The organism is Mycolicibacterium sarraceniae (genome assembly GCF_010731875.1).
GTDB classification, from domain to species: domain Bacteria; phylum Actinomycetota; class Actinomycetes; order Mycobacteriales; family Mycobacteriaceae; genus Mycobacterium; species Mycobacterium sarraceniae.
This window is the reverse complement of sequence record NZ_AP022595.1, coordinates 677833-788906: the sequence shown is the minus strand read 5'-3', so window position 1 is coordinate 788906 and position 111074 is coordinate 677833. Positions and strand designations below refer to the sequence as shown.

The following is a 111074-nucleotide window of genomic DNA, read 5'->3' as shown; positions in this document are numbered from 1 at the left end:
GGACCATTCGGCCGCCCCGATCGGCTCCGAACCGCTCGCGGTCAGCTGGCTGGGCCACTCGACGGCACTGATCGAGATCGACGGGTACCGGGTGCTCACCGACCCGGTGTGGAGTGAGCGCTGCTCGCCATCGCGCGCGGTGGGGCCGCAGCGCCTGCATCCGGCGCCCGCGCCGCTGGAGGCGCTGCCCGCGCTCGACGCCGTGCTGATCAGCCACGACCATTACGACCATCTGGACAGGGACACCGTGCTCGCGTTGGCCCGCACCCAGCGAGCCCCGTTCGTCGTCCCGCTCGGCGTCGGCGCGCATCTGCGGCAGTGGCGCATCCCGGCCGAGCGCATCATCGAGTTGGACTGGAACGAGCAGACCCGGATCGGCGACCTGAGCCTGGTGTGCACCCCCGCGCGGCACTTCTCCGGGCGGTTCCTGTCCCGTAACACCACGCTGTGGTCGTCCTGGGCGATCATCGGTCCGCAGCACCGCGCCTACTTCGGCGGCGACACCGGCTACACCGGCAGCTTCGAGCAGATCGGCGCTGATTACGGCCCCTTCGACCTGACGCTGATGCCGATCGGAGCGTACAACACCGCCTGGCCCGATATCCACATGAATCCCGAGGAGGCGGTGCGCGCCCATCGCGATGTCAGCGATGCCGGGCTGCTGGTGCCGATCCATTGGTGCACCTTCCGGCTGGCCCCTCATCCGTGGGCCGAACCGGTCGAACGGCTACTGCTGTCCGCCGACGAGGCAGGTGTGCGGACCGCGGTGCCACGCCCCGGTGGCCGAGTTGTGACCGCCACGGCGGGGGCAATAGACCGGTGGTGGGCGCTCTGAGCAACTACGGTGCAACCCATGACCGCTCTGGCAGCGCGTGCCGCGATCGTTGCTCTCGTCGCTGCGCTCACCACATGCAGCAGCAGGGCCGCCGTCCCCGAAACCCCCAAGCCGCTGTCCGATCAGCCGCCCCCGCTGGTGCCGGCGCTGGCACTGCCGGACAACGCCGTCGCCAACGCCGTCGCCAAGCTGGACGGTATCGCCGCGGACCTGATGAAGGCCTCCGGCATCCCTGGTATGGCGGTGGCGGTGGTCCACGCGGGAAAGACGTTTTACGCCAAGGGGTTCGGCGTCAAGGATGCCAACCGTCCGGCCGATGACCCCGGTAATCGCGTCGATCCGGATACGGTGTTTCAGCTGGCGTCGCTGTCCAAGCCGATCGGCGCCACCGTGGTGGCCCACCAGGTCGGCGAGAATGTGATCACTTGGAACACCCCGGTGGCCGACAAGCTGCCATGGTTTGCGCTTTCGGATCCGATGGCCACCAAGATGGTTACCGTCGGTGACCTGTACTCACACCGCTCCGGATTGCCCGACCATGCCGGCGACCAGCTCGAGGATCTCGGCTACGACAGGCGCTATGTTCTGGAGCGGCTCCGTCAGCTCCCGCTGGCTCCGTTCCGAATTTCATACGCCTACACCAACTTCGGGCTGACCGCCGCCGCCGAAGCGGTAGCCGTCGCGGCCGGCAAATCCTGGGAGGACCTCAGCGACGAGGTGTTATACCGGCCGCTGGGGATGGCGTCGAGCAGCTCCCGGTTCGCCGATTTCGAAGCCAGGGGAGACAAGGCGCTCGGGCATATCCGCGTCGACGGCATCTACAAACCGCTCTACAAGCGCGACGCAGATCCCGAAGCGCCTGCGGGCGGGGTCAGTTCGTCGGTCAACGATCTCACCCACTGGCTGACGATGATGTTGGCAGCAGGAAAGTACAACGGGCGCCAGATCGTCGACCCGGCCGCACTGCTGCCGGCAGTGTCACCGCAGATCGTGTCGAGCCCGCCGAGCGAGCCGGCGATGCGCTCGGCCTTCTACGGGTTCGGGTTCAACGTCGGCACCACCTCGGCGGCCCGGGTGCAGCTGAGCCACTCGGGGGCCTTCGATCTCGGTGCGGCAACCAATTTCGTGATCATCCCGTCGGCCGATGTCGCGATCGTCGCGCTGACCAACGCCACCCCGGCGGGTATTCCGGAAACGCTGACCGCGGAGTTCGCCGACCTGGTCCAGTTCGGTGAGGTCCGCGAGGACTGGCGCAAGCTCTACGCGCAGGCCTTCGCCGATATGGACAAACCGTTCGGCACGCTGGCGGGTAAGACGCCACCGGCCACCCCGGCCCCGGCCAAACCGGCGACCAGCTACGTCGGCAGCTATCGCAACGATTATTGGGGCGCGGCCGTGGTGGCCGAGAAGGATGGCAAGCTCACGTTGTCGATGGGTCCGCGCCCGGACACCGTCGAGCTCACTCACTGGGACGGCGATGTGTTCACCTTCAAGTTCCCGAGCGAAAACTTCCCGCCTGGAAGCATTTCCATGGCCACGTTCACCGGCGACAAGTTGACCCTCGAGTACTACGACACCGAGAAGATGGGGGTGTTCACTAGATGACAGCCGACGTTGCAGCAGGTCTTTCCGCCGACGAAGTCGCCGCCCGGATCGCGCAGGGCAAGACCAACGACGTCCCCACCCGCGCCTCGCGCAGCGTCGCCGAAGTCTTGCGGGCCAACGTATTCACCCGCATCAACGCGATTCTCGGCGTCCTGCTGCTGATCGTGCTGTCCACCGGATCGTTGATCAACGGCATGTTCGGGCTGCTGATCATCGCCAACAGCGGGATTGGCATCATCCAGGAACTGCGGGCCAAGAAAACCCTCGACAACCTGGCCATCGTCGGGCAGGCCAAGCCGACCGTGCGCCGCCAATCGGGGACAAACCCGTTGCCGCCTGACGAGGTCGTGCTCGACGATGTCATCGAGCTCGGCCCGGGCGACCAGATCGTCGTCGACGGGGAACTACTGGAAGCCGCCAACCTGGAGGTCGACGAATCCCTGTTGACCGGTGAGGCCGATGCGATCGCCAAACATGCCGGCGACACGGTGATGTCGGGCAGCTTCGTTGTCGCCGGCACCGGTGCCTACCGCGCCACGAAAGTGGGCCGGGATGCCTACGCGGCCAAGCTCGCCGAGGAGGCCAGCAAGTTCACCCTGGTGAAATCCGAACTGCGCAGCGGCATCAACAGGATCCTGCAGTTCATCACCTACCTGCTGTGGCCGACCGGCCTGCTGGTGATCTACACCCAGCTGTTCACTACCGATGCCGGCTGGCGCGAGTCGGTGCTGCGGATGGTCGGAGCGCTGGTTCCGATGGTGCCTGAAGGTCTGGTCCTGATGACGTCGATCGCCTTCGCGGCCGGCGTGATTCGGTTGGGGCGCAAGCAATGTCTGGTCCAGGAGCTGCCCGCGATCGAAGGGCTGGCCCGCGTCGACGTGGTCTGTGCGGACAAGACCGGCACCCTCACTGAGAACGGGATGCGGGTGGCCGACGTCGCGCCGCTGGACCAAGACGCACACCGGGTGGCCGAGGTGCTGGCCGCGCTGGCGGCCGACGACCCCAAGCCGAACGCCAGTATGCAGGCCATCGTCGAGGCCTACCCGGATGCGCCCGGCTGGACCGCGACGGGCAGCGCGCCGTTCAAGTCGGCCACCAAGTGGAGCGGCGTCTCCTATGGTGCGCAAGGCAATTGGCTGATCGGTGCTCCCGACGTGCTGCTCGACCCGGGATCGGCCACCGCCGCCGAAGCCGAGGAGATCGGTGCCCGCGGGATGCGGGTGCTGCTGCTCTGCGCCAGCGACGTACCGGTCGACAGTCCTGAGGCGCCCGGTCACCTCACCCCGGTCGCGCTGGTGGTCCTTGAGCAGCGCGTCCGCCCGGATGCGCGAGACACCTTGGAATACTTCGCGTCCCAGAACGTGACGGTCAAGGTTATCTCCGGTGACAATGCGGTGTCCGTCGCTGCCGTGGCTGGCACACTGGGCCTGCACGGTGAGACCCTGGATGCCCGGCAGCTGCCGTCGGAGCCCGATGCGCTGGCCGACACCATGGCCACCTACACCACCTTTGGCCGGGTGCGTCCCGACCAGAAGCGCGCCATGGTGCATGCGCTGCAGTCGCGCGATCACACCGTCGCGATGACCGGTGACGGCGTCAACGATGTGCTGGCCCTCAAGGACGCCGATATCGGCGTGGCGATGGGCTCGGGCAGCCCGGCCTCGCGAGCGGTGGCCCAGATCGTGTTGCTGGACAACAAGTTCGCCACCCTTCCCTATGTGGTAGGTGAGGGCAGGCGGGTTATCGGCAATATCGAGCGGGTCTCGAATCTGTTCCTCACCAAGACGGTCTATTCGGTGCTGCTGGCCCTACTGGTCGGCTTTGCGGGCCTGGCCCACGAGCTGTTCGGTACCGCGCCGTTGCTGTTCCCGTTCCAGCCGATCCACGTGACGATCGCCGCGTGGTTCACCATCGGGATCCCGGCGTTCATCCTGTCGCTGGCACCCAACAACGAGCGTGCCCATACCGGCTTCGTGCGGCGGGTGATGACCTCCGCATTGCCATCAGGGGTGGTGGTCGGGGTGACGACCTACACGTCGTATCTGATCGCCTATCACGGCAACAGTTCGACCTCGGCCGAGCGGACCCAAGCCTCGACCGCGGCACTGATCACCCTGCTGATGGGGGCGGTCTGGGTGCTGGCGGTGGTCGCCCGGCCCTACCAGTGGTGGAGAGTGGCTCTGGTGGCCGGCTCGGGCCTGGCCTATGTAGTGATCTTCGCCATACCCTTGGCCCGCAAGGCATTCATGCTGGACCCGTCCAATCTGGAGGTCACGTCGACGGGGCTGGCGCTGGGGTTGCTCGCGGCCGTGCTGATCGAGGCGGCGTGGTGGATACAAGGCCGGCTACTGGGCGTACGACGGGCATTGTGGCGAACCGAGCCCACGGTGCAAGATTGACCGATGGGATTCCTCGAAAAAGCTCTCGACAAGACCAAAGAAGTCTTGAGCGAGAATGCCGACAAAGTGGGGCAGGCCATCGACAAGGCCGGCGACATCATCGACGAGAAGACGCAGGGCAAATACTCCAGCACAGTCGACAAGGTGCAGGATGCGGCCAAGAACATCGTCGAGAAGAACCGCACCGATAAGGGTGACCCACAAACCTAGCTATGGCGAAACTCTCAGTATCGGTAGACGTTCCACTCTCGCCCGAATATGCCTGGCAGTACGCCTCGGACCTGTCGCGCTACCAGGATTGGCTGACCATCCACCGGGTTTGGCGCTCCACACTGCCCGAGACCCTCGAGAAGGGCACCGTCGTGGAGTCCATCGTCGAAGTCAAGGGCATGCCCAACCGGGTGAAGTGGACAATCGTGCACTTCAACGCGCCGGAGACGATGACGCTCAACGGCGTCGGCGTCGGCGGGGTCAAGGTCAAGCTCATTGGCAAGGTCCGGGCGAGCGCCGTGGACCCGGACACCTCGGTGGTGACCATGGATGTCCATCTGGGTGGTGCGCCGCTGTTCGGACCGATCGGCGTGGTCGTGGCCGCTGCGCTGCGGGGCGACATCAAGGAGTCGCTGAACCGGTTTGTGACCGTCTTCGCGCCGGGCTAGGTCCGGATGACCCGATGCGGTGTCGGGTACGGGTGCACCCGGGGGGTGGCATGCCGGTTGGCACCGCGTCCGGGCAGCGGGTGACGAGCCTGCTCGGCACGGGCGTATTCGGCCGCCAGGAACCGTCGCTCCAGACCGACGATCAGATCCTGCACCGAACAGCGCTCACGCTCGGCGGCGCGGATCATTCCGCGAATCCGCCGGGCCTGGGTTTGCTCACCGCGCTGTTGATATCGCTCGAGGGCCGAGCCATAGGTGGCCAAGTCAGCGTCGAGTTGCTCACACTGCGCCTGCAGCATTTCCCGGAGATGCTGAGCTTGAAGGCGATTGGCGGACTCCGGGATTTGGTTTCCCAGATCCGCGTTGCTCGGTGAGGTCACGGGGCGAACTGTAGCCGACCCAATTCATCGCCGCGCACTGGGCGGAACAGCGTTGGGCGCACAGATTTTTGTTCATGTTTCCGACGCCGGACCGACACCCGCAGTCGTGCCAGTGGTTGCGCAAACCGCGTAGTTCGTCCGATGATGTCCGGCGTGGAACGTGCTGAGGAGCAGCGCCAGATCGATCAGGTGGTCGATCGCTTGACCGAGTCGTTTCCCTATGTTCCGGATCACATCATCCGCGAGAACGTGGACAGCGCACACCACCGGTTCGACGGTGCCCGCATCCGCGAGTTCGTCCCGCTGTTCGTCGAGCGGCACTGCCGCGCGCTGTTCATCCTGCAGCCCGCCGTCGAGATCTCGGTCTGAGTCCCGCCCGCGTACCGATTCAACCCAGCGGCAGCGGCGCCGACCAGACCAGCCTGGTGCCGCCGCCGCTGCGCGGCGTGACGCTGAACCGGCCTCCGCACTCACGAGCGCGGGCCGCCAGATTGGCCAGGCCACTGCGCGTGCCGTCGGTGGGGTCCGGGCCGAGTCCCACCCCGTCATCGCTGACGCCGATGGTCAGGTCGTTCTCGACGGTCACCGAGACGGTCACCGAACGGGCCGCAGCGTGGCGCACCACATTGCTGACCGCCTCCCGTACCACCGCCTCCGCATGATCGGCGAGGGTGGCGTCGACCACCGACAGTGGTCCGCTGATATGCAGCGCCGGGCGCACCGCCGAGTCGACGGTCATCTGGGTGACCGCCTGTTCGATGCGCTGACGCAGCCGGGTGACCGATCCGCCGTGCAGATCGAAGATCGTGGTGCGGATCTCCTCGACGACGTCCTGTAGATCATCCAGCGCGACGGTGACCCGGCGGTTGCCCTCGGCCTGGTCGGCCTTCAGCGCGCCCTGCAGGGACAAGCCCACTGCGAACAGCCGCTGGATCACATGGTCGTGCAGATCCCTGGCGATCCGGTCGCGGTCGGTCAGCACGTCGAGTTCGCGCATCCGCCGCTGCGCGGTCGCCAGATGCAGTGCCAGGCCCGCCTGGGCGGTGAAAGCCGCGGCCATGTCCAGATCGGCCTCGGTGAACTGCTTGCCCGGCGTCGCCACGCACACCAATACGGCGGTCGCGGTGTCGGGCTCGCAGACCGGCAGCACCAGGGCGGCGGCGCGCTCATCCAAATCACCGAAATCACTGACCCGCAACGGAAGGCAATCCATGAATGCCGTTGCGGCCGAACCGGATACCGGCAACGTGCGGCCCAACAGCTCGGCGCGGGTCGACGCCGTGACCACCAGCTGGCCGGAATCGTCCGGGGTGGCATAGACGGTGACTGCACTTGCGGTCAAAGCTAATGCCTTGGTGGCGATTTCGCGGTGCACCGCGGCCGGGTCGTCGCCGGCCAGCAGATCGGTGCTGATATCGCGAGTGGCCTCGATCCATAGCTGGCGGCTGTGCGCCGCCTGGTAGAGCCGGGCGTTGTCGATCGCGATACCCGCCGCCCCGGCCAGCGCTTGCACCAGTACCTCGTCGGCTTCGGTGAACGCCGCTCCGTCGGCCTTCTCGGTCAGATAGAGATTGCCGTAGACCTGACCGCGGATCCGGATGGGCACCCCGAGGAAGCTCCGCATCGGCGGGTGATGCGCGGGGAACCCGATCGACGCGGGATGTTGCGAAAGATCTTCGACACGAATCACTTCGGGTGATTGCATCAGCAGGCCCAGCATTCCGTGACCGGCGGGCAACGGGCCGATCAGTTCGGCAGTCTCGGGATCGATACCCTCGAACACGAACCGCTCCAGTACCGGCTGGGGCTCGGAGGCGATCACTCCAACGGCGCCGTAGCGGGCGTCCACCAAACCCATCGCGGTGTGCACGATGGTGTGCAGCTTCTTCTCCAGTTCCAATCCGGAGGAGACGGCCAGCACCGCGTCGATGAGGCCGTCGCGGACCTCGACATCAAACATCGCTGCGGCGCATTGTATCCGCGGCGAACAGAGCGGCCTGGGTGCGGCCGGACAGGCCCAGCTTCGTCAGCAACCGGGACACGTAGTTCTTGATCGTCTTCTCCGCGAGGAACATCCGCTGGCCGATCTCGCGGTTGGTCAGGCCTTCACCCAGCAGTTGCAGCAGCGTGCGCTCGGTGGAGGACAGATCACGCAGCCGCTCGTCGACTTCAGTGTCCTGACGCAACCGCGACATCAGCGCGGCGGCGGCGCGGTTGTCCAGCAACGACTTTCCGGCACCGACGGCCGTGATGGCCTCAGCCAGCTCCATACCGCGAATATCTTTGACCACGTACCCGCTGGCACCGGCCAGGATCGCGTCGAGCATGGATGGCTCGTCGGTGAAGGAGGTCAAGATCAGACAACGCAATTCGGGCTGCGAGGCGAGTAGATCCCGGCACAGGTCGATACCGCTGCCGTCGGGCAGGCGGATGTCGAGCACCGCAACGTCGGGCTGTGCGGCCGGAATGCGGGCCAGCGCTTCGGCGACGGTGGCCGCCTCACCCACCACGGCCAGTTCGGGGTCGCTGCTGAGCAGCTCAGCCAGACCACGCCGCACGACCTCATGGTCGTCGACCAGAAACACCTTGATCACACCGTAGTACAGCCTAGAAGGCTGCCAGGCCGGTAGGGACTTTGGTCCCGACATCGGCAGACCAACGCCGGGTGACCGGGGCCCGCAACCGCCTGGCGCAGGGACCCGCGTGGGTGGATCGTTGGTGCTGCGCAACGGTAAATGCACCCTCCGGAGCGCGACCTGGGCCGGCGGGCACGAATCCTTCTTCGTCCCGCCGGCCCAAACTCCTTTTCTAGACCGCGCCGATGGCCAGATATGCGCCCGCCATCGACGTCGTCGCCGCCGACTTTCCCGACCTGACTGTCGTGATGGCGCATCCCGCGGTGGCACGGAAGATCCGCACCGAGAATGCGCTGCGAGTGCTCGGGCTGGCCTAAGCGGTCTGGGATTCGACGACCATCTCCGACGGTGCGTTGTGTTCCCACAACACCGCGCCCACGCAGGCGGTCAGCACCCATCCGGCTCCGACCGCGCCGCACCAGATCAGCAGCGCCATCGCCACACCGATCGGGCCGAAGCCATCCCAGTCGTGCAGCAGCGAGGGCATGAGCACGCGCGCGCCGAGTGGAATGACGACACCGTCGATCACCACACCGGCCAGCCCGGCCAGCGCGAGTGGGCTCAGGCCTCGGCCTCCGTCGCGGACCAGCAGTGCCGGGGTCACCGACCAGAACAGCCACACCGGCAGCAGCCCGATCACGAACAGCAGTCCCCGGCTGACGCCGTGGTGATGGTGGCCGAACATGATTCGCTCTCGCACCGCCATGGTGAACAGGTACAACGCGAACCAGAGTGCGCCGCGCGCCAGCCGGGTCAGCACACCGTACTGCTCGCGACGCCAGGCCTTCGCGAAGATCGATGCGACGGAGGCCGCCATCGGGATGCCCCAGACGAGAAAACTCGCCACCCCGATCAGCGTCCAGTCCGCCCGCAGCCCGGCGGAATTGCCGAAGGCCTCTCGCAACCGGTCGGACAGCGGATGTTCCAGCGCGAACTGGCGGGTGAAGATCGTGCCGGGGCTGGCATTGTCGGCGAAGCCCTGCATGTAGCTGAACCCGATGATCATCAGCGGTATGACCGTGGTGAACAGCTGGGTGGAGACCACCGCGCTCTGGGTGCTGCCATCGATCTCGTTGTAGCGGGCGAGCAGTGCCGTCAGTGGTTTGAGCCGACGCGACTCCTGCAGGCGCCGTGCGCGCTCCTCGAGGCGCCGACGGATGTCGTCGCGCCCGGTGCCGACCGGTTCACCCGACTCTGTCATGACCAGCGAGAGTAGGCGATCAACGCGTCGTCGTCGGGAAGGTCGCCGCGTCCGTGTGAGGGCCCGGCCGCTGCCCTTTGCGCAGGGTCGCGATCAACTCGCGGTAGGGGCCGACGAGATAGGCGGTGTCCCCGGCAATCAGCCGGGTGTCGCGGCGCGGATGCAGCCGCAGCGCGGCGTCGTCCCGGGCGATCGCGATGACCCGGGCCTGTGTGGACAGCTCGAACATCCTGATCCCGTCAAGCTCAGTGTTTGGCTGCACCTGCACCGCGCCGACCATGAACGAGCGGTGACCCACCGAAAATGTGCCCTGGACGTCGAGGCCCATCGCCGCGCCGATGAACCAGGGGGTCGCAAGATCGACGGTGGAGCGGACGTACTCGAACTTGAACCGCTTGCCCACTGCGGAGCCCAGAGCCCGGTCGTAGATCCGCAAGACGATCGGGACGTCGGGGCGCTGTATCTCGGGAAGTGTTCGCGGGCCGAATATCTCACGCACTACGATCCCTGTTTCGATGTTGACCATATCGTCTGCTGTCAGCACGGCGACGGCGCGCGCATCGCCGATTCGGGCTGCCTGCAGCGTCTGGCGGAGCGTGGCATCGCCGAAGATGACCGGCACGCCCAGTTCGGCGGCCGCGGACAGGTAGCGGTTGTCCTCGTTGCGCTCGATCACGGCGACGTCGTGGCCGGCCGCCTTGAGCACGGTGGCCACGCCGATCCCGAAGGACCCGAGGCCGACCACTACGACGTGGTGCTGGAGGTGGCGCACCTTCTGGCGGCTGGCGCTCTGCGAGATGCGCTGCGACAGCAGCACATCGGCGACGAACGCCACTACGATGGCGGTCGTGGCGACGCCGGCGAACATCATCACCACGCCCCACAGCCGCAGCCAAGTGGGCTGTTGGAGGAAGTTGAAGTCGCCGTAGCCCACCGTGGCGATGGTCTCGGCGGAGAAATACAGCGCATCCACCCAGCTCATCCCGGGCTGGTTGTAGGCGAACCGAAGCATGACCGTCGACCCGGCCAGCAGCGTGGCCGCCACCGCCAGCGCGCGGTAGAACATCGGGTTCAGGTCGGCCGCGAACGCGCGCGCGGCGTCGGAGACGCGGACGAACAGCGGCCGCGGCCGGGGCGAGACGCGCATCGGCTTGGCCACTTTGATGCCCTGTTCGGCGAGTTCGTCGGCGGTGCCGATCATCGCCGTCCAATCGCCGGTGTGCACTCGCGTGTCGCGGCCGGGGCAGGGGATCACCTCGCCGGGGGTGTCGGAGTTGTCGCCGCGGATGACGGCGACGGGGGCGAGATCGCCGTAGATCTCCCGCAGGGTGCCGTCGCGGGTCGCGGTGGTGCCGGTGACGACGAAGTTCATCCCGGCCGCCGAAATCGTGTGGGTGGTGCGGTTAAGCAAGGCCTCGACCACCGAGGGGGCGGCGATGTCGGCGACGTCGAGGATGGCGCCGGGCCCGTTGTTATCCGCCATGGCCTCACGCAACACCGGGTTCGACAGCCGGGCCACCACCCGGGCGTGCGGGTTGGCCTGCCGGGCCAGCAGGGCGATCTGCAGGTTCAGATCGTCGTCATCGTCGGCGCAGATCACGGCATCGGCGGTGGCGATCCCCGCTCCTTCGAGATCCTCGGGCGCCTGCGAGAGCGCGACGATGACCCCGGCGTTCTTCAGCTCGTCGATGATCCGCAGACCCAGCGCGTCATCACCGCAGACGATGGTGTGACCGTGCATGGGGAGACGCTACTTCGGAAACCTCGGCCGTGACGGGTGAGAATGGCCTGTGCCGTCTGCGCCCGCCGCTCCGTATGTCAAAGCCTGCATCAACGGCGCCCGCGGCCCGGCGTCGCATCCGGGGTTGCCGGTGACACCGCAGGAGCGGTTGCGCACCGTACAGGCGTGGACTCCTGGGCGCGCTCCGAGCTGGCAGCGCACTGTCTGCGAGTGATGATCGAGCTAGGGCCAGACGGGAGCACCGAGACGGCCGACGATCTGCTGGCGCGGATCCGCAGTGCGCAGTCGCCGGTGCCGATCCTGTTGCACGGCCTCGACGACAGCTGCTGGCCGCTGCTGGAGTACGCGGGGCTGCGCGGGTTGCAAACCCGGATCGGCGTGGAGGACACCGTGCTGCTGCCGGACGGATCGACCGCGTCGGGTAACGCTGAGCTCGTCGCCGCCGCGTACGAGGTGCTGCGCGCGGCTGGCTAGTCGTCGGCGGCCAGCGCGAAGTCGGCGAAATCGAAGCCCGGCACCACCACACAGCTGACCAGGGTCGGCTCCTGGTCGCGGGGCCGGGCTCGCTGCCAATAGCCCGGTGGCACCAGCACTTGCGGCTGCTCGCCGGCGGCGATGTCGGGGCCGAGCAGAACTGTTGTGGCGCTGCCACTTTCGGGGCCGATCTCGAGCAGGAGCGGGCTTCCCCGGTGATACAGCCACAATTCCGCGCTGCGCACGGTGTGCCAGGCCGACTGCTGCCCGGGCAGCAGCACGAAGTAGACGGCGGTTCCGGCGTTGCGAGGTCCGTTGTAGTCCGGCGGTAACGCCGACTCGCCGACGACGAGCTCACTGCGCCAGGTCTCGCGGAAGTACCCGCCTTCAGGGTGCGGGCCCAGCTCGAGTTTCCGTACCCAGTCGGGGAGATCCGTCATGGGCATCAGCGTAGAGATAAATCGGTTGCCGGCGTTCGCGTTTCCGCATTAGCGTGGCGGTCGTTCAGCTCAACCGCATCGGAAAGGACGGTCCCTGTCGTGGATCACAGCGTCGCTCACCTGATCGCTGCCGACCGGACGCACCGGACTGGTGGGTGCCAACGGCAGCGGCAAATCGACGCTGTTACGCCTGATCGCCGGTGAGCTCACCCCGACGGGCGGGCGGATCGTGGCAGGCGGTGACATCGCCTATCTGCCGCAGACCCTGACTCTCGATGTCGCGCTGTCGATCGCGCACGTACTCGGTGTGGGCGCGAAGCTCGCCGCGCTGGCCGCGATCGAGTCCGGTGTGGCGACCGAGCACGACTTCGAGGTCATCGGCGAGGACTGGGATATCGCCGATCGCCCGGCCGAGGTGCTGCGTGTCATCGGGCTGGGCGCGGTTGACCTGGATCGCACGGTCGGCCAGGTGTCCGGCGGGGAAGCGATGCTGCTCGCTATCACCGCACTTCGGCTCGATCCAGCCGATATCACCCTGCTCGACGAACCGACCAACAACCTCGACCGGGACGCCCGCGGCCGGTTGTTCGATCTGATCGCCGACTGGCCGGGACTCTCGTGGTGGTCAGCCATGACGTCGCCCTGCTGAACCGGATGGACAACACCGCCGAGTTGTACAACCACCGGCTCACCTCGTTCGGCGGGCCCTATGGCGAGTGGTGTGCCCACCTGGACAACGAACTGGCCGCCGCGGCGCAGGCGGTGTCGGCGGCCGAGCAGACGGTGCGGGTGGCCAAACGCCAGCGCGCGGCGGCCGAAACTAAGCTGGCACGGCGAAACCGCAAGGCGCAGAGAGATTATGACAACAAGCGGGCACCGAAGATCGTGATGAACAACTGGGCGGCGTCTGCCGAGGTCTCGGCGGGCAAGCTGCGTACCGAGCTCGACGATAAGGCCGTGGCGGCCGAAGGCGCGTTACAGGTCGCCGAGGCCAGGCTCCGCAACGATGAGCACATCCGCGTCGACCTCCCCGATCCCACCGTGCCGGCCACCCGCAGGCTGGCCGAATTGCCGCGCAGCCGTGGGCCATTGGTGGTGATGGGGCCCGAGCGGATCGCTATCGTCGGCGCCAACGGGATCGGGAAGACCAGGCTGCTGGACGCTCTGCTGGCCGGTGAGGCAGGCCGGCTATTGACCGACCGGGTCGGCTACCTGCCCCAGCGCATTGACAGCCTCGACGAGCAGGCCAGCGTGCTGGACAACGTGGCGACGCCCGGCGGTGATGCGGCCCTGGTGCGCACTCGCCTGGCGAGGTTTCTGCTCCGCGGCGACTCGGTGTACCGGCCGGTGGCCACGCTATCCGGCGGCGAACGGTTCCGCGTCGCGCTGGCTCGCCTGCTGTTGGCCGAACCGCCGCCGCAGCTGATCGTGCTCGATGAACCGACTAACAATCTCGACCTGGCCAGTGTTGACCAGCTGGTCGACGCCCTGGCTGCCTACCGTGGCGCGGTGATCGTGGTCAGTCACGACGACGACTTCCTGGCCCGGCTGGATCTGGACCGGACCTTGTCGATGCGGCGCCCCGGCGTGCTGGACGAGGCGGGTTAGGGTCTGACCATGGCACACCTACGCGCGGGTTGGCTCGTCGTGCTGTGCGCTGTGGTGCTGGCGGTCAGTGCCTGGTTGCCGTGGTTGACCACCCCGGTCCTGGGTGGCGGACGCGCCAGTGCGATCGGTGGCACGGTCGGCAGCATCGTGCTGCCGCCCCGCTTCGGGGCAGGCCAGTTGATCGTGCTGCTGGCCTCGGTGCTGATCGTCACCGGCGCGATGGTGGCGCGCAATCTGTCTCCGCGACTGGCCGCTGCCGCGGCGCTGGCGATCTCGGCGATGCTCGCCGTCCTGACCTACTGGTATTACCACCTCAACGTCAGCGGCCCGGTGTCGGCGGGGTACGGCTTCTACGTCGGGGCCGGCGCCGCGGCCGCCGCACTGCTGGCGTCGGTGTGGGCGTTGTGCTCCGCGCTGGGGCGCAGGCGATGAGCAGATTCGTCGAACCGGTCACTTTGACCGGCGCGCAATGGGTTTCACTTGAGCCGTTAAGTGACGCCCACATTCCGGAGATCACCGCGGCGGCAGCCGATGTCGGCGAGTTGTGGTTCACCAGCGCACCGTCGCCGGACAACGCGGTGGTGGGCTCTTCGGGCCCGCTCCATACTCGCGCACGCGTTCGACCAACTCGGTTGCGTCGCTGTGGAGTTCCGCACGCACTTCTTCAATCAGGTCAGCAGGGCGGCTATTGAAAGGCTCGGCGCCAAGCAGGACGGCATACTGCTCAGCCACCAGGTCCTGGCCGACGGATCCCGCCGCGACACCGTGGTCTACTCCATCCTCGACATCGAATGGCCCGCGGTTCGCAACAACCTGACGTTCAGGCTCAGCCGCCACGGCTGATAGCGGCTGAGCCTGAACGTTCGGAATCGGTTGAGCCTCAGCTCGCGTCGACGGTCGTCGCCTCGATCTGGGTGCCCCCGCCGGACCGGACGACTTCGATGCGGCGCGGCTTGGCCCTCTCAGCCAACGGGATCGTCACCGTCAGCACGCCGTTCTCGTAGGTGGCTGAGATCCTCGTGGTGTCGATGCCCTCGCCGAGCGCCAGCTGGCGACGGTAGGTGCCGAAGAATCTCTCGCTGGTCAACCACTGCACTGAATCTTCAGAGCGCGCTGAGCGGTGCGCGGTCAGTGTCAGCGTCCCGCTGTCGACATTCACATCGACCGAACCGGGATCCACGCCGGGCAGGTCGGCGGTCAGCACGTAGTGATCGTCGACCTTGTAGAGGTCCATCGGCATGAATCTGGGGCTACGGTCGGTTCCGGCTTGGCTGGTCAACAGCCCCCGGGTCATTGCGTCAAGGTCATTGAACGGATCGAAACGCAGCACAGTACTCACCTCCTGCGGATCTATGAACGTAAGCCCACCACCCTGGCGGGCAGCTTTACTGTGCAACGCCAGATTAGCACTCGAAGATCGAGAGTGCTAACACATTTTTGCGGTTCTCGCGGCTGCCAACGGTAGGCTTGGGCGGGTTTTCCGGGTGGGTTCGAAGGGATCAGATTGCGCAGGGTGACCGGACAGGTGTCGGCGGTGCTGGCGGCCGCGCTGGTGGTGGTGGCGATCGCAGGCTGTTCGGACGACGCGAAGCCGGTCGCCGTTAAATGCGATGAGGTGTCGGTGCCGATGATCGATATCCCCACCCGAACCGATCAGGAACCGCGGCTTCGGCTACCCCAACCGCAGGGTTGGGAGCGCACCACCAAGCTCGACTCCGAGACCATCCGATTCGCGCTGCGCGACGAAGGGCTCACCGAAGAGGGGTTCACCCCCAATGTCGTCGTCACGCTGCAGAAGGCGAATTCCAGCATCGGCAAGCCGCAGCGGATACTCGACGCTCAGAACCAACAGCTGGTCGCGAAGCTGAAAGTCAAGGACCTGAAATCCACCCCGGCCCAGGTATGCGGGTCCACGGCGCAATCGACCACCTATACGGCTCCCGCAATGGGAAAGATCCCTGCTCGCAATGCCACGTCCCTGGCCGCGGTGTACCAAGACGGTGATGTCAACTACGTCACCACCGTGACGGTGCAGACGATCAAACCTGAAAACCCCACCTACGTCACGGATTCCGCGACGATTATCAAGGGCTTCCAGATACTTCCCGCTAAATAGCGACAGTGTGCACCTGTTCGCCGCTCAACCGCTCGGCGCACCGGTCGCAGGAAAGCTCCCCGGTGAAACCGGAACCGCAGTCGGCATGCGTCATCACCACCGCCGGACCTTCGGGAGCCTGATACCACCACTGCGCCCACTGCAGCGCCGCAGTCAGCACCGGGAAGAACGCCCGGCCCTTATCGGTCAACAGGTATGCGGCCCGCTCCGGACCCGAGCGCTCCGTGGGTGAGGTGGTGAACACACCGATATGGCAGAACGTCTGTAACCGTTCGGCCAGCAGACTGGGTGGGGCGCCGAGCTGGGTTTGGAAATCTGTGAAACGGGTGGTGCCCAGGAATGCGGCCACCAGCAGTGCTGCGGCCCAACGATTTCCGAGAATGCTCATAGTCTCCGGGAACAACCCGGCGTGGCGGGTGGCGGTATCGGGTTCCGAACGGCGCCGCGTCGATGCGGCCGGCGCCGAGCGGGTCCACGTTCCGCTGGGGCCGAGGCTCAATGCCACCTCCGGGCCGGTGACCACGACACAGCAAGTGTTGCAACGCAATTGGGGCGTGAAGTGAGATCCGCACGCCACGTGGCGCATGGCGGGCAGTGCTTCGTGGTGCCCGGTCACCCAATTGCGTTCCCACTCCCAGATGGACAGCAATGCCGGCCACAGCGATCGGCCGCGGCCGGTGATCAGATACTCGGTGCGCGCCCGGGTGGAGGCATGCACCGTGCGGCTCAACAGGCCATTGTCGACCAGGGTCCGCAGCCGACTGGTCAGCACCGAATTTGAGATCGGCAACCGTGACATGAATTGGCTGTAGCGGCTGGCACCCAGCAATGCCTGCTGCACGATCAGCAGATTCCACTCGTCGCCGAGTAGACCCAGCATCCTGCCGATGGCATTGGGACTGTCGGGTGCCAGGACGGTGGGCGTCTCGGCGGCCGTGGTATCGGTCACTACAGTCCGATCGCCTCGGCGGCCGAATCGCTGGTATGCCAGCGGCGCAGTGCGTCACCGGCCACCCACGTGGAATGCGTTCCGCTGGAGATCCGTTCGGGCAGTTGAAGTTTGCACAACGGTCCGTCCGCCAGCCGGGCCGCATCGAACACCAGGCAGTAGGAGGCGTCGGCAGCCATATCGGTGGTCAGGGTGACCAGGTAGCCGTCGTCTTCGGCTTGGCTGCCGAGCCGGGGCGCCATGGCCGTCTCACTGCCGTAGACACCGTCGCCGAACCCGAAGCGCTCTTCGGTGCCGGTCTGCAGGTCGTGTCGGACCAGGCCGTCGAACAGGAACCAGCCCGGCTTGCCGCTGGCCGCATAGGTATAGCGGTAGGGCTCACCGGCATGACCGGAGTTGATCATGCCGAACTCGGTGATGCTGTCGGACAACGATTCTTCGGTTAGGCCGCCGGTACGCAGATTGAGCCGCCAGCGGTGCAGCCGGGCCTGCATCCGGTCCAGCGCAAGGAACCGGAACGCCCGCTGCCACTTGGTGCCGGTGCCGTCATCGCTGGGCTCGGGGTCGCCCTGGAAGAAGCCGTCCAGCACGATCTCGTCACCGTCTTCGTAGGCGTTGGTGAAGTGCAGCACGTAGGTGGGGTCGGCCTCGAACCACTGGATCTTGCCCTCGCCCCGGCGGGGGAGCACCGCGAATCGCGACGGGATATCTCGGTGGAAACGAGCGACGTGCATGTCGCGCTCCAGCAGCTCCGGATCCCAGAACAACGGAAAATCGTTGAGAATCACATAGTTTCGGGTGAACGCCATATCGTGGGGCAGCCGCGGGCCGGGCAGCGGCACATCGGTGTAGTGCACCAGGTCATTGTTGGCATCGACCACCCCGTAGTGCATATAGGGCGCGGCCTTGGCGTAGTTGAAGAACAGCATCTCGCCGGTGCGGTCGTCCACCTTCGGATGCGCAGATACACCCCAGCTGCTGGGGAAGCCGCCGTTGAAGGTCTCCTTGCCCAGGGTCTGCGCCGAGTACGGGTCGACGCGGTAGAGATCGCCGCATTGGTAGAAACTCGTCAGCGCGGTGCCGCGGTGCACCACGACATCGGTGCTGGAGGCGTCCTTCATCAGCGTGCGCGCACCCCAGCCGTAGTCCACCTTGGCCAGCGGCAGCGGCTCTGCCAGCCCGGGCCAGAGCGGGCCGCCGGCGGCGTTCTCCGCCTCGAATCCGTCGGTCCGGACAAAACGGTTGCGATAGAAGGCCGTTCCGTCACGGAAGCCGACGATATGCAGCATGCCGTCACCGTCGAAGGGGTGATACGCCTTCAGCGCCGGATGTAGCGGGTTCTCGGTATTGCGCAGATAGACGCCGTCGAGATCAGTGGGGATTTCACCGTCCACGACGCTGAGATCGTCGGCGTGCCATTCGGTGCTCTGCGGTCGCCACGGTCCGGTGCGGTACGGGTGGTCGTCATCCTCGGGGAGGGTGGACAGGAATTTCCCGACAATCTCAGTGTGCATCCTCTGCCGATCTGATCACGAAACTGACTGTGGTGGCGGTACTACCGCCGAAATTCAAGGTGCCGAAGCGGCGCGCGCCGTCGACCTGGTAGTCGCCGGCGAGATCGCTGACCTGTTTGGCGGCGTCGAGCATCATCCGGACACCCGATGCGCCGACTGGGTGCCCGCCGCCGATCAGGCCGCCGCTCGGATTGATCGGGAGTCGGCCGCCGATTGCGATCTCACCGTTCTCGATCGCCTTCCATGATTCGCCGGGCCCGGTGAGACCGATGTGGTCGATCGCGAGGTACTCACTAGGGGTGAAGCAGTCGTGCACCTCGATACCGTCGAGATCGTCGAGCCCGATGCCGGCGCGCCCGAACGCGTCGTACACGGCGGCGCGGACGTGCGGCAGCACATAGGGATTCGCGGCGTCACGATCGAGCTTCTGCCGTAGTCCCAGTCCGACAGTGCGATGGCCCCAGCCTTCGATCAGCCCGATCGGGCGCACGCCCGGATGGTCGCGCAGGAAATCGTCGTTCACCAGCACCACGCCTGCGCCGCCGTCGGTCATCTGGCTGCAGTCGTAGCGGCGGATGCGCCCCTCGGTCGGCGGGTTGACGGCGTCATCACTGCCGTGCGACACCAGATCGGGGACCTCCCACTCCCGGGTCTGGGCGTTGGGGTTGTGCCGGGCGTTGCTGAAATTCAGTGCCGCGATCGCATGCAGGTGCGCGTCGTCGATACCGAACCGACGGTCATACTCGTCGGCGACTTCGGCGAACATCGACGGCCAGATGTACGTGGCGTCCTGGCCCTCATGGCCGGTCCAGGCGGCGGCGCCGAGGTGAGCGGCCGCGGTGTCGCCGGGCACTGTCTTCTCCAGTTCGACACCGACGACCAGGGCGGTGCGGTAGTTGCCGGCCCGCAGATCAGCCATCGCCGCCAGTGCCGCGACGCTGCCGGAGGCGCACGCCGCCTCATGGCGGGTGGCCGGGGTATCCCACAAGCCGTCGTGCACCGTGGCGGGCATCGCGCCGAGGTGGCCCTGTCGGGCGAACATCTCGCCGAAGGCGTTGGCAACGTGCACGACGTCGATATCGGTGGCGTCGATCATCGATTCGGCGAGGGTAAGATTGACAACCTCGCTGGTCAGCGCCGCAAAGTCGCAGCCCTCCCGGGCCAGGTTGCGAGCGAAGTCGCTCTGGTAGCCACCGAGAATCCAGACGTTGCCTGCCACAGCGGCGAAGTTACTACAGCTAAGAGAGTGGCGGGCCGGATTGCGGTGAGTGATCCCAAATGAGGTCGGTCCCGCCGGCTCTTGGTCTGAACCGACAGGACCTCAGCGGGCGTGGAAGTCGACCACCGCGCCCGCCTGCTGCGCAGCATTACCGAACCTGCTCGTCCACAAACGTCGGCATCCTCAAGGTGGTGCGTAACTCTGCGGAGGAGGGGAGCAATGGGTGAATGACTTCGCCCAACCACGATCTTGCGCAGCGGATGGCCGAGCTGGCCCGCGCCGCCGCGCCACCCCGCGACGTCAATCTGGTCCTCGCCAGTGTGACCGTCGCGGCAAGGGAAATGCTGCCTGGCACCGTACTCGGCATAGCCGAGCGTCCGCCCGTCGTGCAGGCGGATCGTCCTATCGTGAACAGCGTGTGTGCACGACTCCTTTAGCGCATACAAGCACACCGCGCTCCTTGGCGAAGCGCATTCGGCCGCTACGACAACCGGCAGCCGGTATAGCCGGACACGACCGTATTGCCCTTGTAGAAGAACGTGAGGAATGCGCCGCCCGACCCGCTGGACCACACTCGCGCTTCCCGGGTTCGTCCTGCATGACCTGGATGTCCGTGGCGCCGACCGCACCAGCCGCGTCCTCCGCGACGCCGAGCAGGGCAGCCCAGTCCTGCTCGGACACCGTCACGTTCTCGGCGATCCGGTTCGGCAGATAGGCCGACTTCCCGCCGGACTGCTCATACGGTGCAGGACAATTGCCGGAGTCAGCGTTGTCTGCGGTCTTCCAGACGATGCTCGGCACGTGTTGCGTTGCCGCCGTGGTGATGGTGGCAATCGCGTCTTCCAGTTGCGCTTTGGTCTCCGCGAAGGGCGGCAGCGATTTCAATTCATCGAGTGCCCGGGTAGCCCCGCTGGACGGTGTAGGGGCGCACGGCTGTTCCGCGTGGCATCCTGTCGTCGAAAAGATGAGGGCCAGAACAACAGTGAGCAGAACTACGTCTTCCCCGTGGTGGTGCCGAGCCTCATGCGTCTGCCTCCCACTTCCGCCGGACCGTCGTCGCCAAACCAGCGGTAGTCGCTATGTCTCTGCGCAGCAACGCTATTCAGCAGGACACCGCCGCCGTCGGGCACGCCGGCAGTGCCGGTTTCCACATGCGCGAAGTTCGGGTTGGTCGCCGGGTTTGGTCCGAACTGCCCGGCCCGGAGGCATCCAGCGTGCGCATGAGAGTCTCGCCGACTCCTCTCAGCGGGGGCGGTAGCGTCTCGACGGCCACCTGCGCCCCGAGGCGGCGCGTCATAGACATTTTGGATCGGATCGTCGGGTGATCCGCCCCGGCGTGTCGGGAGAGTTCTTCCGTTGGGAAGGATGGGACGCGTGGGAGCGAAGTCGTCGAGGCGGTATCCCGAAGAGTTGAAGGCGCGCGGTGCAGATGGTGGCGGATCTGGGCAGCGAGACGGTCTCGGAGTGGGAGGCGATGGGCCGTGTCGCTGACCTGCTGGGCGTCGGTACTGCGGAGACGGTGCGCAAGTGGGTCCGGCGGTTCCGGTGCTCCAACACTCCACCGACGCCACGGAACCCCGCAGCGCGTCACTTACCGATGTTCCGCGGCGAGAAAACAACAAACCTGCGGATGATGTCTGCGGTTCCGTGTGGTCATGCCCGCGTTGCTCCGCGGTAATCGCTCGTACGCGCGCAGGAGAGATCGGCGCAGCAGTTCGTGAGTGCTACCGCCAAGGCGGCAAGGTGTACATGTTGACATTGACTATGCGGCACAAGGCTTCTGATCGTCTCTCAGAACTGTGGGACGCATTGAGCTCCGGTTGGAGGTCGGCGTTCGGCACGCGCACTTGGACGGGTCAGAATGCCCGTACGGCGGAACGTAACGGGAGGTTAGTCCGTGTAATGTCGAGCTATTCGAGATCGCTGGCCTTACCCGTGTTGTCGAGGCGACTTACGGCACGCCTGCTCAAGGCGGACACGGTTGGCATCTGCATATCCATGCTCTGGTGTTCTGCGCGTCGACGCTCCGATCGGGGCTGAGGTTCAAGTTGCCGGATTGGAACAGCCCGCTTGAGGACCGAGAGTGGTTGGCAAGAAACGCTTTTGCATCTCGCGTGTATGACCGGTGGTCAGCCGGATTGAAGAAGGCGGGCTACGCACTGCCGGGCTCGGTAGCTGTCGACATGCGAGAGGTGGGTGATGGGGGCGCGGAATATCTCGGCAGGTATCTCACGAAGGCGACGTACGATGCAGCCACGAAGACCGGAATTGAGGTGGCTGCGGGACAAGTTTCGAAAGTTGGTCGCGTAGACCGGAACCGCACGCCGTTCGAGTTGCTGGCAGACCTCGCAACATCGGTAGACGCTCGCGGTTTTGGTGTTCGGACGCCGCGCCACTGGGCAGTGAAGGAAGCAGGCGACGGCGATTGGGCAGTGATCGATCACGATACCGGGGAGGTGTTGGCTGTTACCCCACCTGGCGAATGGGCGATTTGGCACGAATGGGAACAAGGATCCAAAGGGCGTCGGCAGATCATGTGGTCGCGTCGTCGACGTGTTCCGGTCTCCGTTCGTGAGCAGCTGTGGAACTGCCTTCTCGATGTCCGCGGCGAAACAGCTGACGCCACAGACGAAGAAGTGGCGGCTGCCGATATCGACGGTGAAGTCGTCGGTGAAGTGTCACGTGCTGATTGGTATCGCGTAGTTGTGTGGCGTCCCGAGCTGATGACGCGGTTGCTCGAAACTGCAGAAGCCCAAGGTAGACAGGGTGTTGCGATGCTTCTGAGCGAGATTGGTGTCCCGGTTGCGCTGGGGCATCCACCGCCCGTTTGCATCGTGGATATGAGACATATGGTGTGAGACAAGAAATGAGACACCGCGACCTGGCGTTATGCGCATGCATCGTGCTGGATACGGCGCCGAACATCAGTCGCCTCAGGGCTCCTGTAGCTCGATCTGCTCAATCCCGACGAACGCAGCGAGCTCAGTCACATCCCGGTGCACGTCGAAGGCACGCAGCAGCCCGATATAGCGCTGCTTGTCCAGATCCCAGTCGTACTGCTGCACGGTGGGGTCTTGGGCCGCGGCGAACGCGAGGTCAGCGAGAAGCCTTGTTGTGCGGCCATTTCCGTCAACGAAGGGGTGTATACGAACCGTCTCGGCATGGACCACGATCCCCAACTGGCGGGGGGTCCAGTCGTCGGTGTGCTCCCACCGCCAGGCGATCGAGCCGAGGGTGCTGCGCAGCTCGACGGCGATGAGTTCGGGAGCGACACCGATGTTGAGTTCGAGCTGACGCTGCCGCCCGCCCCACTGCCAGATCGGACCGAACAACTGCGTATGGAGATCACGGATGAAGTAGTCGCTGAGAAGCTCGTCTAGCGGCAACGAACCGTCCAGCGCCGCTGGCATCAACGCCTCAACTACCTGATCCTGCAAACTCTGTTCGAGGGCATAGACGTCCGCTCGGGTGATCGGCTTGTCGAGGATCTCGACAACCTCAGCCAGCAGAGCATCAAGTTCGTCGTGAGGCAGCGGCGTTTCGCCGTAACCGGGCGTCAGCGGCATCAGCGCTTGGGCGGCTGCTGCTTTGCAAGATAGGCCTTCACCGCTGCTGAATGGCGGTGACTGGTTGGCACGACCCGGCCCTCCAACTTGGCCGACGCCTTGGTCGCCCGCATCCCGGCCTTCTTGACGGCAGCCTTCGACACCACCACCGTCTTGGCTGTCTTTCGCTCCATCGCTGCACCTCCATGCACTACCGGCCGTGTACCGATCCTACCGGCCCGACCCCAGCGGCAACCACGACGTTTTAACGCAACCAGAAGTCGTCCGCGGTAAACGAGCGTGGTATCCGAGTGCCAGCTCGTTCCTGTCGAGCCGGTTCACCAAGCGGCGAACTGATCCCATCGGTGCTCTAGGTGAACCTCGTCAGGCCTGCCCGCGATACCCCGCGATGTCGGCCCCCGGGGAGACAGCACCGCGACAGCCAAAAGTGGAGACACCACCATCACGCAGACACGACGTGCTCGGCGAGGTGGCAACGGGCGACAACAAGCCCCCCGGCTGACAATGTTGCTTCGGGCCGCGACCGGAATGCATCAGCTGTTCGTGGTGTGCTTGCCGTGGCGGGCCTGCGCAGTCAGGTCCGGCCAGGTCCAGACTGCTGTATCACAGGCCATGGCCCGCCACCATGTCGCCGCGCCAAGGCTAGCAAACTGGAGGCGCTGCGCGGAGAGGAGCTATCCCGGCGCTCCTGACTGCGTTCCCAACGACCCCCGCGGACGAAGGTGGCCGAGTTGTAAGGCCCCACATACCTTTACCAATCACCCTCCCGGGAAAGCGCCACTTGGTTACCGCAACGTTCGCGTCGTTACCGACGATGGACGTGAGCTGCGCACGGTCGACGTCGACCCCCAACGAGCACCTCTGATCACGTGGGCGTTCCTTGCATACGCGTCGGGAGAATGGACGCTCAGTCGTCTGGCGGCAGAGCTGGAGCATCGCGGTCTCACAACACGACCGACACCGAAGTCGCCTGGCCGAGCGATCAAGCAGAACTCGCTGCACAAGATCCTCACGACGCCGTACTACAAGGGCGAGGTCGTCTACCGAGGGGTGCGGTACCCGGGGCGGCATACGCCGCTCGTTGACGAAGCGACGTGGACCCGGGTTCAAGACGTACTCAGCTCCCACGCGATGGGGGAGAAGCAGCGAGATCACCCGCACTATCTCAAGTCAAGCGTGTTCTGCGGGAAGTGTGGCAGTCGACTGATTGTGACCATGTCGAAGAATCGATACGGCGCGGTGTACCCGTACTTCATTTGCCTTGGCCGACACCAGAAAACGGCCGAGTGCACGCAGCGGGCCGTCCTCATCCCGATCGTTGAGCAGCGAGTCGAAGAGCATTACCAAACCATCCAACTCGATCAAGCGTCGAGAGACAGGATCGAGGAGGTCCTCAGGGGTGAGCTACGGCAATTCCGTAAGAGTGCCGAGACCTCCACGCGACAACTGAGCACCCAGAAGGAGCAGTTAACCAGCGAAAGGATGCGGCTACTGCAGGCCCACTACGCCGGAGCAATACCTATCGATCTGTTGAAGACGGAGCAAGACCGAATTGCTCGACAGTTGGCGTCTATCGAGGAGCGGCTCTCCGCGGCGGCCATGGAGTTCGACAGCATCGAGCGAGCATTTCGCGTGGCCCTTGATTTTGCGGTCCACTGCCATAAGGGCTACTTGAACGCTCGCGAGCCAGAACGGCGCCTGTTTAATCAGGCCCTATTCACCAAAATTCTGGTCGATGAGGATCGCGTGACGGTGGAGCTGGCCGAGCCATTCAGGACGCTATTTGGCGCTGCTGGCAGAGCCGAATCGCAGGACGCGGCGGTTCCAGCGCTCCAACACTCCACCGACGCCACGGAACACCGCAGCGCGTCACTTACTGATGTCCCGCGGCGAGAAATCAACAAACCTGCGGATGATGTCGCAGGTTTGAATATGAATACTTTGGTGCCCCCGGCATGATTCGAACATGCGACACCGGCTTTAGGAGAGCCGTGCTCTATCCCCTGAGCTACGGGGGCGTACCGGCTGGGAGCTTACCGCCTGTCGCCTGCAACTCCGCCCACGCAGGGGTCAGCGCAGTTCGGCGATGACCTTGGCGAAGTACTCCGCGTGGTAGTCCTGCACGGTGAAGTAGGTGATCCCGTAATCGTCTCGGCGCGCCCGCAGGGTGTCGGCGATATCGCGCGGGGTACCGGTGAGGACGGTGGGGAGCGCCAGCAGCTGTTCCTCGGTGGCGTCGGGAGCGTAGCCGCGGGTCAGTGCCAGGTCCGGGATTCCCGAGGAATCGGTGGGCACCCCGGTGATCGCGATGTTGAGTTCCAGGTCGGCGAACCGGTCACCGGCTTCTGCCTTGACGAACTCGATGCGCTCGGCGAGCGGATCGTGGCCGGGATACTCGGGCACCCCACCGCCGGTGAGCCCGATGATGTCGGCGTGCTGTGCCGCGATCCGCAGCACCCGATCACCGTTGCCCGCGATCAGGATTGGGATCGACGGTGCGGTGTCCTTGAGATATGTGGTGGTGTGCCGCAAGTGGTCTACCCGCTCGCCGGCACTCGGATACGGCATCTCGGCGGCTTCGAATTCCTCGCGGACATATCCGGTGCCCAGCCCGAGATCCAGCCGGCCCTCACTGAGAACGTCGACGGCGATGGCGTCGCGGGCCAGGATCGCGGGCTTGTAGAACGCCGCGTTGATCACGAACGTGCCCACCCGCATGGTCTTGGAATACTCCGCGGCGGCCACCATGGTGGGGAACGGCGCCGGGATCCCGAACCGGCCGAGATGGTCTGGGACGTGTAGGACGTCGAAGCCGAAATCCTCGAACCGTCGGACGGTGTCGCGCAGCTTCTGTGCTGACTTGACCGATCGCACACCGATGCCGAAGCGAAAGTCTCTGCCCATCCCGGCATGTTAGGACCGGGTCTGCTCTGATCGACAGCGCCTGTCTCGGTACGCGGCACGTTTTGCCGTGCCCCCGAGCCGGGCATTCTGGTGAATTGTGAATACCCCCAGCGTCGGCGTGGAGGAGGAATTCCTTCTCGTCGCCCCCAGCACTGGTGAGCCAATTGCCCGCAACGCTGACGTCGCCAGATACGCGGCCGCCGCCGGTGTCGACCTACAGCTCGAACTGACCACGTGTCAGGTCGAGACTGTCACCGAGGTAGCGCAAACGAGTTCTGAACTGCGCCAACAGATCACCCAGCTACGCCTGGTTGCAGCCGAGTCGGCCGAGAAGGCCGGCGCATAACTGCTCGCAGTCGCTCTGTCGCCGACGGTGCCGCACACCTTTGCTATCACCGACAATGAGCGTCATCTGCGGCTGCCACGATTACGTCGAGGTGTCGAACCGCGTGGCACCGACAGCGGTCACGCCAGTTGGCGCAGCGTGCTGTGGAATCGCTGGCCCAGCGCGGGGACCGCCGCCGCACGTGGATTTGGCCGAGCACTACGACGCGATGGTGAAAATGCTGCTCGGTGCCGGCGCTCCTGCTGGCGACACTGGACCCGTGCCGCGGTGATGACAGCGCTGGCTGCCGAGAGTTCGCCGCTGAACCGTCGCCCAGGTCGGCCGCGGCGATGATCTCGTCTGCCCCGGCATGGTCGGTGGGTAGGTAGGTCACATCGTCCTCGCGAAAACCGGCCTCACACAACGCCGCCACCAGCTGGTGCGCGGTGAACGGTTCGCGCCGCGACGGCCGCACCGCCACGCGGTACCCCATCGCCAACGCCTGCGGCCACAGACCGTGCACGCCCGGCGCATTGCCGGAGGCGTGCACACCGAACAGCTCGCCGCGCCGGGCCCAGATAGCCGCTGCGTGCCCAGGCGGCGCAGTCTGCCAATCTGGCACCGCGCCGGCCTTGTGCAGGGCGGCACGGCGCTGATCGGCGGGAAGCGGCGTGGTTTTGCGCTGCGTGGCCATCGCTCGGGCGATGTAGAGGGGCGGGGCGATACTCAGCTCGGCGACCGGGGCGACCGGGGCGACCTCGGCGACCGAGTCGCCGATCTGGCCGTCTGGGCCTGCGACAGGATCGTCGTGCTGCCGAACACCATCGCGATGGCCGCGGCCGGAAAGACGTCGCGCGGCACGTCGAGGGTGTCGAGGTCCACATGCGCACCGCTGAGCAGAATGAAGCGGACCTTGTCGCCCACCCCGTGCGGGTCGCTGGGCATCATGCAGAGAAAGCCGCGGCCGCCGAGCAATCCGGGGCGACGGAAGTCGTCGGTCTGCCAGTCGGCGACCTGGGCCACCCAGTCCGGCAGCTGAGCCGTTCGCTTGGGTGCGTCCGTGGTGCCCCCGGATTCGAAGATCAGCCGGATCGGCGGTGGTGAGCCGTAACCGCGTGGAATCGGGTCCTCGACCGGGCGTCGCGCAATTGGTTCAATCCTGGAGCAGCTTGACCGAAAGTGACACCGGACGGGGCGGTCGTTAACCAATTCGTATGCAGGAGTTCGCCTGCGGTATCCATGCTGATGTGATGACGCGACCTCGTCGGATGCAACCACGTCACCGGTGTGGCGGTCACGGCGAGCCCGCTGGACGTCGGGCCCTACTCAACGACCGCCGTCGCGGTGACGGTGCGGCCGGGGATCGGGACCGTCCTGGAAGGTCAGCGCAACCACGTCGGTGCTGAACGTGGTGATGCGCTTCTCCGATACCGGTGCTGCCACCGATGCGGCCGTAGCCATGCACCGACACCGCCACGTCGACGTGGTCGAGAAACGCGGCGAGGCGGTCAGATTCGGCGGTACGTTCGGCGATGGCGTCGGTCATCTGCTCCAGCCCGCCACCGTGAATGGCGAGAAACCCGAACCGCGATCTGAGCTGGCTCTCCTCGACGATCGACGGGTCGGCCAAGAGTTCGGAAAGTGATTGCGGCCCAGAGGAGTTCGATGCCAGCGGCCGCGGGTCCGCGGCCTCGGGGCAACGCCGGGCCAGCTGTTGCACGTCAAGGTTGGACCCGTAGGCAAAGTGCGGGCGGAGCATCAGCGCGCAAGCGTCAGGCAGATCAACACCGCGTTCAGCACTGTAATGATCGCGGCGACCGTCCAGCCAAGAGCGGTGGTCAGGCGGCTGTTGGTATCGGCACCCATCAGCGTGCGATTGCTGGTCAGCCGTACCAACGGGATCAGCGCGAACGGGATACCGAACGACAACACCACCTGGGAGATAACCAGTGCGCGGCTGGGATCGATACCGATGGCCAGCACCACGAGCGCGGGGATCAGCGTGATCAGCCGGCGCACCAGCAGCGGAACGGTCTTGTGCAGCAACCCCTGCATGATCATCGCCCCGGCGTACGCCCCGACCGATGTCGAGGCCAGCCCGGAAGCCAGCAGGCCGATCGCGAACAGCAGCGCCACCGTCGGCCCGAGTGTGTCGCGGACGGCGGCGTGCGCGCCCTCGATCGAGTCGGTGCCGTCGCGGCCCTGCAGGTTGGTCGCCGCGATCAGCAGCATCGATAGGTTGACCGCCCCGGCCACCAGCATCGCGATGCCGACATCCCATCGGGTGATGCGCAGCAGCCGGGCCCGCGGCGCACCGGCGTCGGGGTGCCCGTGCCGGTCGCGGGCGAGCCCGGAATGCAGGTAGACAGCGTGCGGCATCACGGTAGCGCCGAGCATAGCGGCGGCCAGCAACACGCTTTCCGGGCCGCCGAATCGGGGAACCAAACCCGCCAGCACATCAGCGGCCGGCGGTGTCTTGACGAACAGGCTGGACAGGAACCCGATGGCGATGACCAGTAACAGCCCGGTGATCACCCGCTCGAACACCCGCTGACCGCGCCGGTCCTGCACGACGAGCAGCAGCAGCGACACCACACCGGTGATCACGCCGCCGAGCAGCAGCGGCAGCCCGAACAGCAGCCGCAGCGCGATCGCGCCACCCACCACCTCGGCAAGGTCGGTGGCGATCGCGATTACTTCAGCCTGAAGCCAGTACCCGATACGGCTCGGGGTGCGGGTGTGGTCACGGACGGTTTCGGGCAGCGTGCGGCCGGTGACCAGCCCCAGCTTGGCCGACAGGTACTGCACCAACCCGGCCATCACGTTGGCGACCACGATCACCCACACCAGCAGGAACCCGAACTGTGCACCGGCGCTGATATTGGCCGCGACGTTCCCCGGGTCGACGTAGGCGATGGCCGCCACGAACGCCGGGCCAAGGAGATACCAGCCCCGCTTGGGGGCGCGGGTCACCTGTGCCAATCGATGAGCCTTCTCTCCGGACACTCAAACAAGAAAGTAAGGGTACCCGAAACTAGCTGGCTCGCGTCAGAGGCCGATGAAGACTCCGCCGAGGCCGATCCCGATTCCGCCGAAGCCCCAGCCGGCCAGCGGATTCTGCAGGGCCGGGTTGGGCGACGTGGTGATCTGGGCGTGGCCCGGGGTTTGGCAGACCGTCGTGCTGGGTCCGGTGTCGGTGCACTGTGCCGGCCGTGCTGCCGCCGGGGCGGCCAGTACGACGGCCGTAGCCACGATCAGCAGTGGAGCCCCAAGAACAATCCTGGTAACCATATGGGCCTCCTTGGTGGCCGCGATCTGGAACTCAGCGGCCCCCGCCGCCGTGGCCCCCGACCCCGCCGCCCCAGGGGTAGGCGAGGTCCTCCGGGACTTCCGGGGTTGCGTTGGCTTGCACGTAGCCGGGCGTGGCGCAGTGAGTGGTCTGCCCACCAATGACCGAGCTGCCCCCGGTATCGACGCAGCTGGGAACTGACGGCGAGATCAACGTCGTATCGGCACCTGCTGCAGGGGCAAACGCAGCCGCGGCGGCGGCGAGAAAAGGAAACACGTAGCGGAGCCTGTGCCGCATCGGCATTCCCTTCCGCCAGTTCCTCTTAGCCAGAAGCGTACAGCCCGTTGCCAGTCGCCAGTGGTAGGTCGATTGTCGTGCGGATCCCGGCCGGTGCGGCCACGACGGACGGGATGGCGTTCACGAGGCGCATCGCGGTGGCCACCAACCCGGCGTGGTTGTGGTCGCCGTTGGGCGAGCTCAGGCACAGATCCATGGCATAGGACGGCTCGCCGGTGATCTCGATGCGGTAGTTGCCGCCGTCCTGAACGGGCTGCGGCCATTCCGGAAAAAGATCCTCGCGCAGCCGGGTGACGTGTTCGACGACGATGACCGGTGCCCCGCCGACCAGTCCGATCACCTCGAACCGCAGTCCCGCCGCGGTGCCCTTTTTGATGGTGCCTGCGGCGATCTCGATGTCTTCGGGGGCCGGCTCGCGCACATACATGTCTTCGATGCCATCGAGCTCGAGATCGAGGCCGGCCGCGATCTGGCGGATCACCGAGCCCCAGGCCAGGCTCAGCACACCGGGCTGCAACAGCATCGGGATGTCGTCCATCGCTTTGCCAAAGCCCATCACGTCGAACATCACCGTGGCGCTGTCGTAGGTGGCGTAGTCGAGGATCTCCATGCACCGAATCTGCTGGATGCTCTGACAGGTGCTCGCCAGTGCCAGGGGCAGCAGGTCGTTGGCGAAGCCTGGATCGATACCGTTGACGAACAGGCTCGAATTGCCCTGCCGGGCGGCATCTTCCAGCGGCTGGATCATCTCATCGGGAATCACCTGCCATGGCCACTGCAGGAAAACCGGGCCGCTGCCGACGACGTTCACCCCGGCGGCCAGGATGCGACGATAGTCTTCCAGCGCCTCGGGTAACCGGTTATCAGCCAGTGCGTTGTAGACAACGCAGTCCGGTTTGGCCCCCAGCACCTCGTCGAGGTCGGTGGTGGCCGTGACGCCGGTCGTACCGGAGAGGCCGGCCAGTTCGGCAGCGTCCTTGCCGGCCTTGGCATCCGAAGACACCCAGACACCGGTGAGCTCGAACGCGGGGTTGGTGATCAAACCCTTCAACGCGTGGACACCGACGTTGCCGGTGCCGACTTGTGCGACGCGGATTGCCATGGTGTTCCTTACAGATCGGGGATCATAGGTCGGGGATGGGAAGGTCGAGGTTCGGCACGATGAGGCCGCCGTCGACCTCGATCATCTTGCCGGTCAGATAGCTCGCGGCGGGTGACGCGAGATAGACGGCGGCCGCTGCGATGTCGAGCGGATCGCCGAGTCGTTTCATCGGAGTCGCCTTCTCCATCGGATCGCGCAGGGCCTCGTTGGAGGCCACGACCTCTAGCGCCGAGGTGAGGATCGAACCCGGCGCGATGGCGTTCACCCGGATCTTCGGGGACAGGTCCAGCGCGGTGAGCCGGGTGTAGTGGGCCAGCGCTGCCTTGGCGGTGCTGTAGGCGGCGAAGCCACGGCCGGCCAGCTTGCCCATCGTCGAAGTGATGTTGATGATATTGCCGCCGCCGGAGTGCTCGAGCATTAGAGGCACGGCCGCCAGCGTCAGTGCGTGTGCGGTGAGCACGTTGAAGGTGAATGCGTCCTTCATGTTCTTGACGCTGGTGTTCAGCAAGGCGTTGGGCATGGTGCCCCCGACGTTGTTGACGACGATGTCCAGCTTGCCGAACACCTCGACCGCAGTGCCGGCCAGCTGTGCGGTGGTGTCGGGATGGGCGAGATCGCCGACGACGATATGGGCCCGTCGCCCGACCGCTTCGATCTGCTTGGCGACCGACTCCAACTCGGACTGCGTGCGTGAGCCGATGACAACGTCGGCGCCGACTTCGGCGAATGCGACGGCGATGGCGGCACCCAGGCCCCGACCGCCGCCGGTGACTACTGCAACTTGACCATCAAGTCTGAACTTGTCGAGTATCACGTGTCCCTCTTCCCTTGTCCGCGAAAACCGTAACAAGTTCTCTGAGGTTCTTGACACGAAATTCGGAACGAGATTGAAACACGTTCTATTTTGTTCACGCCTTCTTGGCGGGAGCCTTTTTCGCTGCCTTTTTCGCCGGTGCCGCGTCGTCGTCGCCGGCCTCACCACGGCGTCGTCTGACGCTGGCTTCGAGCTTGGCCAGCAGATCGGAGACGTCCTCGGTCTCGTCCAGCTCGGCGGGCTGCTCCTCGGTGGTGAACGCCTCGCCGCCTTCCAGCTTCGCCTGGACGAGTTCAAGGAGCTGTTCCTGATAGGTGTCGCGGAACTGCTCAGGGTGGAAGTCGTCCGACATCGAATCGACGACCTGTCCGGCCATCTTCAGTTCAGCGGGCTTGATCTCCGCCTCTTTATCGAGGACCGGGAAGTCGGGATCGCGGATCTCGTCGGGCCACAGCAGGGTGTGCACGATCATCACCTCGCGCTTGGAAAAATCCTTAACCCGCAGTGCGGCCAGCCGGGTCTTGCTGCGCAAGGCGAAATGCACGATCGCCACCCGATCGGTGTCGGCGAGTGTCTTGGCCAGCAGCACATAGGACTTCGACGATGTGCCGTCCGGCTCGAGGAAGTAGCTGCGGTCGTACATCAGCGGGTCGATCTCGCTGGCGGGAACGAACTGAACCACCTCGATCTCGTGGCTGCGTTCCTCGGGCAGGGTGGCGATATCGTCATCGGTGATGATCACGGTCTGGCCGTCGTCGGACTCGTAAGCCTTGGCGATATCGCGGTATTCGACCACCTCACCGCACACTTCGCAGACGCGCTTGTAGCGGATGCGGCCGCTGTCGGTGGCGTGCACCTGGTGGAACTTGAGATCGTGGTCCTCGGTGGCGCTGTACACCTTGACGGGGACGTTCACCAGACCGAATGCGATCGAGCCTTTCCAGATGGAACGCATATCTGCAGTATGCAGGGCCGATCGGTGTTGCTGGGTCAGATAGCGGGCTGGCCGCCCGGATTAAGCCCGACAGGCAGATCGGGATTCGCGCCGGGAGCCATGCCGTCATTGGTTTCCTGATACGGCGCGGGCCGGCAGTTGCTGTCCACCGGGTTTTGGCCGGCCGTGCAGTAGGGAATGTGTTCTTCCGGCTCGGCGCCGGCCTGCGGAACCCCGAACAACGCGGGCAGTGCCAGTAAGGCGGCTACCAGCATTTTGGTCATAGTTCACGTGAGCAGCGGGTAATACCGTTGGGTGGTGAATGACGTGTGGCCGCCGGGCGCGACGAAGGGACCGCGCGTCGCGCTGACCAATGCCGACAAAGTGCTCTACCCGGCCACCGGCACCACCAAGGGCGATGTCTTCTCCTACTACACCGCGATCGCCGAGGTGATGCTGCCGCATATCGCGGGGCGACCGGTCACGCGGAAACGCTGGCCGAACGGTGTCGACGAGTCGTCGTTTTTCGAAAAACAGCTCGCCAGTTCGGCGCCGGACTGGCTTGCTCGCGCGACCGTCACGCACCGTTCGGGCAGCACCGCGTACCCGATCATCGACAGCTCAACGGGCCTGGCGTGGATCGCGCAGCAGGCCGCGCTGGAAGTCCATGTGCCGCAATGGCGTTTCACCTCGGCCGGAAAGCCCGGACCGGTAACGCGATTGGTCTTCGACCTCGACCCCGGCGAGGGGGTGACCATGCCCCAGCTGGGCGAGGTCGCCGACGCCGTCCGGGAGCTGATGAACGATATCGGGCTGACGCTGTATCCACTCACCAGTGGCAGCAAGGGGCTGCATCTGTACGCCCCGTTGGCCGATCCAGTCAGCAGTAACGGGGCGGTGACACTGGCCCGCCGGGTGGCTCAGCAGTTGGAGCAGAGCATGCCCACGCTGGTTACCGCCACGATGACCAAGAGTGTCCGGGCCGGCAAGGTCTTTCTGGACTGGAGCCAGAACAACGGGTCGAAGACCACGATCGCGCCGTACTCGCTGCGCGGGCGGGACCATCCGACGGTCGCCGCACCGCGGACGTGGGAGGAGATCGGCGATCCGAAGCTGAGACATCTGGACCACCGCGAGGTGCTGGCCCGGGTTGCCGAGCACGGCGATCTGCTGACCGGTATGGACGCCGACGCGCCTGCCGAAGACCGTCTGACCACCTACCGGAGCATGCGGGACTCAGCCAAGACGCCGGAGCCGGTGCCTCATGCCACGCCTGCGATCGGTGGCAACAACACGTTCGTCATCCAGGAACACCACGCCCGACGGTTGCACTACGACTTCCGGCTGGAACGCGACGGTGTGCTGGTGTCGTGGGCGGTGCCCAAGAACCTGCCGGACACCCCGGCGGTCAATCACCTCGCCGTGCGCACCGAGGATCACCCGCTGGAGTACGCGACGTTCGCCGGCGACATCCCGAAGGGCGAATACGGCGGCGGCAAAGTGGTCATCTGGGATTCCGGGACGTATGAGGCGGAGAAGTTCCGGGACTCCGGCGCGGACAAGGGCGGCGAGGTGATCGTCGACCTGCGCGGCCAGCGAATCTCGGGGCTTTATGCGCTGATTCAGACCAATGGCAATCAATGGCTGGCGCACCGGATGAAGGAGCAGTCCTCGCCACGGTTGTCGGATTACTCGCCGATGCTGGCGACCTTGGGTTCGGTCGAGAAGCTGACCGCGGCGCAATACGGGTTCGAGGGCAAGTTCGACGGGTACCGGCTCCTGGTGGAGATCGTGCGCGGTGAGTTGCGACTGCAGTCGCGTAGCGGGCGTGATCTCACCGCCGACTATCCGCAATTGCATTCGCTGGCAGCCGATCTCGCCGAGCATGATGTCATTCTCGACGGCGAGGTGGTGGCGTTGGATGCCGACGGTGTGCCGAACTTCGGTGAGATGCAGAATCGGGCGCGCGCCACCAAGATCGAGTTCTGGGCGTTCGACATCTTGCGGCTCGACGGGCGGTCGCTGTTGAAGGCGAAGTACCGCGACCGGCGAAAGATATTGGAAACCTTCGCCGAAGGAACGGATTTGATCGTGCCACCACTGATCGATGGTGACGGTACGGACGCTCTCAGGTTCTCCCAGAAGCAGAAGTGGGAAGGCGTGGTCGCCAAGAAGTGGGACTCGACCTATCAGCCGGGCCGGCGCTCGTCGTCGTGGATCAAGGACAAGAACTGGAAGACGCAGGAGGCCGTGATCGGCGGCTGGCGTGAGGGTAACGGTGGACGCTCCGGTGGGATCGGCGCGCTGTTGCTCGGCATCCCCGGCGAGGGTGGCCTGCGGTTCATCGGCCGGGTGGGCACCGGATTCTCCGAGAAGGAGCTGGCCCGGCTCAAGCAAATCCTCGAACCGCTGCACACCGACGAATCTCCCTTTGCTGCACCGCTTCCCCGACTCGACGCCAAGGGTGTCAGCTACGTGCGCCCAGAATTGGTGGGCGAGGTGCGCTACGGCGAATGGACGTCCGACGGCCGGCTGCGCCACCCGAGCTGGCGCGGCCTGCGGGCCGACAAGGAGCCCTCCGAGGTGGAGGTCGAGCTGCCGGGTTAGGCCGCGCCTGAATCCTCCGACGGCGGGTCGCTATCGTTCTCCAACAACCGTTCGGGGTGGTGGTAGTTGTTGACGCCGCCGCGCAGCATGGGCAGCCCGGGTGGTGGGATCCATTCGGTTTGTCCGTTGGGGAGTATTCGGGTGTCCCAGCCGCCGGTTTCGACGAGCTCGTTGTCGGGGGGACAGGCCAGGGTGAGGTCGTTGATGTCGGTGTTGCCGCCGTTCTTCCAGTCTTGGGCGGCGTGATGGACCACGCTGTGATAGCCGGGTGCGTCGCAGCCGGGCCTGGTGCAGCCACGGTCTTTGGCGTGCAGGATGATTCGCTGATCGGCTGAGGCGACGCGTTTGGTGCGTCCCAGCCACAACGCCCGCCCGTTTACTCCGTCGAAGAGGGCCAGGTAGTGGTAGGCGTGGGTGGCCATCCGGATGAGATCGGGGATGGGGAGCAGGGTGCCGCCGGCGGTGACCGCGTGGCCGGTCTGCTTCTGCAGGTCTTGTACGGTGGCGGTCGCGATCACGGTGACTGGTAATCCGTTGTGCTGACCGAGTTTCGGATCACCCAGCCGTCCTCGGACCAGGGCTTTGAGCGCGTCGTGCTTGCGCTGGGCGTGACTACGTGAGTCGCGTGCGGCGGCCCGGTCGGTGGGTTCGCCGAGCACGGCGGGGTTCTCGTCGTCGGGGTTGCACATCCCGGGGGCGGCGAATTTCGCGAACCAGGGTTCGAACTCGGCCTGCAACTCCGGGTCGGCGACCAGCTTGCCCTCGCGCATGCCGTCGGCGCGACGCCGACCCCAGGTGAAGCCGCGTTGGTGGGCGCGGTCCTTATCGGAGAACACCCCGTCGGGGTTGAGCACCAGGCTCAACTGGGTGGCCACCTTCGCCAACTGGTCCGGGCGTAGGTTCACCGCATGCTCGGCCAAGGACTTCTCGGCCCACTCCACCTCAACCGGGGGGACATGGCCGGGCAGGTGGCCGAAGAACTTCTGAATCACTTCCAGGTGCTCGCCATCGAGTTGTCCGGCCTGCCAGGCTTTCGCCGTCTCCGGTAGCAGCGGCGGCAGGAGTTCACCGGTTAACGCGGTGCGCAGCGCCAGCTGTTCGGCGTCCTTGATTCGGCGGCGCGCTTCGGTAGGACTGATTCGCAACACATCAGCCAACGCCATCGGCAGCTTCGGGCAGCCCTCGAACCGCTCCAACCGGGCCACCCCGGCGTGTGACACCGCCGTCAGGCGCCGCTGCTGGGTTTCCATCCATTCCAGGACCGCGAACCGTTCGGGCGGATCGAGCGCGTCGAAGTCGAGAGCGACAAGAGTGTCGACCGCAGCGGTCAGACCCTCGCGCATGGCTTCGATCGAACACATGTTCGAATACTATGTCCGCCCACCGACAAGTTTGGCGCTCATGCGACAGTGAGCACCGATGGACCTGACAACCCTGGCCAGCCAAGAGCGCGACGAGTTCGCCGACCTACTTGCCGGCCTGACTGACCAGCAATGGAATGCTCCAACCCTGTGCGGAAGCTGGCGCGTCCGTGACGTCGCCGCTCATGCGATCGCCTACCTCGACCGCACACGATCAGGGTTCACCGCAGCCCTGGCCAAAAACCGATTCAACCTCGACCGGCTCAACGCCGCCGACGTGCACAGCCTCTTGCCCTGCCCGCCGGCACGCATCGTCGGCATCATGCGAGCTCACGCCAAGCCACAAGGCGTCGGCTCAGGATTCGGCAGTCGAGTTGCACTGGTGGAATGCATGATCCATCAACAGGACATCCGCCGGCCGCTCAACCTGCCGCGTGCAATACCCGCCGAACGCCTCCGTGCAGCGCTTGAATTCGCCAAGGTGGCTCCGCTGATCCGCGGCGGTTGGTACACCCGTGGAGCCAGACTGGTCGCGACTGATTTCGACTGGTCAACCGGAAGCGGTCCCGAAGTACGGGGACCCGGTGAAGCCATCCTCATGGCCATGGCACGACGCCGCAGCACATATGCCGACCTGACTGGACCCGGCGTCCTGATCCTCAGCCAACGCGGCCGCTCAGATCGCAATCGCTGACGCCGCGACCGCCTCTTCCAGACCTCGCGTCGCCAACTGATCGGCCAACTCGTTGTCGGCTACACCGGAATGGCCCTTCACCCAGAACCATTCGACCTGGTGTTGCGCGCAGGCGGCCTGGAGTCGCTGCCACAGGTCGACGTTCTTCACCGGCTGCTTGGCCGACGTCAGCCAGCCGTTGCGCTGCCAGCCGACCACCCACTTGGTGATGCCGTTGCGGACGTAGGTGCTGTCGGTATAGAGGTGCACCGTCACCGATCGGGTGAGGGCTTCCAGCGCCATGATCGGCGCGGTCAACTCCATCCGGTTGTTGCTCGTCTCGGTGGGCTCGCCGCCGCACATCTCCCGGACGTGATGGCGCATGCGCAGCACCGCTCCCCAGCCGCCGGGCCCGGGGTTGGGTCGGCAGCCGCCGTCGGTGTGGATCACGACGATGTCGCCGGCGGGCTCGGTCATCCGCCGAGAATAGGCGGCGAGATCATCGCCGTCCGGACCGACATGCCCAGATCGCGATGCCGCAGCGTGGTGATCCGGCGTCCCGGCTGCACGGCGTCCTTGACAGGCAACGCGCGATCACCGAAGAACGCCGCGGTCGCATCGATATCGGCGACGACGAACGTGATGCCCCACAACGACGACGGACCGTCGGCCGCCGCGTCGGGTGAACCGACGACCTCGAGGATCACCGATCCCAGCCGGAAAAAGATCTGCCGCATCGCGTGGCCGCCGAGTTCGGCATCGCGTTCCCGGCGCGGCTGCAGCCCGACGGCCGCCAGTGACTCGACGGTCCGCGCCAGGTTGGGCGACAGCAGCACGACGTGGTCGATCGACGTCACACCGTTGGCGTGCGTGGCCGGCTCGGCGGGGACGCTGTCGGACCGGACGGTCGGGATGCCGTCGACCGCACCGTCCGCAGGCAATCCCCGCAACGCCCAGCCCAGAATGCCGCCGTCAGAACCAACGAGCCGAATCCGAACGTCGCCGATGCGGCAGACTCCGTCGGCGTCCACACTGAAACCCGCTGTCTCCCAAGCGTCAACCGGGTCAGCGATCTGGAATTCGTCGACGGTGATGGTCATTGCTGCAGAATCGGCCGCAACGTGTCCAGCACCGCCGGATCCTCGATGGTCGAGGGAATCGGCTCATCCTTGCCGTGCGCGATACCGCGCATCGTCTTGCGCAGGATCTTGCCCGAGCGGGTCTTCGGCAGGGCGGGCACCACGTCGGCAAGTCGGAAGCAGGCCACCGCACCGATCTCGTTGCGCACCGCGGCCACCAACTCTTCGGCGAGGCCGTCGGCCGACGCTCCGGCCTTGAGCACCACGAAGCCGCGCGGCACCTGACCCTTGATCTCGTCGGCCACCCCGATCACCGCACACTCGGCCACCGCGGGATGCGCCGCCAGCACCGCCTCGATCGATCCCGTCGACAACCGGTGTCCCGCAACGTTGATCACGTCGTCGATCCGGCCCATCACGAACAGGTAGCCGTCCTCGTCGATGTAACCGCCGTCGCCGGTCAGATAGAAACCGGGATGCTCGCGCAGATACGACTTCTCGTACCGGGCGTCGTCACCCCACAGGGTCGGCAGGGTTCCCGGCGGCAGCGGCAGGCTGATGCAGATGTCGCCCTCCTCGCCCGGCGCGCAGGGCGAGCCGTCGACCTGGAGGATCTGTACGTCGTAGCCCGGCATCGGCATGGTGGGGGAGCCGGCCTTGAGCGGAAGGTGTTGGACCCCCATCGGATTGGCCGCAATCGCCCAGCCGGTCTCGGTCTGCCACCAGTGATCGACGACCGGGATGCCGAGCTTGGCTGTTGCCCAGGCGTAGGTGTCGGGGTCCAGCCGTTCGCCCGCCTGGAACAGATATTTCAGCGAAGACAGGTCGTAGTGCTCGACATGCGCGGCGTGCGGATCCTCCTTGCGGATCGCCCGGATCGCGGTCGGCGCGGTGAACAACGCCTTCACCCCGTGCTCGGCGACCACCCGCCAGAACGCGCCGGGATCCGGTGTGCCGATGGGCTTTCCCTCGTAGAGCACCGTCGTCGCTCCGGCCAGCAACGGACCGTAGACGATATAGGAGTGGCCCACCACCCACCCGACATCGGAGGCCGCCCAGAACACGTCACCGGGGTCGATGTCGTAGATGTGACGCATGGTCCACAAAAGCGCGACGGCATGGCCGCCGTTATCTCGCACAATTCCCTTGGGCTTGCCTGTCGTGCCGGAGGTGTAGAGCACGTACAGCGGATCGGTGGCGGCCACCGGGACCGGGTCAACAGGCTCGGCGTCGGCCATGGCAGAAGCCCATGTCACGTCACGGCCGTCGACCAGATCGCAGGGATGCCGGTCGCGCTGGACGATCACGCATGCCGCCGGCTCGTGGGCGGCCAACGACAGCGCATGGTCGAGCATCGGCTTGTACTCGATGACTCGCGTCGGTTCGATACCGCAGGACGCCGAGACGATCACCACCGGCTGCGCATCGTCGATGCGGGTCGCCAGCTCGTGGGCGGCGAACCCGCCAAACACCACCGAATGCACCGCGCCCAGGCGTGCGCAGGCCAGCATGGCGATCACTGCCTCGGGGATCATCGGCATGTAGAGCACCACCCGGTCGCCCTTGCCGACCCCCAATTCGCGCAGAACACCAGCGAAACATGCTGTCTCGTAAAGCAATTCGCGATACGTGAAAGTCCGTTTGGTTCCGGTGACGGGGGAGTCGTAGATCAGCGCGAGCTGGTTGCCGCGTACATCGATATGCCGGTCGAGTGCATTGGCACAGGTGTTCAACTCGGCGTCGGGGAACCAGCGGTAGAAGGGCGGGTTGGTGTCGTCGAGGATGCGCTGCGGTGCCCGCGTCCACGACACCGCGCGGGCGGCCTGCGCCCAGAACCCGGCAGGGTCAGCGACGCTGGCGTCGAACAACTCACGGTATGCAGCCATCCAAGCACCGTACTGTGGCCGGGCCTCGATCAGGTCAGCGCGGCTGGGGCGGGACAGGGGAGGGGACAGCCACGTCGACGGTTGCCATGGCGGCTGGGGTACCCGAGGAGGCCGCGAGTTAATCTCCCGCCATGGCTGCTGTGGAATTCTCTGAACTCGAGGACGGAATCGCCGGCATCACCCTCAACCGGCCCGAGCTGCTCAACGCGATCGACGGAAACCTGCTCGACGGACTGGACGCCGTTCTCGACGAGCTCAGCTCGTGGAAGTACCGGGTCGCCGTCCTCACCGGAGCAGGCCGGGGCTTCTCCGCGGGTGCCGATCTCACCGGCACCGGAAAGCCATGGGTCGAACCCGCGAGTGCCCAGTTCAAGACCATGTACGACGGCCAGATCCGCCTCGCCGACCAGCTGACCAGGCTCTACGAGTTGCCGATCCCGGTGGTCGCGGCGGTCAACGGGGTAGCCGTCGGCGGCGGCCTGGCCTACGCGCTGCACTGCGATATCCGGATCGCGTCGGAGACCGCGCGCTTCGGTTCGGTGTTCATCAAGGCGGGCTTCTCGTCGATGGACATGGGGACGAGCTACCTGCTGCCCAAGATCGTCGGCGCGGGCGCCGCACGGGAAATGATGCTCACCGGGCGGATCATCGACGCGGCGGAGGCCTACCGGATCGGGCTGGTGCACGAGGTGGTGCCCGCCGACACGCTGGCCGATTCCGCATTGGAGATGGCGCGCACCATCGCCGCCAACAACGCCTTCGGGGTCTGGCAGACCAAAACCGGGCTCAACGCCGCCCTCGACGCGCCGAGCCTTCGGCACGCCAAAGAGATCGAGAACCGCACGCAGGTGCTGACCGGCTTCACCAACAACCCGCACGAGGCGGCGATGGCGCACCGCGAGAAGCGGGCTGCGAAGTGGGATCCGCTGTAGCAGTTAAATTTTCGCGATCACGTTCTCGGCGAACCATTCGAGGCTGCGGATCTTGGCGTCCAGCGGCTCGGTGTCGGGTCCCTTGATGTAGGGGACCCGGAAGCCGACGATCACGTCGGTGACGCCCTTGTCCTCCAGGCGCTTCACACCGTCGACGGTGAAGGCATCGAGTGAGATGACGTGGATTTGGAAGGGCTGATCAGTCGTCCCTTCCTCCTCGCGGTAGCGGTTCAGCTTGACCAGCAGCTCGTCGAGGTCCTCGGTGCCACCGCCGTGCATCCAGCCGTCGTTGCGCGCGGCCCGGCGCAGCGCGGCATCGGCGTGCCCGCCGATCAGGATCGGGATTGGCGCCGACGGCGCCGGCGTCATCTTCGTCTTGGGAAAGTCGTAGAACTCGCCGTGGAACTCGAAGTACTCACCGCTGGTAAGTCCCTTGATGATCGCGATGCACTCGTCCATCCGCTTGCCGCGCCTGGCGAACGGGACGCCCATCACCTCGTAGTCCTCCGGCCACGGGCTGGTGCCGACGCCGAGGCCGAGGCGGTTGCCGATCAGTGCCGCCAGAGAGCCGGCCTGCTTGGCCACCAGGGCGGGCGGCCGGATCGGCAGCTTGAGGACGAAGAGGTTGAAGTGCAAGGTCGTCGTGACCGCACCCAGCGCGCCCATCAACACGAATGATTCGATAAATGCCTTGCCGTCCAAGAACTCCCGGTTGCCGTCCGGAGTGTAGGGGTAGGTGGAGTCCGATTCGAACGGGTAGGCGACGCTGTCCGGAATCGTCATCGCGTGATACCCGGCGGCCTCGACGGACTTGGCGAGCGGGATGTAGTACGTCGGATCGGTCATGGCCTCGGCATACGTGAATCGCATACCGCGATGCTAGGTAGCGTTCCCCTGTGCCAGCTGCCGCTGTCGCATCAGGTGGGACTCGCCCATCGGGAGGGTTGGCTCATCGGGTGGGATTGGCGGCCACCTGTCCCCAGGTGGCCTTGGCGCCGGAGTCGCCGACGCGATAGACCTGCACGATCATTGCGACTCCTGCCACCACGACAAAGGCCGCCACGGCGACCGACAGCAGGGTGGGTAGCGGCTGCCCGCGGCCGGCCCGAAGGTGCACCACGGCCAGCAGTACCCCCGCGACGAGCAACGCCAGCGAGAAGTAGAGCATGGTGTCGCCGAGCTCAGTGTGGGCCTCCAGCAGCGGCGAGTGCCCCACGCGGTCCTCGAGCCACTCGCCGGCCTCGGTGGTCAACGGGGTCAGCCCCGCGACGATCAGCGACAGCGCTAGTACCAGCCATACCAGGCGCTGCCGAGCAGCCGGCCACAGCGCGCACAGGATCGCCAATGCGGCCGTCAGGGGGCCCAAGACCACGATGAAGTGAACCAACAGAACGTGGGCGGGAAGTCCGTTGAATCTCGACATGCTTTCGATTCTCGGCGCACGAGCCGCTCGATAGGCTCACCGACATGCGCACCATCCACGTCATCGGCATCGGCGCCGGCGACCCCCATTACGTGACATCGCAGGCGATCCGTGCGCTGGGCGACACCGATGTGTTCTTCGCGATGAACAAGGGCGAGGCCAAGAGCGATCTCGTCGCATTACGCCGAGAGATCTGCCAGCGGTTCATCGTCGATCAGCGTTATCGCTTTGTCGAGCTGCCCGATCCGCAACGAGCGGCCGACGGCGAGTACACCCAGGCCGTCGCCGACTGGCACCATGCCCGCGCTCGGTTGTGGGCTCAGGCTATCGAGACCGAGCTTGGGCCCGACGGCGTCGGTTCCTTTCTCGCGTGGGGCGATCCGTCGCTGTACGACAGCACCTTGCGGATCCTCAACGAGGTCGCCGACCATGTCGAGTTCGAATTCGACGTGATCCCCGGGATCACCGCGGTGCAGGCACTCACCGCGCGGCACCGGATCCCACTCAACGACGTCGGCGAACCCGTGCTGATCACCACCGGGCGGCAGCTGCGCAGCACCGGCCTGGCGGGCTCGGCGGTGGTGATGCTCGACGGCGAGTGTTCGTTCCTCAGGTGCCCACCGCAGACCCGGATTTGGTGGGGGGCCTACCTCGGCACGCCCGACGAATTGCTGATGTCGGGCACCGTCGGTGAGATCGGCGAAACCCTCGCGGCGCTGCGGGCCGACGCGCGTGCCCGACACGGCTGGATCATGGACATCTATCTCTTGCGGGCTTAGCTCTGCGAAGATCGCCGCATGGGACAGTTTATCCTCCGCGCAGCAGTCACCGGACTGGCGCTATGGGTCGTCACACTGGTCGTGCCCGGCATCAGTTTCGTCGGCGGGGATTCCACGCTGCAGCGGGCCGGCATCATTCTCGTGGTCGCGGTCATCTTCGGCTTGGTGAACGCGATTCTCAAACCGCTCGTGCAGTTCTTGTCGATACCGCTCTACATCCTCACCCTTGGGCTGATCCACGTCGTCATCAATGCGTTGATGCTGTGGATCACCGCCGGGATCACCGAGCACACCACCCACTGGGGACTGCAGATCAACCAGTTCTGGTGGACCGCCATCTGGGCCGCGATCGTGCTCTCAATCGTCAGCTGGCTGTTCTCATTGCCCTTCAAAGACGCCGACCGCCACTAGGACCCGCTGCCAGCGTCACGTCCTGAGGTCGGCAGCGGACAGAATGCCACGTCCCGGGCGCACGTCTCTCGGCGCTGCAGCAGGTGTCGGCGCATCGGGTGGCCACTGCGGCGACCGTGGCCCTGATGTCGACCGCCTTACTGGGCCTGCGGCGCGAACACCTGAGTCTGACCGGCGCCAAGAAAGGTGACGCATTCCAATACTCCATAGCCGAACCGATCGGCGGCAAGGGGCTCGGGGAGACCGTGATCGTCGGGGTAGCGGCCGCGATCGCGAACGCGGTCTTCAACGCGACCGGTAGACGAATCACCGGGCTACCCATCACGTGCGAGACGCTTCTCTAGTCTGGAAGCATGCCTGAACTGCCCGAAGTCGAGGCCCTGGCTGACCATCTGCGCCGACATGCCGTCGGCACATCGGTCGGGCGCATCGACGTCGCGGCGCTGTCGGTGCTGAAGACCTTCGATCCGCCGCCGACGGCGCTGCACGGGCAACCCGTGACGGGTGCGGCGCGGTGGGGTAAGTACCTCGGTATGCAGGTCGGCGGGGTGTGGTTGATCACCCACCTATCGCGCGCCGGGTGGCTGAAATGGAGTGACAAGCTCGCGGCGGTGCCGCTCAAACCGGGCAAGGGACCGATCGGCCTACGGGTGCACCTCGGAACACCCGGCGAGGCGGCCGGTTTCGACCTGACCGAGGCCGGCACCCAGAAACGGCTGGCGGTGTGGATCGTCGACGCTCCCGCCACGGTGCCGGGCATCGCGACACTGGGCCCCGACGCGCTGGAGATCGGGCCCGAACAGCTGGCCGAGATCCTCAAACCCCACAGTGGCCGGATCAAGACGGTGATCACCGATCAGAAGGTGATCGCCGGGATCGGAAACGCCTACAGCGACGAGATCCTCCACGTCGCGAAGCTGTCCCCGTTCGCGACCGCGAATAAACTCACCGCCGCACAACTGGGTGCGCTGCACGACGCGATGATCTCGGTGCTGACCGATGCCGTGCAGCGTTCGGTGGGGCAGCAGGCGGCAACGCTGAAGGGGGAGAAGCGATCCGGGCTGCGGGTGCACGCCCGCACCGGCTTGCCATGCCCGGTGTGCGGGGACACCGTGCGTGAGGTGTCGTTCGTCGACAAGTCGTTTCAGTACTGCCCGACCTGTCAGACCGGGGGCAAGGTGTTAGCCGATAGACGGATGTCGAAGCTGCTCAAGTAGCGTCTCCTCGGTGATCCGCCAGAAGATACTCATCACCACCGGATCATCGCCAACGCCGGTATCTGCACGGGTGCGGTGCTCGGCTCGGGCAAGCTGTGGGCGAACAAGGCCGCCTACGCCGCGAGCAAAGCCGGGGTGACCTCGCTGGGTGAATCCCTGCGCGCCGAATATGCCTCCGGCCCAATCAAAGTCACGGTCGTCGAGCCCGGCCACATCGAGTCGGAGATGACCGGCAAGTCCGACAGCACCATGCTGATGGTGGACAACGACACCGGTGCGCGCCACATGGTCAACGCTATCGAATGCGAAAGCGGGCGTACCGGGCTGGCCGTGGATTCCGTTGGTGGCCTTGCTGAAGGTGCTGCCGCCGCGGTTCACCACGCCGTTCGCCTAGCGAGTCCGGCTGTGCCGTTGGCCGGACCTCTGCTTCGCCTGGCGGCTCAGCGAGTCCGGCTGTGCCGTTGGCCGGACCTCTGCTTCGCCTGGCGGCTCAGCGAGTCCGGCCGCGCTGCACCCGGTAGTGGCGCACCAGTTCGTCGGTCGAGCTGTCGGTCTGCTCGGCCGGTGAGCCGTCGCTGGTGATCACCGGCAGCAGCGCTTTGGCCTGCGTCTTGCCCAGCTCGACACCCCACTGGTCGAACGAGTCGATGCCCCAGATCACGCCCTCGGTGAACACCTGGTGCTCGTAGAGCGCGATCAACTGCCCGACCGCCGACGGCGTCAGCTTGGTCGCGAGAATCGACGTGGTGGGCCGGTTTCCGGGCATCACCTTGTGCGGCACCACGTTCGCCGGAGTTCCCTCTGCGGCGATCTCGGCCGCGGTCTTGCCGAACGCCAGCACCTGCGTCTGCGCGAAGAAGTTGCTCATCAGCAGGTCGTGCATACTGCCGGTGCCGTCGGCGGTGGGCAGGTCGTCGGTGGGCCGGGAGAATCCGATGAAATCGGCCGGCACCAGGCGGGTGCCCTGGTGCAGCAGTTGGTAGAAGGCGTGCTGGCCGTTGGTGCCGGCCTCGCCCCAGAAGATCTCGCCGGTCCGGGTGGTGACAGGCGATCCATCGGCACGCACCGACTTGCCGTTGGACTCCATCGTCAACTGTTGCAGGTACGCCGCGAAGCGCGTCAGGTCGTTGGAGTACGGCAGCACAGCCCTGGCCTGCGCATCGAAGAACTCGTTGTACCAGAGCCCGATGAGGCCCAGCAGCACAGGCGCATTCGCTTCCAGGGGCGCGGTGCGGAAGTGCTCGTCGATGACGTGGAAGCCGGCGAGGAATTCAGCGAAGCGCTCCTTGCCGACGACCGCCATCACCGAAAGGCCGATCGCCGAGTCCACCGAATAGCGGCCGCCCACCCAGTCCCAGAACCCGAACATGTTGGCGGTGTCGATACCGAAGTTGTCGACGAGCTTGGAGTTGGTCGAGACGGCCACGAAGTGTTTCGACACCGCGGCATCACCCAACACGTCGGTGAGCCAGCGCCGCGCCGCAGTCGCGTTTGTCAGCGTCTCCAGCGTCGAGAACGTCTTGGAAGCGATGATGAAAAGTGTTGTGGCAGGGTCGAGTCCGTCCAATTTGGCCACCAAATCGGCTGGGTCGACGTTGGAGACGAACCGTGCCGAAATGCCGGCGTCGGCGTAATGCCGCAGCGCCTGACACACCATCACGGGGCCCAGATCCGAGCCGCCGATGCCGATGTTGACGACGGTCCTGATGCGTTCGCCGGTGGCGCCCAGCCAGTCGCCGCTGCGCAGCCGGTCGGTGAAGTCGCCCATCGCGTCAAGCACCTCGTGCACGTCGGCCACCACATTCTGGCCGTCCACCACCAGCTCGGCGCCCCGCGGCAGTCGCAGCGCGGTGTGGAGCACCGCACGGTCTTCGGAGGTGTTGATGTGCTCGCCGGCGAACATCGCGTCGCGGCGGCCTTCGAGGTCAGCGGCCCTGGCCAGATCGACTAGCAGCGCCAGCGTCTCCCGGGTGACGCGGTGCTTGCTGTAGTCGATGTAGAGGTCACCGACGGTGAGCGTGAGCTCGCTGCCGCGATCGGGGTCTTCGGCGAAAAGCTCTCGGAGGTGTTTCCCGGCGATCTGGTCGTGGTTCCGACGCAGCGCGTTCCATTCGGGGGTAGCGGAAATGTCTCCTGTCATTCGTTCGACCCTAGTGTGACGTGGTGTCCAAAGGTGTACATGATGGAGGTATGAGCAACCCAGACATTGAACGGCTGCTGTCGTCGGTCCCCACCGGACTCTGGATCGGTGGCGAAGAGCGGCCCGGCTCATCGACGTTCGAGGTTTATGACCCCGCCAATGACACCCTTCTGACCACCGTGGCCGACGCGACCGCCGCCGACGCCGTGGCCGCCCTTGATGCGGCGTGCGCTGTGCAAGCCCAGTGGGCGGCCACACCGGCTCGCGACCGCGGCGAGATCCTGCGGTCGGTCTTCGAGACGATCACCGCTCGCGCTGACGATCTCGCGACGTTGATGACACTGGAGATGGGCAAGGTCGTCGCCGAAAGCCTGGGCGAGGTCAAGTACGGCGCCGAGTTCTTCCGGTGGTTCGCCGAGGAAGCGGTGCGCATCGGCGGGCGGTACACGCCGTCGCCGGCCGGCACCGGGCGCATCATCGTCACCAAGCAGCCCGTCGGCCCCTGCTATGCGATCACACCGTGGAACTTCCCGCTGGCCATGGGGACTCGCAAGATCGGGCCCGCCTTCGCGGCCGGCTGCACCATGATCGTCAAGCCGGCGCAGGAGACCCCGCTGACGATGCTGCTGCTGGCCAAGTTGATGGCTGAGGCCGGCCTGCCCAAGGGTGTGCTGTCGGTGCTGCCCACCAGCAAGCCCGGCGAGGTCACCAAGGCCCTGATCGACGACGGCCGGCTGCGCAAGCTGACCTTCACCGGCTCCACCGGGGTCGGCAAGGCGCTGGTCGCCCAGTCGGCGGACAAGCTGCTGCGCACCTCGATGGAACTCGGCGGCAATGCGCCGTTCGTGGTCTTCGACGACGCCGACGTTGATGCCGCGGTCGACGGCGCGATGCTGGCCAAGATGCGCAACGGTGGTGAGGCCTGCACGGCCGCCAACCGCATCCACGTCGCCAACGCCGTCATCGAGGAATTCACCGACAAGTTCGTCAAGCGGATGGGTGAGGTCAATCTGGGCAATGGGCTCGACCCGTCGGCCAAGCTCGGCCCGCTGGTCAGCACCAAGCAGCTGACCAAGGTTCAGGAGCTGGTCGACGATGCGGTCGAGAAGGGCGCGACCGTCGCCCTCGGCGGTCAGGCCCCCGGCGGCCCCGGCAACTTCTACCCTGCCACCGTGCTGACCGACGTCCCGCCGAACGCCCGCATCCTCACCGAGGAGGTCTTCGGTCCCGTCGCGCCGATCATCGGCTTCGACACCGAGGAGGATGGCGTCGCCGCAGCCAACAACACCGAATACGGTCTGGCGTCCTATATCTACACCGAGTCCCTCGACCGGGCCCTGCGGGTGGCCGAGGCGATCGAGTCCGGCATGGTCGGGGTCAACCGGGGCGTCATCTCGGATCCGGCCGCGCCGTTCGGCGGGGTCAAAGAATCCGGCTTCGGTCGTGAGGGTGGCTCCGAAGGTATCGAGGAATACCTCGACACCAAGTACATCGCGCTGACGAAGTAGCTCAACCGACCGAGCGGGCCAGCGCGTTCTCCACCTCGACCGAACACACGTTCTCGCCGACCTCGCCCCGGCCAGCCGCGCCACTCGACCGGTGCAGCCCCTGCGTTAGGCACATGCCGGCGGTCATACGTTGGTGCTCAACAACTTCGGTCCATCCGTCGGTAATCGCCTGGCCGAAGTGTGTGCCCCGCCGACCACCGCCGGAATCTCTCCAAGAGGGTCTGTCTACCTCCCGATCGGATATTTGACCGCGCTGACCGCGCGCCTGCACCGATCAGCCCTCGCGGGGATCTAGATTTCTGAAGTAGTTCCGAACGAGGAGGGCATGGGTTGACGGCGCGCTTATTCGCGCAGAGTCCATGGGTTGATCCCGCCTCGCAGCCAAGCCCGCGGCGCGGGCCAAAACCCCGTGGCGAGGGCGTTCCCGCACTGAACGGGATCCGCGGTGTCGCCGTCGCTCTCGTCCTGCTCGGACACAGCGGAATCCCCGGCGTCGCAGGCGGGTTCATCGGCGTCGACGTGTTCTTCGTTCTCAGCGGATTCCTGATCACGTCATTGCTGCTCGACGAGCTCGGCCGAACCGGCCGGCTCGACCTCGGCGCGTTCTGGGGCCGCCGGGTCCGTCGGCTGCTGCCCGCGCTGCTGCTGATGGTGCTCGCGGTGATCGCCGGCCGCATCCTGTTCGAACCGGACGCGGTCAGCGGCCTGCGCAATGACTCGATCGCGGCATTCCTGTGGGTCGCGAACTGGGCCTTTGTGTCGCATCAGACCGATTACTTCAGCCAGGGCGCGCCGCCGTCGCCGCTGCAGCACACCTGGTCACTGGGTGTTGAGGAGCAGTACTACCTGATCTGGCCGGTGCTGATCGCCGCGGCCGCGGTGCTCCTGGCTCTCGTCGCGCGCCGCCGCAAGAAGACACCGACGATCGTCGCGGTCCGGCGTGCGGTGCTGGTCCTCGCCGTCGTCGGCACGGCCGCGTCGGCGACCGAGGCGATTCTGATGGCTTCCGGTGACACGCTGAACCGGGTGTACTTCGGCACCGATACTCGCGCCCAGGCACTGCTGATTGGCGCCGCGGCAGCCGCGCTGCTGGTCCGCGACTGGTCGGCGATCATGGCGGGCGTACCCCTGATCCATTCGCGGTGGGTCCGCTGGCTGGCCTGGGGTGTGCCGGTGGGCGGGGTCGCGGTGCTGGCAGCGATCACCCACGTGGCAACCGGGAGCGCCACCGAGTTCCGCAACGGCCTGTTAATCGTGATTGCCGTCGCCGCGGTTGCGGTGATCGTGCCGGTGGCAATCGAGCAGAACGGCCCGGTGGCGTGGGTGCTGTCCAGCCCGCCACTGGTGGCGCTCGGCGTGATCTCCTACAGCGTCTACCTCTGGCACTGGCCGGTGTTCCTGGTGCTCAACGGCGAGCGTACCGACTGGTCGGGCCTTCCGCTGTTCGCCGCGCGCTGCGTGGTGACGCTGGTCTTGGCGGTGGGCTCGTGGTGGCTCATCGAGCGGCCGGTGCGACGCTGGCGCCCGGTGCACGTCCCGCAACTTCGGCTGGCCGCCGCCACGATGGCCACGGCTGTCGCGGTCGCTATGGCCGTCGTACCGATCGGCGCCCGCATCGACCCGTCGAGTCCCGACATCACCCAGGCCGCGCTGGTCGCACCGGTCGAAACGGTGCGACTGGCCGCGCCATCGCATGTGGGTCCGCGCGAGCACACCGTCTCGGTATTCGGCGACTCGATCGGCTGGACGATGATGCGGTATCTGCCGCCCACCCCGGGGATCAGCTTCCTGGACCGCACCACGATCGGGTGCGGGCTGGTGCGCGGCGGGCCCTACAAATACTCCGGGCAGAGCCTCGAGCAGAAACCCGAGTGCGACGCCTGGCCGGAACGCTGGGCGCAACGCATCGCCTACGACAAGCCCGATGTGGTGCTGATGGTCGTCGGGCGCTGGGAGACCGTCGACCGCAAGTGGAACGGCAATTGGGCGCATATCGGCCAACCCGATTTCGACAAATACCTCGAGAGCGAGCTGCACCACGCGCTGGACATCCTGACTTCCACCGGGGCGCTGGTGGTGGTGACCACCGAGCCGTACAACCGGCACGGTGAGCAGCCCAACGGCAACCTCTATCCCGAGGACTTGCCCAGCCGGGTCGATCAGTGGAACACCTTGTTGCGCAAGGTCGTCAGTGACCGCAAGAACGTCACCGTGCTCGACCTGAACAAGAAGCTCGCGCCGAATGGCGGCTACACCAACAAGATCAACGGTGTGCAGGTCCGCATCGACGGGGTGCACCCCACGCCGAATGCGGTCAAGTGGCTGACGCCCTGGTTATTGGACGCCGTCCGCTAGGAGTGCCCGAGTCGGCCGCGGCCCATGCGCAGGAGCAACATCGCCAGGTCCTTGCCGTCCTGGCCGAGCTCGCTGTAGCGCTCGATGACCTTCATCTCGCGGCTGTGCACCAGTCGGGTGCCGCCGGAGGCCATCCGGGCCTTGCCGATCGCCTGGGATACCTCGGTGCGGCGTTTGACCGCAGCCAGGATCGCAGCATCGAGCTGGTCGATCTCGCCGCGCAGGCTGTCGATGTCGTGTTCGGCTTCAGGAACCATTTTCAGAGTCATCGCTTCGTTCTCCTCATGTGTGGGTCTGGTCTCATTCGTGCCCGGGCCTCACACAAGAGACGAGCCCCGGGTCCGGATGCGGACCGCGGGGCTCTCGGGTTGAGCAGCTAGATTCCCACGGGCACCGCGAACCGGTACCCGTAAAAAAATCGCTGCGAAGAAAGCACGGTCCGAGTGTGCCACTCCGATGGCGGGCTTCGCAAAAATCTGTCGCCCTACAGCGCTAAGTTGGGTCAGACATGAGTGTGCACGTGACTGATTACAAGCCCCCGGCCGACGCGGCCGAACTCCTCGAGGGTCTCAACCCCCAGCAGCGCCAGGCGGTGCTGCACTCGGGCCCGCCGCTGTTGATCGTGGCCGGCGCCGGGTCGGGCAAGACTGCGGTGCTGACCCGGCGGATCGCCTACCTGCTGGCAGCGTGCGATGTCGGGCCAGGCCAGGTGCTGGCCATCACGTTCACCAACAAAGCGGCTGCCGAGATGCGCGAGCGAGTGGTCACCCTGGTCGGCCCCCGGGCGCGCAATATGTGGGTGTCGACGTTCCACTCGACCTGCGTGCGGATCCTGCGCAACCAGGCGTCGTTGCTGCCCGGGATGAACTCGAACTTCTCGATCTACGACGCCGACGATTCCCGTCGTCTCTTGCTGATGATCGGCAAGGACATGGGGCTGGACACCAAGCGATACTCGCCGCGGCTGCTGGCCAACGCGATCTCCAACCTCAAGAACGAGCTCATCGTGCCCGAGGATGCGGTGGCCGCACTGGAGCCGGGGTCCGATGACCTGGCCCGCACCGTTGCCAGCGTCTACGGCGAATACCAGCGGCGGCTGCGTGCGGCCAACGCACTGGACTTCGACGACCTCATCGGCGAGACCGTGGCGGTCCTGCAGAACTTCCCGCAGATCGCCCAGTACTACCGCAGGCGGTTCCGGCACATCCTGGTCGACGAGTACCAGGACACCAACCACGCCCAGTACGTGCTGGTGCGCGAACTCGTGGGGGTGACTGCCCCGGACACTGACACGGTGCCGCCCAGCGAGCTGTGCGTCGTCGGTGACGCCGACCAGTCGATCTACGCGTTCCGCGGCGCGACGATCCGCAATATCGAGGATTTCGAACGCGACTTCCCCAACGCCGCCACGATCCTGCTCGAGCAGAACTACCGGTCGACCCAGAACATCCTGAACGCGGCCAACGCCGTCATCTCCCGTAACGCCAACCGGCGCGAGAAGCGGCTGTGGACCGACGAGGGCGACGGTGAGCTGATCGTCGGCTACGTCGCCGACAACGAGCACGACGAGGCCAGATTTGTTGCGACGGAGATCGATTCGCTTGTCGAAGGTGGCAGCGGAATCCCCTCGACATACAGTTTCGGGGACGTCGCGGTGTTCTACCGCACCAACAACTCGTCACGTGCGGTGGAAGAGGTGTTCATCCGCGCCGGCATCCCGTACAAGGTGGTCGGCGGCGTTCGGTTCTACGAGCGCAAGGAGATTCGCGATATGGTCGCGTACCTGCGGGTGCTAGACAACCCTGGCGACACCGTCAGCCTGCGCCGCATTCTCAACACTCCACGCCGGGGTATCGGCGACCGTGCCGAAGCGTGTGTGGCGGTGCACGCCGAAAACACCGGTGGCTCCTTCGCTGACGCGCTGGTCGCGGCCGCTGAAGGCCGGGTGGCGATGCTGAACACTCGCTCGGAGAAGGCGATCGCGAGTTTCGTCAAGCTGCTCGACGATTTACGCGGCAACCTCGACGACGAGCTCGGCGACCTGGTCGAGGCGGTTCTGGACCGCACCGGCTATCGCAAGGAGCTGGAGTCCTCCAGCGATCCGCAGGATCTGGCCCGCCTGGACAACCTGAACGAATTAGTCAGCGTCGCACACGAATTCAGTATCGACCGGGCCAATGCGGCCGCGCTCGACGATAACGCGACCGATGACGCCGCGCCCGACGATGAGGACGTCCCGCAGACCGGCATCCTCGCCGAGTTCCTGGAGCGGGTGTCGCTGGTGGCCGACTCCGATGAGCTGCCCGAGCACGGTGCCGGTGTGGTCACGCTGATGACGCTGCACACCGCCAAGGGGCTCGAATTCCCGGTGGTCTTCGTCACCGGGTGCGAGGACGGCATGTTCCCGCACATGCGAGCCCTGGGTGACCCGGGCGAGCTGTCTGAGGAACGCCGGCTGGCTTATGTCGGCATAACCCGTGCCCGCCAACGGCTTTACCTCACCCGGGCGAAGGTCCGCTCGTCGTGGGGGCAGCCGATGCTGAATCCGGAGTCGCGCTTCCTGCGCGAGATCCCCGAGCATCTTCTCGACTGGCGCCGTACCGATACCGCACCGTCGTTGAGTGCACCGGTCAGTGGGGCGGGCCGGTTCGGCACCCCGCGTCCATCGCCGATGCGGCCGGCCGGCGGCAGCAAGCGTCCGCTGATGGTGCTGGAACCCGGCGACCGGGTCAACCACGACAAGTACGGTCTCGGCCGCGTCGAGGAAGTGTCCGGGATGGGGGAGTCGGCGATGTCGCTGATCGACTTCGGCAGTGCTGGCCGGGTCAAATTGATGCACAACCACGCGCCGCTGCAGAAGCTGTAGACCGCGGCCATGGGCAGCCAGATGGACCGGGCTCGCCCGGGTTCGGGATCCTCAGCGCGATCGTGCTTGTGGCCCTGCTGTTCTGGTGCGGCCTCGCGATCTGGGTGGCGCGTCATCGGGGCCGGCACCACCGCCGGGTCGAGGGGTGCATGGCCAGGATCAGGCTGGCCACCGGTAGTGCCGGAATCAGATAGATCACCAATGGGATTCGCGCACCGGCCACGAACACACTGCCGAACGTCAGTAGCGCGATGACGGAGCCGAAAGCGATCAGGTGACGGCCGGCCGAGCGACGCAGCAGCAGCGCGATGACCCCCGCGATGGTGCTGACCGCGAACAGCAGAGTCAGGAATCCGACCGCGACGCAGAACAGCCGATCGGTATCCCACCATCCGGTGATCAGATCGGTGGCCACCACCGCAGTTGCCCAGCCGCCGACGATGCTGACGGCGCTGGCCGCGATCGCGGTTCGTCCGGTCGAGACACCCACCGGACCCGGCCGGGCCGGCACCGCGACCGGGGTGGCACGGCGGATGAGCCCGGTGGGTGCCTCCTCGACCGGTGGCCGCGGAATGTTCGTAGTGCGCGAATCAGGTTCGGGCGCCTGCGAAATGGGTCCGGTCGGTGCACGGCGGATGATGCTGGTGCGTGGTTCATCGGGCTGGAGGATTGGTCCCGACGGCTGGCGTCGGATGATGCGGGTGTGCGGTTCGTCCGGCTCACACACCGGGTCAGCCGACGTAGGGGCCGACGGACAGCCCCCGCTGCGCCAGCCACGGCACCGGATCGACCCGGTTTGTGCCGCACAGCAGAACTTCGAAATGCAGATGCGGTCCGGTCGAGTTGCCCCGGTTGCCGACGGTGGCGATCTGGTCGCCGGCGAACACCCGTTGACCGATCTGGACTGTCCAGGTGTTGACGTGGCCGTAGAGGGTCACAGTGCCGTCGGAATGACGGAGCTTGACCCATGCGCCGTAGCCCGCGGTCGGCCCGGCATCGATGACGACACCATCGGATGCGGCGACGATGGGGGTCCCGATCGGAGCGGCCAGGTCGACACCGGCGTGCAGCGCGCCCCAGCGATAGCCGAAGCCCGAGGTGTAGACGCCCTTGGTGGGCATGACGAACAACGGCCGCTGCAGACGTGCCTCACGCTCGGCTCGCTCCTGGGCGAACGCCTGGCCGTTGGCCAGTTCCTCGCCGTGCACGGCGGCGTCGGCAATCGGCGTCACGACGATCAGCTGCACGCCGCGTGGCGCGCCGGCGCTGCCGCCCATCGGCGCCTTGGCGGCGGCGAGGACGGTCTGTGTGGTGGTCTCAGTGGCCGGCTTGACGGCAGTGTAGGCGGCGGCCGCCGCGGCACCGGCGGCCATCGCCGCGATCATCACGCGGCCCTTGGCGGCACTGGTCGGCTGCCTGCGGTGCTGCGGCGTGCGCGGCAGGATGTCGGTGTTCTCGCTGTTGCCGTAGCGCGGGACTTCGCTGTGCCGATCGGCATGGGCGGCGAACTCGGCAGGCACGACCAGCCGGCGTGGCTGCAGGTCATCCGCGTCGTGCAGATCGTCGAGTTCGGGGCAGCGCGCGACCTGGAGAGAGTCGAACGCGGTGCTCTCGCGGAAGTCGATATCGCAGAGATCGCCGAACTCGTTGAACGGGATGATGTCGGTGACGTCCAGCCGCTCGGGATCCAGAGCCCGGGTTGACGGTGCCGGCCAATGCGGTGCCGACCCACCAAAAGGCCTGGTCTTTGCGTGCGAGGCCGAAGAATCACCCACGGGAGTCGGGGCCGGCCGATGCTGCGTCAAAACTCACAGTCCCTTTAGTCGTGACCAAAGCGTTATCTGGATCCCGAAGACGTTAACGAAGATGGAACGAGGGTGGCAACCCATGACGATATTCCACCGGTGATTGTGAGTTGAATCACTTCGGTGCCGCGGTGAGATGGGCCACATGAGTGGTGGGCGAGGACGGCGACCCCAAACCGTCTAGATACAGTTCCCCACGGAGCGACTTCCCTCATACAACGTCATCAAAACAGTCAGCGCCGACCAGACAGTGAGCCAATGGATCTTTTCGAATACCAGGCGAAGGAACTGTTCGCCAAGCACAACGTTCCCACCACCCCGGGCCGGGTCACCGACTCCCCGGAGGATGCCAAAGCCATCGCCGAGGAAATCGGTAAGCCCGTGATGGTCAAGGCTCAGGTCAAGGTGGGTGGCCGCGGTAAGGCCGGTGGCGTCAAGTACGCCGCCACCCCCGAGGACGCCTACACCCACGCCACGAACATCCTCGGCCTGGACATCAAGGGCCACATCGTGAAGAAGTTGCTGGTCGCCGAGGCCAGTGACATCGCCGAGGAGTACTACATCTCTTTCCTGCTCGACCGCTCCAACCGGACCTACCTGGCGATGTGCTCGGTCGAGGGCGGCATGGAGATCGAAGAGGTTGCCGCCACCAAGCCCGAGCGGCTGGCCAAGGTGCCCGTCGACGCCGTCACCGGTGTGGACCTGGCCTTTGCCCGGTCGATCGCCGAGCAGGGCCATCTGCCCGCCGAGGTGCTTGACGCCGCCGCCGTGACCATCCAGAAGCTGTGGGAGGTCTTCGTCGGTGAGGATGCCACCCTGGTCGAGGTCAACCCGTTGGTGCGCACCCCGGACGACCAGATTCTGGCGCTGGACGGCAAGGTCACCCTGGACGCGAACGCCGATTTCCGGCAGCCCGGCCACGCCGAGTTCGAGGACAAGGACGCCACCGATCCGCTCGAGCTCAAGGCCAAGGAGAACGACCTCAACTACGTCAAGCTCGACGGTGAGGTCGGCATCATCGGTAACGGCGCGGGCCTGGTCATGTCGACCCTGGACGTCGTCGCCTACGCCGGCGAGAAGCACGGCGGCGTGAAGCCCGCCAACTTCCTCGACATCGGCGGCGGTGCGTCGGCTGAGGTGATGGCCAACGGTCTCGACGTCATCCTGGGCGACAGCCAGGTCAAGAGCGTGTTCGTCAACGTGTTCGGCGGCATCACCGCGTGCGACGCGGTCGCCAACGGCATCGTCGGCGCGCTGAAGAAGCTGGGTGACAGCGCGAACAAGCCGCTCGTCGTGCGCCTCGACGGCAACAACGTCGAAGAGGGTCGCCGCATCCTCAACGAAGCCAACCACCCCCTGGTGATCCAGGCCGACACTATGGACTCCGGGGCCGATAAGGCCGCCGAGCTGGCCAACAAGTAAGGGAGCCAACAAATGTCTATCTTCCTGAACAAGGACAGCAAGGTCATCGTCCAGGGCATCACCGGCGGCGAGGGCACCAAGCACACCGCACTGATGCTGAAGGCCGGCACCCAGGTGGTCGGCGGCGTCAACGCACGTAAGGCCGGAACCACGGTCGCCCATAAGGACAAGGACGGCAACGACGTCGAGCTCCCGGTGTTCGGCTCGGTGGCCGAGGCCATCAAGGCCACCGGCGCCGACGTCTCGATCGCCTTTGTGCCGCCGGCGTTCTCCAAGGACGCCATCATCGAGGCGATCGACGCCGAGATCCCGCTGCTGGTTGTCATCACCGAGGGAATCCCGGTGCAGGACAGCGCCTATGCGTGGGCCTACAACGTCGAGAAGGGGCAGAAGACCCGCATCATCGGGCCGAACTGTCCCGGCATCATCACCCCCGGTGAGTCGCTGGTCGGCATCACGCCGAACAACATCACCGGCAAGGGCCCGATCGGCCTGGTGTCCAAGTCCGGCACGCTGACCTACCAGATGATGTACGAGCTTCGCGATCTCGGCTTCTCGACCGCCATCGGTATCGGCGGCGACCCGGTCATCGGCACCACCCACATCGACGCCATCGAGGCGTTCGAGTCCGATCCCGAGACCAAGATCATCGTGATGATCGGCGAGATCGGCGGCGACGCCGAGGAGAAGGCCGGCGCTTACATCCAGGCTAATGTCTCCAAGCCGGTCGTCGGGTATGTCGCCGGCTTCACCGCGCCGGAGGGCAAGACCATGGGCCACGCGGGTGCCATCGTCTCCGACGGTGCCGGCACCGCGCAGGGCAAGAAGGAGGCCCTTGAGGCCGCCGGAGTCAAGGTCGGCAAGACGCCGTCGGAGACCGCCGCCCTGGCCAGGGAGATCCTCGCCGGGCTGTAGTTCTTTCGCGAGTTCGACATCAGGGCTGTGATCCGCACCGGATCGCAGCCCTGATGTCGTTTTCGAGGGTGATGGCCCCGGTTGGCAAAACAGTAACGTGTTCTATTAGCCTGTCGAACTATGGTCGATCCGCGCACTCCTGTCCTCGTCGGCGTCGGGCAGTTCACCGAGCGCATCGATGATCCGGATTACCGCGGCATGTCAGCCGTCGAGCTGGCCACCGAGGCGGTCCGGGCCGCACTGGCTGACACCGGGGCCGACGTCGCGGCCGTCGCCAAGGCCATCCAGGTGTTCGCCGGCCTGCGGCAGTTCGAGATCTGCACGCCATATGCCAGCGCGCCGCTGGGTGCCTCCGACAATTACATCCGCTCGGTCGCCCGGCGGGTGGGCGCCGACCCCGCCCGCGCGGTGCTCGAATCGATCGGTGGCAACGGCTCCCAGAAGCTGGTGACGGAGTTCGCGGGCGAGATCGCGGCGGGCGATATTGAGGTGGCGCTGATCCTCGGCTCGGAGAACGGCTCGACGCTGAAGACGTTCGCGGGTCAAGACAATAAGCCCGACCACAGCGAGACCGTCGGCGGACAGCTCGATGATCGGGGCTACGGCTTCGAGCAGTACATGAGTGAGTACACCGCCAAGCACGGCCTGACCGGCGCCCCCGTGCAGTACGGGCTGCTGGACAATGCCCGCCGCGCGCGGCTGGGTCTCAGCGTCGAGGAATACCGGATCCAGATGGCGGAACTATTCGCGCCGTTATCGAAAGTGGCTGCCAAGAACCCATTTTCGTCGTCGCCGGTGGAGCGTTCGGTCAAGGAATTGGCGACGGTCACCGCTGAGAACCGGATGATCTGTGACCCGTACCCGCGTTATCTGGTCGCCCGTGACACCGTCAACCAAGGGGCGGCCGCTCTGCTCATGTCAGTCGACGCGGCCCGCAAGCTCGGTGTTGCCGAAGAGAAGTGGGTTTACCTGCACGGGCATGCCGATCAGCGTGAACAGGATCTGCTGGACCGCGAAGATGTCAGCATCAGCTACTCGTCGAAACAGGCTGTGGCAGAGGCTCTTCGGGGCGCCGGGATCACCATCGACGATGTGGCCACCTTCGATCTGTACAGCTGCTTCCCGTTCCCGGTCTTTGTGGTGTGTGACGACTTCGGGCTGGCTGCCGACGATCCGCGCGGACTCACCCTCACCGGTGGGCTGCCGTACTTCGGCGGACCGGGCAACAGCTATTCGCTGCACGGTATCGCCGAGACCGTCGCCGCGATGCGGGACAAACCCGGCGCGTTCGGGCTGGTGGGCGCCAACGGCGGTGTGATGAGCAAGTATTCGGTGGGCGTGTACTCGACAACCCCGGTCGGCTGGACGGCTGACCGCAGCAAGGAACTGCAGGCCGATATCGCCGCGCTGCCGAAGGTGGCGGTCACCCGCAACGCCAACGGTGCCGGCGTGATCGAGACCTACTCGGTGCGCTATGACTGGCCGGAGCGCACCGGTGTCATCATCGGCCGTCTCGACGCCGATGACAGCCGCTTCATGGCGCTGACGACCGATCCGGCCCTGCTGGCGTTGATGACCGACGGTGACCCGCTGGGCGCGGCGATCGCGGTCAAATCGACAGACAGCGGAAACCGCGCGACGCTGCGCTGACTCCCCCCGGCGCTCGGCACCGAACTGTCACCGATGTTGCCTCCGTTGCCCTGCGGGTCGCCGCTGCCATGGGCGATACTGGTGGGACCGTTCCGAAGGAGACCCGCAGAAAACCTATGGCCTCGTCAGCAGGGAACGCGCCGAGCGTCGGTCTCCCGGCCGAGTCCAGTCGTTTCGTCGGCCGCTCTCGTGAACTAAAGCAGCTGTCGAATCTGCTCACTCGAGCGCGGTTGGTCACCGTCACCGGTGTGGGTGGCGCCGGCAAGACCCGGCTGGCATTGCAGGCAGCCCGCCGGGGTCGGCAGGCTTTTCCCGACGGCACTGCTTACGTTTCGGTGGCCGATTTGCAAGATGGCGAACTGATCGGCCAACTGGTTGCCGGGGCAATGGGTTTGACCGGCGCGATGCACCGATGGACGGCGGAGTTGCTGGCTGTTCAGATCGGCGACCGCCGCATGCTGTTGGTGTTGGACAACTGCGAGCAGCTGGTCGGTCCATGTGCCGATCTCGTGGACACCCTCCTGCGGGTCAACCCGCGGCTCACAATCCTGACCACCAGCCGGGAGTTGCTCGCAGTGCCCGGAGAGCACACCTTTCCGATTCTGCCGTTGACGGTTCCGGCGCCAGACTGTCCGTTGGAGGCGTTCGGCCAGTACGACGCCGTCGAATTATTCGTTGAGCGCGCCAGATCGGTGCTGCCGACGTTCGAGCTGTCGTCATCCAACCATCGGCAGGTGGCCGAGCTGTGTCGAACCCTCGACGGCCTGCCGCTCGCTCTTGAGCTGGCTGCGGTGCGGCTGCGTGCGCTGTCCCTGGAACAGATCGTCGAGCTGCTGATCGCTCGGCCTGATCTGCTCGACGGCGCACGCCGGGGTGGCCCGCTGCGGCACCGCACCCTGACCGCGTCCAGGGGATGGAGCTACGACCTGTGTGAGCCGAAAGAACAGCTGCTGTGGTCCCGGCTGTCGGTGTTCTCCGGTGCCGTGGAACTCGATGCCGCCGAGGCGATTTGCGCTGACGATGACCTGCCCGCCTTCGAAATAATGCTGCTGTTGACTTCGTTGGTGGACAAATCGATCCTGATCCGTGACGAAGCTGAGGGTCGGGTGCGCTACCGGCTGTTACAGACCATCAGGCAGTTCGGACAGTCGATCCTGGAGACGAGTCCCGCCGCGGTGTTGACCTGGCGGCGTCGTCACCGTGACTGGTATCTCGAAGTTGTGCGTCAGACTTTCCTGGACTGGCGCACGGTTAGTCGCAACGAACGGTTGCGGATTCTGTGCGACGATATCGCGAATCGGCTTGCGGCACTGGAGTTCTGCGTAGAGCAGCCGGGCGAGTCCGTGGCCGGGTTGACGCTGGCAAGTTCGCTCTACCACTACTCCTGAGTTAGGACACCCCTCTGGGGTTTTGGGGATGGGATCGCTCTGACCTGCTGTTTTGGTTTCTGCGGGTCGGGTTTTGGCTTACTAAGCGGGTAGGGTCCGGTGGGTGTTCGTGCGCAAAGTGCGCACCGCCTCGGGCGCGGTAGCCGTGCAGGTGATGCGCAAGGACGGCCGCCGTGACGTGCTCGTTGAGCACGTCGGTTCGGCGCATACCGATGCCGAGTTGGGGGTGCTGCTGCAACGGGCCCGCCAGATCGCGACCGGCGACCAAGATGTTCTCGATTTCGAGGTCCCCGCGCGCACTGCACGATGTGCAACCACTCACCGCTGCACGGCGCTGCACCCGCGGCCCACGCCGCTGCCCTGGCTACACCACGGGCGGTGCGGATCCCGGGCAGGTGCGCGGCATCAATGCGCTCGTCGACCAGCCGCCACATCGTGGTCGTCGACGCCTTCGCGCCGAACACGTGCTCACCGTCGCCGCACAGCTGTCCCACACCGTCGATGCAGTCCGCACCGTCGGCGACCGCAGCCGCCAGATCGGCGAACACCTCACCAGGGGCGTACACCCACCGGCCGCGGTAGGTATCGGCGGTCACCGCGGTGACCTGCAAGGACAGGCCCGTGAGATCGGCGAGCTCACGCAGCAAGCCCATCCCAGCATGCGACACGACACCCTGGCCGTCAGCCGACACTTCCACCCGTGATGCCACCGCGACACTCTTCACCTGCGAAGTGCCTTCCCAATGATTGATCGAACCGTAGAGAAGTCCGATTATCCCCTGCAGGACAGGCGCTTTCGCGTATCTACACCCCAAAACTCACAACATTCCACGAAAAATCCGACTTAGCGGTCATGCGTGAAGACGGCTATTGCGACATCGTCGGGCGCATCAAGGACATGGTGATCCGAGGTGGTGAGAACATCTATCCGCGCGAGGTCGAAGAGTTTCTCTACACCCATCCCGATATCGAAGACGCACAGGTCATCGGGGTTCCTGACGTGCGTTACGGCGAAGAGGTCTGCGCCTGGATCCGGATGAAACCGGGACGGCCCGCTCTCGATGCCGCCGCCGTGCAGTCCTTTGCCGCGGGTCGGCTGGCGCACTACAAAATTCCGCGCTACGTCCACGTCGTCGACGAATTTCCGATGACGGTCACCGGCAAGATCCGCAAGGTCGAGATGCGCGAGCACACCGCCAGGATGTTCGATGGCGCCGGTGAATAGCCGTCGGGAAAGTTCGGCGGCTCAGGCCATGGCAGCGAGCTTGCCCGCCAGTCGCTCCACGTAGGCGGCAACCTCGTCGGCCGGCTTGTCGGGCAAGCCGAAAAGGGCCTCGGTAACGCCAATCTCCTTCCAGTGCGCCAGCTTCTCGGGCACCGGCTTGAAGTCGAGCGCCACGATCTGCGGAGCGCCATCGCGACCGGCGGCCGCCCAGGTGTCGTGCAGAAGCTTCACCGGCGCGTCGATGTCGAAGTCGCGTGGGGTGGTGATCCAGCCGTCGGCGCTGCGGGCGATCCACTTGAAATTCTTCTCGGTGCCGGCCGCGCCGACGAGCACCGGGATGTGCGACTGCACCGGCTTGGGCCAGGCCCAGCTCGGCCCGAACTTGACGAATTCACCGTCGTATTCGGCTTCTTCCTGGGTCCACAGCGCCCGCATCGCTTCGAGATATTCCCGCAGACAGGTGCGGCGACGCCCGGCCGGAACCCCGTGGTCGGCCAGCTCGTCGGTGTTCCAGCCGAAGCCGACCCCGAGACTGACTCGCCCACCGGACAGATGATCAAGGGTCGCAATGGATTTCGCGAGCGTGATGGGGTCGTGCTCGACGGGCAGCGCGACCGCCGTGGACAGCCGTACCTTCGAGGTCACTGCGGCCGCGGTGCCCAGGCTGACCCACGGGTCCAGGGTGCGCATATAGCGGTCGTCGGGCAGTGACTTGTCGCCGGTGCTCGGATGCGCGGCTTCGCGTTTGACCGGGATATGCGTGTGCTCGGGCACGTAGAAGGTCGTGAAGTTGTGGTCGTCGGCGAGTTTGGCCGCCGCCGCCGGGGCGATACCGCGGTCACTGGTGAACAGAACGAGCCCATAATCCATGCGCTGAATTAGAACGGGTTGCCTACCTCCGGGCAAGGCGCGGTCCTGGTGGTCGACATCTGCACTCTTGGCGAACTCAAGGGGTGACCCCGGCCAACGGCGCAGCGACCATTCCGGTGACCAGCGCCATCGAGCAGCGCACCGACTGGGGTTGCGACGACAACGTCAAACTCGCGCAAACGGCCGAGAACAACGGTCAGGTGGATCTGGACCGAGGACGACGTGGACTTCCGCGGCGATTTCTACGGGCGACAAGCGCGGTATGTGGGCCGGCGGCTTCCTGCGCTTCCAGGAGGAAATCGAGTACTTCGGTTCCCGCATGCTGCCGCTCGTGCGCGACATCGAAGCCGCCGAAAGCGATTCGATCGGGGCGCCGCTGCAGGCATCCGCCTGACCCGTGACGGCCGTTTGCCAACTGCCTGTGTGACACGCCGATGGTCACGGTTGCGACGGCGGTGTGCGCTAGCGTGGTGTTCGAACCGGGCCTGCGGGTCCGTTCGCGAGCCACAACCGATGCAGCCCCGCGGGGGACGCGCCGGCGTGACGAGGCTGAAGGAGAGGCCATGACGTACCCGCCCACCAACCCGGGCTACCCACCGACGCAACCACCCGGTCCTTACGGGGCACCCGCGCCGTCGTTCGCACCTGCGGACCCCGGACCCAGCAAGTTACCGCTGTATCTGAACGTTGCCGTCGTCGTATTGGGCTTGGTTGCCTACCTGGCCAGCTTCGGACCGATCATGACGATCAAAGCCGAACTCGGTCCCTTCGGAGGTGCGGAGCTCTCCGGAGGTGGCGGTGGCTACCCGGTGCTTGCGACGCTCGTCGCCGCACTCTTGGCGGCAGCCAGCCTGCTGCCCAAAGCCAGGGATTACGGCGGTGTCATCGCTACGGCGTCGGCCCTCGCGCTGTTGACGGCGATCGCCCAGGTGATCGGCCGGCCGAACGGATTCACCGTCGGCTGGGGCCTGTGGGTGATGATCGCCTTCACCCTGTCGCAGACCGTCGTCGCGGTGGCAGCGCTGCTGCTCGAGGCGGGAATCATCACCGCACCCGCCCCCCGGCCCCGCTACGACCAGTTCGGTCAGTACGGCCCGCCGCCGGGTGGCTACTACGGCCAGCCCGCGCCTGCGGCCCCGCCGCAGCAGGGATTTTCGCCCCGCCCGGGTTACCCCTCGCAGTACGCCGGTGGTCACCCGTCAGGTCCGTCGAGTAGCGGATTCGGTGCGCAGAATGGTCCGCCGACCCCGCCGACCGGCTTCCCGAGCTTCAGCCCCCCGCCGAGTGGCCAGCAGCCCGCCGCTCATCCGGACCAGCCGCAGGCGCCGTCATCGTCGCCGTCATCGGGTCCCAACCCGTCGTAATCGGGCGCTCATCGCGCAGTTCTGACTGGCGCGTCGAGTGATACGGATGGAGGACAGGCGACCAGTCGGGGCGCGCCAGGCTCGTGACCTGGTGCGGGTCGCGTTCGGCCCGTCGGTGGTGGCGTTGGGCGTGATTGCCGCGGTGACGCTGCTGCAGCTGGTCATCGCCAACAGCGATATGACCGGCACCCTGGGTGCCATCGCCAGCATGTGGCTGGCCGTGCACCAGGTGCCGATTTCGATTGCCGGCCACCAGCTGGCGGTGCTGCCGCTTCTGCCGGTGCTGCTGATGGTGTGGGGCACCGCGCGGACGACGGCGCGCGCAACCTCCCCGCAGGCCTCGTGGTTCGTGGCCCGGTGGATTGTGGCCTCGGCTCTGGGCGGCCCGATGTTGTTCGCCGCGATCGCACTGGCCGTCATCCACGATGCGTCATCGGTGATCACCGAGTTGCAGACACCCAGCGCGTTGCGCGCGTTCTCCGGCGTGTTGGCCGTGCACGGGATCGGTGCGCTGATCGGGGTGGGGTCACAGCTCGGGTGGCGTGCGCTGACCGCCCTGCGCCTGCCACTCTGGCTGGGCGATACCGTGCGGGCCGCGAGGGCCGGCGTGCTGGCACTGCTGGGGCTGTCCGGTGCGGCCACCGCGGTGTCGCTGGTTGTGCACTGGGGCACCATGCACGAGCTGTACACGGTGACCGACTCGCTGTTCGGTCAGCTGAGCCTCACGCTGTTATCCGCGCTGTACGTGCCCAATGTGATCGTCGGCGCATCGGCGATCGCGGTCGGCTCCAGCGCCCATATCGGCTTTGCGACCTTCAGTTCGTTCACGGTGTTCGGCGGGGACATCCCTGCGGTGCCGATCCTGGCCGCGGTGCCGACGCCACCGCTGGGTCCGGTCTGGGTGGCGCTGTTGATCGTGGGCGCCGCGGCCGGGGTCGCCGTCGGCCAGCAGTGCGCCCGCCGGCCGCTGCCCTGGCCAGAGGCGCTCGGCAAGCTGGCGGTCGCGTCGCTGCTGGCGGCGGTGGCGATGGTGGTGCTGGGGTATGCCGGCGGCGGCCAGCTGGGCAACTTCGGCGACGTCGGGGTGGACCAGAGCACGTTCGGTCCGGCGGTGTTCTTCTGGTTCTTCGTGATCGGGGCGGTCACGGTGGTGATGACCGGGGGAGTCCGACGCCGTCCGAGACGGGTGAGGCCACCCGAGTCGGTGACGCCAGTCGCGAGCGACGAGGATGTCGAGGAGCTTGACGACGACCCGCCCACCACGCCGATCACGGACGTCGCCGACGAGCCCGAACCCGAGTCCGTGCCCGACCCGGTGGAACCGCCGACACCGGTTGCGCCCGCGCCGGATCTGGAAGATGTCGAGGACTTGATGGTCGTCGATGACGACATAGAGACGATGCCGCCCGGACGCTGACCCCAGACATCGGGTCAGCGAGCGTCACGGGGCCGCGCGGCTACGACTTGAGCTCGAGGCTGTAGCTGACCCGCCCGTCGTTCACCTCGGACACAGTCACGGTGTAGGCGTGCTTCTCATGGTCCGCTAGGACGGTGCAGTCGATGCTACTGCCGATCGTGCCGACCAAACCATCGGAGCATTGCGCCCACGCCGGCCCGGGCTGCGTCGCCAGCTGACTCACCAGCGCGGCCTCGATATCGGCCTTGGACACCTTTGTCACCTGCGCTGCGGCTGCCGCTCGGCCGGCGGGGCTGGCCGCGGAGTTCCCCGGCACCCCAGCCGCCGCGAGTGGCGCGTCGCAGTCCAGAGCGAGCAATGTCTGACGCCCGTTCGATGTCTGCCGGTCCTGCTGACGGGTCACGACGCAGTCGCCCCGTTTGGTTCTCTCGCCCAAGGTGCTGACGACGACCGCGGTGTATCCCGACGAGCTCAACGTCGAGTTCGCCTCATCGAATGTCTTGCCGACGACGTTGGGGGATGACGCGTGGGCGACGGCGGCGCTGGCGAGCGCCGCCGCAATGGCCACCGGAGTCACTGCGAATACGGTTCGGATGCGGACCATGTCATAAACCTTCCGGGCGGCGCATTGAGTTCCGAAACGGACGTTGCGGCGGCATACCCGTTGCCGGCCCACAAACCACTCGGGTGGTCTCAGACCGCGGCGATCGCCGACACAACAATCTGTCTATGCACAGCAAACTAGCAGCTTCTCGGCATCTGTGCCACAAGGTTGTCGAATCGGCACCGGTTACAATCCCGCCTCGGATAGTTCCGCTCTCCGGCCCGCGGGCCTGACGGCAACACTTCCGCTGCGCGGCGAATGAGGCGCCGATAGGTACCGATAGGCTCATCGCCGTGCCGCAGCCCATCCACGTCCCCCCGAGCGCGCCCGCACGGCTCGTCGTCCTGGCGTCGGGGACCGGGTCGCTGCTGCAGTCCCTGCTGGCGGCTGCCGTCGGCGACTATCCCGCGCGGGTGGTCGCGGTCGGGGTGGACCGGGACTGCCCGGCCGTGGACATCGCCAACGCTGCGTCGATCCCCACGTTCTGCGTGCGCCTGCGGGATTATCCCGACCGCGCCGACTGGGACGCCGCGATCACCGCTGCCACCGAAGCGCACAACCCGGACCTCATCGTGTCCGCTGGTTTCATGAAAATACTTGGGCACGAATTCCTTTCGCGCTTCTTGGGCCGTGTCGTCAACACCCATCCGGCGCTGCTGCCAGCCTTCCCGGGCGCGCACGCCGTACCCGATGCGCTGGCTTACGGGGTCAGGGTTACCGGCTGCACCGTGCACCTGGTGGATGCCGGCGTGGACACCGGCCCCATCGTGGCCCAGGAGGCGGTCGAGATTCTCGACGGCGACGACGAAGCCACTGTCCACGAACGGATCAAGGTCGTGGAACGACGACTGTTGGTGGACGTGTTGGCCGCGCTGGCGACGCGCGGCGTGACCTGGAATGGCAGAAAGGCGACCATAGGATGACCGCGGGGACAGTGGGGAAGAGGCCGATCCGGCGCGCGCTGATCAGCGTGTACGACAAGAGCGGACTGATTCCGCTCGCGCAGGGTCTGCACGAGGCGGGCGTGGAGCTCGTCTCCACCGGGTCCACCGCCAAAACCATTGCCGACAAGGGCATTGCAGTCACGCCGGTGGAGTCCGTCACCGGCTTTCCCGAGGTGCTCGACGGCCGGGTGAAGACCCTGCACCCGCACATCCACGCCGGCCTGCTGGCAGACACCCGCAATCCCGCGCATGTCCAGGCTCTCGAAGAGCTCAAGATCGCGGCGTTCGACCTCGTTGTGGTCAACCTCTACCCGTTCACCGAGACCGTCGACTCGGGTGCCGAAGTCGGCGAGTGCATCGAGCAGATCGACATCGGCGGTCCCTCGATGGTGCGCGCGTCTGCCAAGAACCACGCCAGTGTGGCGGTGGTCGTCGAACCGCTCGGCTATGACGGCGTGCTGGCCGCGGTTCGCGCCGGTGGTTTCACCCTGGCCGAGCGACAGAAGTTGGCGTCGCTGGCCTTTCGGCACACCGCGGAGTACGACGTCGCAGTCGCCAGCTGGATGGGATCGGTGCTGGCACCCCAAGACGAAGATGCGCCGGTATTCCTGCCGCCATGGTTCGGCCGGACGTGGCGGCGCTCGTCGCAGCTGCGCTACGGCGAGAACCCCCACCAGCAGGCCGCGCTCTACCGCGACGACGCCGGCTGGCCGGGGCTGGCGCAAGCCGAGCAGCTGCACGGAAAAGAGATGTCCTACAACAACTTCACCGATGCCGATGCGGCCTGGCGGGCGGCTTTCGACCACGAGCAGACCTGCGTGGCGATCATCAAACACGCCAACCCCTGTGGCATCGCGATCTCGTCGGTCTCGGTGGCCGACGCGCACCGGAAGGCCCACGAATGCGATCCGCTGAGCGCGTTCGGTGGAGTGATCGCCGCCAACGCGGAGGTCACCGTGGAGATGGCCGAGTTCGTGTCGGAGATCTTCACCGAGGTAATCATCGCGCCGGCGTACGAGCCCGGTGCGGTGGAAATCTTGTCCCGCAAGAAGAACATTCGCGTGCTGGTCGCCGCCGAACCGCCGGTGGGCGGAACCGAGCTGCGCCAGATCAGCGGTGGTCTGCTCATCCAAGAGCGCGACGCCCTCGACGCACCCGGTGATGATCCGGCCAACTGGACGCTGGCTACCGGGACGCCGGCGGATGACGCCACCCTGTCCGATCTGGCGTTCGCCTGGCGCACCTGCCGCGCGGTCAAGTCGAACGCGATCGTGGTGGCCGCTGACGGGGCGACCGTCGGTGTGGGCATGGGTCAGGTCAACCGGGTCGACGCGGCCCGGCTTGCGGTGGAGCGCGGTGGTGAGCGGGTGCGTGGTGCGGTCGCGGCCAGCGACGCGTTCTTCCCGTTCCCCGACGGGCTGGAGACGCTGACGTCGGCCGGGGTCAAGGCCGTCGTACATCCTGGCGGTTCGGTGCGCGACGACCTTGTCACCGAGGCTGCCACCAAGGCCGGCGTCACGCTATACCTCACCGGAGCGAGACACTTCGCGCACTGAGCTCGCAGCAGTCGTAGCGTGGGGAGGTGACTTCACCTGACAACCTCCCCCGCACACGTGGCGAACTGCGCGCTTCCGGCCATCGGGCGCGCACCGTCAAGCAGGAGATCCGGGAGAACCTGCTGACCGCGCTGGCCGAAGGGGATGACGTCTGGCCAGGTATTTTCGGGTTCGAGGACACCGTCTTGCCGCAGCTGGAGCGGGCCCTGATCGCCGGGCACGATTTCGTCCTTCTCGGCGAGCGTGGGCAGGGCAAGACCAGGCTGCTCCGTTCGTTGCAGAACCTGCTCGATGAGTGGACGCCGGTGATTGCCGGCTCCGAACTCGGTGAGCATCCGTACACCCCGATCACGCCGCAATCGATCCGCCGGGCCGCCGACTCCGGTGATGCCCTGCCGGTCGAATGGCGGCACCGCACCCAGCGCTATACCGAGAAGCTGGCCACCCCGGACACCAGCGTCGCGGACCTGGTCGGTGATATCGACCCGATCAAGGTGGCCGAAGGGCGGTCTCTTGGTGATCCCGAAACCATCGCCTATGGCCTGATCCCGCGGGCGCACCGCGGCATCGTCGCCGTCAACGAGCTGCCCGACCTGGCCGAGCGCATTCAAGTCTCGATGCTCAACGTGATGGAGGAGCGCGATATCCAGGTACGCGGGTACACGCTGCGGCTGCCGCTGGACGTGCTCGTGGTTGCCAGCGCCAACCCGGAGGACTACACGAACCGCGGACGCATCATCACCCCGCTGAAGGACCGGTTCGGTGCCGAAATCCGCACGCACTACCCGCGCGAACTCGACGCCGAGGTCGGCGTCATCACCCAGGAAGCGCACCTGTCAGCGCAGGTTCCGACCTACCTGGTGCACATCGTTGCCCGCTTCGCGCGCTACCTGCGGGAGTCGACCTCCATCGACCAGCGCTCCGGGGTGTCGGCGCGGTTTGCGATCGCGGCCGCCGAGACCGTCGCGGCCTCGGCCCGGCACCGCGGCGCGGTGCTGGGTGAGGAGGAACCGGTCGCCCGGGTGGTCGATCTGGGCACCGTGATCGACGTGCTGCGCGGCAAGCTGGAGTTCGAATCCGGCGAGGAGGGCCGCGAGCAGGCGGTGCTTGAGCACCTGCTGCGCCGGGCCACCGCGGACACCGCGCAGCGGGTGCTGGGTGGCATCGATGTCGGCCCGCTGGTGGCCGCCGTCGAGGGTGGGTCGGCCGTGACGACCGGTGAACAGGTGTCGGCCAAGGACGTGCTGGCAGCCCTGCCCGACCTGCCGGTAATCGAGGCGATCGCCGACCGGCTGGAGGCAGAGACCGAGGGCGAACGCGCCGCCGCGCTCGAATTGGCGCTGGAGGCACTGTATTTGGCCAAGCGTATCGATAAGGTGACGGGAGAAGGCGAAACCGTCTATGGCTAAACGACCGCACGGTCACGACTTACGATATTCGGCCTATACCGGGGGCCCGGATCCACTGGCGCCGCCGGTGGATCTGCGTGACGCGCTCGAGCAGATCGGGCAGGACGTCATGGAGGGCACCTCGCCGCGCAGGGCGCTGTCCGAGCTGTTGCGCCGCGGAACTAAGGACACCAAGGGCGCTGACCGACTCGCCGCGGAGGTCAACCGCCGTCGGCGAGAGCTGCTGAACCGCAACAACCTTGACGGCACCCTGCAAGAGATCAAACAGCTGCTCGATGAAGCGGTGCTCTCCGAGCGCAAGGAACTGGCGCGGGCGCTCGATGACGACGCCCGGTTCGCCGAACTGCAGATCGAAGCGTTGTCGCCAGCACCGGCTAAAGCCGTCCAGGAATTGTCCGATTACAACTGGCGCAGCCCCGAGGCCCGCCAGAAGTACGAGCAGATCAAGGATTTGCTCGGCCGCGAGATGCTCGATCAGCGGTTCTCGGGGATGAAGCAGGCGCTGGAGAACGCCACTGACGAGGATCGCCAAGCCGTCAATGAGATGCTCGACGATCTCAACGACCTGCTGGACAAGCATTCTCGCGGTGAGGACAGCGCGCAAGACTTCCAGGATTTCATGCACAAGCATGGCCAGTATTTCCCGGAGAACCCGAAGAATGTCGATGAGTTGCTGGACTCGTTGGCCAAACGAGCCGCAGCGGCTCAGCGGTTCCGCAACAGCCTCAGCCCTGACCAGCGTGCCGAGCTGGATGCGTTGGCGCAGCAGGCATTCGGTTCACCAGAGCTGATGAACGCGCTCAACCGGCTCGATGGCCACCTGCAGGCGGCCCGGCCCGGAGAGGACTGGAACGGTGCGTCGGAATTCTCCGGCGACAACCCGCTGGGCATGGGGGAGGGGGCGCAGGCCCTGTCCGATATCGCCGAACTCGAGCAACTGGCCGACCAGCTGTCGCAGAGCTACGCCGGGGCGACCATGGAAGACGTCGATCTGGAGGCCCTGGCCCGCCAACTCGGCGATCAGGCGGCCATCGATGCGCGCACCCTGGCGGAGCTGGAGAAAGCCCTGATGGATCAGGGCTTCTTGGATCGCAGCTCCGATGGGCAGTGGCGGTTGTCGCCCAAGGCGATGCGGCAGCTCGGTCAAGCCGCTCTCCGCGATGTCGCCCAACAACTTTCGGGGCGCCACGGCGAGCGGGACACCCGTCGCGCCGGTGCGGCCGGCGAGTTGACCGGCGGGACCCGGCCGTGGGCGTTCGGCGACACCGAGCCGTGGAATGTCACCCGGACATTGACCAATGCGGTGTTGCGGCAAGCCGGCACGCACACTTTGGACGCTCCGCTGCGGATCACTGTCGACGATGTCGAGGTGTCGGAGACCGAGACGCGTACCCAAGCGGCAGTGGCACTGCTGGTCGACACCTCCTTCTCGATGGTTATGGAGAACCGCTGGCTGCCGATGAAGCAGACCGCGCTGGCGCTCAATCACCTGGTGAGCACGCGGTTCCGCTCCGATGCCCTGCAGATCGTCGCCTTCGGCCGCTACGCCAGGACGGTGAGCGCGGCCGAGTTGACCGGACTCGAGGGCGTCTACGAGCAGGGCACCAATCTGCACCATGCGCTGGCCCTGGCGGTACAGCATCTGCGCCGTCATCCCAACGCCCAGCCGGTGGTGCTGGTGGTCACCGACGGCGAGCCGACCGCGCACCTGGAGGATTTCGACGGCCAGGGTTCGTCGGTGTTTTTCGACTATCCGCCCCATCCACGGACGATCGCGCACACCGTGCGTGGATTCGACGAGGTCGCCCGGCTCGGAGCGCAGGTCACGATCTTCCGGCTCGGGAACGATCCGGGGCTCGCCAAATTCATCGATCAGGTTGCTCGACGGGTGGAAGGAAGGGTAGTCGTTCCCGACCTGGACGGCCTGGGCGCCGCGGTCGTCGGCGACTACCTGGGGTCCCGCCGGCGCCGTCGTTGAGCCGACGACAGCGCTCGTTCAGCAAAGCTCTACCGCCCGCGAGGTTTTGCGCGTCCGTCAATCGAGTGCAGCAAGAGCCCGGCAAACTGATTTCCATTAACGACCGTGTCATTCCTGAGGTGTGCGGACAGCGAACGCAGGCAACACAGCAGCAACCCCAATGTCTCGCAGCCGTCAATTAGCTACTCGATGCGCGCCTACGCGGCGTGATTGGTGTGAAAAAAGCACAGTGCTAAAGCCATCAAGTTCGCCCGTACCGCTTGCTGAAGGGCAAACAGCCCCTTAGTATCTATCAGGATCTTCTAAGACTCGCATCAGCAAAGCATCGAGTTCGTCACGACTTGGACGGACCTGCACTAGCAAGGGGAACTAGCAATGGCGAAACGGACTCAGTCCTTCGTGATGACAGGTGCGGCGCTGGCCAGTGCGGCCGCGATCGTCGCGGCGACACCGTCTCTCATGTCGGCTCACGACTACACGGTGGCGGGAACCCCCACTCCGCTGCCGCTGTCGCAAGCTCAGTACGAGCTGACGGCGCTGACGGATATCACGATCAACGGCATCATCGACGCCTACACAAACGGCTACGGCGGTTACGTCGGCGCGGCTAAACCCGACGGCAATGGCAGCCCCGATCCGTACTTCCCGAGCGTCAGCGACGTTAAGTTGAGCGGTGTCGGCGGTGCCCTGTACTACATCACCGACAAGATCCTCGACCAGACCAACCTCGACAACTACTACTTCGAGATCTCCAAGTCCTACCGCAACGGCAATACCAACGCCTACGGCGGGCTCGGCTCGCTGTACAGCGGAATCGGCGCAGTCGCGCTGGTCGCCGCGAACGAGTACCTGGGATCCGGAGCTAGCAGCCTCCTCTACATCGCCCAGGAGTTCCCGGCTTGGGTCAACACCCAGATCCTCGGCGTCACCTCCCTGCTGCCGACGGCCAATATCGGACCCGTCGTCGTGGGCGGCAGCATCCTGACGAACCTCTACTTGACCGGCGCCACGCCGGACTGGAACTACAAAACCAACACCGGCCGGTACAACTACGGCTCTAGTGGTCTCGCGGCGGTCTGGGGCTACATCACGTCGTCGCTGACCGGTGCCGTGCCCCAGGCCGCTGCTAGTTCAGGGGCTGCCAAGTTGGCAGTCACGGGAGCGGCTTCGGCACAGGCGACCGCCGGTTCGCTGGTCGGCTTCCTGGTTGGCAACGGCGCGAACGCCGCGGCCAACTGCACCGGTGCGGCCTGCAACGGCGGTAACGGCGGCCTGCTCTGGGGCAATGGCGGTTATGGCCTCAAGGGTGGCAACGGCGGCAACGCGGGCTTCTTCGGCGGCAATGGCGGCGACGGCGGTAATGGCGTCGACGCCAGCGGAACCACCTCGGCCAACTACGTGGCAGCCACCGCTGGCGGTAACGGTGGCAAGGGCGGGCTGCTGGTGGGTAACGGCGGTAACGGCGGCGACGGCGGCTCTGACAACACCAACATCAAAGCCACTTCGAGCGGCGGTGATGGCGGCCGTGGCGGCAACGGCGGAGCGTTGTCCGGCAGTGGCGGTGCCGGCGGTGACGGCGGCAACGCATCGGCACCCACCGCGGGCAGTGCCGAGGCCGGTTACGGCGGTAACGGTGGCTATGGCGGCCTGATCGGCGCCGGCGGCAACGGCGGCAACGGCGGCAATGCCACGGCGACCAGCGTCAGCGGCGCTGATTACGCAGCAGGCGGTTACGGCGGCACCGGTGGTGGCTCCACCTCCGGCAAGGGCGGCGACGGCGGCACCGGCGGCAACGGCACCGGCAGCGGCAAGGCTGCCGGCTACGCCGGACCGGGCGGTAACGGCGGCAACTCGACCACCGGGACCGGCGGCAACGGCGGTGCCGGCGGCAACGGGGCTGCCGGCGCCGGCGACTCCGGCGGCGCCTACGGCGGTGACGGCGGCAGCGTGATCACCGGGACCGGCGGCAACGGCGGTAAGGGAGGCACCAGCACCAAGCCCGGTAACAGCACGACCGGCGACAACGTCGGCGGCGACGGCGGTTACGGCGGCAGCGGTTCCTTCGGCTCGCACGGCGGCAAGGGCGGCAGCGGTGGCAATGCCATCGGTGGCGGCGCTGCACCGAAGACCGGTCATGTCAACCCGGCGGGCGGTTACGGCGGCTCGGGCGGCTCCGGCGGCTTCGGTGGCACCAACGGCACCAGCGGGACGAACGGCACGCCCAGCCCGGTCAGCTCGAGTGCCGCTGCCAACAAGAGTGCCGCAGGCGCCAAGACGGGGGCCGCCGAGAAGCCGGCCAAGAGCGCCAGCCAGAGCTGATCTCCCCTACCCATCGAAAATAGCTGCGGCCCCTTCCGAATTGGAAGGGGCCGCAGCTATTTGTCCCTGGGGTGCTCTGCCCGGTTGCGGATCTTGCGACCAAAGACCGGGGGCTTTAATGTCGTTTGCTGTGCGTATACCTGCCAAGCTGGCTGCAGCATTGCTGACCGCCGGCGCGGTGGCCACGGCGCCGACCATGGTCGGACCGGAGCATGGGGTGATTCCCGGCGTGAGTCATGTTGCGGTACAGCCGGCGTCCGTCGTCACCGACCTGCTCTATAACGCCGGCGACGCGATCAACTCGGTGGCCAATGCCGTCGTGATCGCGACGGACGCCGCTCTCGGACTGAACTTCTACCTTGACGACTCCGACTTCGGGTGGGGCGTACCGTTCAACTCGGTGTTCGCCGGGCTGGCGGCTCTGCAGTCCCCGGGCGACGTCGGCAGCATCCTGAGCTACGTCGCGCAGCTCTACCTGAACCCCTCGTACAACAGCACGAACTACTACTACCCGTGGTACCTGAATGACTTGGTCCTCCAGCCGCTGGCCGGGATCCTGCCGGCACCGTTGAATTCCGTTGTCGCCAAAGGCATCAACGGCGTGGCCGACGCAATCAACGACGCTTTCGCCAACTTGCCGGACCCGGCCGCGGGCGTCGAGGCCATGTGGAACCTCTACAACACGGTTCCGGGCCGGGCGCTGTACGCCGCGCAGTTCACCCTCTCGATCCCAGTCCAGCTCATCGATGCAGTGGTCCACTGGGCCGCCTACCTGCCGGCCAATGTGGCGGCGACAGTCGAGTCAGCCATCCAGGTGCCGGCCAACATCCCTGGGCTGCTCAGCAATCTCGTCTACGACGCCTTGGACCCGCGCCTCGGGTACGGGATGCTGGGATCGATCGCGATCACCCTCGCCAAACCGTTCTTCTACCTGCCGTCGCCGATCGGTGAGACCGGCTTCGGTGCCCAGGACGGGTTGGCGTATGAGCTCCACACAAACTTCGTCAACGCTGTTTCCGGCCTGCTGAGTTTGCTTCCCACGCCGATTGCGCCGACACCGTTCGCCGCGGCCGCCGCGCGCAAGGCTTCTGTGCAGGCCGCCGACGACGATACAGCGCCGGCCGCGAGCAACGAGCGTGCCGCGGTGACGAAGGCGTCACCGGCGCGGTCCAATGCGGAGTCACCGCGACGGGCGGCCGGAACCGATTCGGTTGATGGCACCGCGGCGGAGAAGTCCGCGCGCAAGGCGGATGCGGCTAATGCGTCGCAGGGGCAACGGCAATCCAAGAAGGATTCCAGCCCCTCGGGCAGCCGGGCGGTTAAGCGGCACAGCGCCGCCTGATCCGCAGCTGCGCGGCTAGGGCACCGAGGGTTCGGGACCGCCGGGCTTCCGGTTCTTTCGTTTGACCCCAACGCCGCCCCACAACGAGAAGCCTCGGATGGTGACCTTCGGCGCTCCGGGCGTACCCGTGCCGTCGACGTTGTGCTCAAAGCCGCCCATCACGCCGATCCCGCGGACTTCCAGGTTGATCTCCGGTGGCAGCAGAATGGTCTGCCCTCCCATGATCGAATACGCGTGGATATCTACGTTCGCCGAGGTGAAGTCGGCATAGCGCAGGTCGACGACGCCGCCGCCGAACAAGGTGAAGGTGGTGATCTGGCCCGGCACGTTCCACCGGCCGCGGCGCTCAAACCCGCTCAGGATGGCCAGCAGGAGCGTTTTCGGCGCCGGTTTGGAGGCACCGCGCCGGTGCGATGCTTCCGCGGCTTCCGGCAGGTCCTCCGTGAGCCGATCGAGTTGTTCATACGTCTGTGCGGCGTAGGCCTTGACCAGTCGCTGCTCGTATTCGCCGAGCTCCAGACGTCCCTTGGCGGTGGCTTCGGTGAGCAGCTGAGCAACCTGGATGCGGTCGGTGTCAGCGGCCCGCGTCGTCGCGTCCCGTGGTGTCAAATTGCTCATCGACTACGAGGGTACGACTCTGGAAGGCAACCGCAAGAGTGTTCGCTGATCTCTCACAGTGGTGTTATCGCAGCCAGTGGGGTGGGCGTTTCTCCAGAAACGCCAGCATCCCCTCTCGCGCTTCCTCGGAGACGAACAGCCGCGCCGACTCTTGTGTCAACCGCTCGGTGTCTCGGTCGAATCCGGCCAGCACGTCGGCGGTGGTCAAGGCCTTTGACGCGGCCAGCCCCTGGGGTGAGCCCCGGCCCAGATCGGCCACAACGCCCGCCACCGCGGTGTCGAGGTGATCGGTGGCGATGGTGATCAACCCGATCTCGGCGGCCGTCGCCGCGGTGAACGTCTCACCCGTCAGGTAGTAGCGGGCAGCCGCGCGCGGCGACAGCTTGGGCAGCAGTGTCAGGGAGATGATGGCCGGCGCCACACCGATGCGCGCCTCGGTGAGTGCAAACGTGCTGCGCGGTCCCGCGACCACGATGTCGCACGCCCCGATCAGGCCCAGCCCCCCGGCGCGGACGTGGCCGTCGATGGCCGCTACCACCGGCACCGGTGATTCGACAATGGCGCGCAGGACCGTCGCCAGTTCCCGGGCCCGCGCCGCGGTGGTCTCTAACGGATCGCCGTCGGACGTCTCGCTCAGATCGGCGCCGGCACAGAACGTCCCACCGGTGTGGCCGAGCAGCACGGTCCGGACCGCGGCATCGGCGGCGGCGTCGCGGAGTCCGGCGTACAGCTGTTCGACCAGCCGGGTGGACAGGGCATTGCGGTTGTGGGGCGAGTCCAGCGTCAGCCTGGCGACGTGACCGTCCACGGCATAGGTGACCAGCGTGTCCATGGTCAGTACGACCGCGGCAGGCCCAGCGACGTCTGGGCGACGAAGTTGAGGATCATCTCGCGGCTCACCGGGGCGATGCGGGCCAGCCGCGAGGCGGTGATCATCGATGCGACGCCGTACTCCTTGGTCAGCCCGTTGCCGCCGAGACACTGCACAGCCTGGTCGACAGCGCGAGTGGATGCCTCGCCCGCGGCGTATTTGGCCATGTTCGCGGCCTCGGCGGCACCGAAGTCGTCGCCGGCGTCGTACAGTGTCGCCGCCTTCTGCATCATCAGCCTGGCCAGTTCGAGCTCGATATGGTTCTGCGCCAGCGGATGCGAGATACCTTGATGGGCGCCGATCGGGGTCTTCCAGACCTGGCGCGTCTTGACGTAGTCGGTCGCCTTGGCGATCGCATGGCGCCCTACCCCGATTGCGTTGGCGGCACCCATGATCCGTTCCGGATTCAGGCCGGCGAACAGCTGTGCGATCGCGGCGTCTTCGGAGCCCACCAGTGCGTCGGCCGGCACGCGGACGTCATCGATGAACAACGAGAACTGGTTCTCCGGGCTGACGATCTCCATGTCGATCTTGGTGTAGGTGAAACCGGGGGTGTCGGTGGGCACGATGAACAGCGCCGGCTTGAGGTTGCCGGTCTTGGCATCTTCCATCCGGCCCACGACGAGCACGGCGTCAGCCTGGTCGACGCCGGAGATGTAGACCTTCTGCCCCGACAAGATCCAGTCGCTGCCGTCGCGGCGTGCGGTGGTGGTGATGCGGTGCGAGTTCGAGCCGGCATCGGGTTCGGTGATCGCGAACGCCATGGTGATCGAGCCGTCCGCGATCCCGGGCAGCCAGCGCTTCTTCTGCTCGTCGGTGCCGAACTTGCTGATGATCGTGCCGTTGATCGCCGGTGACACGACCATCATCAGCAGGGAGCAACCGCCTGCCGCCATCTCGTCCATGACCAGCGACAGCTCGTACATACCGGCGCCGCCGCCACCGTATTCCTCGGGCAGGTTGACCCCGATGAAGCCGAGTTTGCCTGCCTCGGACCATAATTCGTCGGTGTATTCGCCGGCTCGCGCCTTTGCCAGGTAATACTCCTGGCCGTAGCTCGACGCGAGCGCCGCCACCGCTTTGCGCAATTCTCGACGTTCGGCGCTCTCGATGAAGCCGGTGTCGCTCACAGCTCTCCTTCTGCTTCGTTCTGGTTCTCTACCCGGGCAAGTACTGCGCCCACGTCGACCTGTTGGCCGACATGGACGTCGAGTTGGGTCAGCACGCCGTCGGCGGGCGCGGTGATGGTGTGCTCCATCTTCATCGCCTCCAGCCAGACCAGCGGCTGACCGAGGGTGACCGTGTCACCCAAGGCGGCGCCGAGCCGGATCACGGCGCCGGGCATGGGGGCCAGCAGCGAACCCTTCTCGATAGTCGAGCCGGGCTCGGGGAACCTCGGGACTGCAGTCAAGGTGACCGGTCCCAACGGCGAGTCGACGAAAACCTCGGCGCCGTAGCGCGATACCGCGAACGCCGTGGCCACCCCGTCGTCGGCCAGCACCACCTCGTCCGGCCGTGCCGATACCAGCGCCACGCCGTCGTCGTCGGGCAATGTCAGGCCGTTACGGGTGAACCGGTAGGCGACCCTGTGTTCGTGCTCAGTTGCGTCACGGTAGGTCTTATGTTGAGTGCCGGACACGACGTTGCGCCACCCGCTGGATATTTCGCCGAGCACGGTGGCGTTGGCGCGATTGTGGGCGGCATCGGCCAAGGCGGCGGCCACCGCCGCCAGCCGGATTGTGCGATCGTTGGCCAGCGGGCGGGCGAGTTCGGTCACACCGTGCTTCTCGAAGAACGCGGTGTCGGTGGCACCGTCCAGAAAAGACTGGTGGGTAAGGACATTGACCAGAAGATCGCGGTTGGTGCGGATGCCGTGCAACCGAGTGCGGGCGAGTGCATCGGCGAGGACCTGTGCCGCCCGGCACCGGGTCGCAGCGTAGGAGATTACCTTGGCCAGCATCGGGTCATAGTGGATCGACACGTTCGCGGAGTCGCAGATGCCGGAGTCCAGCCGAACGCCGGTGCCGGTCAGTGGACCGAAAGACGTTCCCGCGCCAGGCACCTCGAAGAGGTGGATACGGCCGGCCTGGGGCTGCCAGTTCTTGGCCGGATCCTCGGCGTAAATCCGGGCCTCGATCGAGTGCCCCCGGGCGACAGGCGGCTCGGGATCGAGTCGCTGCCCCTCGGCCACGGTCAACTGCAATTCGACCAGGTCCAGGCCGGTGGTGAGTTCGGTGACGGGGTGTTCCACCTGCAGCCGGGTGTTCATCTCGAGGAAGAAGATCTCCCCGTCGTCGGAGGCGAGGAACTCCACAGTGCCCGCGCCGGTGTAACCGATGGCCTCCGCCGCTTGCCGGGCAGCCGCAAACAGCCTCGCGCGCATGCCCGCAACGCGTTCAACAAGAGGAGAGGGCGCCTCCTCGATGATTTTCTGGTGTCGGCGTTGGATGGAGCATTCCCGCTCGCCGACCGCCCAGACCGTGCCGTGCTCGTCGGCGAGCACCTGCACCTCGACGTGGTGACCTCCTGCCAGATACCGCTCGCAAAACACCGTCGGATCGCTGAATGCGGATTGGGCCTCGCGGCTTGCGGCCTGCACCTGGTCGGACAGCTCGGACAGGCTCGTGACCACGCGCATGCCACGCCCACCGCCGCCGGCCGACGCCTTGACCAGCACCGGGAGTTGCGCTTCGGTGACTGTGTCCGGGTCGAGTTCGTCGAGCACCGGAACGCCGGCGGCAGCCATCATCTTCTTGGCTTCGATCTTGGAGCCCATCGACGTGACGGCGGCGACCGGCGGTCCGATCCAGATCAGTCCGGCGTCGAGCACGGCCTTGGCGAAATCGGCATTCTCGGAGAGGAATCCGTAGCCAGGATGGACGGCGTCGGCACCCGACGAGCGGGCCGCGGCGATCAACTGGGCAGCATCGAGATAACCGAGGGTGGTCTCGAGGCGCACCCGGGCGTCGGCCTCGGCGACGTGGGGCGACTGTGCGTCGGGGTCGGTGTAGACGGCCACTGTCGCGATTCCGAGCCGGCGGCAGGTGGTGAAGACGCGGCGGGCGATCTCGCCACGATTGGCAACCAAAATACGAGTGATCACTGCAGTCCTCTGCTCTTCGCGCAAGCGCTCATCGCCGGGCTCACATCCGGAAGACGCCGAAGTTCGACGTCCCCTCGATCGGCGCATTGGCTATGGCGGACAAGCACATTCCGAGTACGGTGCGGGTGTCGCGGGGGTCGATCACTCCGTCGTCGTAGAGCCGCCCGGACAGGAACATCGGTAGCGACTCGGCCTCGATCTGGGCCTCGACGGCGGCTTGTAGCGCGGCATCGCCCGCTTCGTCGACAGTGCCACCGCGGGCCTCGGTGGCCGCACGGTTGACGATCGACAGCACGCCCGCCAGTTGGGCACCGCCCATCACCGCGGATTTGGCGCTGGGCCAGGCGAACAGGAACCGAGGATCGTAGGCGCGTCCGCACATCCCGTAATGGCCGGCTCCGTAGGAGGCGCCGAGCAGCAGCGAGATATGCGGTACCCGCGAATTGGATACGGCGTTGATCATCATCGAGCCGTGCTTGATCATGCCGCCTTCCTCGTAGGCCTTACCCACCATGTAGCCGGTCGTGTTGTGCAGGAACAACAGCGGCGTGTTGGATCGGTTGGCCAGTTGGATGAACTGGGTCGCCTTCTGTGACTCCTCGCTGAACAGCACACCGCGGGCGTTGGCGAGGATGCCCACCGGATAGCCGTGCACGGTGGCCCAGCCAGTCACCAGGGAGGCCCCGTACATCGCCTTGAACTCGTCGAAATCAGAGCCGTCGACGATGCGGGCGATCACCTCGCGGGGGTCGAACGGGATCCGCAGATCGGCCGAGACGATGCCCAGCAGTTCGTCGGGGTCGGCCAGCGGCGGGATCACCGGTCGCTGGGTGGGGCCGTGTTTGGTCCAGTTGAGCCGGGCGATGACACGACGCCCGATGCGAATGGCGTCGAGCTCGTCGACGGCGAGGTAGTCGGCCAAACCCGAAACCCTGGCGTGCATTTCGGCCCCGCCGAGGGATTCGTCGTCGGCCTCCTCGCCAGTGGCCATCTTCACCAGAGGGGGACCGGCGAGGAAGACCTTCGACCGTTCCTTGATCATCACCACGTGATCCGACATCCCCGGGATGTAGGCGCCACCGGCGGTGGAGTTACCGAACACCAGCGCGATCGTGGGGATGCCGGCCGCGGAGAGCCGGGTCAGATCCCGGAACATCTGGCCACCGGGGATGAAGATCTCTTTCTGGGTGGGCAGATCGGCACCGCCGGACTCCACCAGCGAGATCACCGGTAGCCGGTTCTCGAACGCGACCTGGTTGGCCCGCAGCATCTTCTTTAGGGTCCACGGGTTACTGGTGCCGCCCTTGACGGTGGGATCGTTGGCGATCACCAGGCATTCGACGCCTTCCACCACGCCGATGCCGGTCACCAGACTGGCCCCGACCTGGAAATCGCTGCCGTAGGCGGCCAGCGGGCACAGTTCCAGGAACGGCGAATCCGGGTCGACGAGCAGTTCGATGCGTTCGCGGGCGGTGAGCTTGCCGCGACCGTGATGCCGGTCAACGTATTTGGGGCCGCCGCCGGCCAGTGCCTTTGCGAGTTCGCCATCGATCTCGGCGAGTTTGGCCACCATGACCTCAGCCGCCTCGACGTACGCCGGTGCTTTCGTGTCCAGAGTGCTTTGCAGCGGGCTCATGCCTGGTATCCCAGTGCTTTGGCGGCCAGGCTGGTCAGGATTTCGGTGGTTCCCCCGCCGATACCCAGGATTCGCATATCCCGGTATTGGCGTTCGACTTCGCATTCGGTCATGTAACCCATCCCGCCGAACAGTTGCACGGCCTGGTGGGCCACCCACTCGCCGGCCTCCACCGCGGTGTTCTTGGCGAAGCACACCGCCACGATCAAATCGGCCTCGCCCGCTAACTGACGTTCCACCACATTGCGCGAGTACACCCGTGCCACGTCGATACGGCGAGCCATCTCGGCCAGTGTGTTCTGCACCGATTGCCGGGAGATCAGCGGACGCCCGAACGTCTCGCGGTCACGACACCATTGCACGGTGAGGTCCAAGCAGCGCTGCGCCGACGAATAGGCCTGGGCGGCAAGACCGATGCGCTCGGAGACAAAGGCCTGCGCAATCTGGGCGAAGCCGGTGTTCTCGGCACCGACGAGGTTGGCCACGGGCACTCGCGCCTCGCTGTAGGACAGCTCAGCGGTGTCCGAAGATCGCCAGCCCATTTTGTCCAGCCTGCGGGTGACAACAAATCCGGGTGTGCCCTTCTCTACGACGAGCAGCGAAACCCCAGATGCACCAGGAAGTTCGGTGCCACCGGTACGCACGGCGGTGACGACATAGTCGGCACGCACGCCCGACGTGATGTAGGTCTTGGCGCCGTTGACGATGTACTCGTCACCGGCTCGCAACGCCGTCGTCGTCAAATGCCCGACGTCGGAGCCGCCACCCGGTTCGGTGATGGCCAGTGAGCCGATCAGCTCACCACGCAGTGTTGGCCGTACGAACTTGTCGATCAGCCGTTGGTCGCCGGACGCGACCATGTGCGGCACCGCGATACCGCAGGTGAACAACGAGGCGAAAACGCCACCGGGAGTGCCGGCTTCGTGCAGTTCCTCGCAGATGATCAAGGAGTCCGCGGCGTCGCCGCCACCACCGCCAACCGCCTCCGGTAGCTCGGTGCCCAACAGGCCGGCGGCCGCGGCCCGTCGGTGCAGATCGCGCGGGAGTTCACCGGCGCGCTCCCAGTCCTCGATGTGGGGCAGGATCTCGCGTTCGGCGAAGCTGCGCACGGTCTTGCGTAGCTGCTGGCGTTCGGGGGTGTTCCAGATGCTCATGACAGGATCGCTTCCGGGATATCGAGATGCCGGCTGCGCAGCCACTCGCCAAGGCCCTTAGCTTGCGGATCGAACCGTGCCTGGTATGCCACGCCCTGCCCGAGGAGCCCGTCGATGACGAAGTTCGCCGCGCGCAGATTTGGCAGCAGGTGTCGGGAGACCGGGAGATCCGTTGTCTCCGGTAGCAATTCGTGCAGGGCGTCGACTGTGAGCGTGTGTGCCAACCAGAGCCACTGGTCGTCGGTGCGCACCCACACACCGATGTTGGCCGCTCCGCCCTTGTCCCCGCTGCGCGCCCCGGCGATGGCACCCAGCGGCACCCGTCGGGTCGGCCCGGCAGCCGGGGCTTTCGGCAGTGCGGGAGGGTCGACATCGGATAGCTCGAGCGTGGTGGCGGCCGCGGCGATCGAGATGCGCGTTCCATCGGGCCGCACGGCGACCTGGGCGACCGCGCCGGCAGGAACATAGCCAGCGGTGAAGACCCCGTAGACCTGACCATCTCCGGGCGGTGCGGTGGAGGTGAACCCGGGATAAGAGGCCAGTGCGAGTTCAACTGCAGCCGAGGAGAACTGGCGGCCGACCTTCTTCGGATCGTGGTCGCGCACGACGCAGCTCAGTAGAGCACTCGCGGCCTCTTCGGTGTCGGCATCGGCGTGGTCGGTCCGCGCCAGCGTCCACTCCAGCTCGGCGGGTCTGGCGCGCAGCGCGGACTCGAGTTGCTCGCGTACCAACGCGGCCTTGGCCTCGATGTCCAGGCCGGTGAGCACGAACGTCACCGCGTTGCGGAATCCACCGATGCTGTTGCGCGACACCTTCAACGACGGTGGGGGCGGCTCACCGCGCACGCCACTGATGCGCACCCGGTCGGGCCCGTCGTCAGTCAGGTCAAGGGTGTCGAACCGGGCGGTGACGTCGGGGTTAGCGTAGCGCGGGCCGGCGATCTCGTAGAGCAGCTGCGCGGTCACGGTGCCTACGCTCACCTGCCCGCCGGTGCCGGCATGCTTGGTGATCACCGACGAGCCGTCAGCGTAGAGCTCCGCGAGCGGAAAGCCGGCGTGGTCGAGGTCGGCGATCTCGGTGAAGAAGGAGTAGTTGCCCCCGGTGGCTTGTACACCGCATTCGATGACGTGGCCGGCTACCACCGCGCCGGCCAGTTGGTCGTAGTCGTCGCGACCCCACCCGAAATGCGCCGCGGCCGGACCCACCACCACCGAGGCGTCGGTGACCCGGCCTGTGACGACGATGTCAGCGCCGGCCTGCAGGCAGTCCGCGATACCCCACGCGCCCAGGTAGGCGTTGGCGGTCAGCGGTGAACCCAAGCCGAGCTCGGCAGCGCGGGGGAGAAGGTCATCGCCCTCGACATGAGCGACCTTCGCCGGGATCCCGAGCCGGATGGCGAGTTCGCGGACCGCGGCGGCCAGTCCGGCCGGATTCAGGCCGCCGGCGTTGGCGACGATGCGCACACCCCGGTCGTGCGCCAGTCCGAGGCATTCTTCGAGCTGGGTCAGGAAGGTCTTGGCGTAACCGCGTTCGGGATGTTTCATCTTGTCGCGGCCCAGGATCAGCATGGTGAGCTCGGCGAGGTAGTCGCCGGTCAGATAGTCCAGCTCACCGCCGGTCAGCATTTCGCGCATCGCGGCGAGGCGGTCACCGTAGAAGCCTGAACAGTTGCCGATCCGCACCGCATTTGCCACGCGCTCTCTTCCCTTCGACGATTCCAAACCCCCAGTCGCTCCGCTCCTGCCCGCCGATCAACCAACTGGTAGGTTACTGGCGAGTGGCGGTCTTGAGTCAAGGGGTACGGGCCCCTGCCGGGACGTTTTGGAGCCGACCCAGGTGAGCGGCTATCCTGATCCCCAACTGTTGGCCGCCGGCATGTGTTTGTCTCTGCGCGGCGCCACCCCTGATCAAGGAGAAGCACGTCATGGCTGTGCCCAAGCGCAGAATGTCGCGGTCGAACACCCGCAGTCGGCGCGCGCAGTGGAAGACCGAGGCCACGGGTCTGGTCAACGTTTCCGTCGCCGGCCGTCTGCACAAGGTTCCCCGTCGCTTGCTCAAGGCGGCGCGGCTCGGACTGATCGACCTCGACAAGCGCTGATCGCGTTCGCTCGCCGCGAATTGCCCGCTCGCGCGGCGTGCCTCTTAGGCCTATCTCAGGCGTTGGGTTGAAACTGGTGGGTGTGCGAATACTTGTCGTTGACGATGATCGCGCGGTGCGCGAGTCCCTGCGCCGATCTCTTTCTTTCAACGGGTATTCCGTAGACCTGGCGCAGGACGGTGTCGAAGCACTCGAGGCGATCGCCAACGAACGCCCCGATGCGGTGGTGCTGGATGTGATGATGCCCCGCCTCGATGGACTCGAGGTCTGTCGTCAGCTGCGCAGCACCGGCGACGATATGCCGATCCTCGTTCTGACCGCCCGCGACTCGGTGTCCGAGCGGGTGGCCGGACTGGACGCCGGCGCCGACGACTATCTGCCCAAGCCTTTCGCTCTCGAGGAATTGCTGGCCCGGATGCGTGCCCTGCTGCGCCGGACCAGCCCCGACGAGCAGTCCGACTCGGCGGTGATGATGTTCGGCGACCTGACGCTGGACCCCGTGACTCGCGAGGTGTTTCGGGGTAAACGCGCCATTAGCCTGACGCGCACCGAGTTCGCGCTGCTGGAGATGCTGATCGCCAATCCGCGGCGGGTGCTGACACGAAGCCGCATCCTCGAGGAGGTGTGGGGTTTTGACTTCCCGACCTCCGGCAACGCGCTCGAGGTGTACGTCGGCTATCTGCGCCGAAAGACCGAAGCAGAAGGAGAACCGCGGCTGATCCACACCGTGCGGGGTGTGGGTTACGTGCTGCGTGAGACACCGCCCTGATGGTCCGACTGAGGCGGCGCGCGCGATCGGGGCGGGTGCCCGACGAATCGACGACATCGCTATCCCTGCGATGGCGGGTGATGCTGCTGGCGATGTCCATGGTGGCGATGGTCGTGGTTCTGATGGCGGTCGCGGTGTACGCGGTGGTCTCGGCCGCGCTCTACACCGATATCGACAACCAGCTGCAGAGCCGGGCCGGTCTGCTGATTGCCAGCGGGTCGTTGGCTGCAGACCCGGGCAAGGCGATCGAGGGCACCGCCTATTCCGACGTCAACGCGATGCTAGTCAACCCGGGCCGCTCGATCTACACGGCAAACCAACAGGGTCAGCGGCTACCGGTTGGTGAGCCGGAGAAATCCGTGATCAGCGGCGAGTTGTTGATGTCCCGCCGGACGGTGTCCAACCAGCGGGTGCTGGCGGTGCACTTGCCCAATGGCAGCTCATTGCTGATCTCGAAGAGCCTGGCACCCACCGGCGCGGTGATGACCAAGCTGAAATGGGTGTTGTTGGCGGTCGGCGGTATCGGCGTGGTGGTTGCCGCCATCGCCGGCGGGATGGTGGCGCGAACCGGGCTGCGGCCCGTGGCCAAGCTGACCGAGGCGGCCGAGCGGGTGGCGCGGACCGACGATCTGCGGCCCATTCCGGTGTTCGGCAGTGACGAGCTCGCCAGGCTTACCGAGACGTTCAACACGATGCTTCGGGCGTTGACCGAATCGCGGGAGCGGCAGGCTCGCCTCGTCGCCGACGCCGGGCACGAGCTACGCACCCCGCTGACATCGCTGCGCACCAATGTCGAACTGTTGATGGCGTCTATGCAACCGGGTGCCCCCCGGCTGCCGGAGGGCGAAATGGCCGATCTGCGAACCGATGTGATCGGTCAGATCGAGGAATTGTCCACTCTCGTAGGCGATTTGGTTGACCTCACACGTGAGGACGCGGGCGGAGTCGTGCATGAGGCGGTCGACCTGAGCGATGTCGTGGAACGCAGCCTGGAGCGGGCGCGCCGGCGCCGCAACGACGTTCAGTTCGACGTCGACGTCATCGGCTGGCAGGTCTACGGCGACTCCGCCGGACTCTCGCGGGCGGTGGTGAACCTGCTGGACAATGCGGCGAAGTGGAGTCCGTCGGGCGCCCACGTCGGGGTGCGGCTACGTCAGGTGGACGCCGCCCACGCCGAGCTTGTGGTGTCTGATTACGGGCCGGGTATTCCGCCCGATGAACGCGGTCTGGTGTTCGAGCGGTTCTACCGGGCGACGTCGGCGCGGGCGATGCCCGGATCGGGACTGGGCTTGGCGATCGTCAAACAGGTGGTCGTCAAACACGGCGGGCTGATTCGGATCGCCGACACCGTGCCCGGCGGCCGGCCGCCCGGCACATCGTTCTATGTCCTGCTGCCCGGCCTGCCGCTCACTGCGACGAGCTATCCGGCTGCTTCAGCTGAGAGCGAAATCACTACCAGAAGAGCCAAAACCAATGATGACCGAGGGGTTTCCCGGCAAAAAGCACCGGCCGTGCCGAGTGTTGTCTCAGTCGATTCTCAGTAGTGCAAGGCAAGCTGTACACAACGTCTCTTTGATCCAGAAGAGCGTGTCTCTCGTGACGAGAAAGAGCGATCTGACGATATGACCGACCCGCAGAGGTACTCGCCGCAGCACCAGGCCGGCCAGTCAGGCCATCCAGGGCCGAATCAGCATGCGGCACCGGGGTATTCGCAGCAGCCCCGTACGGCCGGCTATCAGCAGCCCTATGACTGGCGGTACGCCACCCAGCAGCAGCCCCCGCAGTACAGGCCGCCTTATGATCCGTATCAGGCTGTGCGACAAGGACATCCGGCCGCCGCGCCGGGCGTGCCCCCGATGCAGCCGATGCCGCCACGCAGGCGTTCGCGCGCAGTAGCGTTGATGGCAGGCGCGCTGGCGATCGCCGTAGTCTCGGCGGGCGTGGGTAGCGGTGTCGTATTGCTTGAGCACCCGGATCGGCAACCGATCGGTTCGGTCCCCCAAGGCGGGCCCAACGGAGTGTCCGGTGCCCCGGCGGCAAATCTGCCGGTGGGTTCGGTCGAGCAGGTGGCCGCCAAGGTCGTGCCCAGCGTCGTCAAGCTCGAGACCGAGTTCGGCCGGCAGTCCGAGGAGGGCTCGGGAATCATCCTGTCCGCCGACGGGCTGATCCTGACCAATAACCACGTCGTGGCTGCGGCCAAGCTGGACTCGGGAACACCCGGACCCTCGGGGGCCCCGGGACAGCCGGGGGCCCCTGGCCTGCCAGGAGCGCCCGGCCTGCCAGGCGCGCCCGGGGGGCCGGGTGGCCAGGGGGGCCAGGGAGGGCAAGGCGGTCGCGGGGGCCAAGCCGGTGGAGCACCCACGACAACCGTGACGTTCGCCGACGGCCGCACCGCGACCTTCACCGTGATCGGTACTGATCCGGCCAGCGATATCGCTGTCGTCCGGGCGCAGGGCGTATCGGGCCTGACGCCGATCAGCGTCGGCTCGTCGTCCAACCTGCGGGTCGGCCAGGACGTCGTCGCGGTCGGCTCACCGCTGGGCCTGGAAGGCACCGTCACCACCGGCATCGTCAGCGCACTGAACCGCCCGGTGGCCACCGGCGGCGACGCCAACAACCAGAACACCGTGCTGGATGCCATCCAGACCGACGCCGCGATCAACCCCGGCAACTCTGGTGGAGCTCTGGTCAACATGAGTGGAGAGCTGGTCGGAGTGAACTCGGCGATCGCCACCCTTGGCGGCGACTCGCCGGACGCTCAGAGCGGTTCGATCGGGCTCGGCTTCGCCATTCCGGTGGACCAGGCCAAGCGGATCGCCGATGAGCTGATCAGCACCGGCACCGCAACGCACGCATCGCTTGGCGTACAGGTCAGCAATGACACCACCACCCACGGAGCGAAGATCGTTGACGTCACGAAGGGCGGTGCTGCTGCGGCCGCGGGCCTGCCCAGCGGCGTGGTGGTGACCAAGCTGAACGACCGCGTGATCGGCAGCGCCGATGCGCTGGTCGCCGCAGTCCGGTCGCGGGCGCCCGGTGACCAGGTGACGCTGACGTACAACGACCCGTCGGGTTCCCCTCGAACGGTGCAGGTCACTCTCGGAAAGGCAGCCCAGTGATTCGGGTGGTCGGTGAACATCCCATGACGTTGACCAGCACGACTGCCAGGATGTCGTCGGGCGGATATACGGTGACATCCATGGAACATCCAGGGGAGCTGGTGGGTCGTGCACTCGTCGTCGTCGTCGATGACCGCACTGCCCACGGCGATGAGGAGGACCATAGCGGCCCGTTGGTCACCGAGCTGCTCGCGGAGGCGGGCTTCGTGGTGGACGGTGTCGTGGTGGTGTCTGCCGACGAGATCGAGATTCGCAACGCGCTGAACACTGCGGTGATCGGTGGCGTCGACCTTGTGGTGTCGGTCGGCGGTACGGGTGTGACTCCGCGCGATGTGACGCCGGAAGCCACCAAGACCATCCTTGATCGGGAGCTGCTCGGCATCGCGGAGGCACTGCGTGCTTCCGGTCTGTCGGCGGGCATCACTGACGCCGGCCTATCGCGTGGTCTGGCCGGGATTTCCGGTAGCACGTTGGTCGTCAATATCGCGGGCTCGCGCTACGCGGTTCGCGACGGCATGGCAACGCTGAACCCGCTGGCGACGCATGTCATCGGCCAGTTGTCCAGCCTGGAGATCTAAGCAAGCTCCGCGGCGAGTGATGGCGGTGGCTGCTCGTGGCGGCGTACTGTCAATCAAGAGCGCGCTAACAAGGGCGGTCGGCGTTTTGTTAACGCCCTGTGAACTGGACAAATGTCAAGATTGTGATTTTTGTCACAATCGTCAGGGGAACTGATGGCAACTTCGCGCCAGAACCGGAGCGCAGTTAACAAGATCTTCGGTATCGAACTGCCCCAGGAGTCGTCCGACGAACGTGATCCCGACGACAATCGCGACACCGGCGACCGCGAGCAGTGGCTCAGAGATAACGTTCCGCCGCACCACGACCGATGATCGGTCGGTGCCGCAGCCCGAAGGTCCCGGCGAACACGGTCGGCCCGACGCGGCCGGATCGGGATCCGGTTAACCGCGGTTGGCCTTCCAGCAAACTGCCCCACCCCGACGCTGATTTGGCGCACCCCGCTTCTATGCGTTGCCGCCCAGATGTCATCCCGTTATGTTCCTCGTGTCAACGATGAGCAGAGCGTAAGAGCGGTGTGTGAGGACTCGCATTGGACTGCCTAACGCCGTGTGCGGTGTCAGCATGTTGGGGCCCGAGCACGAACCACACACTCGGTGAGCCCACGGGTCACCGTCGACATAGCTAGGGAGAACATGAAGGTAATAGGTCGGGTACTGGTGGCGATGATCGCTGCCGTCGCGGCGTTGTTCGTCGGGACAGGTACCTCGCACGCAGGTTTGGACAATGAACTGAGTTTGGTCGACGGCGGTGGCCGCACGATGACGATTCAGCAGTGGGACACCTTCCTCAACGGTGTGTTCCCCCTGGACCGCAACCGGCTGACTCGTGAGTGGTTCCACTCCGGCAAGGCTGTTTACAGCGTGGTCGGCCCCGGTGCCGATGAGTTCGCGGGCACCTTGGAGCTGGGCTACCAGGTCGGCTTCCCCTGGTCGCTGGGTGTGGGCATCAACTTCAGCTACACCACCCCGAACATCCTGCTCGACGACGCGAATCTCTCCCCGGCGGGCTTCAACCCGCTGGGCTCGGCGATCACCCCGAACCTGTTCCCGGGTGTCTCGATCAGCGCTGACCTGGGCAACGGCCCCGGTATCCAGGAAGTCGCCACCTTCTCGGTGGACGTCTCCGGCCCCAACGGCTCGGTCGCGGTGTCTAACGCCCACGGCACCGTCACCGGCGCCGCCGGCGGTGTGTTGCTGCGCCCCTTCGCCCGACTCATCTCCAAGGCCGGTGACAGCGTCACCACCTACGGCGAACCCTGGAACATGAACTAACTCCCTGCGCACGTCATCAAAATGGCCCCCGGCACACCGCCGGGGGCCATTTTGTCGGTCGCTGTTCGGGCGGCGTCAGTCCCGGTCAGCGCTCGTGGTCGCTGCGGTATCGGGGCTCGGGCCGGTGCCCGGGCCGGTGACCTTCTTCGGCGTTTCGCTCGCATCGGCCAGAAGATCGCGGATCTCGGTCAGCAGGCTCAGCTCGGTATCGCCGGCCTGTTCGACCTCACCCTTCTTGCGAAGCCGGTTGTACGGCGCGACGACGAGGAAATACACCACAGCCGCGACGAGGACGAAGTTGATCGCCGCCGACAGCAGGATGTTCAAGTCGATGACCTGCCCACCACCGATGCCGATCCGCAGGATGCCGTATTCGGCGTTTTTGCCCGCACCGATGCGATCGATCAACGGCGTGATGATGCTGTCGGTGAATTTGGTGACCAGCGCGGTGAAGGCGGTACCGATCACCACCGCGACCGACAGGTCGACGATGTTTCCGCGGGAGAGAAACTCCTTGAACCCTTTCAACATGGCTTTTCCCTTTCGATGCGAGCTTTTCCTGAGACTAATACGGGCCAGGCGGGCCGGCGGGGGAGCTGTTAGCTTGGCGGTAGACGTCTCCGGAGGGGGAAAGCATGTGGGTTCGCGCGGTCGCGATGACGGCCTGGTTCGGTGCGCTGACGCTGGCTGGTGGTATCGCCACTGCAGCGCCGACCCCCACCCCCACCCCCACGCCGGGCCTGACGACGACGTCCTCCTCCGATGAGATCGCCGACATGGTGATGGATGCGATCGCGCAGCCCGCGCCGCCAGCCCCAATGGCGCCGCCGCTGCCTCCGCCACCGCCGGGCGGTTAGCTCAGCGGATCGTGAGCGTGACGGTCTGCACCAGCGTGGCTGCGGCCAACGCGTGTGCGGCTGCTGCCGGTAGGGCCACCAGAACCACCCGGTCATCACCTGCCCCCGCAGCCTTCTGCTTCGGCGAAACGAGCACGACGACGGCGTCGGAGGCGGCCAGGGCAGGTTTGGCCTCGCTCCCCGCGTCGGCCGCGCCCATGACGTCGACGACGTCCCCGGGCCTGATCAAATCGAGCACCGCCACGTCGGCCAGATGCAGGGGCACGATCCGTGCGTCCGGACCGGCGGCGAGGCCGGTCAGGCGTGAGCCCAGCACTCTGGCGTCGGTGAGCACTTCACCGCGGCGGGCTGGACCCGCCAGGGTGCTACCGATGAGGTCGTCGATCGCCAGCTGCGCGCCGTCGGGAATCATTGTGACAGAACGTTTTTCGAGCTTGATATCGGCGGCTGTCAAGGCCAGCCCAGGGCTGAGGTCGTGGGCGGCCACGACGACATCGGAGCGCTGGTCGTCGGGATTAGGCCGGAGCGCGGCGATGCCGGCGAGAATCACCAAGCCGCCGGCCGCTATTCGTCGCGCCAGCATTGTGCGGGTGAAGTCGGGACGCAGGAAACGCCGGATTCGGCTCGGTAGCGTCGGATTGAGCGACTCACCCATGCCGGTCACCGTAACTGCGCAACACTGGGCGGGGCTTCGCCGCAGATTCCAGCCTGTTGATAACCGGGCGATGTACTGTGCTTTTCGCTGGTTATCAGCCCTCCGATGGGCTGGCGTGTTGATTACCTAAGAGCGCTTATGGTGCCTGGGCGGTGAGCAAGGAGGCGCGCTTTGAACGCTGATCAGGCTTCTCGCGCGCAACATTATCCCCGCGCTCGGCAGCGACCGCGTGGAGCCCTTCTCACAGCCCGATCGTGTCGCTGGATGACGGACACGTTCTGGCTTCGAAGTTCTTGCCCGTTGGCATAATCCGGTCGAGGGCTACATCCCGCCGGATCAATTCATCCCCGTCGCCGACCCCAGCTCGACTGGGGTTGCTTCCTAAATTTCGGCGGGTCAGCTCGAGGCTGCAGCGGCCGGCGTCGGGCTGACCGAGTTCGTTGAACTTGATGAGCTGGATGACGAGTCGCTCGAACTCGACGGCTTCTCGGAGCTCGACGATGACGATGACGATGACGATGACTCCGACTTGGAGCTCTTGGGCGACGAATCCCGGCTGTCGGTGCGGTAGAAACCGCTGCCCTTGAACACGACGCCAACCGAGTTGAACAGCTTGCGCAGCCGCCCCGAGCACTGCGGGCAGCTGGTCAGAGCATCTTCAGTGAATGCCTGCACCGCGTCAAAACGGTTGTCGCACTCGGTGCACGCGTAGCTGTAGGTTGGCACATGAACCTCCGGGACGAAACTTGGTCTTTAGCACTCTATCGTGCCAAGTGCTAGAACAGCCATGTGGTACGCATCATTCCCCCAATGCCGCACGCGGGAGCGGTGTGACGAAAAGCGTCAAAAGGGGTTTGAGGGGGGACGCTCGGGTGCATCGTGAGTCGAGGGCCTCACAACGTGTGGGCCAGCGCGAACAGTCCTTGTGCGGGGGTGAGGGCATGGGTCATCCGAACGTCGTGCGCCGCACTAGGCAGTTCGTCGACAACCTCGTCGTCGCGGACCACCGCGACGAGCCTGGCGCCGGGTCGGCACAGGGGCAGCGACCGGTCGTAGAACCCACCGCCACGCCCCAGCCGAATTCCATTGCGGTCCACCGCCAGTGCTGGGACCAGCACCGTGTCGGCCTGCGCCACCACCAAGCTGGGCAACCAGGGCTCGGCGGGCTCGAGCAGGCCGAACCGGGCGGCGACCAGCGCGCCGGGGACGTAGACACCCCACATCAGAGCCAATGGCTCACCGTCGCCGCCGAAGCGAGTCACCGGCAACAGCACTCGGGCGCTCAGCTCACGAAGCCGGTCCACCAGGTGCGGCGAACCGGGCTCAGTGCCGACGGGCAGGTAGGCGCACACGGTGTCGCCGGGAGCCACGAACTCGCCGAGGTGACCGGCCAATGCCAGCGCCTCGTCCGTCCGGGTCGCACCGGGAACCGCGCGTCGCGCCGCCAAGAGGGCTTGCCTGTGTTGGGCTTTGCTACCGGCGACCACGCCGTCCACCATGTCAGCGCGCGTGTCAATTGCGCCAGAGTGAAGGGCCAACATGATGGCGATAGGGTGTGAACGATGAGGCCGTCAGAGGTCCCGTTTCCGCGTACGGCGATCGTTCCGGCGGCCGGGTTGGGTACGCGTTTCCTGCCCGCCACCAAGACGGTGCCCAAGGAATTGTTGCCCGTGGTGGACACCCCCGGCATCGAGCTGGTCGCCGAGGAAGCCGCTGAGGCCGGTGCCGAGCGGCTGGTGATCATCACCTCCGAAGGCAAGGACAGCGTGGTCGCCCACTTCGTGGAGGATCTCGTCCTCGAAGGCACGCTGGAGGCCCGCGGCAAGAAGGCGATGCTGGAAAAGGTGCGCCGTGCGCCCGCCCTGATCAAGGTCGAGTCCGTCATTCAGCACGAACCCTTGGGCTTGGGCCACGCCGTCGGCTGCGTGGAAGCGGTGTTGTCGCCGGACGAGGACGCGGTATCGGTGCTGTTGCCCGATGATCTGGTGCTGCCCACCGGCGTGCTGGAGACGATGGCGAAGGTGCGGGCCAAGCGCGGCGGCACGGTGCTGTGCGCGATCGAGGTGACGGAAGAGGAAGTCAGCGCCTACGGCGTCTTCGATGTCGAACCCGTGCCCGATGCGGCCAACCCGAACGTGCTCAAGGTCAACGGCATGGTCGAGAAGCCCAAGGCGGAGGATGCGCCGTCGCTGTTCGCGGCGGCCGGCCGCTACCTGCTGGACCGGGCGATCTTCGACGCGCTGCGCCGAGTCGACAAGGGCGTCGGCGGCGAGATCCAGTTGACCGACGCCATCGAGTTGCTGATCAAAGAAGGCCATCCGGTGCATGTCGTGGTGCACCGCGGCTCTCGACACGACTTGGGAAATCCCGGCGGCTACCTCAAGGCTGCGGTTGACTTTGCGTTGGATCGTGACGACTATGGCCCGGATTTGCGGCGATGGTTGGTGGCGCGCCTAGGCCTGGCCGGGAAGACCGAACAGTAGAAGCTGCGGCGGGCCCGTGCGACCGGTGCTCGAAGCAGAAAGGCGCGTGGTGCGTTCGGTAGAGGAACAGCAAGCCAGGGTGGCGGCCGCCGCGGTGGCGCCACGGCCCGTCCGGGTGCCGATCGCCGAGGCTCAGGGCCTGATGTGCGCTGAGGAAGTCATCACCGAGCATCCATTGCCTGGTTTCGACCAGGCCGCCATCGACGGTTACGCCGTACGCAGCGTGGATGTGCAGGGAATCGGCGGCGACGCCGACGACGAGCGGGCTGGCGGCGAGATCAGCCTGCCGGTGATGGGTGTGATCGAAGCGGGTACCCGCACGCCGAGCCGGCTGCAGCCCAAACAGGCGGCGCGAGTACAGACCGGTGCGCCGATGCCGACGCTGGCCGACGCGGTGCTCCCGCTGCGGTGGACCGATGGCGGCCAGGCGCGGGTGCGGGTGCTACGCGGGGTTCGGTCCGGGGCCTATGTGCGCCGGGCCGGCGATGACGTACAGCCCGGCGATGTCGCGGTACGTGCGGGCGCGATCATCGGCGCCGCACAGGTCGGGTTGCTGGCGGCGGTCGGTCGCGAACGGGTATTGGTGCATCCGCGGCCGCGGGTGACTGTGCTCAGTGTGGGTGGCGAGCTGGTCGATATCGCCCGTACGCCCGGCAACGGCCAGGTCTACGACGTGAACTCGTATGCGATCGCCGCCGCGGCTCGCGATGCGGGGGCCGAGGTGAACCGGGTCGGCATCGTCAGCACCGAGCCCAAGGCTCTGCGTGAGGTGGTCGAGGGTCAGCTCAATCGCGCCGAGCTGGTGGTGATTGCCGGTGCCGTCGGCGGCGCGGCCGCCGAGGGGGTGCGCACGGTGCTATCCAAGCTCGGCGAGATGGAAGTCACCCGTATCGCCATGCATCCGGGGTCGGTCCAGGGTTTCGGCCAGCTCGGTCGCGAAGGCGTGCCGACCTTCCTGCTGCCGGCCAACCCGGTGAGCGCTCTGGTGGTTTTCGAGGTCATGGTTCGCCCATTGATCCGGCTGTCGCTGGGTAAGCGGCAGCCGATGCGGCGTGTCGTGCAAGCCCGCGCGCTATCGCCGATCTCGTCGGTCGCGGGCCGGAAGGGATTCCTGCGCGGGCAGCTGATGCGCGACCAGGACACCGGCGAGTATCTGGTGCAGGCACTCGGCGGCGTGCCGGGCGCCTCGTCGCATTTGTTGGCAACGCTGGCCGAGGCCAACTGCCTGGTGGTGGTGCCCACCGAGGTCGATCAGGTCCGGACCGGCGAGTTGGTCGATGTCGCCTTCCTGGCTCAACGCGGCTGAACCGCGGATCATTGTGAATCTGTGGCGTAACAGCTCTCTGCACCCTGGCTGGCCTATGCGGGTTGGTCCGCTCCGGGTCGGCGCCGGTGTCATCCGGTTGCGTCCGGTGCGGATGCGTGACGCGGCGATGTGGAGCCGTATCCGGATGGCCGATCGTCGCTACCTTGAACCTTGGGAGCCGACGGCTGAGGTGGATTGGGCTGTGCGGCATGCAGTTTCGTCATGGCCGCCGGTGTGTTCGGGACTGCGCGCGGAAGCGCGTAAGGGCCGGATGCTGCCGTATGTGATCGAACTTGACGGGCAGTTCTGCGGCCAGCTCACGATCGGCAACGTGACGCACGGGGCGTTGCGCTCGGCCTGGATCGGTTATTGGGTGTCCAGTGCGGTGACCGGAGCCGGGGTGGCCACGGGGGCGTTGGCGCTGGGTCTGGACCACTGTTTCGGGCCGGTCACGTTGCACCGGGTAGAGGCGACGGTGCGCCCGGAGAACGCGGCGAGCCGGGCGGTGTTGGGCAAGGTCGGCTTCCGGGAGGAAGGCCTTCTCGAGCGGTACCTCGACGTCGATGGCGCGTGGCGGGACCACCTGCTGGTGGCGATGACGGTGGAGGAGATCGAGGGGTCGGTAACGGGCCGGTTGGTGCACCGCGGTCTGGCTCAGTGGGCATGATCGCCGAGCCTCCTTGTTACTAATGTGACATTTGGGGCTGTTGGTGCTTGTAAAGGGGTAATTACACGTGTGTAATTGAGCCCGGCGCGCCGTCACGGTTTGCGTAGGTCACGGACCTAGCCTGGACGGGAAAGGAGCAGGCCATCATGCCAAGCATCCCCCAGTCATTGCTCTGGATATCGCTCGTGGTGCTTTGGTTGTTCGTTCTGGTTCCAATGCTCATCAGCAAGCGCGACAACGTCCGACGTACCAGTGACGTCGCGCTGGCCACCCGGGTGCTCAACGGGGGCGCGAAATCGCGCCGATTCAAGCGCAGCGGACCGTCTGCCGGGCATCGGCACGACCCAGAGTGGCAGCCCGAGGAAGACCACTTCGATGAGGGATCTGATGACGAGGTAGCGCCGTCGCGCACCCGTTCGGTCGTCGTGGTTGCCGCGGTGTTCGAGGAGGCCGAGCCCGACTACCTCGACGTCGACGTGGTCGACGAGGACTCCGGTGCGCTGCCCGTCGGTGGCACTGCTCGGGTGGCAGAGCCGCAGCCGACCCTGTTCGACGAAGCTCCAGCGTTCGACGAGGCTCCCGAGCCGGTGGCGGAAGAACCTGTCGTCGCCGATGATGACGAGCCGGAAACCATCGCCGAGGGCGAGGCCACCGACACGTTCCAGGCGATCGCCGAGGACGAGCCGCAGGACGGCACGGCCGACGAATATGAATACGTCGAGGACACTTCGGGCCTCGAGGCCGAGGAAGAGCCGGCCACAGTCAGTGCTCCGCGAGCCAGCCGGCCGCGCCGGGCCGAGGCGACGGCCGCGGCGGTCAGCGCGCGCAAGTACCGCTTCCGCAAGCGCATGCTGATGGCGATGGCGGCGGCCATGGTGATCACGGCTGTGCTGTCCTTCACCGTCAGCCCCGATCTGTGGTGGGCCTGCGGGTCGGCCGGTGCCGTGACGATCCTGTACCTGGGTTATCTGCGCCGCCAGACGCGGATCGAGGAGCAGGTGCGCCGGCGTCGTCAGAAGCGGATGGCACGGTCGCGCCTCGGGGTGGAGAACACCGAGGACCGCGAGTTCGACGTGGTGCCGTCACGGTTGCGCCGGCCGGGTGCCGCGGTGCTCGACATCGACGACGAGGACCCGATCTTCGAGCACCTCGACGAGGTCGCGTTCGCCCGGCACTTCGACCTGCCGCGCGCGGCCGGCCAGTAGGTCACCGGTTTCGGTAAGGCGGGCTCCGGCTGGTAGCCTGCTACGGATCAAGGGGCTATAGCGCAGTTGGTAGCGCGTCTCGTTCGCATCGAGAAGGTCAGGGGTTCGATTCCCCTTAGCTCCACCAGGGAAAACCCCTACCAAGCTGCACGGGAGGGGTTTGTGATTTAGCCTCGATCCACCGATGTTCGTTGTTGATGTGAGTTGAGGTTCGTCGATTCCGACGATCGTTTGGCGGGCATGGGATAGCTGCTGGTCTGTCCAGCTTTTCCTGTGCGTTCCGGTTGGGCCTGTTCGGCGAGTGGTCAGGGTGTGGCGGTCAGTGGTGGGCTATGTCCGATGGTGTTGTGCCACAGTGCAAGCCAGGTCCTTGACCAGGGCCAGTGACTGGGTAGGTGCAGGACCGGTCGGTGTTGGGGGCGCGCGAGGCGGGCCGGGATGTTGACGATCTTGCGGCGCAGCGTCGATCCGCGTGCCCGGGTGTGTGGTTCTCCGGCGAGGACGCCGGCGGCGCGGAGCAGGTTGTGGGCGATCGCCGCGCACAGCACCCAGGCGGAGTTCGCGCCGAAGCGTCCCGAGGGGATGTGAGCCAGCGGTCCGTCGATCAGGTCGGCGAACACGGTTTCGATGATGGCGTGGTGGCGGTGGGTGATATCGGCGTCGGCGACGGGTAGGTCGGTGTTGGTGAAGAACGGGTGATACCGCCACACCGGGAACAACGCGTCGGGGAAGCGGGCGTCCTTGACCCGGCGCACGACCAGTCGGGCCGTGATCCGGTCGGGGGTGGATGCGAAGGCGGTGTAGGGGATTTCGGCGACTTCGGCATCGGAGATCCAGCCGCCGGTATCAGGGTCGCGGACCGCACCGGGATAGGACACGGGGGTCCACGAGGTCTCCTCGATCGCGTTGATCGCGCGGTCCACAGCGGGGTTGCGTGTCATCACCAGCGAGAACTGAGCGCCCGCGCGTAGGCAGGTCTGCACCACTGCGCGGTTGCCGTAGGCCGAGTCGCCGCGGACCAGAATTGGGCCGCTGGCTCCGGCGGCGCGGGCGGTGCCGATGGCCTGGGCGACCATCCGCCCGGCGCCCTTGGCTGAACTGGTCCGCCCGGCGCGGAGCCGCATCCCGGCGATCACCGGCACCGAGCCCGCGGTGCTGATCGTGGTCGCCAGCGGGGAGAGTCCCTTGCGCAGGATCTGCGTGCCGGCGATCTTGGTGTGGCCGTAGGAGGCGCCTTGTTTGGCGTGACCGTAGACCGGTCGTAGTAGCGAATCGATGTCGATGAACACCCGCTCATCGGCGGCGGGGAGCAGATCAACCCGGGAACACAACGCGACCAGATGCTCGCGCAGCACCGACTCCAACTGGCGGGCATGACCGAAGGTGAACTCTCGCAACAGTGTTCCCACCGTCGAGGGTGCGTACACGCCGTCGAAGAGTGTCGTCATCCCGCCGCTGCGCAGCACGTCGATGTCATCGATGCAGTCCGCACCGGCGAGCATCCCTGCGATCACGGTGGCCAGCTTCGGCGCCGGGTTCGCCGACCCGGACTTGATCCGCGGCGTCGTGATCTGGACCTTCTCCTCGAGCAAGGTGAGCAGCCCGGTCTGCTGGGCCAATCTCATCACCGGGACCAGCCCAGCAGACGACACGAGATTGCCGTCGTCGAACACTGCTGACTCAGCGGAGAACGTATGCGAAACTTGCACCGGAAGTGCCTTTCTGAACTGGCCCGATTGATGCCTCGAGAACACCAATCATCCCAGCTCAGAGGGCACTTTCTTCATTCCGACACCCTGCAGACAACCAGGTCAGTCGGTGGATTCAGGTTTAGCTGGCTAGACGGGTTCGGGTGTCCCGGCCCGCAACCGGCCCGCAGTAGCCTTCAATTTCGAGTCCCGATCAGCCTGTGCCGCAGCAGCTTTGATTGCCGTATCCAACTCGACCGCCACCGCGTCTGGGTCGGTGTCAAACAGGTCGGCATATCGAGGTTAGCTCCACATTCTCCCACCAAGGTGGCTACGCCCCCATGCGGTTCGCGATTTGATTCTGGCGCAGAGCAATTCGAGTTCGGAACTCGTCATTGCTGATGGCGTTATAGTCAAAGTACTGCAACCTGGACGGTATCGCGTCGAAGTCGACGACCTCGGCAATCGGCCCCTCGGCCCTGCTGAACTCGCGTGATGTCCGCTGCCAGCGGAACTGCAGGTAGCCGCGTCGATGGCCCGGGGTTTCGACCCAGTTCGCGGTACCCGGGTTGTCGTGGGCTACGACGATCCGGATCATGCCGTCGGGGTCTTCGGACGTCGACGCCGTTCCCCGGACTTGCACGAATGAGAACGGGGGATGCTCGTCGTCCACGCACACGCCACCCGCGGGCGGCGGCTCAGTGCGCGCCCCTTGGCGGCGTCCTTTCCGGTGTTGAACACCAGTTCGTTGCCCTCGACGACGAACCACACCGGAGCCACCAGCGGTCTGCCGTCGGCGGCGGCGTAGCCCAGCTTGGCGGTGCGGGTGCCGGCGGACAGGAATGCAATTACTTCTTCTGCGAGTTGTTCCATGCATCGAGGCCAGGACTGACAGCTGCGTCAGCCGGCTGATATCTGTCACCGAAGAGGCGAGTAAGGTGCCACTGGGTGCATCGAACCGAGGAGGAGACCACGTCCGCCACCAGGCCTAACTTTCTCCAAACCGTCGCCTACGCGTACGGCTTCCGCCGCTTGCCGGCGAGCATGCGTGACTGGGTAGCCAACGACCTCGCAGGTCCGGGCAGCGTCAGGCGCTTCATGATCAGGATGGCGATACCGCCGATCTTCGTCCTGGCGCCCTTCTGGTTGTTCCCTGTCGAACAAGATGCCCTGTATGTGCACTCGACCATGACGGTGCCCATCTACTGCTGGGCTTTGGCCATCTCACTGGCCCTGAACAAGGTGTGGCGACGGCACCGGCTCGCCGCGCACGGTCTGGATCCCAATCTGGTTGACGTCCTCAAACGTCAGAAGAACGCGCAGGTCGACCAGGACTACATCGCCCGCTTCGGACCTCGGCCGCAAGAAGCCGAGTACCAGAAGAACAGCAACCCGTTCTTCTGAGCCGCCGCCTCACCTGGTGACGAGCCGGCAACGGGATGGCCGGGTTTCGTGCGGTGCGTGGGTGCCGTCAATCATCTGCTTCTTGATCCGAGAATAGATGTGGGACAACATGGTTCGATCGGTGAGGGCAGGTACCAGCTCGATCTGAGCACCGAAGCCGGCTGCCGGAGTCGCCACGAACGACACACGGCCTTCGACGCTCGCGGCCCCTAGCGATCGAATCGAGCGCTGATGACCGGACCTGCGACGCAATGGATGCTGCTGCACGGCACACCGCTGGGTCCCGGTTTTTGGGACGACGTGCGCGGTCGCCTTTCGGTCAGCTCGACCGCTCCCGATCTCAACCGGGAGTTCGCCTCGGGCGAGGTTCTGCAGCAGGATCTTGCCGCCGCCGTCCCTGCCGAGGAACCCGATGGGTGGTCGTCGTCGGTCATTCGTTGGGCGGCCAGGCGGCCAGTTTGGGCCACACCGCAAAAGATGTAACCGCTCCCGCGGAGCTATCAGTTGTTCCTGCCGCAGATGCGGCTATTGACCCGTCACATGCCTTTCTGCTAAGCAGTTGCACAGCATTGGAACCGCTCGACGCCGCCAACAAGATGAGGTCAACGATGACGCTGCAGGCCGTACTGGACGACATTCGAAACCGGCCAGGTGACGGCGACATCATCCCGATCATTGATCCGGTGAGCGAGGAGCGGATCGGGGAGTTCACCGACTGCGGCGAGAAGGCCGTCAACGAGGCGGTCGGGCGGGCCAGGTCGTCATTCGAATCCGGTGTCTGGTCCGAACTGCCCGGGCGCGAGCGGGCCAAGGTGATGTGGCGGATCGCCGATCTGATCGACGAGCATGCGGCCGAGTTCGCGGCGATCGACTCTGCCAACACCGGAATGATGAAACTGCAGTCGGAGATGGTGGTCCCCACCTGCGCCGAATTCTTCCGCTACTACGCCGGTTGGTGTTCCAAGATCAACGGCACTTCCTATGACGTGAAGACCACCGGCATTGCCGCCGAAAGCTACGTCAACCTCCACGCTTACACGCTCAAGGAGCCCTATGGCGTTGTCGGCCTGATCTTTCCGTGGAATGGACCGATCTTCAATGCATGCGCCAAGATCGCCCCCGCGCTCGCGGCGGGGTGCAGCAGCCTAGTGAAACCCGCTGAGGAGACGCCACTTTCGGCATTACTGCTCGATAAGCTTATCTCCCAGGCCGGCGTCCCCGACGGTGTGGTGAACCTGCTGACCGGATACGGGCACACCGCGGGGGCGGCGATCAGCGCGCACCCTGAAGTCGAGAAGGTCGCCTTCACCGGCTCCACCGAGGTCGGCAAGATGATCGTGCAGGCCTCAGCCGGCAACCTCAAGAAGGTCATGCTCGAGCTTGGCGGCAAGTCGCCGGTGCTGATCTTCGACGATGCCGATCTGGACCAGGCCATCTTCGGCGCCGCCATGGGCATCTTCGTGCATTCCGGCCAGGGCTGCGTCTGCGGCTCAAGGATTTTCGTGCAGCGCGGCGTCTACGACCAGGTCGTCGAAGGTATCGCCGGAGTGGCCAACTTCATGAAGTACGGCGGCCCGGACGAAGAAGGAGTCATGAGCGGCCCGCTGATCAGTGCCAAACAACTCGACAGGGTCCTGGGATTCATCGACGAAGGTAAGCGCGACGGCGCCGAGGTGGTCACCGGCGGGCACCGGCTCGATCGCAGGGGGTACTTCGTACACCCCACGGTGCTCACCAACGTCGACCCCAGCATGCGCCTCTATCAGCAGGAGATCTTCGGACCGGTGGTGTCGATCATCCCGTTCGACGACGAAGACGAAGCCATCGCGATGGCCAACGACACGAGCTACGGGCTTGCGGGCACGGTGTGGACCACCAACATCAGCCGGGGCCACCGGCTCGTGAAGCGCCTGCAGGCGGGCAGCGTGCAGATTAACTGCCAGCTGATCTTCGACCACGACGTGCCCTTCGGCGGCTACAAGCAGTCCGGTTGGGGCCATGAGTTCGGCAAGGACGGACTGGACGCCTACCTCAAGACCAAATCCGTGTGGGCCCAGCTGTAATCGAACGGACCACCGACGAGGACTGACTCGATGGAGGGCGATGCTGCCTGGCACATCCACGGAGTCGCCGCGCAGAGCACCAGGTATCGCTTGGCCTCTGTGAACAGCTGCTCCGCCTCTGCCGGATCGTCGGTGACCCCATCCCGCACCAGCCGGTCGGTGACGCACGGTGCGGTGAAGGTCAAGGCCTCTTCGAGCCGGGCTTCCAGTGTCGCGGACATCCACCGGTCGGGCCGTCTGCGGGGGAATCGGCTGTCCACCAACCGGCGAACCCAAAGAGTCGGACCCGATGACTGGATGGATTGTGAGCCATATCCCGCCGCGGCTGCTTCTCGTCGGTCTGGTGGGCGTGACCGCCGGGGGAGCGGTGCTGCTCGCCAAGTGGTTCGGCGACAGTTCCCGGTCCTCACGCGTGATGAGCACAATGATGTCACCAAATTCACCGACAGCTTCATCGGCTTCGTCTATGCCTTCTTGATCGGTTTCATCGTCTCGTCGATGTGGGGCCAGACCAATACCGCCGACGCCAACGCCAGGCCGAAGGGGCGGTGGCAGTTCAACCTGGACAAGATCAGTCAGGCGCGCACTCTTCGCCTGCTGACCGCCCGCGAAGACACCGGGCCGCCGTGGCCATTGTGGGCGGTCATCTTCCTGACCAGGGTCATGGGGCTCGGCACAGTCATCATCTACGGAGTTGAGAAGCCTGGGACGCACTATCCGATGGTGGCGATCGTCGGCGTGATCGTCGCGACCAATCTGTTGCTCCTACTCGAGTTGTCTCACCGGATCATCGGAGGCATCTCAACCACGAATGATCCTTTGGACGAGGTTATTTCGGTTCTCGGCCAACCCTCTGGCTAGTCAGTGTCTCGTGGGTTCCGATCGAACGCGGGCGCCACGAAACGCTCGAGCACCGCTCGCTCGTCGCGGACATTCGCGATCGGCGAGTAGGCCAGGGATACGACGATCCGCACGATCCACTGCGCCGCTTGGGGATCGTCGTCGGTAATGCCGGTAAGCTCGGCGGCAAGGTGAGCCAGCACGGGTGACGAGTGCAGTTCCTTGACGTCGGGTAGGTTGCCCGCGCTGAACATCAGCCGCCGCAACGGGTCCGACCGGATCAGCTGCAGCGCCACTGTGATCGCGACAAGCACGCGATCCGAACCGGTGAGACCGTCGACGGCGTCGCGCACCTTTTGGACGATGCCCGCCGCCAGACGCGTCAGCACCGCGTCGCGAATCTGGGCCTTACCCCCGGCATGGCGGTACACCGTGGCGCGCGAGCAGTGGACCTTCGCTGCCACGGTGTCGATGTCGAGGGCGTCGAGCCCGTCTCGGACGACGAGCTCGGTCGCGGCCGCGTAGATGCGATTCGCCGCGGCTGTCGAGCGATCGCCACCAATTACCCAATCGCCGTGCGCCATGATTGCCATATTCTCAGGGATGAGACAAAGAATGCTGCCGATATCACTCTTTCTGCAGGTAAATACGCTGGTTTGAGACAATGGGCGTTTCCGCCGGGGGATCAGTTTCGCGACTTGATCGATTGTCATTGACGCGCCGGGTGCGGGCGGCTCAGCGTAGAAAAGTGACATCGGCGGATACCGGTTTGGGACTGGCGCTGTTCGACGACCGGTACATCCAGGATCCGCACGAGCTGTACGCGCGGATGCATCGGGCCGGGCACGTCCACCACATCGGGGACTCGGGTTTTTACGCCGTGAGCAGTTGGGCTGCGGTCAACGAGGCGGTCAGCCGGTGCGGTGATTTCTCGTCCAACCTGACCGCGACGATGATGTGTCAACCGGGCGGTGCCGTCACCGAATTCCAGATCGGTGAACTCGGCGGACCGATGCAGGCGCTGGCGACCGCTGACGAGCCCGCGCATTCGGTGCACCGGAAGCTCTTGCTGCCGCACTTGGTCGTCAAGCGCATTCGCGGGTTCGAGCCCTACATCGCCGACGCCGCGGCGCAGTTGTGGGACGAGGATGCGAAAGGCGTTGGCATCGAGTGGATGAGCGCGGTGGCCAATCGCCTGCCGATGATGATCGTCGGCCGCATCATCGGCGTCCCCGATACCGATATCGACAAGCTCATCGATTGGGGATACGCCGCCACCCAGATGGTCGAAGGCCTGGTGACCCAGGCTGATATGGAGTCCGCGGGCGTCGCGGTGATGGAACTCAGCGCCTACATAACCGAACAGTTCGGCCGTGCGGCAGCAGACCCCCGCGACGATCTGCTGGGGGATCTGGCCTCGGCGTGCGCGACCGGCGCTCTGAACAGTATCGCGGCGCAGACGATGATGATCACGCTCTTCAGCGCCGGGGGTGAATCCACTGCTTCGCTGATCGGTTCCGCCGCTTACCTTCTCGCGACACACACCGAACTACAACAACGACTCCGCGCCGAGCCCTCCTTCGTGGGGGCATTCCTGGAAGAGGTACTGCGCTACGAGCCGCCCTTCCGTGCCCACTACCGCCACGTCGTCAACGACACCGAGCTGTACGGCACTGAACTCCCTGCGGGGTCGCGTCTGCTCCTGCTTTGGGGTGCGGCGAACCGAGACCCATCCCATTTCGATGATCCCGCAGAGTTCCGGCTCGACAGGGCGGAGGGCAAGGGCCACATCGCTTTCGGCAAGGGTTCGCACTTCTGCATCGGGGCAGCGCTCGCGCGGTTGGAAGCCAGAATCGTCATCGAACAACTCCTCGAACGCACCTCGACGATCGAGTCCGCCGGCGTCGGCCGGTGGCTACCCAGTCTTCTGGTGCGCCGTCTGGAACGACTCGAGCTCCGGCTCACCTGACCGGTCGGTCGGAGCGGTCCACTACCGCATATGGACCGTCGGCTGGGTGTGACGCGATAACCGGCGATCATTGGACGTCCCCGCTGCTGCGCCTCGCTGAGGTGAAGACGGCGCAGACCACTCACGAGGGCGTGCGTCGCCTGGTTGCGGAACTGAAGCGCTTGGCCATGTCCGACACTGCCACTTGCTTGCCGAGGGAGATCTCTAGCGCGTGGTGCCGCCGACTTCGGCGGGCAGCGGTGGCGGCAGCGGTGTGGTCGACGTCGGCGTCGTGCTGGTTGATGTGGCCGTGCTCGATGATGTCGGCGCCGACGTTGTCGGGGCCGACGATGAGGAGGTGGTCGACGCCTGCGACTGGGGACCGTGGAAATCCACCCACGCCTCCGTGCGCACGGTGCTGCCGCCCGAGCTCACCACCAGTGAGCCGGAGCTCACCGTGTAGGTGATGCCGTCGTTGACTGCGGTGTACGAACCGCCGCCGCCGCTGGACGCCGGCAACACCAGCTTCGCCCCGTCGCGGACCCGCACGCCGCGGTACTCGTATCCGCCGGACGTCTTACAGATCGCCACCCGTGAACTGTCGGTGCTGCCGAACAGCACGGCGGTGCTCGAACAACGCGCTGTCGAGTCGACATAACCCTGTGAATCGAAGGCTGGTGCCGCGCCGGCCTGCGGTAGTGCGGTGAGGAGCAATGCGGAACAGGCCGCCGCCGCCGCTGCGCCGGCGGCGCGGATCGCTTGAGAGGACATTGCCTTCTACGACACCACGGTCGGTAGGGGTCGGCGGCCGCCGATGCCGAGAATCCACGAGATCGTTAGTTTCTTGAGACCATGGCCAGGTCGTTTGTGGACAGATTTGCGATTCTGTGCTGTGACCGGGCGCACAGCCGGTAGCCTTTGGCGGTGTTCCACCTTCACGGCGTCGTTCAGATGGAGTTTGCATGCGATATCGCGCGCTGAAAGCTCTTGCCACGGTCGTTTCTGCTGTCGCGTTGTTCCTGGTGTCGGCGCTGCCCGCCTGGGCTGCCGATTCGATCACCCTCACCTGGGTGCGCCACGGCGAGTCCTACGGCAATATCGCCGGTGCCGGCATCGACACGAAGGTGCCCGGGCCCAACCTGACCGCCCTGGGCGAACAGCAGGCCATCGACATCGCGCAGCAGCTCAAAAATGGCGGCTACGACAGCATTTACACCTCGAACATGATCCGCACCCAGCAGACCGCCGCCCCGCTGGAAGCCCTGCTTCCGAACCTTCCGGTGTACGAGAAGGCCGGTATCCACGAGATCAGCGCGGGCATCTTCGAGGGTTCGCCCATCGACAGCGGCCTGGGCCGCATCGGCTACTTCCTGATCCCGGTGGCCTGGACCCTCGGGCTGCGCAGCCTGCCCATCCCCGGCGGTGAGAGCGGCAACGGGTTCGAGGCGCGGGTCAACGGCGTGATCGATGACGTCATCGCGAACGGCGACACCAAGCCAGTGCTCTTCTCGCACGGCGCGACGATCATGGCCTGGACGATGATGAACGTCGACAATCCGGACATCCTGCTGATGCTCACCCACCCGCTGGGTAACACGGCCGTCGTGGTCGTGACCGGTAATCCGAACGACGGGTGGATGCTGCGGAGCTGGGATGGTGTTGCGGTCAGCCAGAATCCGTCGCTCGGCGGCCAGCTGTTCGTCAATCTCCGCAACCTGGTCGTCGCCCCGCAGACCGCGGTCTACAACGTCGTACAAGCCGTCAAGTCCCGCGATGTCACCAAGATCGTGGCCGCCATCCGCGACGGTGTGGTGAGCGTGGCCAAGGCCGGCGTCGACTTCGTCAGAGATTCGGTCACCGACATCGCGCGGGCGATCCGTGGTGTGCTCCCCGGCGGCGCGGCGGCCAAACCCGCTGCCACTGTGGCTAACTCGATCGCGGCGGTAGCGGCGACCAGTGAAACCTCGACCGGCGCGACGGATCTGACCAGCGGTAGCAAGGCAAAGGCCGGTGCCAAGCTCCGGGCGGGCTCATCGCAGGCGGCCTCCGACCACAACGGCTCGGGTCAGACAGCCGGTAAGGCAGATGGGGAAGCCAAGAAGGGCGCCGCTTCGAACCGGCGGGCAAGCGCGAGTAAAGCCGCCGCCTGACCCGAGACGTGTCAGCCTAGGTACCGGGATTCGAGCACCAGTTCATCGCGCCGACACCCAACGCGAACGCGGTGTGGCACAGGATCCCGTGGCCAACCGCTACCAGAATCCGGCCGCCGGGTCACTGGGTCGGCTTGCTCACTGGCGGGGGCAGGGCGGTAGTGGAACCCGCTCGCGCCGCGCGGTATCGGCCCGACGTTGGCACCCACCACGCTCGTCATCGTCGCCTCACTTCAAGTGCTGGCCCCCTTTGCGCGGTGGTCGCCTTCGGGGATCATCTGGTGGCGGGCACATGGCGTGGTGGTAGTTGTTCTCGACGTGCTGTACGCGTGCGGCTGGCTGCTGCTTGGCAAAGCGACGTTGGATGCCGGCCTGTCGGTCCCGGTCGGCACCCTAGGCTGGACCACACTTCGATGGACTACGAAGTGTTCCTGGTGTCGCGGATCAGGGGGTGGCCCACATCGGCCGGGTGATCACTGCCGCCGCACTGATCGCGGCGCATGTGTCCTTCATGCGGATGTTCGGGCTCGGTCTGGCGCTAGCGGCGCTCGCCGACGCGACAGTGGTGCGGATGCACCACAGGGTAGGCATCCGCGAAGGCGGTCCGGCGCGGCATACTGGGTGACGGGGAGATGCGGGGGCTGTCGCGAAGGTGGGTGAACCAGTGGGTGTCGCTGCTCGTGATCAAGGCATGTGTCCAATCAGTGTTATCGCCGGTGTGCGTGGCGAATTGCCGCCGCACCGCTTCAGTCAGGCCGAAATCACCGAAGCCTTCTTGGCGGTCGACGGGTACGGAGAGTACGAGGAGATCCTTCGCAGCCTGCATCGCAGTGCCAAGGTCGACAATCGACACTTCGTCCTGCCGCTGGACCAATATCCCGCGCTGAAAGACTTCGGCGAGGCGAACGATCTGTTCATCGAGAATGCGGTCGAGTTGGGCTCCGCCGCAGTCACCGGTGCGCTCGAGGAAGCCGGTCTGACACCTCAGGACGTCGACCTGTTCATTTCGACCACAGTGACGGGTGTCGCGGCGCCGTCGATCGAGGCAAGGATCGCTGGACAGCTGGGGATGCGCCCCGACGTGCGGCGCGTGCCGATGCGCGCTGTTCGCAGACGGCGCCGCGGCCGTCGTCGCAGTCGGTGAGCGCCGTGCGCAGAAGATCAACGCCGGTGGCCCCGATGTCATCGACTCACGCAGTCATTTGTATCCAGATTCGTTGCGCACCATGGGATGGGACGTCGGCTCATCAGGTTTGGCGCTGGTGCTCTCTGCCGATCTGCCTGCGGTGATCGAGCGTTACCTGCCTGCCGACGTCACCGAATTCCTTGGCGCACATGACCTGAAGCTCGACGATATCGGCACGTGGGTCTGCCACCCTGGCGGCCCGAAGATCATCGAAGCAATCGTGCGCAGCCTCGAATTGCCTGAAGAGGCGCTCGAACTGACCTGGCGATCACTGGCCGCTATCGGCAACATCTCCTCGTCGTCGGTACTGCACGTGTTGCGTGACACCATCGCCAAGCGTCCGGCAGCAGGCCCCAGTGTGATGATGGCCATGGGGCCGGGGTTCTGCTCGGAACTGGTGTTGCTGCGCTGGCACTGATGACCTGGTACGTACTACTCGTCGCCGCTGTCGCGCTGGAGCGGGTCGCTGAACTGGTGGTCGCCCGGCGCAATCTCGCGTGGAGCAAAACGCAGGGCGGTATCGAGTTCGGTGCGAAGCACTATCCGGTGATGGTGGTCCTGCACACCGGATTCCTGATCAGTGCGCTGGTCGAAGTCATCGGGCTGCACCGGCCATTCCTGCCCGCACTCGGCTGGCCGATGGTAGCGATAGTGATTGCGGCGCAAGGCTTGCGGTGGTGGTGCATCACCACACTGGGGCCGCAGTGGAACACCCGGGTGGTCGTCATCCCCGGCGCGTCGCGGGTGGTCGGCGGACCGTACCGTTTCTTCAGCCACCCGAACTACGTTGCCGTTATCGCCGAGGGCATCGCACTGCCACTGGTCCACACCGGGTGGATCACCGCACTGGTCTTCACCGTGCTCAACGCAGCGCTGTTGCGGACCCGCATCCGCACCGAAAACGCGGCCCTGGCAAGCCTGTCGTGATCGATCTCCTGGTCGCGGGCGGTGG

106 protein-coding genes, 2 tRNA genes and 17 pseudogenes (2 of these 125 only partly in view) are annotated in these 111074 nt (G+C 65.9%); 69 read left to right on the top strand and 56 right to left on the bottom strand.

The genetic code is table 11. The features are described 5' to 3' along the window. The 5 genes in view from G6N13_RS04090 to G6N13_RS04070 are tightly spaced (at most 18 nt apart) and all read left to right on the top strand, a layout consistent with a single transcriptional unit that may run on beyond the window. On the top strand, nucleotides 1-835 hold the 3' portion of the coding sequence (locus G6N13_RS04090; RefSeq protein WP_179965075.1) for an MBL fold metallo-hydrolase. The gene continues 275 nt to the left of window position 1, outside the view; 835 of the gene's 1110 nt are visible here — the last part of the coding sequence; its start codon lies beyond the left edge, outside the window; the stop codon is at nucleotides 833-835. A gap of 18 nt (nucleotides 836-853) precedes the next feature. Continuing rightward, a complete protein-coding gene (locus tag G6N13_RS04085) occupies nucleotides 854-2440 on the top strand; it encodes a serine hydrolase (RefSeq protein WP_163694915.1) in 1587 nt (528 codons plus the stop codon). Then, nucleotides 2437-4839 (top strand): HAD-IC family P-type ATPase, encoded by a 2403-nt coding sequence (locus G6N13_RS04080; RefSeq protein ID WP_163694914.1) that lies wholly within the window; start codon nucleotides 2437-2439, stop codon nucleotides 4837-4839. Before G6N13_RS04085 ends, G6N13_RS04080 begins: the two co-directional genes overlap by 4 nt. Before the next feature lie 3 nt (nucleotides 4840-4842). Then, entirely contained in the window at nucleotides 4843-5049 is a 207-nt protein-coding gene (locus tag G6N13_RS04075; RefSeq protein WP_163694913.1) for an antitoxin, read from the top strand. Between the two features lie 2 nt (nucleotides 5050-5051). After that, nucleotides 5052-5498: a type II toxin-antitoxin system Rv0910 family toxin gene (locus G6N13_RS04070; RefSeq protein ID WP_163694912.1), complete on the top strand. Its 447-nt coding sequence runs from the start codon at nucleotides 5052-5054 to the stop codon at nucleotides 5496-5498. Here G6N13_RS04070 and G6N13_RS04065 read toward each other — a convergent pair. Next, complete coding sequence (locus G6N13_RS04065) at nucleotides 5495-5878, bottom strand: hypothetical protein (protein ID WP_163694911.1); 384 nt, start codon at nucleotides 5876-5878, stop codon at nucleotides 5495-5497. The genes G6N13_RS04070 and G6N13_RS04065 overlap by 4 nt on opposite strands. 144 nt (nucleotides 5879-6022) lie before the next feature. On the opposite strand from G6N13_RS04065, the gene G6N13_RS04060 reads away from it, so the two are divergent. Further along, nucleotides 6023-6247 (top strand): three-helix bundle dimerization domain-containing protein, encoded by a 225-nt coding sequence (locus tag G6N13_RS04060; RefSeq protein WP_235678035.1) that lies wholly within the window; start codon nucleotides 6023-6025, stop codon nucleotides 6245-6247. Between the two features lie 19 nt (nucleotides 6248-6266). Here the strand turns inward: G6N13_RS04060 and G6N13_RS04055 are convergent, their stop codons facing one another. Next, on the bottom strand, nucleotides 6267-7838 hold the full coding sequence (locus tag G6N13_RS04055; protein ID WP_163694909.1) for a sensor histidine kinase: 1572 nt from the start codon (nucleotides 7836-7838) through the stop codon (nucleotides 6267-6269). Next, nucleotides 7831-8472, bottom strand: a complete 642-nt coding sequence (locus tag G6N13_RS04050) for a response regulator transcription factor (RefSeq protein WP_163701665.1) — start codon at nucleotides 8470-8472, stop codon at nucleotides 7831-7833. The genes G6N13_RS04055 and G6N13_RS04050 overlap by 8 nt, the downstream gene beginning before the upstream one ends. Nucleotides 8473-8699: 227 nt before the next feature. Between G6N13_RS04050 and G6N13_RS25640 the strand changes: the two genes are divergently transcribed. Further along, a complete protein-coding gene (locus G6N13_RS25640; protein ID WP_268949079.1) occupies nucleotides 8700-8831 on the top strand; it encodes a hypothetical protein in 132 nt (43 codons plus the stop codon). On the opposite strand, the gene G6N13_RS04045 is transcribed toward G6N13_RS25640, so the two are convergent. Together G6N13_RS04045 and G6N13_RS04040 are read right to left on the bottom strand one after the other, a co-directional pair. After that, entirely contained in the window at nucleotides 8828-9715 is an 888-nt protein-coding gene (locus G6N13_RS04045) for a hypothetical protein (protein WP_163694908.1), read from the bottom strand. The genes G6N13_RS25640 and G6N13_RS04045 overlap by 4 nt on opposite strands. A gap of 19 nt (nucleotides 9716-9734) precedes the next feature. Then, complete coding sequence (locus tag G6N13_RS04040) at nucleotides 9735-11456, bottom strand: NAD-binding protein (RefSeq protein WP_163694907.1); 1722 nt, start codon at nucleotides 11454-11456, stop codon at nucleotides 9735-9737. 168 nt (nucleotides 11457-11624) lie between these two features. Here G6N13_RS04040 and G6N13_RS04035 point away from each other — a divergent pair. Beyond that, a pseudogene (locus tag G6N13_RS04035) lies at nucleotides 11625-11930 on the top strand (3-keto-5-aminohexanoate cleavage protein); the annotation flags it as partial. Here the strand turns inward: G6N13_RS04035 and G6N13_RS04030 are convergent. Beyond that, nucleotides 11927-12370, bottom strand: coding sequence for a cupin domain-containing protein (locus G6N13_RS04030; RefSeq protein ID WP_163694905.1), 444 nt, complete (start codon nucleotides 12368-12370; stop codon nucleotides 11927-11929). The pseudogene G6N13_RS04035 and the gene G6N13_RS04030 sit on opposite strands and share 4 nt — an antisense overlap. A 151-nt stretch (nucleotides 12371-12521) precedes the next feature. On the opposite strand from G6N13_RS04030, the gene G6N13_RS24850 reads away from it, so the two are divergent. The 4 genes and pseudogenes from G6N13_RS24850 to G6N13_RS04015 all read left to right on the top strand — a co-directional run bounded on the left by G6N13_RS24850 (nucleotide 12522) and on the right by G6N13_RS04015 (nucleotide 14821). Beyond that, complete coding sequence (locus G6N13_RS24850; RefSeq protein WP_235677922.1) at nucleotides 12522-13019, top strand: ATP-binding cassette domain-containing protein; 498 nt, start codon at nucleotides 12522-12524, stop codon at nucleotides 13017-13019. Next, the gene (locus G6N13_RS04025; protein WP_235677921.1) at nucleotides 12992-13978 is read left to right on the top strand and encodes an ATP-binding cassette domain-containing protein; all 987 of its coding nucleotides are present in this window, start codon (nucleotides 12992-12994) and stop codon (nucleotides 13976-13978) included. The genes G6N13_RS24850 and G6N13_RS04025 overlap by 28 nt, the downstream gene beginning before the upstream one ends. 9 nt (nucleotides 13979-13987) lie before the next feature. After that, nucleotides 13988-14410, top strand: coding sequence for a hypothetical protein (locus G6N13_RS04020; protein ID WP_163694904.1), 423 nt, complete (start codon nucleotides 13988-13990; stop codon nucleotides 14408-14410). Continuing rightward, nucleotides 14407-14821 (top strand): annotated as a pseudogene (locus G6N13_RS04015) (GNAT family N-acetyltransferase). Before G6N13_RS04020 ends, G6N13_RS04015 begins: the two are co-directional and overlap by 4 nt. 37 nt (nucleotides 14822-14858) lie before the next feature. Here G6N13_RS04015 and G6N13_RS04010 read toward each other — a convergent pair. Continuing rightward, nucleotides 14859-15308 carry an Hsp20/alpha crystallin family protein gene (locus tag G6N13_RS04010; protein ID WP_163694903.1) on the bottom strand — a complete coding sequence of 150 codons (450 nt, stop codon included), beginning with the start codon at nucleotides 15306-15308 and terminating at the stop codon, nucleotides 14859-14861. A gap of 183 nt (nucleotides 15309-15491) precedes the next feature. Here G6N13_RS04010 and G6N13_RS04005 point away from each other — a divergent pair, with 183 nt between their 5' ends. Beyond that, on the top strand, nucleotides 15492-16094 hold the full coding sequence (locus G6N13_RS04005) for an LpqN/LpqT family lipoprotein (RefSeq protein WP_163694902.1): 603 nt from the start codon (nucleotides 15492-15494) through the stop codon (nucleotides 16092-16094). Here G6N13_RS04005 and G6N13_RS04000 read toward each other — a convergent pair. Genes G6N13_RS04000 through G6N13_RS03990 form a run of 3 tightly spaced genes read right to left on the bottom strand, consistent with a single transcriptional unit; the run spans nucleotide 16087 to nucleotide 19776 of the window. Beyond that, nucleotides 16087-17043 carry a winged helix-turn-helix transcriptional regulator gene (locus G6N13_RS04000; RefSeq protein WP_407663866.1) on the bottom strand — a complete coding sequence of 319 codons (957 nt, stop codon included), beginning with the start codon at nucleotides 17041-17043 and terminating at the stop codon, nucleotides 16087-16089. The genes G6N13_RS04005 and G6N13_RS04000 overlap by 8 nt on opposite strands. Next, the gene (locus tag G6N13_RS03995; protein ID WP_163694901.1) at nucleotides 17043-18557 is read right to left on the bottom strand and encodes a carotenoid oxygenase family protein; all 1515 of its coding nucleotides are present in this window, start codon (nucleotides 18555-18557) and stop codon (nucleotides 17043-17045) included. Before G6N13_RS03995 ends, G6N13_RS04000 begins: the two co-directional genes overlap by 1 nt. Next, a complete protein-coding gene (locus G6N13_RS03990; protein ID WP_163694900.1) occupies nucleotides 18547-19776 on the bottom strand; it encodes an acetyl-CoA acetyltransferase in 1230 nt (409 codons plus the stop codon). The genes G6N13_RS03995 and G6N13_RS03990 overlap by 11 nt, the downstream gene beginning before the upstream one ends. A gap of 227 nt (nucleotides 19777-20003) precedes the next feature. On the opposite strand from G6N13_RS03990, the gene G6N13_RS03985 reads away from it, so the two are divergent. Continuing rightward, on the top strand, nucleotides 20004-20213 hold the full coding sequence (locus G6N13_RS03985; protein ID WP_163694272.1) for a hypothetical protein: 210 nt from the start codon (nucleotides 20004-20006) through the stop codon (nucleotides 20211-20213). 44 nt (nucleotides 20214-20257) lie between these two features. Here the strand turns inward: G6N13_RS03985 and G6N13_RS24845 are convergent, their stop codons facing one another. Further along, nucleotides 20258-20350 (bottom strand): LppA family lipoprotein, encoded by a 93-nt coding sequence (locus G6N13_RS24845; protein ID WP_235677920.1) that lies wholly within the window; start codon nucleotides 20348-20350, stop codon nucleotides 20258-20260. A 53-nt stretch (nucleotides 20351-20403) separates the two neighbouring features. After that, a pseudogene (locus G6N13_RS26070) lies at nucleotides 20404-20661 on the bottom strand (LppA family lipoprotein); the annotation flags it as partial. Between the two features lie 489 nt (nucleotides 20662-21150). On the opposite strand from G6N13_RS26070, the pseudogene G6N13_RS26350 reads away from it, so the two are divergent. Then, nucleotides 21151-21316: pseudogene (locus G6N13_RS26350) on the top strand (IS3-like element IS987 family transposase); the annotation flags it as partial. A gap of 547 nt (nucleotides 21317-21863) precedes the next feature. Continuing rightward, entirely contained in the window at nucleotides 21864-22634 is a 771-nt protein-coding gene (locus tag G6N13_RS03975) for a hypothetical protein (protein ID WP_163694899.1), read from the top strand. A 75-nt stretch (nucleotides 22635-22709) separates the two neighbouring features. On the opposite strand, the gene G6N13_RS03970 is transcribed toward G6N13_RS03975, so the two are convergent. Then, complete coding sequence (locus tag G6N13_RS03970; RefSeq protein WP_163694898.1) at nucleotides 22710-23342, bottom strand: Fic family protein; 633 nt, start codon at nucleotides 23340-23342, stop codon at nucleotides 22710-22712. Beyond that, nucleotides 23342-23515 carry a hypothetical protein gene (locus G6N13_RS24075; protein WP_170310433.1) on the bottom strand — a complete coding sequence of 58 codons (174 nt, stop codon included), beginning with the start codon at nucleotides 23513-23515 and terminating at the stop codon, nucleotides 23342-23344. The genes G6N13_RS03970 and G6N13_RS24075 overlap by 1 nt, the downstream gene beginning before the upstream one ends. Nucleotides 23516-23846: 331 nt before the next feature. Between G6N13_RS24075 and G6N13_RS26065 the strand changes: the two are divergent. Beyond that, nucleotides 23847-24404, top strand: a pseudogene (locus G6N13_RS26065) (recombinase family protein); the annotation flags it as partial. 153 nt (nucleotides 24405-24557) lie between these two features. Then, complete coding sequence (locus G6N13_RS24835) at nucleotides 24558-25301, top strand: recombinase zinc ribbon domain-containing protein (RefSeq protein WP_235678034.1); 744 nt, start codon at nucleotides 24558-24560, stop codon at nucleotides 25299-25301. Here G6N13_RS24835 and G6N13_RS03960 read toward each other — a convergent pair. Further along, nucleotides 25285-25360: transfer RNA gene (locus tag G6N13_RS03960), tRNA-Arg, on the bottom strand. The two genes, G6N13_RS24835 and G6N13_RS03960, sit on opposite strands and share 17 nt — an antisense overlap. A 52-nt stretch (nucleotides 25361-25412) precedes the next feature. Continuing rightward, nucleotides 25413-26246 carry an LLM class F420-dependent oxidoreductase gene (locus tag G6N13_RS03955; protein WP_163694896.1) on the bottom strand — a complete coding sequence of 278 codons (834 nt, stop codon included), beginning with the start codon at nucleotides 26244-26246 and terminating at the stop codon, nucleotides 25413-25415. A 94-nt stretch (nucleotides 26247-26340) separates the two neighbouring features. Between G6N13_RS03955 and G6N13_RS03950 the strand changes: the two are divergent. Beyond that, nucleotides 26341-26842, top strand: a pseudogene (locus G6N13_RS03950) (glutamate-cysteine ligase family protein); the annotation flags it as partial. 63 nt (nucleotides 26843-26905) lie between these two features. Here the strand turns inward: G6N13_RS03950 and G6N13_RS03945 are convergent. From G6N13_RS03945 to G6N13_RS03900, 10 genes and pseudogenes are all read right to left on the bottom strand, one after another. After that, nucleotides 26906-27265 (bottom strand): annotated as a pseudogene (locus tag G6N13_RS03945) (hypothetical protein); the annotation flags it as partial. 47 nt (nucleotides 27266-27312) lie between these two features. Further along, a pseudogene (locus tag G6N13_RS03940) lies at nucleotides 27313-27728 on the bottom strand (phenazine antibiotic biosynthesis protein); the annotation flags it as partial. Nucleotides 27729-27943: 215 nt separating this feature from the next. After that, nucleotides 27944-28252: pseudogene (locus tag G6N13_RS24830) on the bottom strand (poly-gamma-glutamate hydrolase family protein); the annotation flags it as partial. A 77-nt stretch (nucleotides 28253-28329) separates the two neighbouring features. Then, nucleotides 28330-29577: an Nramp family divalent metal transporter gene (locus G6N13_RS03930; protein ID WP_407663865.1), complete on the bottom strand. Its 1248-nt coding sequence runs from the start codon at nucleotides 29575-29577 to the stop codon at nucleotides 28330-28332. A gap of 42 nt (nucleotides 29578-29619) precedes the next feature. Beyond that, nucleotides 29620-29823, bottom strand: coding sequence for a hypothetical protein (locus G6N13_RS03925; RefSeq protein WP_235677919.1), 204 nt, complete (start codon nucleotides 29821-29823; stop codon nucleotides 29620-29622). 70 nt (nucleotides 29824-29893) lie between these two features. Continuing rightward, nucleotides 29894-30157, bottom strand: coding sequence for a hypothetical protein (locus tag G6N13_RS03920; RefSeq protein WP_235677918.1), 264 nt, complete (start codon nucleotides 30155-30157; stop codon nucleotides 29894-29896). Between the two features lie 25 nt (nucleotides 30158-30182). Beyond that, on the bottom strand, nucleotides 30183-31259 hold the full coding sequence (locus G6N13_RS03915) for an NAD(P)H-dependent amine dehydrogenase family protein (RefSeq protein ID WP_163694893.1): 1077 nt from the start codon (nucleotides 31257-31259) through the stop codon (nucleotides 30183-30185). Nucleotides 31260-31281: 22 nt separating this feature from the next. Continuing rightward, on the bottom strand, nucleotides 31282-32073 hold the full coding sequence (locus G6N13_RS03910) for an SDR family oxidoreductase (protein ID WP_163694892.1): 792 nt from the start codon (nucleotides 32071-32073) through the stop codon (nucleotides 31282-31284). A gap of 94 nt (nucleotides 32074-32167) precedes the next feature. Continuing rightward, nucleotides 32168-33028 (bottom strand): non-homologous end joining protein Ku, encoded by an 861-nt coding sequence (gene ku, locus G6N13_RS03905; protein WP_163694891.1) that lies wholly within the window; start codon nucleotides 33026-33028, stop codon nucleotides 32168-32170. 35 nt (nucleotides 33029-33063) lie between these two features. Next, nucleotides 33064-33291: a hypothetical protein gene (locus tag G6N13_RS03900; RefSeq protein WP_235677917.1), complete on the bottom strand. Its 228-nt coding sequence runs from the start codon at nucleotides 33289-33291 to the stop codon at nucleotides 33064-33066. A 34-nt stretch (nucleotides 33292-33325) separates the two neighbouring features. On the opposite strand from G6N13_RS03900, the gene G6N13_RS03895 reads away from it, so the two are divergent. Beyond that, complete coding sequence (locus tag G6N13_RS03895; protein WP_235677916.1) at nucleotides 33326-35614, top strand: ATP-dependent DNA ligase; 2289 nt, start codon at nucleotides 33326-33328, stop codon at nucleotides 35612-35614. Here G6N13_RS03895 and G6N13_RS03890 read toward each other — a convergent pair. Next, nucleotides 35611-36975, bottom strand: a complete 1365-nt coding sequence (locus tag G6N13_RS03890) for an HNH endonuclease signature motif containing protein (protein WP_163694889.1) — start codon at nucleotides 36973-36975, stop codon at nucleotides 35611-35613. The two genes, G6N13_RS03895 and G6N13_RS03890, sit on opposite strands and share 4 nt — an antisense overlap. 58 nt (nucleotides 36976-37033) lie before the next feature. On the opposite strand from G6N13_RS03890, the gene G6N13_RS03885 reads away from it, so the two are divergent. Beyond that, complete coding sequence (locus tag G6N13_RS03885) at nucleotides 37034-37669, top strand: maleylpyruvate isomerase family mycothiol-dependent enzyme (RefSeq protein WP_163694888.1); 636 nt, start codon at nucleotides 37034-37036, stop codon at nucleotides 37667-37669. On the opposite strand, the gene rnhA is transcribed toward G6N13_RS03885, so the two are convergent. Genes rnhA through G6N13_RS03870 form a run of 3 tightly spaced genes read right to left on the bottom strand, consistent with a single transcriptional unit; the run spans nucleotide 37652 to nucleotide 40613 of the window. After that, nucleotides 37652-38125, bottom strand: coding sequence for a ribonuclease HI (rnhA, locus tag G6N13_RS03880; RefSeq protein ID WP_163694887.1), 474 nt, complete (start codon nucleotides 38123-38125; stop codon nucleotides 37652-37654). The two genes, G6N13_RS03885 and rnhA, sit on opposite strands and share 18 nt — an antisense overlap. Beyond that, nucleotides 38122-38748 (bottom strand): VOC family protein, encoded by a 627-nt coding sequence (locus tag G6N13_RS03875; RefSeq protein WP_163694886.1) that lies wholly within the window; start codon nucleotides 38746-38748, stop codon nucleotides 38122-38124. The genes rnhA and G6N13_RS03875 overlap by 4 nt, the downstream gene beginning before the upstream one ends. Further along, nucleotides 38745-40613 (bottom strand): propionyl-CoA synthetase, encoded by a 1869-nt coding sequence (locus tag G6N13_RS03870; protein WP_163694885.1) that lies wholly within the window; start codon nucleotides 40611-40613, stop codon nucleotides 38745-38747. The genes G6N13_RS03875 and G6N13_RS03870 overlap by 4 nt, the downstream gene beginning before the upstream one ends. Before the next feature lie 131 nt (nucleotides 40614-40744). On the opposite strand from G6N13_RS03870, the gene G6N13_RS03865 reads away from it, so the two are divergent. After that, nucleotides 40745-41545, top strand: a complete 801-nt coding sequence (locus G6N13_RS03865) for an enoyl-CoA hydratase/isomerase family protein (protein WP_163694884.1) — start codon at nucleotides 40745-40747, stop codon at nucleotides 41543-41545. Nucleotides 41546-41548: 3 nt separating this feature from the next. Here the strand turns inward: G6N13_RS03865 and G6N13_RS03860 are convergent, their stop codons facing one another. Then, nucleotides 41549-42415 (bottom strand): TIGR03619 family F420-dependent LLM class oxidoreductase, encoded by an 867-nt coding sequence (locus G6N13_RS03860; RefSeq protein ID WP_163694883.1) that lies wholly within the window; start codon nucleotides 42413-42415, stop codon nucleotides 41549-41551. Between the two features lie 79 nt (nucleotides 42416-42494). Beyond that, a complete protein-coding gene (locus tag G6N13_RS03855) occupies nucleotides 42495-42968 on the bottom strand; it encodes a DUF2231 domain-containing protein (protein ID WP_163694882.1) in 474 nt (157 codons plus the stop codon). 44 nt (nucleotides 42969-43012) lie between these two features. Between G6N13_RS03855 and cobF the strand changes: the two genes are divergently transcribed. The 5 genes and pseudogenes from cobF to G6N13_RS03830 form a co-directional block, all read left to right on the top strand. After that, nucleotides 43013-43747 carry a precorrin-6A synthase (deacetylating) gene (cobF, locus tag G6N13_RS03850; RefSeq protein ID WP_163694881.1) on the top strand — a complete coding sequence of 245 codons (735 nt, stop codon included), beginning with the start codon at nucleotides 43013-43015 and terminating at the stop codon, nucleotides 43745-43747. A gap of 18 nt (nucleotides 43748-43765) precedes the next feature. Further along, nucleotides 43766-44158: a phage holin family protein gene (locus G6N13_RS03845; RefSeq protein WP_163694880.1), complete on the top strand. Its 393-nt coding sequence runs from the start codon at nucleotides 43766-43768 to the stop codon at nucleotides 44156-44158. Between the two features lie 125 nt (nucleotides 44159-44283). After that, nucleotides 44284-44502, top strand: a complete 219-nt coding sequence (locus G6N13_RS03840) for a hypothetical protein (RefSeq protein WP_163694271.1) — start codon at nucleotides 44284-44286, stop codon at nucleotides 44500-44502. A 9-nt stretch (nucleotides 44503-44511) separates the two neighbouring features. Beyond that, nucleotides 44512-45375 carry an Fpg/Nei family DNA glycosylase gene (locus G6N13_RS03835; RefSeq protein WP_163694879.1) on the top strand — a complete coding sequence of 288 codons (864 nt, stop codon included), beginning with the start codon at nucleotides 44512-44514 and terminating at the stop codon, nucleotides 45373-45375. 39 nt (nucleotides 45376-45414) lie between these two features. Further along, a pseudogene (locus G6N13_RS03830) lies at nucleotides 45415-45769 on the top strand (SDR family NAD(P)-dependent oxidoreductase); the annotation flags it as partial. Between the two features lie 96 nt (nucleotides 45770-45865). Here G6N13_RS03830 and pgi read toward each other — a convergent pair. Continuing rightward, on the bottom strand, nucleotides 45866-47515 hold the full coding sequence (gene pgi / locus G6N13_RS03825; protein ID WP_163694878.1) for a glucose-6-phosphate isomerase: 1650 nt from the start codon (nucleotides 47513-47515) through the stop codon (nucleotides 45866-45868). 50 nt (nucleotides 47516-47565) lie between these two features. Here pgi and G6N13_RS03820 point away from each other — a divergent pair, with 50 nt between their 5' ends. Then, nucleotides 47566-49023: an NAD-dependent succinate-semialdehyde dehydrogenase gene (locus tag G6N13_RS03820; protein WP_163694877.1), complete on the top strand. Its 1458-nt coding sequence runs from the start codon at nucleotides 47566-47568 to the stop codon at nucleotides 49021-49023. Between the two features lies 1 nt (nucleotide 49024). Here G6N13_RS03820 and G6N13_RS25630 read toward each other — a convergent pair whose 3' ends face one another. Further along, nucleotides 49025-49150 carry a hypothetical protein gene (locus tag G6N13_RS25630; RefSeq protein WP_268949078.1) on the bottom strand — a complete coding sequence of 42 codons (126 nt, stop codon included), beginning with the start codon at nucleotides 49148-49150 and terminating at the stop codon, nucleotides 49025-49027. A gap of 302 nt (nucleotides 49151-49452) precedes the next feature. Between G6N13_RS25630 and G6N13_RS03815 the strand changes: the two genes are divergently transcribed. Further along, nucleotides 49453-51378 carry an acyltransferase family protein gene (locus tag G6N13_RS03815; protein WP_235678033.1) on the top strand — a complete coding sequence of 642 codons (1926 nt, stop codon included), beginning with the start codon at nucleotides 49453-49455 and terminating at the stop codon, nucleotides 51376-51378. Here the strand turns inward: G6N13_RS03815 and G6N13_RS03810 are convergent. Further along, nucleotides 51375-51682, bottom strand: a pseudogene (locus G6N13_RS03810) (chorismate mutase). The gene G6N13_RS03815 and the pseudogene G6N13_RS03810 sit on opposite strands and share 4 nt — an antisense overlap. Nucleotides 51683-51886: 204 nt before the next feature. On the opposite strand from G6N13_RS03810, the gene pcrA reads away from it, so the two are divergent. After that, nucleotides 51887-54244, top strand: coding sequence for a DNA helicase PcrA (pcrA, locus tag G6N13_RS03805; RefSeq protein WP_163694874.1), 2358 nt, complete (start codon nucleotides 51887-51889; stop codon nucleotides 54242-54244). 112 nt (nucleotides 54245-54356) lie between these two features. On the opposite strand, the gene G6N13_RS03800 is transcribed toward pcrA, so the two are convergent. Both G6N13_RS03800 and G6N13_RS03795 read right to left on the bottom strand, forming a co-directional pair. Further along, the gene (locus G6N13_RS03800) at nucleotides 54357-54971 is read right to left on the bottom strand and encodes a CvpA family protein (protein ID WP_163694873.1); all 615 of its coding nucleotides are present in this window, start codon (nucleotides 54969-54971) and stop codon (nucleotides 54357-54359) included. A 4-nt stretch (nucleotides 54972-54975) separates the two neighbouring features. Next, nucleotides 54976-56049 (bottom strand): M23 family metallopeptidase, encoded by a 1074-nt coding sequence (locus tag G6N13_RS03795; RefSeq protein ID WP_163694872.1) that lies wholly within the window; start codon nucleotides 56047-56049, stop codon nucleotides 54976-54978. 258 nt (nucleotides 56050-56307) lie between these two features. Here G6N13_RS03795 and sucC point away from each other — a divergent pair, with 258 nt between their 5' ends. The 4 genes from sucC (at nucleotide 56308) to G6N13_RS03775 (ending at nucleotide 61424) form a co-directional block, all read left to right on the top strand. Next, nucleotides 56308-57471, top strand: a complete 1164-nt coding sequence (gene sucC, locus G6N13_RS03790; RefSeq protein WP_163694871.1) for an ADP-forming succinate--CoA ligase subunit beta — start codon at nucleotides 56308-56310, stop codon at nucleotides 57469-57471. A gap of 12 nt (nucleotides 57472-57483) precedes the next feature. After that, the gene (sucD, locus tag G6N13_RS03785; RefSeq protein ID WP_163694870.1) at nucleotides 57484-58386 is read left to right on the top strand and encodes a succinate--CoA ligase subunit alpha; all 903 of its coding nucleotides are present in this window, start codon (nucleotides 57484-57486) and stop codon (nucleotides 58384-58386) included. 120 nt (nucleotides 58387-58506) lie between these two features. Next, complete coding sequence (locus tag G6N13_RS03780; protein WP_163694869.1) at nucleotides 58507-60036, top strand: acetyl-CoA acetyltransferase; 1530 nt, start codon at nucleotides 58507-58509, stop codon at nucleotides 60034-60036. A gap of 248 nt (nucleotides 60037-60284) precedes the next feature. After that, nucleotides 60285-61424 carry an ATP-binding protein gene (locus G6N13_RS03775; protein WP_163694868.1) on the top strand — a complete coding sequence of 380 codons (1140 nt, stop codon included), beginning with the start codon at nucleotides 60285-60287 and terminating at the stop codon, nucleotides 61422-61424. A gap of 305 nt (nucleotides 61425-61729) precedes the next feature. Here the strand turns inward: G6N13_RS03775 and G6N13_RS03770 are convergent. Then, a pseudogene (locus G6N13_RS03770) lies at nucleotides 61730-62149 on the bottom strand (IS1380 family transposase); the annotation flags it as partial. Between the two features lie 116 nt (nucleotides 62150-62265). On the opposite strand from G6N13_RS03770, the pseudogene G6N13_RS03765 reads away from it, so the two are divergent. Continuing rightward, nucleotides 62266-62649, top strand: a pseudogene (locus G6N13_RS03765) (AMP-binding enzyme); the annotation flags it as partial. Nucleotides 62650-62670: 21 nt separating this feature from the next. Here G6N13_RS03765 and G6N13_RS03760 read toward each other — a convergent pair. Then, on the bottom strand, nucleotides 62671-63519 hold the full coding sequence (locus G6N13_RS03760; RefSeq protein WP_163694867.1) for an LLM class F420-dependent oxidoreductase: 849 nt from the start codon (nucleotides 63517-63519) through the stop codon (nucleotides 62671-62673). Between the two features lie 268 nt (nucleotides 63520-63787). Between G6N13_RS03760 and G6N13_RS03755 the strand changes: the two are divergent. From G6N13_RS03755 to G6N13_RS03745, 3 genes and pseudogenes are all read left to right on the top strand, one after another. Continuing rightward, nucleotides 63788-63913 (top strand): annotated as a pseudogene (locus G6N13_RS03755) (dimethylsulfone monooxygenase SfnG); the annotation flags it as partial. A gap of 169 nt (nucleotides 63914-64082) precedes the next feature. Further along, nucleotides 64083-64883, top strand: coding sequence for a DUF5336 domain-containing protein (locus G6N13_RS03750; RefSeq protein WP_163694866.1), 801 nt, complete (start codon nucleotides 64083-64085; stop codon nucleotides 64881-64883). A 46-nt stretch (nucleotides 64884-64929) separates the two neighbouring features. Further along, nucleotides 64930-66300 carry a cell division protein PerM gene (locus tag G6N13_RS03745; protein ID WP_163694865.1) on the top strand — a complete coding sequence of 457 codons (1371 nt, stop codon included), beginning with the start codon at nucleotides 64930-64932 and terminating at the stop codon, nucleotides 66298-66300. Between the two features lie 40 nt (nucleotides 66301-66340). Here G6N13_RS03745 and G6N13_RS24270 read toward each other — a convergent pair whose 3' ends face one another. Further along, nucleotides 66341-66904 carry a hypothetical protein gene (locus G6N13_RS24270; protein ID WP_179965073.1) on the bottom strand — a complete coding sequence of 188 codons (564 nt, stop codon included), beginning with the start codon at nucleotides 66902-66904 and terminating at the stop codon, nucleotides 66341-66343. 293 nt (nucleotides 66905-67197) lie between these two features. Between G6N13_RS24270 and purN the strand changes: the two genes are divergently transcribed. The 6 genes from purN (at nucleotide 67198) to G6N13_RS03710 (ending at nucleotide 76452) form a co-directional block, all read left to right on the top strand. After that, a complete protein-coding gene (purN, locus tag G6N13_RS03735; RefSeq protein WP_163694864.1) occupies nucleotides 67198-67827 on the top strand; it encodes a phosphoribosylglycinamide formyltransferase in 630 nt (209 codons plus the stop codon). Continuing rightward, entirely contained in the window at nucleotides 67824-69404 is a 1581-nt protein-coding gene (gene purH, locus G6N13_RS03730) for a bifunctional phosphoribosylaminoimidazolecarboxamide formyltransferase/IMP cyclohydrolase (RefSeq protein ID WP_163694863.1), read from the top strand. Before purN ends, purH begins: the two co-directional genes overlap by 4 nt. 26 nt (nucleotides 69405-69430) lie before the next feature. Further along, nucleotides 69431-70813, top strand: coding sequence for a sigma 54-interacting transcriptional regulator (locus G6N13_RS03725; protein ID WP_163694862.1), 1383 nt, complete (start codon nucleotides 69431-69433; stop codon nucleotides 70811-70813). Next, on the top strand, nucleotides 70806-72791 hold the full coding sequence (locus G6N13_RS03720) for a vWA domain-containing protein (protein ID WP_163694861.1): 1986 nt from the start codon (nucleotides 70806-70808) through the stop codon (nucleotides 72789-72791). Before G6N13_RS03725 ends, G6N13_RS03720 begins: the two co-directional genes overlap by 8 nt. Nucleotides 72792-73166: 375 nt before the next feature. Next, entirely contained in the window at nucleotides 73167-75110 is a 1944-nt protein-coding gene (locus G6N13_RS03715; protein ID WP_163694860.1) for a hypothetical protein, read from the top strand. A 130-nt stretch (nucleotides 75111-75240) separates the two neighbouring features. Beyond that, the gene (locus tag G6N13_RS03710; RefSeq protein ID WP_163694859.1) at nucleotides 75241-76452 is read left to right on the top strand and encodes a hypothetical protein; all 1212 of its coding nucleotides are present in this window, start codon (nucleotides 75241-75243) and stop codon (nucleotides 76450-76452) included. A gap of 15 nt (nucleotides 76453-76467) precedes the next feature. On the opposite strand, the gene G6N13_RS03705 is transcribed toward G6N13_RS03710, so the two are convergent. From G6N13_RS03705 to G6N13_RS03675, 7 genes are all read right to left on the bottom strand, one after another. After that, nucleotides 76468-77070 (bottom strand): DUF1707 SHOCT-like domain-containing protein, encoded by a 603-nt coding sequence (locus G6N13_RS03705; RefSeq protein ID WP_163694858.1) that lies wholly within the window; start codon nucleotides 77068-77070, stop codon nucleotides 76468-76470. 64 nt (nucleotides 77071-77134) lie between these two features. Continuing rightward, nucleotides 77135-77902 carry an enoyl-CoA hydratase family protein gene (locus G6N13_RS03700; RefSeq protein ID WP_163694857.1) on the bottom strand — a complete coding sequence of 256 codons (768 nt, stop codon included), beginning with the start codon at nucleotides 77900-77902 and terminating at the stop codon, nucleotides 77135-77137. A gap of 2 nt (nucleotides 77903-77904) precedes the next feature. Further along, complete coding sequence (locus tag G6N13_RS03695) at nucleotides 77905-79071, bottom strand: acyl-CoA dehydrogenase family protein (protein WP_163694856.1); 1167 nt, start codon at nucleotides 79069-79071, stop codon at nucleotides 77905-77907. After that, nucleotides 79068-81044 (bottom strand): acetyl/propionyl/methylcrotonyl-CoA carboxylase subunit alpha, encoded by a 1977-nt coding sequence (locus G6N13_RS03690; protein ID WP_235677915.1) that lies wholly within the window; start codon nucleotides 81042-81044, stop codon nucleotides 79068-79070. Before G6N13_RS03690 ends, G6N13_RS03695 begins: the two co-directional genes overlap by 4 nt. Nucleotides 81045-81084: 40 nt before the next feature. Next, entirely contained in the window at nucleotides 81085-82680 is a 1596-nt protein-coding gene (locus G6N13_RS03685) for an acyl-CoA carboxylase subunit beta (protein WP_163694854.1), read from the bottom strand. Next, nucleotides 82677-83834, bottom strand: a complete 1158-nt coding sequence (locus G6N13_RS03680) for an acyl-CoA dehydrogenase family protein (RefSeq protein ID WP_163694853.1) — start codon at nucleotides 83832-83834, stop codon at nucleotides 82677-82679. The genes G6N13_RS03685 and G6N13_RS03680 overlap by 4 nt, the downstream gene beginning before the upstream one ends. Then, nucleotides 83831-85516, bottom strand: coding sequence for an acyclic terpene utilization AtuA family protein (locus G6N13_RS03675; protein WP_163701656.1), 1686 nt, complete (start codon nucleotides 85514-85516; stop codon nucleotides 83831-83833). Before G6N13_RS03675 ends, G6N13_RS03680 begins: the two co-directional genes overlap by 4 nt. 242 nt (nucleotides 85517-85758) lie before the next feature. Here G6N13_RS03675 and rpmF point away from each other — a divergent pair, with 242 nt between their 5' ends. From rpmF to G6N13_RS03645, 7 genes are all read left to right on the top strand, one after another. Beyond that, nucleotides 85759-85932: a 50S ribosomal protein L32 gene (gene rpmF, locus G6N13_RS03670; RefSeq protein ID WP_163694852.1), complete on the top strand. Its 174-nt coding sequence runs from the start codon at nucleotides 85759-85761 to the stop codon at nucleotides 85930-85932. An 82-nt stretch (nucleotides 85933-86014) separates the two neighbouring features. Continuing rightward, nucleotides 86015-86701, top strand: a complete 687-nt coding sequence (locus G6N13_RS03665) for a response regulator transcription factor (protein WP_163694851.1) — start codon at nucleotides 86015-86017, stop codon at nucleotides 86699-86701. Then, nucleotides 86701-88245 (top strand): HAMP domain-containing sensor histidine kinase, encoded by a 1545-nt coding sequence (locus G6N13_RS03660; protein WP_163694850.1) that lies wholly within the window; start codon nucleotides 86701-86703, stop codon nucleotides 88243-88245. The genes G6N13_RS03665 and G6N13_RS03660 overlap by 1 nt, the downstream gene beginning before the upstream one ends. Before the next feature lie 78 nt (nucleotides 88246-88323). Continuing rightward, nucleotides 88324-89820 carry a S1C family serine protease gene (locus G6N13_RS03655; protein ID WP_163694849.1) on the top strand — a complete coding sequence of 499 codons (1497 nt, stop codon included), beginning with the start codon at nucleotides 88324-88326 and terminating at the stop codon, nucleotides 89818-89820. 23 nt (nucleotides 89821-89843) lie between these two features. After that, nucleotides 89844-90398, top strand: a complete 555-nt coding sequence (locus tag G6N13_RS03650; protein WP_163694848.1) for a MogA/MoaB family molybdenum cofactor biosynthesis protein — start codon at nucleotides 89844-89846, stop codon at nucleotides 90396-90398. A 153-nt stretch (nucleotides 90399-90551) separates the two neighbouring features. After that, a complete protein-coding gene (locus tag G6N13_RS24070) occupies nucleotides 90552-90710 on the top strand; it encodes a hypothetical protein (protein ID WP_170310432.1) in 159 nt (52 codons plus the stop codon). 321 nt (nucleotides 90711-91031) lie between these two features. Then, on the top strand, nucleotides 91032-91670 hold the full coding sequence (locus tag G6N13_RS03645) for a porin MspA (protein WP_163694847.1): 639 nt from the start codon (nucleotides 91032-91034) through the stop codon (nucleotides 91668-91670). Between the two features lie 75 nt (nucleotides 91671-91745). Here G6N13_RS03645 and mscL read toward each other — a convergent pair whose 3' ends face one another. Then, complete coding sequence (mscL, locus tag G6N13_RS03640) at nucleotides 91746-92201, bottom strand: large-conductance mechanosensitive channel protein MscL (protein WP_163694846.1); 456 nt, start codon at nucleotides 92199-92201, stop codon at nucleotides 91746-91748. Nucleotides 92202-92305: 104 nt separating this feature from the next. On the opposite strand from mscL, the gene G6N13_RS03635 reads away from it, so the two are divergent. Continuing rightward, nucleotides 92306-92527 carry a hypothetical protein gene (locus tag G6N13_RS03635; RefSeq protein WP_163694845.1) on the top strand — a complete coding sequence of 74 codons (222 nt, stop codon included), beginning with the start codon at nucleotides 92306-92308 and terminating at the stop codon, nucleotides 92525-92527. Between the two features lies 1 nt (nucleotide 92528). Here the strand turns inward: G6N13_RS03635 and G6N13_RS03630 are convergent, their stop codons facing one another. From G6N13_RS03630 to G6N13_RS03620, 3 genes are all read right to left on the bottom strand, one after another. After that, complete coding sequence (locus G6N13_RS03630) at nucleotides 92529-93182, bottom strand: SAF domain-containing protein (protein WP_163694844.1); 654 nt, start codon at nucleotides 93180-93182, stop codon at nucleotides 92529-92531. Between the two features lie 396 nt (nucleotides 93183-93578). After that, nucleotides 93579-93908: an FmdB family zinc ribbon protein gene (locus G6N13_RS03625; protein WP_163694843.1), complete on the bottom strand. Its 330-nt coding sequence runs from the start codon at nucleotides 93906-93908 to the stop codon at nucleotides 93579-93581. Between the two features lie 167 nt (nucleotides 93909-94075). Then, nucleotides 94076-94681: a 5-formyltetrahydrofolate cyclo-ligase gene (locus G6N13_RS03620; RefSeq protein WP_235677914.1), complete on the bottom strand. Its 606-nt coding sequence runs from the start codon at nucleotides 94679-94681 to the stop codon at nucleotides 94076-94078. A gap of 63 nt (nucleotides 94682-94744) precedes the next feature. On the opposite strand from G6N13_RS03620, the gene G6N13_RS03615 reads away from it, so the two are divergent. The 5 genes from G6N13_RS03615 (at nucleotide 94745) to G6N13_RS03595 (ending at nucleotide 98970) form a co-directional block, all read left to right on the top strand. Continuing rightward, a complete protein-coding gene (locus tag G6N13_RS03615) occupies nucleotides 94745-95665 on the top strand; it encodes a UTP--glucose-1-phosphate uridylyltransferase (RefSeq protein ID WP_163694841.1) in 921 nt (306 codons plus the stop codon). Nucleotides 95666-95714: 49 nt separating this feature from the next. Further along, nucleotides 95715-96971 carry a molybdotransferase-like divisome protein Glp gene (gene glp, locus G6N13_RS03610; RefSeq protein ID WP_163701653.1) on the top strand — a complete coding sequence of 419 codons (1257 nt, stop codon included), beginning with the start codon at nucleotides 95715-95717 and terminating at the stop codon, nucleotides 96969-96971. A gap of 13 nt (nucleotides 96972-96984) precedes the next feature. Beyond that, nucleotides 96985-97638 carry a GNAT family N-acetyltransferase gene (locus tag G6N13_RS03605; RefSeq protein WP_163701650.1) on the top strand — a complete coding sequence of 218 codons (654 nt, stop codon included), beginning with the start codon at nucleotides 96985-96987 and terminating at the stop codon, nucleotides 97636-97638. 146 nt (nucleotides 97639-97784) lie between these two features. Continuing rightward, nucleotides 97785-98843 (top strand): divisome protein SepX/GlpR, encoded by a 1059-nt coding sequence (sepX, locus tag G6N13_RS03600; protein WP_163694840.1) that lies wholly within the window; start codon nucleotides 97785-97787, stop codon nucleotides 98841-98843. 51 nt (nucleotides 98844-98894) lie between these two features. Next, nucleotides 98895-98970 (top strand) — tRNA-Ala (locus G6N13_RS03595). A gap of 178 nt (nucleotides 98971-99148) precedes the next feature. On the opposite strand, the gene G6N13_RS03590 is transcribed toward G6N13_RS03595, so the two are convergent. From G6N13_RS03590 to G6N13_RS24820, 3 genes and pseudogenes are all read right to left on the bottom strand, one after another. Then, nucleotides 99149-100552 (bottom strand): IS1380 family transposase, encoded by a 1404-nt coding sequence (locus G6N13_RS03590; protein WP_163694839.1) that lies wholly within the window; start codon nucleotides 100550-100552, stop codon nucleotides 99149-99151. Between the two features lie 310 nt (nucleotides 100553-100862). Then, nucleotides 100863-101141 (bottom strand): annotated as a pseudogene (locus G6N13_RS24825) (hypothetical protein); the annotation flags it as partial. Next, nucleotides 101118-101404 (bottom strand): annotated as a pseudogene (locus G6N13_RS24820) (PPOX class F420-dependent oxidoreductase); the annotation flags it as partial. The pseudogenes G6N13_RS24825 and G6N13_RS24820, both read right to left, overlap by 24 nt. A gap of 75 nt (nucleotides 101405-101479) precedes the next feature. Between G6N13_RS24820 and G6N13_RS03580 the strand changes: the two are divergent. The 3 genes from G6N13_RS03580 to G6N13_RS03570 all read left to right on the top strand — a co-directional run bounded on the left by G6N13_RS03580 (nucleotide 101480) and on the right by G6N13_RS03570 (nucleotide 103998). Then, nucleotides 101480-101935 carry a DUF5313 domain-containing protein gene (locus G6N13_RS03580; RefSeq protein WP_163694838.1) on the top strand — a complete coding sequence of 152 codons (456 nt, stop codon included), beginning with the start codon at nucleotides 101480-101482 and terminating at the stop codon, nucleotides 101933-101935. Nucleotides 101936-102166: 231 nt separating this feature from the next. Continuing rightward, complete coding sequence (locus G6N13_RS03575; RefSeq protein WP_163694837.1) at nucleotides 102167-102418, top strand: hypothetical protein; 252 nt, start codon at nucleotides 102167-102169, stop codon at nucleotides 102416-102418. A gap of 125 nt (nucleotides 102419-102543) precedes the next feature. Beyond that, nucleotides 102544-103998 (top strand): aldehyde dehydrogenase family protein, encoded by a 1455-nt coding sequence (locus G6N13_RS03570; RefSeq protein ID WP_163694836.1) that lies wholly within the window; start codon nucleotides 102544-102546, stop codon nucleotides 103996-103998. On the opposite strand, the gene G6N13_RS03565 is transcribed toward G6N13_RS03570, so the two are convergent. Next, nucleotides 103962-104219 carry a hypothetical protein gene (locus tag G6N13_RS03565; protein WP_163694835.1) on the bottom strand — a complete coding sequence of 86 codons (258 nt, stop codon included), beginning with the start codon at nucleotides 104217-104219 and terminating at the stop codon, nucleotides 103962-103964. The genes G6N13_RS03570 and G6N13_RS03565 overlap by 37 nt on opposite strands. 160 nt (nucleotides 104220-104379) lie before the next feature. Between G6N13_RS03565 and G6N13_RS03560 the strand changes: the two genes are divergently transcribed. Next, nucleotides 104380-104859, top strand: a complete 480-nt coding sequence (locus tag G6N13_RS03560; RefSeq protein WP_322789298.1) for a bestrophin-like domain — start codon at nucleotides 104380-104382, stop codon at nucleotides 104857-104859. On the opposite strand, the gene G6N13_RS03555 is transcribed toward G6N13_RS03560, so the two are convergent. Continuing rightward, a complete protein-coding gene (locus G6N13_RS03555; RefSeq protein ID WP_163701648.1) occupies nucleotides 104856-105422 on the bottom strand; it encodes a TetR/AcrR family transcriptional regulator in 567 nt (188 codons plus the stop codon). The two genes, G6N13_RS03560 and G6N13_RS03555, sit on opposite strands and share 4 nt — an antisense overlap. A 164-nt stretch (nucleotides 105423-105586) precedes the next feature. Between G6N13_RS03555 and G6N13_RS03550 the strand changes: the two genes are divergently transcribed. From G6N13_RS03550 to G6N13_RS03515, 8 genes and pseudogenes are all read left to right on the top strand, one after another. Beyond that, nucleotides 105587-106807 carry a cytochrome P450 gene (locus tag G6N13_RS03550; RefSeq protein WP_163694834.1) on the top strand — a complete coding sequence of 407 codons (1221 nt, stop codon included), beginning with the start codon at nucleotides 105587-105589 and terminating at the stop codon, nucleotides 106805-106807. A gap of 211 nt (nucleotides 106808-107018) precedes the next feature. Then, nucleotides 107019-107249, top strand: coding sequence for a hypothetical protein (locus G6N13_RS25820; protein WP_163694833.1), 231 nt, complete (start codon nucleotides 107019-107021; stop codon nucleotides 107247-107249). Between the two features lie 3 nt (nucleotides 107250-107252). Beyond that, the gene (locus G6N13_RS25815) at nucleotides 107253-107444 is read left to right on the top strand and encodes a hypothetical protein (protein WP_163694832.1); all 192 of its coding nucleotides are present in this window, start codon (nucleotides 107253-107255) and stop codon (nucleotides 107442-107444) included. Between the two features lie 304 nt (nucleotides 107445-107748). After that, nucleotides 107749-108936: a histidine phosphatase family protein gene (locus G6N13_RS03535; protein WP_163694831.1), complete on the top strand. Its 1188-nt coding sequence runs from the start codon at nucleotides 107749-107751 to the stop codon at nucleotides 108934-108936. A 451-nt stretch (nucleotides 108937-109387) separates the two neighbouring features. Further along, the gene (locus G6N13_RS03530) at nucleotides 109388-109561 is read left to right on the top strand and encodes a hypothetical protein (protein ID WP_163694830.1); all 174 of its coding nucleotides are present in this window, start codon (nucleotides 109388-109390) and stop codon (nucleotides 109559-109561) included. 75 nt (nucleotides 109562-109636) lie between these two features. Next, nucleotides 109637-110540 (top strand): annotated as a pseudogene (locus tag G6N13_RS03525) (type III polyketide synthase). Beyond that, nucleotides 110540-111049 (top strand): isoprenylcysteine carboxyl methyltransferase family protein, encoded by a 510-nt coding sequence (locus G6N13_RS03520; RefSeq protein WP_163694829.1) that lies wholly within the window; start codon nucleotides 110540-110542, stop codon nucleotides 111047-111049. The pseudogene G6N13_RS03525 and the gene G6N13_RS03520 overlap by 1 nt, the downstream one beginning before the upstream one ends. Continuing rightward, nucleotides 111046-111074 carry the 5' portion of an NAD(P)/FAD-dependent oxidoreductase gene (locus G6N13_RS03515; RefSeq protein ID WP_163694828.1) on the top strand. It continues 988 nt past the right edge of the window, so 29 of the gene's 1017 nt are visible here — the first part of the coding sequence; it begins with the start codon at nucleotides 111046-111048; its stop codon lies off the right edge, out of view. Before G6N13_RS03520 ends, G6N13_RS03515 begins: the two co-directional genes overlap by 4 nt.

Excerpts from the sequence above, each read along its gene's own strand:
- sepX (WP_163694840.1), top strand. The coding sequence starts at position 97,785 with ATGCCAAGCATCCCCCAGTCATTGCTCTGGATATCGCTCGTGGTGCTT.
- G6N13_RS04060 (WP_235678035.1), top strand. The coding sequence starts at position 6,023 with ATGTCCGGCGTGGAACGTGCTGAGGAGCAGCGCCAGATCGATCAGGTG.
- G6N13_RS25630 (WP_268949078.1), bottom strand. The coding sequence starts at position 49,150 with ATGACCGCCGGCATGTGCCTAACGCAGGGGCTGCACCGGTCGAGTGGC.
- G6N13_RS03900 (WP_235677917.1), bottom strand. The coding sequence starts at position 33,291 with ATGACCAAAATGCTGGTAGCCGCCTTACTGGCACTGCCCGCGTTGTTC.
- G6N13_RS03620 (WP_235677914.1), bottom strand. The coding sequence starts at position 94,681 with ATGGTGGACGGCGTGGTCGCCGGTAGCAAAGCCCAACACAGGCAAGCC.
- G6N13_RS03555 (WP_163701648.1), bottom strand. The coding sequence starts at position 105,422 with ATGGCGCACGGCGATTGGGTAATTGGTGGCGATCGCTCGACAGCCGCG.
- G6N13_RS03820 (WP_163694877.1), top strand. The coding sequence starts at position 47,566 with ATGAGCAACCCAGACATTGAACGGCTGCTGTCGTCGGTCCCCACCGGA.
- rpmF (WP_163694852.1), top strand. The coding sequence starts at position 85,759 with ATGGCTGTGCCCAAGCGCAGAATGTCGCGGTCGAACACCCGCAGTCGG.
- G6N13_RS03875 (WP_163694886.1), bottom strand. The coding sequence starts at position 38,748 with ATGACCATCACCGTCGACGAATTCCAGATCGCTGACCCGGTTGACGCT.
- G6N13_RS03920 (WP_235677918.1), bottom strand. The coding sequence starts at position 30,157 with ATGCGGCACAGGCTCCGCTACGTGTTTCCTTTTCTCGCCGCCGCCGCG.
- pgi (WP_163694878.1), bottom strand. The coding sequence starts at position 47,515 with ATGACAGGAGACATTTCCGCTACCCCCGAATGGAACGCGCTGCGTCGG.
- G6N13_RS04075 (WP_163694913.1), top strand. The coding sequence starts at position 4,843 with ATGGGATTCCTCGAAAAAGCTCTCGACAAGACCAAAGAAGTCTTGAGC.
- mscL (WP_163694846.1), bottom strand. The coding sequence starts at position 92,201 with ATGTTGAAAGGGTTCAAGGAGTTTCTCTCCCGCGGAAACATCGTCGAC.
- G6N13_RS03520 (WP_163694829.1), top strand. The coding sequence starts at position 110,540 with ATGACCTGGTACGTACTACTCGTCGCCGCTGTCGCGCTGGAGCGGGTC.
- G6N13_RS04070 (WP_163694912.1), top strand. The coding sequence starts at position 5,052 with ATGGCGAAACTCTCAGTATCGGTAGACGTTCCACTCTCGCCCGAATAT.
- sucC (WP_163694871.1), top strand. The coding sequence starts at position 56,308 with ATGGATCTTTTCGAATACCAGGCGAAGGAACTGTTCGCCAAGCACAAC.
- G6N13_RS03955 (WP_163694896.1), bottom strand. The coding sequence starts at position 26,246 with ATGGGCAGAGACTTTCGCTTCGGCATCGGTGTGCGATCGGTCAAGTCA.
- G6N13_RS24835 (WP_235678034.1), top strand. The coding sequence starts at position 24,558 with ATGTCGAAGAATCGATACGGCGCGGTGTACCCGTACTTCATTTGCCTT.
- G6N13_RS24075 (WP_170310433.1), bottom strand. The coding sequence starts at position 23,515 with ATGGAGCGAAAGACAGCCAAGACGGTGGTGGTGTCGAAGGCTGCCGTC.
- G6N13_RS03885 (WP_163694888.1), top strand. The coding sequence starts at position 37,034 with ATGGACCTGACAACCCTGGCCAGCCAAGAGCGCGACGAGTTCGCCGAC.
- G6N13_RS03890 (WP_163694889.1), bottom strand. The coding sequence starts at position 36,975 with ATGTGTTCGATCGAAGCCATGCGCGAGGGTCTGACCGCTGCGGTCGAC.
- rnhA (WP_163694887.1), bottom strand. The coding sequence starts at position 38,125 with ATGACCGAGCCCGCCGGCGACATCGTCGTGATCCACACCGACGGCGGC.
- G6N13_RS04055 (WP_163694909.1), bottom strand. The coding sequence starts at position 7,838 with ATGTTTGATGTCGAGGTCCGCGACGGCCTCATCGACGCGGTGCTGGCC.
- sucD (WP_163694870.1), top strand. The coding sequence starts at position 57,484 with ATGTCTATCTTCCTGAACAAGGACAGCAAGGTCATCGTCCAGGGCATC.
- G6N13_RS04080 (WP_163694914.1), top strand. The coding sequence starts at position 2,437 with ATGACAGCCGACGTTGCAGCAGGTCTTTCCGCCGACGAAGTCGCCGCC.
- G6N13_RS03705 (WP_163694858.1), bottom strand. The coding sequence starts at position 77,070 with ATGAGCAATTTGACACCACGGGACGCGACGACGCGGGCCGCTGACACC.
- G6N13_RS03995 (WP_163694901.1), bottom strand. The coding sequence starts at position 18,557 with ATGCACACTGAGATTGTCGGGAAATTCCTGTCCACCCTCCCCGAGGAT.
- G6N13_RS03570 (WP_163694836.1), top strand. The coding sequence starts at position 102,544 with ATGACGCTGCAGGCCGTACTGGACGACATTCGAAACCGGCCAGGTGAC.
- G6N13_RS03575 (WP_163694837.1), top strand. The coding sequence starts at position 102,167 with ATGACCGGACCTGCGACGCAATGGATGCTGCTGCACGGCACACCGCTG.
- G6N13_RS04030 (WP_163694905.1), bottom strand. The coding sequence starts at position 12,370 with ATGACGGATCTCCCCGACTGGGTACGGAAACTCGAGCTGGGCCCGCAC.
- purH (WP_163694863.1), top strand. The coding sequence starts at position 67,824 with ATGACCGCGGGGACAGTGGGGAAGAGGCCGATCCGGCGCGCGCTGATC.
- G6N13_RS03680 (WP_163694853.1), bottom strand. The coding sequence starts at position 83,834 with ATGAGCATCTGGAACACCCCCGAACGCCAGCAGCTACGCAAGACCGTG.
- G6N13_RS03865 (WP_163694884.1), top strand. The coding sequence starts at position 40,745 with ATGGCTGCTGTGGAATTCTCTGAACTCGAGGACGGAATCGCCGGCATC.
- G6N13_RS03660 (WP_163694850.1), top strand. The coding sequence starts at position 86,701 with ATGGTCCGACTGAGGCGGCGCGCGCGATCGGGGCGGGTGCCCGACGAA.
- G6N13_RS03915 (WP_163694893.1), bottom strand. The coding sequence starts at position 31,259 with ATGGCAATCCGCGTCGCACAAGTCGGCACCGGCAACGTCGGTGTCCAC.
- G6N13_RS03835 (WP_163694879.1), top strand. The coding sequence starts at position 44,512 with ATGCCTGAACTGCCCGAAGTCGAGGCCCTGGCTGACCATCTGCGCCGA.
- G6N13_RS03750 (WP_163694866.1), top strand. The coding sequence starts at position 64,083 with ATGACGTACCCGCCCACCAACCCGGGCTACCCACCGACGCAACCACCC.
- G6N13_RS03630 (WP_163694844.1), bottom strand. The coding sequence starts at position 93,182 with ATGGGTGAGTCGCTCAATCCGACGCTACCGAGCCGAATCCGGCGTTTC.
- G6N13_RS03860 (WP_163694883.1), bottom strand. The coding sequence starts at position 42,415 with ATGCGATTCACGTATGCCGAGGCCATGACCGATCCGACGTACTACATC.
- G6N13_RS04020 (WP_163694904.1), top strand. The coding sequence starts at position 13,988 with ATGGCACACCTACGCGCGGGTTGGCTCGTCGTGCTGTGCGCTGTGGTG.
- G6N13_RS03700 (WP_163694857.1), bottom strand. The coding sequence starts at position 77,902 with ATGGACACGCTGGTCACCTATGCCGTGGACGGTCACGTCGCCAGGCTG.
- G6N13_RS03840 (WP_163694271.1), top strand. The coding sequence starts at position 44,284 with ATGTCGACCGCCTTACTGGGCCTGCGGCGCGAACACCTGAGTCTGACC.
- pcrA (WP_163694874.1), top strand. The coding sequence starts at position 51,887 with ATGAGTGTGCACGTGACTGATTACAAGCCCCCGGCCGACGCGGCCGAA.
- G6N13_RS03655 (WP_163694849.1), top strand. The coding sequence starts at position 88,324 with ATGACCGACCCGCAGAGGTACTCGCCGCAGCACCAGGCCGGCCAGTCA.
- G6N13_RS03685 (WP_163694854.1), bottom strand. The coding sequence starts at position 82,680 with ATGAGCCCGCTGCAAAGCACTCTGGACACGAAAGCACCGGCGTACGTC.
- G6N13_RS03970 (WP_163694898.1), bottom strand. The coding sequence starts at position 23,342 with ATGCCGCTGACGCCCGGTTACGGCGAAACGCCGCTGCCTCACGACGAA.
- G6N13_RS03985 (WP_163694272.1), top strand. The coding sequence starts at position 20,004 with ATGACTTCGCCCAACCACGATCTTGCGCAGCGGATGGCCGAGCTGGCC.
- ku (WP_163694891.1), bottom strand. The coding sequence starts at position 33,028 with ATGCGTTCCATCTGGAAAGGCTCGATCGCATTCGGTCTGGTGAACGTC.
- G6N13_RS24070 (WP_170310432.1), top strand. The coding sequence starts at position 90,552 with ATGGCAACTTCGCGCCAGAACCGGAGCGCAGTTAACAAGATCTTCGGT.
- G6N13_RS03720 (WP_163694861.1), top strand. The coding sequence starts at position 70,806 with ATGGCTAAACGACCGCACGGTCACGACTTACGATATTCGGCCTATACC.
- G6N13_RS03650 (WP_163694848.1), top strand. The coding sequence starts at position 89,844 with ATGACGTTGACCAGCACGACTGCCAGGATGTCGTCGGGCGGATATACG.
- G6N13_RS03565 (WP_163694835.1), bottom strand. The coding sequence starts at position 104,219 with ATGTCCGCGACACTGGAAGCCCGGCTCGAAGAGGCCTTGACCTTCACC.
- G6N13_RS03845 (WP_163694880.1), top strand. The coding sequence starts at position 43,766 with ATGGGACAGTTTATCCTCCGCGCAGCAGTCACCGGACTGGCGCTATGG.
- G6N13_RS03760 (WP_163694867.1), bottom strand. The coding sequence starts at position 63,519 with ATGGATTATGGGCTCGTTCTGTTCACCAGTGACCGCGGTATCGCCCCG.
- G6N13_RS25815 (WP_163694832.1), top strand. The coding sequence starts at position 107,253 with ATGCCGTCGTTGACTGCGGTGTACGAACCGCCGCCGCCGCTGGACGCC.
- G6N13_RS25640 (WP_268949079.1), top strand. The coding sequence starts at position 8,700 with ATGGCCAGATATGCGCCCGCCATCGACGTCGTCGCCGCCGACTTTCCC.
- G6N13_RS04040 (WP_163694907.1), bottom strand. The coding sequence starts at position 11,456 with ATGCACGGTCACACCATCGTCTGCGGTGATGACGCGCTGGGTCTGCGG.
- G6N13_RS03855 (WP_163694882.1), bottom strand. The coding sequence starts at position 42,968 with ATGTCGAGATTCAACGGACTTCCCGCCCACGTTCTGTTGGTTCACTTC.
- G6N13_RS04085 (WP_163694915.1), top strand. The coding sequence starts at position 854 with ATGACCGCTCTGGCAGCGCGTGCCGCGATCGTTGCTCTCGTCGCTGCG.
- G6N13_RS03745 (WP_163694865.1), top strand. The coding sequence starts at position 64,930 with ATGGAGGACAGGCGACCAGTCGGGGCGCGCCAGGCTCGTGACCTGGTG.
- cobF (WP_163694881.1), top strand. The coding sequence starts at position 43,013 with ATGCGCACCATCCACGTCATCGGCATCGGCGCCGGCGACCCCCATTAC.
- G6N13_RS03645 (WP_163694847.1), top strand. The coding sequence starts at position 91,032 with ATGAAGGTAATAGGTCGGGTACTGGTGGCGATGATCGCTGCCGTCGCG.
- G6N13_RS04045 (WP_163694908.1), bottom strand. The coding sequence starts at position 9,715 with ATGACAGAGTCGGGTGAACCGGTCGGCACCGGGCGCGACGACATCCGT.
- G6N13_RS03635 (WP_163694845.1), top strand. The coding sequence starts at position 92,306 with ATGTGGGTTCGCGCGGTCGCGATGACGGCCTGGTTCGGTGCGCTGACG.
- G6N13_RS03780 (WP_163694869.1), top strand. The coding sequence starts at position 58,507 with ATGGTCGATCCGCGCACTCCTGTCCTCGTCGGCGTCGGGCAGTTCACC.
- G6N13_RS03535 (WP_163694831.1), top strand. The coding sequence starts at position 107,749 with ATGCGATATCGCGCGCTGAAAGCTCTTGCCACGGTCGTTTCTGCTGTC.
- G6N13_RS24270 (WP_179965073.1), bottom strand. The coding sequence starts at position 66,904 with ATGGTCCGCATCCGAACCGTATTCGCAGTGACTCCGGTGGCCATTGCG.
- G6N13_RS03715 (WP_163694860.1), top strand. The coding sequence starts at position 73,167 with ATGGCGAAACGGACTCAGTCCTTCGTGATGACAGGTGCGGCGCTGGCC.
- G6N13_RS03870 (WP_163694885.1), bottom strand. The coding sequence starts at position 40,613 with ATGGCTGCATACCGTGAGTTGTTCGACGCCAGCGTCGCTGACCCTGCC.
- G6N13_RS03615 (WP_163694841.1), top strand. The coding sequence starts at position 94,745 with ATGAGGCCGTCAGAGGTCCCGTTTCCGCGTACGGCGATCGTTCCGGCG.